Origin of the sequence: Bacillus sp. EU55 (genome assembly GCF_038005925.1) — a bacterium.
GTDB classification, from domain to species: Bacteria; Bacillota; Bacilli; order Bacillales; family Bacillaceae; genus Bacillus; species Bacillus velezensis.
In genome coordinates, this window is record NZ_JBBOUE010000001.1 from 2,347,347 (window position 1) to 2,459,806 (window position 112,460).

128 protein-coding genes, 1 other RNA gene, 12 pseudogenes and 1 riboswitch (2 of these 142 cut by a window edge) are annotated in these 112,460 nt (G+C 43.0%); of the genes and pseudogenes, 38 read left to right on the plus strand and 103 right to left on the minus strand.

Going from position 1 to position 112,460, the window contains the following annotated elements; genetic code table 11:
- The 6 genes from NYE50_RS11875 to cgeC all read right to left on the minus strand — a co-directional run.
- Positions 1 to 670, minus strand: the 5' portion of a protein-coding gene (locus tag NYE50_RS11875; protein WP_224988098.1) for an aspartate aminotransferase family protein. The gene continues 662 nt to the left of window position 1, outside the view; 670 of the gene's 1,332 nt are visible here — the first part of the coding sequence; it begins with the start codon at positions 668 to 670; its stop codon lies beyond the left edge, outside the window.
- A gap of 247 nt (positions 671 to 917) precedes the next feature.
- Positions 918 to 1,364, minus strand: coding sequence for an AraC family transcriptional regulator (locus NYE50_RS11880; RefSeq protein WP_032863669.1), 447 nt, complete (start codon positions 1,362 to 1,364; stop codon positions 918 to 920).
- A 137-nt stretch (positions 1,365 to 1,501) separates the two neighbouring features.
- Entirely contained in the window at positions 1,502 to 1,654 is a 153-nt protein-coding gene (locus NYE50_RS11885) for a YjcZ family sporulation protein (protein WP_159354274.1), read from the minus strand.
- A 78-nt stretch (positions 1,655 to 1,732) separates the two neighbouring features.
- The gene (locus tag NYE50_RS11890; protein ID WP_159354275.1) at positions 1,733 to 2,512 is read right to left on the minus strand and encodes a GNAT family N-acetyltransferase; all 780 of its coding nucleotides are present in this window, start codon (positions 2,510 to 2,512) and stop codon (positions 1,733 to 1,735) included.
- A 38-nt stretch (positions 2,513 to 2,550) separates the two neighbouring features.
- Entirely contained in the window at positions 2,551 to 3,822 is a 1,272-nt protein-coding gene (locus tag NYE50_RS11895) for a glycosyltransferase family 2 protein (RefSeq protein ID WP_021493928.1), read from the minus strand.
- Positions 3,823 to 3,886: 64 nt separating this feature from the next.
- Entirely contained in the window at positions 3,887 to 4,186 is a 300-nt protein-coding gene (gene cgeC, locus NYE50_RS11900; RefSeq protein WP_007407929.1) for a spore maturation protein CgeC, read from the minus strand.
- A gap of 210 nt (positions 4,187 to 4,396) precedes the next feature.
- On the opposite strand from cgeC, the gene NYE50_RS11905 reads away from it, so the two are divergent.
- Both NYE50_RS11905 and NYE50_RS11910 read left to right on the plus strand, forming a co-directional pair.
- Positions 4,397 to 4,828, plus strand: a complete 432-nt coding sequence (locus tag NYE50_RS11905) for a hypothetical protein (protein WP_159354276.1) — start codon at positions 4,397 to 4,399, stop codon at positions 4,826 to 4,828.
- Between the two features lie 6 nt (positions 4,829 to 4,834).
- Positions 4,835 to 5,791 (plus strand): CgeB family protein, encoded by a 957-nt coding sequence (locus NYE50_RS11910; protein WP_029974272.1) that lies wholly within the window; start codon positions 4,835 to 4,837, stop codon positions 5,789 to 5,791.
- Between the two features lie 51 nt (positions 5,792 to 5,842).
- Here the strand turns inward: NYE50_RS11910 and phyC are convergent, their stop codons facing one another.
- Positions 5,843 to 6,994: a 3-phytase gene (gene phyC / locus NYE50_RS11915; RefSeq protein ID WP_094295957.1), complete on the minus strand. Its 1,152-nt coding sequence runs from the start codon at positions 6,992 to 6,994 to the stop codon at positions 5,843 to 5,845.
- A 314-nt stretch (positions 6,995 to 7,308) separates the two neighbouring features.
- Here phyC and NYE50_RS11920 point away from each other — a divergent pair, with 314 nt between their 5' ends.
- Positions 7,309 to 7,734, plus strand: a complete 426-nt coding sequence (locus NYE50_RS11920; protein WP_224988097.1) for an SDR family NAD(P)-dependent oxidoreductase — start codon at positions 7,309 to 7,311, stop codon at positions 7,732 to 7,734.
- A gap of 33 nt (positions 7,735 to 7,767) precedes the next feature.
- Here the strand turns inward: NYE50_RS11920 and sprB are convergent, their stop codons facing one another.
- From sprB to NYE50_RS11935, 3 genes and pseudogenes are all read right to left on the minus strand, one after another.
- Positions 7,768 to 7,944, minus strand: coding sequence for a recombination directionality factor SprB (gene sprB / locus NYE50_RS11925; protein ID WP_007612049.1), 177 nt, complete (start codon positions 7,942 to 7,944; stop codon positions 7,768 to 7,770).
- Positions 7,945 to 7,946: 2 nt separating this feature from the next.
- Positions 7,947 to 8,119, minus strand: a pseudogene (locus NYE50_RS11930) (hypothetical protein); the annotation flags it as partial.
- A gap of 185 nt (positions 8,120 to 8,304) precedes the next feature.
- Complete coding sequence (locus NYE50_RS11935) at positions 8,305 to 8,562, minus strand: DUF3221 domain-containing protein (protein WP_022553206.1); 258 nt, start codon at positions 8,560 to 8,562, stop codon at positions 8,305 to 8,307.
- Between the two features lie 552 nt (positions 8,563 to 9,114).
- Here NYE50_RS11935 and NYE50_RS11940 point away from each other — a divergent pair.
- Complete coding sequence (locus NYE50_RS11940) at positions 9,115 to 9,339, plus strand: hypothetical protein (RefSeq protein WP_224988096.1); 225 nt, start codon at positions 9,115 to 9,117, stop codon at positions 9,337 to 9,339.
- Positions 9,340 to 9,362: 23 nt separating this feature from the next.
- On the opposite strand, the gene NYE50_RS11945 is transcribed toward NYE50_RS11940, so the two are convergent.
- Positions 9,363 to 9,500 (minus strand): hypothetical protein, encoded by a 138-nt coding sequence (locus NYE50_RS11945; protein ID WP_224988095.1) that lies wholly within the window; start codon positions 9,498 to 9,500, stop codon positions 9,363 to 9,365.
- 683 nt (positions 9,501 to 10,183) lie between these two features.
- Here NYE50_RS11945 and NYE50_RS11950 point away from each other — a divergent pair.
- The 4 genes and pseudogenes from NYE50_RS11950 to NYE50_RS11965 all read left to right on the plus strand — a co-directional run bounded on the left by NYE50_RS11950 (position 10,184) and on the right by NYE50_RS11965 (position 12,492).
- Positions 10,184 to 10,612 carry a hypothetical protein gene (locus NYE50_RS11950; RefSeq protein ID WP_021493933.1) on the plus strand — a complete coding sequence of 143 codons (429 nt, stop codon included), beginning with the start codon at positions 10,184 to 10,186 and terminating at the stop codon, positions 10,610 to 10,612.
- A gap of 74 nt (positions 10,613 to 10,686) precedes the next feature.
- Positions 10,687 to 11,208 (plus strand): hypothetical protein, encoded by a 522-nt coding sequence (locus NYE50_RS11955; protein WP_021493934.1) that lies wholly within the window; start codon positions 10,687 to 10,689, stop codon positions 11,206 to 11,208.
- A 157-nt stretch (positions 11,209 to 11,365) separates the two neighbouring features.
- Positions 11,366 to 11,765: pseudogene (locus NYE50_RS11960) on the plus strand (ATP-dependent DNA ligase); the annotation flags it as partial.
- Between the two features lie 262 nt (positions 11,766 to 12,027).
- On the plus strand, positions 12,028 to 12,492 hold the full coding sequence (locus tag NYE50_RS11965) for a hypothetical protein (protein ID WP_021493936.1): 465 nt from the start codon (positions 12,028 to 12,030) through the stop codon (positions 12,490 to 12,492).
- Between the two features lie 178 nt (positions 12,493 to 12,670).
- Here NYE50_RS11965 and NYE50_RS11970 read toward each other — a convergent pair whose 3' ends face one another.
- The gene (locus NYE50_RS11970; protein WP_021493937.1) at positions 12,671 to 12,967 is read right to left on the minus strand and encodes a hypothetical protein; all 297 of its coding nucleotides are present in this window, start codon (positions 12,965 to 12,967) and stop codon (positions 12,671 to 12,673) included.
- Between the two features lie 579 nt (positions 12,968 to 13,546).
- On the opposite strand from NYE50_RS11970, the gene NYE50_RS11975 reads away from it, so the two are divergent.
- Positions 13,547 to 13,921: a YoqO family protein gene (locus tag NYE50_RS11975; protein WP_094295959.1), complete on the plus strand. Its 375-nt coding sequence runs from the start codon at positions 13,547 to 13,549 to the stop codon at positions 13,919 to 13,921.
- 232 nt (positions 13,922 to 14,153) lie between these two features.
- Here NYE50_RS11975 and NYE50_RS11980 read toward each other — a convergent pair whose 3' ends face one another.
- Positions 14,154 to 14,606, minus strand: a complete 453-nt coding sequence (locus NYE50_RS11980; RefSeq protein ID WP_094295960.1) for a hypothetical protein — start codon at positions 14,604 to 14,606, stop codon at positions 14,154 to 14,156.
- A 376-nt stretch (positions 14,607 to 14,982) separates the two neighbouring features.
- On the opposite strand from NYE50_RS11980, the gene NYE50_RS11985 reads away from it, so the two are divergent.
- Together NYE50_RS11985 and NYE50_RS11990 are read left to right on the plus strand one after the other, a co-directional pair.
- The gene (locus NYE50_RS11985) at positions 14,983 to 16,098 is read left to right on the plus strand and encodes a Rap family tetratricopeptide repeat protein (RefSeq protein ID WP_109567018.1); all 1,116 of its coding nucleotides are present in this window, start codon (positions 14,983 to 14,985) and stop codon (positions 16,096 to 16,098) included.
- Positions 16,095 to 16,217 carry a PhrK family phosphatase-inhibitory pheromone gene (locus tag NYE50_RS11990; RefSeq protein ID WP_109567019.1) on the plus strand — a complete coding sequence of 41 codons (123 nt, stop codon included), beginning with the start codon at positions 16,095 to 16,097 and terminating at the stop codon, positions 16,215 to 16,217. The genes NYE50_RS11985 and NYE50_RS11990 overlap by 4 nt, the downstream gene beginning before the upstream one ends.
- 42 nt (positions 16,218 to 16,259) lie before the next feature.
- On the opposite strand, the pseudogene NYE50_RS11995 reads toward NYE50_RS11990, so the two are convergent.
- Positions 16,260 to 16,377: pseudogene (locus NYE50_RS11995) on the minus strand (DNA polymerase); the annotation flags it as partial.
- 381 nt (positions 16,378 to 16,758) lie between these two features.
- On the opposite strand from NYE50_RS11995, the pseudogene NYE50_RS12000 reads away from it, so the two are divergent.
- Positions 16,759 to 17,778, plus strand: a pseudogene (locus tag NYE50_RS12000) (hypothetical protein).
- A gap of 63 nt (positions 17,779 to 17,841) precedes the next feature.
- Here NYE50_RS12000 and NYE50_RS12005 read toward each other — a convergent pair.
- The 7 genes and pseudogenes from NYE50_RS12005 to NYE50_RS12040 form a co-directional block, all read right to left on the minus strand.
- A complete protein-coding gene (locus NYE50_RS12005; protein ID WP_021493945.1) occupies positions 17,842 to 18,201 on the minus strand; it encodes a hypothetical protein in 360 nt (119 codons plus the stop codon).
- 380 nt (positions 18,202 to 18,581) lie between these two features.
- On the minus strand, positions 18,582 to 19,040 hold the full coding sequence (locus NYE50_RS12010; protein ID WP_094295962.1) for an SMI1/KNR4 family protein: 459 nt from the start codon (positions 19,038 to 19,040) through the stop codon (positions 18,582 to 18,584).
- 2 nt (positions 19,041 to 19,042) lie between these two features.
- Positions 19,043 to 20,848, minus strand: a pseudogene (locus NYE50_RS12015) (T7SS effector LXG polymorphic toxin).
- 1,517 nt (positions 20,849 to 22,365) lie between these two features.
- Entirely contained in the window at positions 22,366 to 22,893 is a 528-nt protein-coding gene (locus NYE50_RS12020; RefSeq protein WP_095272798.1) for a hypothetical protein, read from the minus strand.
- 54 nt (positions 22,894 to 22,947) lie between these two features.
- Positions 22,948 to 23,178: an AlbA family DNA-binding domain-containing protein gene (locus tag NYE50_RS12025; RefSeq protein ID WP_172869527.1), complete on the minus strand. Its 231-nt coding sequence runs from the start codon at positions 23,176 to 23,178 to the stop codon at positions 22,948 to 22,950.
- Positions 23,179 to 23,227: 49 nt separating this feature from the next.
- The gene (locus tag NYE50_RS12030) at positions 23,228 to 24,007 is read right to left on the minus strand and encodes a DUF4236 domain-containing protein (RefSeq protein WP_209387361.1); all 780 of its coding nucleotides are present in this window, start codon (positions 24,005 to 24,007) and stop codon (positions 23,228 to 23,230) included.
- A 394-nt stretch (positions 24,008 to 24,401) separates the two neighbouring features.
- The gene (locus tag NYE50_RS12040; protein ID WP_021493954.1) at positions 24,402 to 24,653 is read right to left on the minus strand and encodes a hypothetical protein; all 252 of its coding nucleotides are present in this window, start codon (positions 24,651 to 24,653) and stop codon (positions 24,402 to 24,404) included.
- A gap of 69 nt (positions 24,654 to 24,722) precedes the next feature.
- On the opposite strand from NYE50_RS12040, the pseudogene NYE50_RS12045 reads away from it, so the two are divergent.
- Positions 24,723 to 24,904, plus strand: a pseudogene (locus NYE50_RS12045) (hypothetical protein).
- Positions 24,905 to 24,914: 10 nt separating this feature from the next.
- Here NYE50_RS12045 and NYE50_RS12050 read toward each other — a convergent pair.
- From NYE50_RS12050 to NYE50_RS12065, 4 genes are all read right to left on the minus strand, one after another.
- Positions 24,915 to 25,139 carry a hypothetical protein gene (locus tag NYE50_RS12050; RefSeq protein ID WP_021493955.1) on the minus strand — a complete coding sequence of 75 codons (225 nt, stop codon included), beginning with the start codon at positions 25,137 to 25,139 and terminating at the stop codon, positions 24,915 to 24,917.
- Positions 25,140 to 25,844: 705 nt separating this feature from the next.
- A complete protein-coding gene (locus NYE50_RS12055) occupies positions 25,845 to 26,138 on the minus strand; it encodes a hypothetical protein (protein ID WP_223204381.1) in 294 nt (97 codons plus the stop codon).
- Between the two features lie 115 nt (positions 26,139 to 26,253).
- Positions 26,254 to 26,457, minus strand: a complete 204-nt coding sequence (locus NYE50_RS12060; protein WP_159354281.1) for a helix-turn-helix domain-containing protein — start codon at positions 26,455 to 26,457, stop codon at positions 26,254 to 26,256.
- A gap of 93 nt (positions 26,458 to 26,550) precedes the next feature.
- Entirely contained in the window at positions 26,551 to 26,988 is a 438-nt protein-coding gene (locus NYE50_RS12065) for a hypothetical protein (RefSeq protein WP_021493959.1), read from the minus strand.
- 270 nt (positions 26,989 to 27,258) lie between these two features.
- Between NYE50_RS12065 and NYE50_RS12070 the strand changes: the two genes are divergently transcribed.
- Both NYE50_RS12070 and NYE50_RS12075 read left to right on the plus strand, forming a co-directional pair.
- On the plus strand, positions 27,259 to 27,981 hold the full coding sequence (locus NYE50_RS12070; protein WP_263633366.1) for an SMI1/KNR4 family protein: 723 nt from the start codon (positions 27,259 to 27,261) through the stop codon (positions 27,979 to 27,981).
- 91 nt (positions 27,982 to 28,072) lie between these two features.
- Positions 28,073 to 28,318, plus strand: a complete 246-nt coding sequence (locus NYE50_RS12075) for a hypothetical protein (RefSeq protein ID WP_021493961.1) — start codon at positions 28,073 to 28,075, stop codon at positions 28,316 to 28,318.
- Positions 28,319 to 28,400: 82 nt separating this feature from the next.
- Here the strand turns inward: NYE50_RS12075 and NYE50_RS12080 are convergent, their stop codons facing one another.
- The 5 genes and pseudogenes from NYE50_RS12080 to NYE50_RS12100 form a co-directional block, all read right to left on the minus strand.
- Positions 28,401 to 28,997, minus strand: coding sequence for an SMI1/KNR4 family protein (locus NYE50_RS12080; protein WP_103526828.1), 597 nt, complete (start codon positions 28,995 to 28,997; stop codon positions 28,401 to 28,403).
- Positions 28,998 to 29,052: 55 nt separating this feature from the next.
- Complete coding sequence (locus NYE50_RS12085; protein ID WP_109567022.1) at positions 29,053 to 29,511, minus strand: YrhA family protein; 459 nt, start codon at positions 29,509 to 29,511, stop codon at positions 29,053 to 29,055.
- Between the two features lie 92 nt (positions 29,512 to 29,603).
- The gene (locus NYE50_RS12090) at positions 29,604 to 30,065 is read right to left on the minus strand and encodes an SMI1/KNR4 family protein (RefSeq protein ID WP_021493964.1); all 462 of its coding nucleotides are present in this window, start codon (positions 30,063 to 30,065) and stop codon (positions 29,604 to 29,606) included.
- 15 nt (positions 30,066 to 30,080) lie between these two features.
- Positions 30,081 to 31,844, minus strand: coding sequence for a T7SS effector LXG polymorphic toxin (locus tag NYE50_RS12095; RefSeq protein WP_159354283.1), 1,764 nt, complete (start codon positions 31,842 to 31,844; stop codon positions 30,081 to 30,083).
- Positions 31,845 to 31,880: 36 nt separating this feature from the next.
- A pseudogene (locus NYE50_RS12100) lies at positions 31,881 to 32,314 on the minus strand (SMI1/KNR4 family protein).
- A 260-nt stretch (positions 32,315 to 32,574) separates the two neighbouring features.
- On the opposite strand from NYE50_RS12100, the gene NYE50_RS12105 reads away from it, so the two are divergent.
- Positions 32,575 to 33,540 (plus strand): thermonuclease family protein, encoded by a 966-nt coding sequence (locus NYE50_RS12105; protein ID WP_224988093.1) that lies wholly within the window; start codon positions 32,575 to 32,577, stop codon positions 33,538 to 33,540.
- A 134-nt stretch (positions 33,541 to 33,674) separates the two neighbouring features.
- Here the strand turns inward: NYE50_RS12105 and NYE50_RS12110 are convergent, their stop codons facing one another.
- Positions 33,675 to 33,995 carry a hypothetical protein gene (locus NYE50_RS12110; RefSeq protein WP_021493967.1) on the minus strand — a complete coding sequence of 107 codons (321 nt, stop codon included), beginning with the start codon at positions 33,993 to 33,995 and terminating at the stop codon, positions 33,675 to 33,677.
- A 23-nt stretch (positions 33,996 to 34,018) separates the two neighbouring features.
- Positions 34,019 to 34,651, minus strand: a complete 633-nt coding sequence (locus NYE50_RS12115; RefSeq protein WP_050569603.1) for a hypothetical protein — start codon at positions 34,649 to 34,651, stop codon at positions 34,019 to 34,021.
- Between the two features lie 729 nt (positions 34,652 to 35,380).
- Between NYE50_RS12115 and NYE50_RS12120 the strand changes: the two are divergent.
- Both NYE50_RS12120 and NYE50_RS12125 read left to right on the plus strand, forming a co-directional pair.
- A pseudogene (locus NYE50_RS12120) lies at positions 35,381 to 37,065 on the plus strand (recombinase family protein).
- A pseudogene (locus NYE50_RS12125) lies at positions 37,041 to 37,661 on the plus strand (polysaccharide biosynthesis protein); the annotation flags it as partial. The pseudogenes NYE50_RS12120 and NYE50_RS12125, both read left to right, overlap by 25 nt.
- Positions 37,662 to 37,701: 40 nt before the next feature.
- Here the strand turns inward: NYE50_RS12125 and msrB are convergent.
- Complete coding sequence (gene msrB, locus NYE50_RS12130; protein ID WP_007409536.1) at positions 37,702 to 38,136, minus strand: peptide-methionine (R)-S-oxide reductase MsrB; 435 nt, start codon at positions 38,134 to 38,136, stop codon at positions 37,702 to 37,704.
- A gap of 1 nt (position 38,137) precedes the next feature.
- Entirely contained in the window at positions 38,138 to 38,671 is a 534-nt protein-coding gene (gene msrA, locus NYE50_RS12135; RefSeq protein WP_003153641.1) for a peptide-methionine (S)-S-oxide reductase MsrA, read from the minus strand.
- A 128-nt stretch (positions 38,672 to 38,799) separates the two neighbouring features.
- Here msrA and NYE50_RS12140 point away from each other — a divergent pair, with 128 nt between their 5' ends.
- Positions 38,800 to 39,225 carry a MarR family transcriptional regulator gene (locus tag NYE50_RS12140; RefSeq protein ID WP_003153639.1) on the plus strand — a complete coding sequence of 142 codons (426 nt, stop codon included), beginning with the start codon at positions 38,800 to 38,802 and terminating at the stop codon, positions 39,223 to 39,225.
- A 50-nt stretch (positions 39,226 to 39,275) separates the two neighbouring features.
- On the opposite strand, the gene NYE50_RS12145 is transcribed toward NYE50_RS12140, so the two are convergent.
- From NYE50_RS12145 to ilvA, 5 genes are all read right to left on the minus strand, one after another.
- Entirely contained in the window at positions 39,276 to 39,839 is a 564-nt protein-coding gene (locus NYE50_RS12145) for a YpmS family protein (protein WP_017417998.1), read from the minus strand.
- A 9-nt stretch (positions 39,840 to 39,848) separates the two neighbouring features.
- Entirely contained in the window at positions 39,849 to 40,604 is a 756-nt protein-coding gene (locus NYE50_RS12150) for an SGNH/GDSL hydrolase family protein (RefSeq protein WP_007409534.1), read from the minus strand.
- 77 nt (positions 40,605 to 40,681) lie between these two features.
- On the minus strand, positions 40,682 to 41,263 hold the full coding sequence (locus tag NYE50_RS12155; protein ID WP_025649778.1) for an SCO family protein: 582 nt from the start codon (positions 41,261 to 41,263) through the stop codon (positions 40,682 to 40,684).
- Positions 41,264 to 41,361: 98 nt separating this feature from the next.
- Entirely contained in the window at positions 41,362 to 41,613 is a 252-nt protein-coding gene (locus NYE50_RS12160; protein WP_007409532.1) for a DUF2535 family protein, read from the minus strand.
- A 92-nt stretch (positions 41,614 to 41,705) separates the two neighbouring features.
- Positions 41,706 to 42,974, minus strand: coding sequence for a threonine ammonia-lyase IlvA (gene ilvA / locus NYE50_RS12165; RefSeq protein WP_007612085.1), 1,269 nt, complete (start codon positions 42,972 to 42,974; stop codon positions 41,706 to 41,708).
- Positions 42,975 to 43,158: 184 nt separating this feature from the next.
- Here ilvA and NYE50_RS12170 point away from each other — a divergent pair, with 184 nt between their 5' ends.
- Together NYE50_RS12170 and trhA are read left to right on the plus strand one after the other, a co-directional pair.
- Positions 43,159 to 44,151, plus strand: a complete 993-nt coding sequence (locus tag NYE50_RS12170; protein WP_061862300.1) for a sigma-54-dependent transcriptional regulator — start codon at positions 43,159 to 43,161, stop codon at positions 44,149 to 44,151.
- Positions 44,152 to 44,167: 16 nt separating this feature from the next.
- Positions 44,168 to 44,806, plus strand: coding sequence for a PAQR family membrane homeostasis protein TrhA (gene trhA / locus NYE50_RS12175; RefSeq protein ID WP_007409529.1), 639 nt, complete (start codon positions 44,168 to 44,170; stop codon positions 44,804 to 44,806).
- A gap of 41 nt (positions 44,807 to 44,847) precedes the next feature.
- Here the strand turns inward: trhA and NYE50_RS12180 are convergent, their stop codons facing one another.
- The 10 genes and pseudogenes from NYE50_RS12180 to NYE50_RS12225 all read right to left on the minus strand — a co-directional run bounded on the left by NYE50_RS12180 (position 44,848) and on the right by NYE50_RS12225 (position 53,299).
- A complete protein-coding gene (locus NYE50_RS12180; protein WP_021494209.1) occupies positions 44,848 to 45,471 on the minus strand; it encodes a lysophospholipid acyltransferase family protein in 624 nt (207 codons plus the stop codon).
- Between the two features lie 21 nt (positions 45,472 to 45,492).
- A complete protein-coding gene (locus NYE50_RS12185; RefSeq protein WP_012117807.1) occupies positions 45,493 to 45,978 on the minus strand; it encodes a dihydrofolate reductase in 486 nt (161 codons plus the stop codon).
- Positions 45,975 to 46,769, minus strand: a complete 795-nt coding sequence (locus tag NYE50_RS12190) for a thymidylate synthase (RefSeq protein WP_003153622.1) — start codon at positions 46,767 to 46,769, stop codon at positions 45,975 to 45,977. Before NYE50_RS12190 ends, NYE50_RS12185 begins: the two co-directional genes overlap by 4 nt.
- A gap of 99 nt (positions 46,770 to 46,868) precedes the next feature.
- On the minus strand, positions 46,869 to 47,477 hold the full coding sequence (locus NYE50_RS12195; protein ID WP_007409526.1) for a YpjP family protein: 609 nt from the start codon (positions 47,475 to 47,477) through the stop codon (positions 46,869 to 46,871).
- Between the two features lie 262 nt (positions 47,478 to 47,739).
- Positions 47,740 to 48,510, minus strand: a complete 771-nt coding sequence (locus NYE50_RS12200) for a class I SAM-dependent methyltransferase (RefSeq protein ID WP_159354288.1) — start codon at positions 48,508 to 48,510, stop codon at positions 47,740 to 47,742.
- Between the two features lie 39 nt (positions 48,511 to 48,549).
- A complete protein-coding gene (locus NYE50_RS12205; RefSeq protein WP_003153619.1) occupies positions 48,550 to 48,984 on the minus strand; it encodes a BrxA/BrxB family bacilliredoxin in 435 nt (144 codons plus the stop codon).
- 81 nt (positions 48,985 to 49,065) lie between these two features.
- Positions 49,066 to 50,742 (minus strand): dihydroxy-acid dehydratase, encoded by a 1,677-nt coding sequence (gene ilvD, locus NYE50_RS12210; RefSeq protein WP_007409524.1) that lies wholly within the window; start codon positions 50,740 to 50,742, stop codon positions 49,066 to 49,068.
- 252 nt (positions 50,743 to 50,994) lie between these two features.
- A complete protein-coding gene (locus NYE50_RS12215; protein WP_022553176.1) occupies positions 50,995 to 52,128 on the minus strand; it encodes a conserved virulence factor C family protein in 1,134 nt (377 codons plus the stop codon).
- 68 nt (positions 52,129 to 52,196) lie between these two features.
- Positions 52,197 to 52,805: pseudogene (locus NYE50_RS12220) on the minus strand (HD domain-containing protein).
- Between the two features lie 11 nt (positions 52,806 to 52,816).
- The gene (locus NYE50_RS12225; protein ID WP_007409521.1) at positions 52,817 to 53,299 is read right to left on the minus strand and encodes a glutathione peroxidase; all 483 of its coding nucleotides are present in this window, start codon (positions 53,297 to 53,299) and stop codon (positions 52,817 to 52,819) included.
- 283 nt (positions 53,300 to 53,582) lie between these two features.
- Between NYE50_RS12225 and metA the strand changes: the two genes are divergently transcribed.
- From metA to cspD, 4 genes and pseudogenes are all read left to right on the plus strand, one after another.
- Complete coding sequence (gene metA, locus NYE50_RS12230; protein WP_003153608.1) at positions 53,583 to 54,488, plus strand: homoserine O-acetyltransferase MetA; 906 nt, start codon at positions 53,583 to 53,585, stop codon at positions 54,486 to 54,488.
- 224 nt (positions 54,489 to 54,712) lie between these two features.
- Complete coding sequence (locus NYE50_RS12235) at positions 54,713 to 55,855, plus strand: diglucosyl diacylglycerol synthase (RefSeq protein WP_022553174.1); 1,143 nt, start codon at positions 54,713 to 54,715, stop codon at positions 55,853 to 55,855.
- Between the two features lie 94 nt (positions 55,856 to 55,949).
- Positions 55,950 to 56,061: pseudogene (locus NYE50_RS12240) on the plus strand (hypothetical protein); the annotation flags it as partial.
- Between the two features lie 15 nt (positions 56,062 to 56,076).
- Positions 56,077 to 56,277 carry a cold-shock protein CspD gene (gene cspD, locus NYE50_RS12245; RefSeq protein ID WP_003153604.1) on the plus strand — a complete coding sequence of 67 codons (201 nt, stop codon included), beginning with the start codon at positions 56,077 to 56,079 and terminating at the stop codon, positions 56,275 to 56,277.
- A gap of 51 nt (positions 56,278 to 56,328) precedes the next feature.
- Here cspD and NYE50_RS12250 read toward each other — a convergent pair whose 3' ends face one another.
- Positions 56,329 to 56,511: a hypothetical protein gene (locus NYE50_RS12250; protein WP_138092506.1), complete on the minus strand. Its 183-nt coding sequence runs from the start codon at positions 56,509 to 56,511 to the stop codon at positions 56,329 to 56,331.
- Positions 56,512 to 56,671: 160 nt separating this feature from the next.
- Here NYE50_RS12250 and NYE50_RS12255 point away from each other — a divergent pair, with 160 nt between their 5' ends.
- Positions 56,672 to 56,929: a DUF2564 family protein gene (locus NYE50_RS12255; RefSeq protein ID WP_014418165.1), complete on the plus strand. Its 258-nt coding sequence runs from the start codon at positions 56,672 to 56,674 to the stop codon at positions 56,927 to 56,929.
- 26 nt (positions 56,930 to 56,955) lie between these two features.
- On the opposite strand, the gene NYE50_RS12260 is transcribed toward NYE50_RS12255, so the two are convergent.
- Together NYE50_RS12260 and NYE50_RS12265 are read right to left on the minus strand one after the other, a co-directional pair.
- Positions 56,956 to 57,138, minus strand: a complete 183-nt coding sequence (locus NYE50_RS12260; RefSeq protein WP_003153581.1) for a zinc-finger domain-containing protein — start codon at positions 57,136 to 57,138, stop codon at positions 56,956 to 56,958.
- A gap of 2 nt (positions 57,139 to 57,140) precedes the next feature.
- A complete protein-coding gene (locus tag NYE50_RS12265; RefSeq protein ID WP_014418166.1) occupies positions 57,141 to 57,812 on the minus strand; it encodes a ribonuclease H family protein in 672 nt (223 codons plus the stop codon).
- Positions 57,813 to 57,893: 81 nt separating this feature from the next.
- Between NYE50_RS12265 and NYE50_RS12270 the strand changes: the two genes are divergently transcribed.
- Genes NYE50_RS12270 through sspL form a run of 3 tightly spaced genes read left to right on the plus strand, consistent with a single transcriptional unit; the run spans position 57,894 to position 59,153 of the window.
- Complete coding sequence (locus tag NYE50_RS12270; protein WP_012117815.1) at positions 57,894 to 58,574, plus strand: queuosine precursor transporter; 681 nt, start codon at positions 57,894 to 57,896, stop codon at positions 58,572 to 58,574.
- A gap of 6 nt (positions 58,575 to 58,580) precedes the next feature.
- The gene (locus NYE50_RS12275) at positions 58,581 to 58,973 is read left to right on the plus strand and encodes a reverse transcriptase-like protein (RefSeq protein WP_159354710.1); all 393 of its coding nucleotides are present in this window, start codon (positions 58,581 to 58,583) and stop codon (positions 58,971 to 58,973) included.
- Between the two features lie 51 nt (positions 58,974 to 59,024).
- Positions 59,025 to 59,153 carry a small, acid-soluble spore protein L gene (gene sspL, locus NYE50_RS12280; RefSeq protein WP_003153575.1) on the plus strand — a complete coding sequence of 43 codons (129 nt, stop codon included), beginning with the start codon at positions 59,025 to 59,027 and terminating at the stop codon, positions 59,151 to 59,153.
- Between the two features lie 5 nt (positions 59,154 to 59,158).
- Here sspL and NYE50_RS12285 read toward each other — a convergent pair whose 3' ends face one another.
- The 7 genes from NYE50_RS12285 to NYE50_RS12315 all read right to left on the minus strand — a co-directional run bounded on the left by NYE50_RS12285 (position 59,159) and on the right by NYE50_RS12315 (position 66,220).
- Entirely contained in the window at positions 59,159 to 60,046 is an 888-nt protein-coding gene (locus tag NYE50_RS12285; RefSeq protein ID WP_159354289.1) for a 5'-3' exonuclease, read from the minus strand.
- A gap of 93 nt (positions 60,047 to 60,139) precedes the next feature.
- Positions 60,140 to 60,283 (minus strand): hypothetical protein, encoded by a 144-nt coding sequence (locus tag NYE50_RS12290; protein WP_014418168.1) that lies wholly within the window; start codon positions 60,281 to 60,283, stop codon positions 60,140 to 60,142.
- A gap of 76 nt (positions 60,284 to 60,359) precedes the next feature.
- Positions 60,360 to 60,617, minus strand: a complete 258-nt coding sequence (locus tag NYE50_RS12295; protein WP_012117818.1) for a YpbS family protein — start codon at positions 60,615 to 60,617, stop codon at positions 60,360 to 60,362.
- Between the two features lie 64 nt (positions 60,618 to 60,681).
- Positions 60,682 to 64,263, minus strand: a complete 3,582-nt coding sequence (locus NYE50_RS12300) for a dynamin family protein (RefSeq protein WP_159354290.1) — start codon at positions 64,261 to 64,263, stop codon at positions 60,682 to 60,684.
- 182 nt (positions 64,264 to 64,445) lie between these two features.
- Positions 64,446 to 64,541 (minus strand): Fur-regulated basic protein FbpC, encoded by a 96-nt coding sequence (gene fbpC / locus NYE50_RS12305; protein ID WP_025284905.1) that lies wholly within the window; start codon positions 64,539 to 64,541, stop codon positions 64,446 to 64,448.
- A gap of 72 nt (positions 64,542 to 64,613) precedes the next feature.
- Positions 64,614 to 65,120, minus strand: a complete 507-nt coding sequence (locus NYE50_RS12310; RefSeq protein WP_003153565.1) for an isoprenylcysteine carboxyl methyltransferase family protein — start codon at positions 65,118 to 65,120, stop codon at positions 64,614 to 64,616.
- Entirely contained in the window at positions 65,120 to 66,220 is a 1,101-nt protein-coding gene (locus tag NYE50_RS12315; RefSeq protein WP_209387378.1) for a type III polyketide synthase, read from the minus strand. Before NYE50_RS12315 ends, NYE50_RS12310 begins: the two co-directional genes overlap by 1 nt.
- 165 nt (positions 66,221 to 66,385) lie before the next feature.
- Here NYE50_RS12315 and NYE50_RS12320 point away from each other — a divergent pair, with 165 nt between their 5' ends.
- On the plus strand, positions 66,386 to 66,994 hold the full coding sequence (locus NYE50_RS12320) for a GNAT family N-acetyltransferase (protein WP_159354291.1): 609 nt from the start codon (positions 66,386 to 66,388) through the stop codon (positions 66,992 to 66,994).
- 28 nt (positions 66,995 to 67,022) lie between these two features.
- On the opposite strand, the gene NYE50_RS12325 is transcribed toward NYE50_RS12320, so the two are convergent.
- Entirely contained in the window at positions 67,023 to 67,331 is a 309-nt protein-coding gene (locus NYE50_RS12325; protein ID WP_007612133.1) for an MGMT family protein, read from the minus strand.
- A gap of 222 nt (positions 67,332 to 67,553) precedes the next feature.
- Between NYE50_RS12325 and NYE50_RS12330 the strand changes: the two genes are divergently transcribed.
- Positions 67,554 to 67,817 (plus strand): hypothetical protein, encoded by a 264-nt coding sequence (locus NYE50_RS12330; RefSeq protein ID WP_017418009.1) that lies wholly within the window; start codon positions 67,554 to 67,556, stop codon positions 67,815 to 67,817.
- Between the two features lie 842 nt (positions 67,818 to 68,659).
- Here the strand turns inward: NYE50_RS12330 and NYE50_RS12340 are convergent.
- The 6 genes from NYE50_RS12340 to NYE50_RS12365 form a co-directional block, all read right to left on the minus strand.
- Positions 68,660 to 69,226, minus strand: a complete 567-nt coding sequence (locus NYE50_RS12340; protein WP_014418176.1) for a cysteine hydrolase family protein — start codon at positions 69,224 to 69,226, stop codon at positions 68,660 to 68,662.
- Positions 69,227 to 69,748: 522 nt separating this feature from the next.
- On the minus strand, positions 69,749 to 71,053 hold the full coding sequence (pbuX, locus tag NYE50_RS12345) for a xanthine permease PbuX (protein WP_224988090.1): 1,305 nt from the start codon (positions 71,051 to 71,053) through the stop codon (positions 69,749 to 69,751).
- Positions 71,050 to 71,634, minus strand: coding sequence for a xanthine phosphoribosyltransferase (gene xpt / locus NYE50_RS12350; protein WP_021494223.1), 585 nt, complete (start codon positions 71,632 to 71,634; stop codon positions 71,050 to 71,052). Before xpt ends, pbuX begins: the two co-directional genes overlap by 4 nt.
- A 99-nt stretch (positions 71,635 to 71,733) precedes the next feature.
- Positions 71,734 to 71,833, minus strand: a riboswitch (purine riboswitch).
- A gap of 133 nt (positions 71,834 to 71,966) precedes the next feature.
- The gene (locus tag NYE50_RS12355) at positions 71,967 to 73,469 is read right to left on the minus strand and encodes a carboxypeptidase M32 (RefSeq protein ID WP_022553052.1); all 1,503 of its coding nucleotides are present in this window, start codon (positions 73,467 to 73,469) and stop codon (positions 71,967 to 71,969) included.
- 111 nt (positions 73,470 to 73,580) lie between these two features.
- Positions 73,581 to 75,500, minus strand: a complete 1,920-nt coding sequence (locus NYE50_RS12360) for an ATP-dependent DNA helicase (protein ID WP_017418013.1) — start codon at positions 75,498 to 75,500, stop codon at positions 73,581 to 73,583.
- Positions 75,501 to 75,601: 101 nt separating this feature from the next.
- Complete coding sequence (locus NYE50_RS12365; RefSeq protein ID WP_003153550.1) at positions 75,602 to 75,793, minus strand: hypothetical protein; 192 nt, start codon at positions 75,791 to 75,793, stop codon at positions 75,602 to 75,604.
- Positions 75,794 to 75,959: 166 nt separating this feature from the next.
- Here NYE50_RS12365 and NYE50_RS12370 point away from each other — a divergent pair, with 166 nt between their 5' ends.
- On the plus strand, positions 75,960 to 76,112 hold the full coding sequence (locus NYE50_RS12370) for a YpzG family protein (protein WP_003153548.1): 153 nt from the start codon (positions 75,960 to 75,962) through the stop codon (positions 76,110 to 76,112).
- A 40-nt stretch (positions 76,113 to 76,152) separates the two neighbouring features.
- On the opposite strand, the gene NYE50_RS12375 is transcribed toward NYE50_RS12370, so the two are convergent.
- The 9 genes and pseudogenes from NYE50_RS12375 to NYE50_RS12415 form a co-directional block, all read right to left on the minus strand.
- Positions 76,153 to 77,319 (minus strand): THUMP domain-containing class I SAM-dependent RNA methyltransferase, encoded by a 1,167-nt coding sequence (locus NYE50_RS12375; protein ID WP_022553050.1) that lies wholly within the window; start codon positions 77,317 to 77,319, stop codon positions 76,153 to 76,155.
- Between the two features lie 96 nt (positions 77,320 to 77,415).
- Positions 77,416 to 77,797: RNase P RNA component class B (gene rnpB / locus NYE50_RS12380), an RNA gene on the minus strand.
- 55 nt (positions 77,798 to 77,852) lie between these two features.
- Positions 77,853 to 78,152, minus strand: a complete 300-nt coding sequence (gene gpsB, locus NYE50_RS12385; protein WP_003153541.1) for a cell division regulator GpsB — start codon at positions 78,150 to 78,152, stop codon at positions 77,853 to 77,855.
- A 79-nt stretch (positions 78,153 to 78,231) separates the two neighbouring features.
- Complete coding sequence (locus NYE50_RS12390) at positions 78,232 to 78,780, minus strand: DUF1273 domain-containing protein (RefSeq protein ID WP_007409499.1); 549 nt, start codon at positions 78,778 to 78,780, stop codon at positions 78,232 to 78,234.
- Between the two features lie 88 nt (positions 78,781 to 78,868).
- Positions 78,869 to 79,105: a spore coat protein CotD gene (cotD, locus tag NYE50_RS12395; RefSeq protein WP_003153539.1), complete on the minus strand. Its 237-nt coding sequence runs from the start codon at positions 79,103 to 79,105 to the stop codon at positions 78,869 to 78,871.
- Positions 79,106 to 79,188: 83 nt separating this feature from the next.
- Positions 79,189 to 79,296 (minus strand): annotated as a pseudogene (locus NYE50_RS12400) (hypothetical protein); the annotation flags it as partial.
- 121 nt (positions 79,297 to 79,417) lie between these two features.
- On the minus strand, positions 79,418 to 80,656 hold the full coding sequence (locus NYE50_RS12405; RefSeq protein ID WP_128496695.1) for a ribonuclease H-like domain-containing protein: 1,239 nt from the start codon (positions 80,654 to 80,656) through the stop codon (positions 79,418 to 79,420).
- A gap of 19 nt (positions 80,657 to 80,675) precedes the next feature.
- Positions 80,676 to 82,922, minus strand: coding sequence for a DEAD/DEAH box helicase (locus NYE50_RS12410; RefSeq protein ID WP_138092514.1), 2,247 nt, complete (start codon positions 82,920 to 82,922; stop codon positions 80,676 to 80,678).
- A gap of 98 nt (positions 82,923 to 83,020) precedes the next feature.
- Positions 83,021 to 83,527 (minus strand): PTS sugar transporter subunit IIA, encoded by a 507-nt coding sequence (locus tag NYE50_RS12415; RefSeq protein WP_012117833.1) that lies wholly within the window; start codon positions 83,525 to 83,527, stop codon positions 83,021 to 83,023.
- Positions 83,528 to 83,665: 138 nt separating this feature from the next.
- On the opposite strand from NYE50_RS12415, the gene NYE50_RS12420 reads away from it, so the two are divergent.
- The gene (locus tag NYE50_RS12420) at positions 83,666 to 84,079 is read left to right on the plus strand and encodes an Hsp20/alpha crystallin family protein (RefSeq protein WP_159354302.1); all 414 of its coding nucleotides are present in this window, start codon (positions 83,666 to 83,668) and stop codon (positions 84,077 to 84,079) included.
- 29 nt (positions 84,080 to 84,108) lie between these two features.
- Here the strand turns inward: NYE50_RS12420 and NYE50_RS12425 are convergent, their stop codons facing one another.
- Positions 84,109 to 84,576 carry a YppG family protein gene (locus NYE50_RS12425; RefSeq protein WP_159354303.1) on the minus strand — a complete coding sequence of 156 codons (468 nt, stop codon included), beginning with the start codon at positions 84,574 to 84,576 and terminating at the stop codon, positions 84,109 to 84,111.
- A gap of 186 nt (positions 84,577 to 84,762) precedes the next feature.
- On the opposite strand from NYE50_RS12425, the gene NYE50_RS12430 reads away from it, so the two are divergent.
- Positions 84,763 to 84,945, plus strand: a complete 183-nt coding sequence (locus NYE50_RS12430; protein ID WP_003153532.1) for a YppF family protein — start codon at positions 84,763 to 84,765, stop codon at positions 84,943 to 84,945.
- A gap of 38 nt (positions 84,946 to 84,983) precedes the next feature.
- Here the strand turns inward: NYE50_RS12430 and NYE50_RS12435 are convergent, their stop codons facing one another.
- Together NYE50_RS12435 and NYE50_RS12440 are read right to left on the minus strand one after the other, a co-directional pair.
- Positions 84,984 to 85,352, minus strand: coding sequence for a YppE family protein (locus tag NYE50_RS12435; protein ID WP_159354305.1), 369 nt, complete (start codon positions 85,350 to 85,352; stop codon positions 84,984 to 84,986).
- A 45-nt stretch (positions 85,353 to 85,397) separates the two neighbouring features.
- Positions 85,398 to 85,643: a DUF5446 family protein gene (locus NYE50_RS12440; protein ID WP_014418233.1), complete on the minus strand. Its 246-nt coding sequence runs from the start codon at positions 85,641 to 85,643 to the stop codon at positions 85,398 to 85,400.
- Between the two features lie 205 nt (positions 85,644 to 85,848).
- Between NYE50_RS12440 and sspM the strand changes: the two genes are divergently transcribed.
- Positions 85,849 to 85,953 (plus strand): acid-soluble spore protein SspM, encoded by a 105-nt coding sequence (sspM, locus tag NYE50_RS12445; RefSeq protein ID WP_003153525.1) that lies wholly within the window; start codon positions 85,849 to 85,851, stop codon positions 85,951 to 85,953.
- Between the two features lie 43 nt (positions 85,954 to 85,996).
- Here the strand turns inward: sspM and NYE50_RS12450 are convergent, their stop codons facing one another.
- A complete protein-coding gene (locus NYE50_RS12450; RefSeq protein WP_031304204.1) occupies positions 85,997 to 86,959 on the minus strand; it encodes a DUF2515 domain-containing protein in 963 nt (320 codons plus the stop codon).
- Positions 86,960 to 87,000: 41 nt separating this feature from the next.
- Here NYE50_RS12450 and recU point away from each other — a divergent pair, with 41 nt between their 5' ends.
- Both recU and NYE50_RS12460 read left to right on the plus strand, forming a co-directional pair.
- Positions 87,001 to 87,609 (plus strand): Holliday junction resolvase RecU, encoded by a 609-nt coding sequence (gene recU, locus NYE50_RS12455; protein WP_014418235.1) that lies wholly within the window; start codon positions 87,001 to 87,003, stop codon positions 87,607 to 87,609.
- 38 nt (positions 87,610 to 87,647) lie between these two features.
- Positions 87,648 to 90,431, plus strand: a complete 2,784-nt coding sequence (locus NYE50_RS12460) for a PBP1A family penicillin-binding protein (RefSeq protein WP_172869559.1) — start codon at positions 87,648 to 87,650, stop codon at positions 90,429 to 90,431.
- Between the two features lie 77 nt (positions 90,432 to 90,508).
- Here NYE50_RS12460 and NYE50_RS12465 read toward each other — a convergent pair whose 3' ends face one another.
- The 18 genes from NYE50_RS12465 to NYE50_RS12550 form a co-directional block, all read right to left on the minus strand.
- Positions 90,509 to 91,000, minus strand: a complete 492-nt coding sequence (locus NYE50_RS12465; RefSeq protein ID WP_022553044.1) for a YpoC family protein — start codon at positions 90,998 to 91,000, stop codon at positions 90,509 to 90,511.
- Positions 90,997 to 91,656 carry an endonuclease III gene (nth, locus tag NYE50_RS12470; RefSeq protein ID WP_007612187.1) on the minus strand — a complete coding sequence of 220 codons (660 nt, stop codon included), beginning with the start codon at positions 91,654 to 91,656 and terminating at the stop codon, positions 90,997 to 90,999. The genes NYE50_RS12465 and nth overlap by 4 nt, the downstream gene beginning before the upstream one ends.
- A gap of 18 nt (positions 91,657 to 91,674) precedes the next feature.
- Entirely contained in the window at positions 91,675 to 92,373 is a 699-nt protein-coding gene (gene dnaD / locus NYE50_RS12475; protein ID WP_003153516.1) for a DNA replication protein DnaD, read from the minus strand.
- 94 nt (positions 92,374 to 92,467) lie between these two features.
- The gene (gene asnS, locus NYE50_RS12480) at positions 92,468 to 93,760 is read right to left on the minus strand and encodes an asparagine--tRNA ligase (RefSeq protein ID WP_003153515.1); all 1,293 of its coding nucleotides are present in this window, start codon (positions 93,758 to 93,760) and stop codon (positions 92,468 to 92,470) included.
- A 134-nt stretch (positions 93,761 to 93,894) separates the two neighbouring features.
- The gene (locus NYE50_RS12485; protein ID WP_014418237.1) at positions 93,895 to 95,076 is read right to left on the minus strand and encodes a pyridoxal phosphate-dependent aminotransferase; all 1,182 of its coding nucleotides are present in this window, start codon (positions 95,074 to 95,076) and stop codon (positions 93,895 to 93,897) included.
- 22 nt (positions 95,077 to 95,098) lie between these two features.
- Positions 95,099 to 95,584: a cell wall elongation/penicillin-binding protein regulator TseB gene (gene tseB / locus NYE50_RS12490; protein ID WP_007409483.1), complete on the minus strand. Its 486-nt coding sequence runs from the start codon at positions 95,582 to 95,584 to the stop codon at positions 95,099 to 95,101.
- A gap of 9 nt (positions 95,585 to 95,593) precedes the next feature.
- A complete protein-coding gene (locus NYE50_RS12495) occupies positions 95,594 to 95,764 on the minus strand; it encodes a YpmA family protein (RefSeq protein ID WP_003153512.1) in 171 nt (56 codons plus the stop codon).
- Positions 95,765 to 95,911: 147 nt separating this feature from the next.
- Complete coding sequence (gene dinG, locus NYE50_RS12500) at positions 95,912 to 98,698, minus strand: ATP-dependent DNA helicase DinG (RefSeq protein WP_172869562.1); 2,787 nt, start codon at positions 98,696 to 98,698, stop codon at positions 95,912 to 95,914.
- Positions 98,699 to 98,819: 121 nt separating this feature from the next.
- Positions 98,820 to 99,203 carry an aspartate 1-decarboxylase gene (gene panD / locus NYE50_RS12505; RefSeq protein ID WP_159354310.1) on the minus strand — a complete coding sequence of 128 codons (384 nt, stop codon included), beginning with the start codon at positions 99,201 to 99,203 and terminating at the stop codon, positions 98,820 to 98,822.
- 1 nt (position 99,204) lies between these two features.
- Positions 99,205 to 100,065 (minus strand): pantoate--beta-alanine ligase, encoded by an 861-nt coding sequence (panC, locus tag NYE50_RS12510; protein WP_012117844.1) that lies wholly within the window; start codon positions 100,063 to 100,065, stop codon positions 99,205 to 99,207.
- Positions 100,066 to 100,068: 3 nt separating this feature from the next.
- A complete protein-coding gene (panB, locus tag NYE50_RS12515) occupies positions 100,069 to 100,902 on the minus strand; it encodes a 3-methyl-2-oxobutanoate hydroxymethyltransferase (RefSeq protein WP_014418240.1) in 834 nt (277 codons plus the stop codon).
- 244 nt (positions 100,903 to 101,146) lie between these two features.
- Entirely contained in the window at positions 101,147 to 102,124 is a 978-nt protein-coding gene (locus tag NYE50_RS12520) for a bifunctional biotin--[acetyl-CoA-carboxylase] synthetase/biotin operon repressor (RefSeq protein WP_014418241.1), read from the minus strand.
- On the minus strand, positions 102,109 to 103,299 hold the full coding sequence (locus tag NYE50_RS12525; protein WP_159354312.1) for a CCA tRNA nucleotidyltransferase: 1,191 nt from the start codon (positions 103,297 to 103,299) through the stop codon (positions 102,109 to 102,111). Before NYE50_RS12525 ends, NYE50_RS12520 begins: the two co-directional genes overlap by 16 nt.
- A gap of 4 nt (positions 103,300 to 103,303) precedes the next feature.
- Entirely contained in the window at positions 103,304 to 104,437 is a 1,134-nt protein-coding gene (bshA, locus tag NYE50_RS12530) for an N-acetyl-alpha-D-glucosaminyl L-malate synthase BshA (RefSeq protein WP_015240093.1), read from the minus strand.
- A complete protein-coding gene (gene bshB1 / locus NYE50_RS12535) occupies positions 104,434 to 105,147 on the minus strand; it encodes a bacillithiol biosynthesis deacetylase BshB1 (protein WP_159354313.1) in 714 nt (237 codons plus the stop codon). The genes bshA and bshB1 overlap by 4 nt, the downstream gene beginning before the upstream one ends.
- Positions 105,140 to 105,553, minus strand: coding sequence for a methylglyoxal synthase (gene mgsA / locus NYE50_RS12540; protein ID WP_003153499.1), 414 nt, complete (start codon positions 105,551 to 105,553; stop codon positions 105,140 to 105,142). The genes bshB1 and mgsA overlap by 8 nt, the downstream gene beginning before the upstream one ends.
- 23 nt (positions 105,554 to 105,576) lie before the next feature.
- Complete coding sequence (dapB, locus tag NYE50_RS12545; RefSeq protein WP_003153497.1) at positions 105,577 to 106,380, minus strand: 4-hydroxy-tetrahydrodipicolinate reductase; 804 nt, start codon at positions 106,378 to 106,380, stop codon at positions 105,577 to 105,579.
- Between the two features lie 8 nt (positions 106,381 to 106,388).
- Positions 106,389 to 106,724 carry a nucleotide pyrophosphohydrolase gene (locus tag NYE50_RS12550; RefSeq protein ID WP_003153495.1) on the minus strand — a complete coding sequence of 112 codons (336 nt, stop codon included), beginning with the start codon at positions 106,722 to 106,724 and terminating at the stop codon, positions 106,389 to 106,391.
- Positions 106,725 to 106,866: 142 nt separating this feature from the next.
- On the opposite strand from NYE50_RS12550, the gene NYE50_RS12555 reads away from it, so the two are divergent.
- Entirely contained in the window at positions 106,867 to 107,739 is an 873-nt protein-coding gene (locus NYE50_RS12555) for a YitT family protein (protein WP_003153493.1), read from the plus strand.
- 23 nt (positions 107,740 to 107,762) lie between these two features.
- Here the strand turns inward: NYE50_RS12555 and NYE50_RS12560 are convergent, their stop codons facing one another.
- From NYE50_RS12560 to NYE50_RS12585, 6 genes are all read right to left on the minus strand, one after another.
- Positions 107,763 to 108,938 carry an oxalate decarboxylase family bicupin gene (locus NYE50_RS12560; protein ID WP_159354314.1) on the minus strand — a complete coding sequence of 392 codons (1,176 nt, stop codon included), beginning with the start codon at positions 108,936 to 108,938 and terminating at the stop codon, positions 107,763 to 107,765.
- A 29-nt stretch (positions 108,939 to 108,967) separates the two neighbouring features.
- Positions 108,968 to 109,750, minus strand: coding sequence for a sporulation protein YpjB (gene ypjB, locus NYE50_RS12565; RefSeq protein ID WP_025649791.1), 783 nt, complete (start codon positions 109,748 to 109,750; stop codon positions 108,968 to 108,970).
- Positions 109,751 to 109,817: 67 nt separating this feature from the next.
- Positions 109,818 to 110,411, minus strand: coding sequence for a DUF1405 domain-containing protein (locus NYE50_RS12570; protein WP_014721418.1), 594 nt, complete (start codon positions 110,409 to 110,411; stop codon positions 109,818 to 109,820).
- A gap of 107 nt (positions 110,412 to 110,518) precedes the next feature.
- Positions 110,519 to 111,286 (minus strand): menaquinol-cytochrome c reductase cytochrome b/c subunit, encoded by a 768-nt coding sequence (locus NYE50_RS12575; RefSeq protein WP_159354315.1) that lies wholly within the window; start codon positions 111,284 to 111,286, stop codon positions 110,519 to 110,521.
- A 31-nt stretch (positions 111,287 to 111,317) separates the two neighbouring features.
- Positions 111,318 to 111,992: a menaquinol-cytochrome c reductase cytochrome b subunit gene (qcrB, locus tag NYE50_RS12580; protein WP_003153485.1), complete on the minus strand. Its 675-nt coding sequence runs from the start codon at positions 111,990 to 111,992 to the stop codon at positions 111,318 to 111,320.
- Between the two features lies 1 nt (position 111,993).
- Positions 111,994 to 112,460 carry the 3' portion of a ubiquinol-cytochrome c reductase iron-sulfur subunit gene (locus NYE50_RS12585; RefSeq protein ID WP_003153484.1) on the minus strand. Its footprint extends 37 nt past the window's final position, so the window shows 467 of its 504 coding nt (coding positions 38-504); its start codon lies beyond the right edge, outside the window — the gene reads right to left on this strand; its stop codon occupies positions 111,994 to 111,996.

The window sequence follows — 112,460 nt, forward strand, 5'->3', positions numbered from 1 at the left end:
GCGCTTCATAATAACCTGCCGGCGGAGTGATGGCCGCCCCGGCTGCTCCGACAATCGGTTCTGCGACAAATCCCGCGATAAATGAGGAACCGACCCGCTGAACAGCCGTTTCCAGTTCAGCTGCCGCAGCCTTCACAAATTCCTCTCCCTGCAGCTCAGAACGATACATATTAGGTGCTGAAACGGCCGGAAACCGTTCAAGCAGTTGGGTGAAGCGGTATCTCCGTTCGTAGAATCTCGATAATGAAAGCGCTCCCAAAGTAATACCGTGGTAACTGCCCCATCTTGATAGAAAGACGGATTTTTGGTATTGCCCTTTTTCCTGCCAATATTGAACGGCTATTTTCATCGCTGTTTCGACTGCCTCTGAGCCGCTGTTTACAAAAAATGACCAATTCAGCCCGCCCGGCAGATGATCGGCCAGAAATAAAGCCAGTTCTTCTGCCGGAGTACTGGTGAATTGCGAGCGATACACAAACGAAACGGAGTCAAGCTGCTCTTTTAAAGCTTGTATAATATCCTCCGTGCCGTGGCCGATATTGCAAGTGACCGCCCCCGATGCTCCGTCAAGATACTTGTTCCCCTCCTGATCATACACATATGATCCCTTTCCATGACTGACTGACGGATAATTCCCGTCAAGCTCCGGTTTGATTAAATAGCTACCCATATCTTTCCACCTCGAAAACCCATTTGCTTCATTGTATGAACAGATGAATAACCGCATTCTTATCCTTCAGAAAGTTTTTTGCAGAAAATACCTTTCTGTAAAACAGGCTGCCGGAGATGTCCCGACAGCCTGAAGAGCGTTCTGGAAATTCTATTCCTATTGTTGATTTTATTCTTTGCTCAGCTCATCATCACATCATTTTTGATCTGAATCAGTATAAGCAGAAGGCGGAAAATTCCCGTCTTCTTTACTGTATGGGAATCAATATTTCACACAAATGATGATTCACCTTTTGTAAAGTATACCTTTCGATAATAGGCTGTTCTCTGATTGATAAATTATTTTTTTCGATCTCAGAAAAAACAGTGTTCCAAAATCCACTGACTGCCTCTTTTGTATGATCAAGCAAGAAAACAGCGTACTTCCCTCCGGAAAATGTACCGATCCGGGCTGGTTCAGGCACATGGTCTTGATTGATAACAAGACAAACATCATAGCGGCATTTCTCTTTAGGAGTACGATTCGGATGATCTTGCGGAATTCCTAAAATGACAGAATGATCAAGCAGACCATTCAATTGCGCCCAGTTTTTAAATGACTCCATCAGTTCTTTGTTTTGCTTTCCGCCATACTTTCCGACGTTTCGGAAATAAGCAATTCTTGATTCAGGTAATTCTTCAATCGTTATGTCCACATTTTCGCCCCCTTCTCCAGAAAGGTAATATGTATTAAAATGTTTTTCAAGCTGATTTTTCAGCATGGAAATAACAAAAAGCCTGCAGAAAGTGATGTTCTCTGCAGGCTGATTTTCATTATAGGATTTTTTTCAGTCTAACAAATAAAAGCCGCACCGACGATGATTAATAAAATAAACAATACCACAATCAGCACAAAAGTGCTGGTTCCGCCTCCGCAGCCGCCGTGCCCGTAACCATAGCCAAAACTGCCGCAGCCGTAGCCATATCCGTATCCGTATCCGTACATACGCAAATCATCCTTTCTTCTTACGATATACGGCATTGTATGCGGGCCAACTCCCAATTGGTTTATGCGAATGCCCAACTATGTAAGAAAATAATGAAAAATTGTATGCACGCGCCGAAATCTTTTGAAGCCGAGTTTTTCATAAAAGCGGTTTACACCGTCCATCCCGGACGTCACAAGGTATACGGTTTCCATGCCGTTCAGCTTTGCCGCCGACATCAGCTCATTCATCAATATCGATCCGTAGCCTTTTCGTTGAAATTGATCCAGAATTGCGACTTCTTCTATTTTTGCGGTTTTATCTGCTTTGTTGATGAAAAGCTCTCCGCAGCCGATCGGAATCGTTTGTGAGGCATCGCTGTAGCACACGACAAGCATAACCGTTCCGTCCTTATACAAAGGATATTTCCGCTCAAGCTTTTGTTCGGCCGCCGCCTCGCCAATGTAAAGGGCATCATAGATGTTCATAATAGACGACCCGTCGGCGAGGCTTTTTTCCGTTCCCCAAGCAGTGAGCGGGTGTCCGGCCTGCAGGTCCCCATTTTCCAGTTTCCTTGCAAAAAACAGCTCATCTTCCACTACGCAGCCCTGCTTTACCAGAGTTTGTTTCAGAAGAAGCGGAAACGTGTGCTCCGGAGCCGCTTTCACATGAATATAATTGGCTTGAAGCATGCCCGGAACGGACGAAAAAAACGGCAGGAGTTTGTCTAACGGAAATGTATGGTGCAGCTGAATAAAGTTATGCGAAAAAATCTGCGGCAAAAAAGGGTCCGTATATACACTGAAATGCTCGAACCTCTGAATGCCGGAAGTAAGCTCTATATACTGCTTCTCGGTTTTATCAAATTGATCGGTCATAAAAGCTCTCCTTTTCCTTACACATCCAACTGCATCTCTCAACCTTTTGTTATATTGAGATTTCTCATAATTTCATCGTACACCGGATAGAACGGCATTCCAATTGGTAATTGTTTAATTTGCTGAAAGGAAATGGGTATCGCCTTCTGATTCGCAAAAAAGCGTTTCGCTACGTCATGACTGATCGGATGGAGAACCCCTCTCAAATAAACATAAAATTCCCGTTCAATGCGAAACAGCATTCTCCCGGGCAGATGTTGAATACAGCCCGATGTCCCCCGGCTGATCGGCGGACCGTCCGGAAGCGCTTGTATTTCGTCCCGTTCTAAAGCCGGGATGTCATGCCGTTTAAATCGGTAAAAGCGAAATGCGCTATGATCAACCAGCCTTTTCTCCCCGTCTTCTATAAAATAAACATGAAACTGATCCCTGACGAGCTGAAAATTCGGAATACTGACGGAGTTCTCTTCCTCATATTGAAATAAAAACGGATCCGGAATGACGACGGTTCGCCCTTCATATAACGTATGCCAGCGCTCGTTTACAGGCTTCCTTTTATTTCGGTCAAGCTGATATACTTTCTGATCCGTCCCCTTTACAAAGGACCCGTCGATCAGGACAGACGGAAGCGATTGATACGTGTTCTGAAATGAGTGGGGTGTTTTATAGGTCGTATCCAACACTTCTTTTATCGGCAGAAATGATGTAAATGTGTTGAGCCTGCTCCAAAAAACAGAGTCTCCGTGATTCCAATGCATAACATCTTCGTCCCAAAAGCTGCCGAACTTCTCTTTCACACGCTCAAGCAATGATCTCCGGTGCATCACCGAACAGTGATCAACGAGAAAAGCGGCCTGATCAAGCACCTCTTCAGCAAAACGATAGAAGTGGAATTGTTCTGTTCCGCGCCCGTTTACATGTATCACCTTCTGGCTGGAATAGACGGCATCAAACCCGCTGCATTGATTAAGAACTTCCGCCATGCGGCTGAGCCTATCCGGATGAAATACGGTGTCGTCTGTCAAATAAGTGATGTATTCGCCTTTAGCCCGTGAAAGCGCATCATTAATCAAAACGGCATACCGGGTCGACTTCAGCCGTTCGGCAGGATTGATAAAACTGTTGTCATAATATATGCGAGGATCTTTTATATACGTACTGATGGCAGCCGAAGTTTCTTCATTTGAATGATCATCCATCACAAACAGCTCCCAATTGCTGTAGGTCTGATGCAAAACACTTTCAATCGCCTGTTTCACAAGATCCGGTTTGTTGTAACTCGTTAAGATAATTGAGATCTTCTTTTCCATCCCATCACCCCTTCTGTAAAACGTAAAAAACGGCTCCGAAAGAGACAGAGCCTGATATCCGTTATTAAAAAGCACCCCAGCTGACGATGCTTGAAATCGCGACGTTTGATCTCGTATTATTGAGCGGATTTTGAAAAACGGCCAAATCTGACAGCACTTCTTTGACAATTACGTTTTGCAGTGTGCTGCCGTTAATCAGATTGACGCGTGATACAGGAACCCCAAGCTCTTTTGCCATTACAAGCTGACGCCGCAAATCTGAATGATCTCCGGACGGCTGACGGGATAACAAAAGAAGAAGAAGCAGTACGAGCTGAAATTCCTCCTCAAAACCCCCGTGTTTTACAGTTTCTTCTGAATCCAAAGTATTCCTCTCCTTCATTTTTTAATCTATACAACGTATGTCATACTCTTACAATCCGCATAGGCAAACAAAGCCTGATTCGAAAATTCAGCTGTTTGATTAAATATTGAAAAAAACACAAGCAAAACGGCATTCGACTTATACCAATCTCTTCAATCAGGAATATGAATAAACGTGAGGTTGAAATTGTTAAAGGAGGTGTATGTTCGCATGAGCGAGGATCGTTTGGAGCTTAAAAAGGAGTTATTGAAAACTCTTTTAGCCCCTGTATTTGACAACAGCGCTTTATCTGGCGGCACAGATGGAGGAGATAATGTGGAAAACAAAGTAAAAGATTTATTGGAATCGGCAATTGATGCAAAAGTAGATGAAGCAGCGGCGAAAGACAGTCTCAGCGCACAATCTATATTGGGAAGCGGTATTTCATTAGCGGCGAGATGGATTTTTGCAAGAATTCAGCCCGGCACTGTCATCAGCATTGTGATGGATTCAGGAGACATGATCGGCCCGGTTCAATTTGTTGCCTTTGACGAAATTCACGGAATCGTTTTTGTTACGCAGGAAAATTCCGTTACACCGGCAGGCTCTGCTACAACATTGCTTGACGTCGACAAAGTTGAAAGTGTCACGTTCACTTCGTAACAGCATATGAACGTTTTATATATCCGTTCAGGATATAAAGGCATATACACGTATTTTGACCGCTGGATCGAGGAAGGCTTTTTACAGTCTTCCGTCCGCTTTTTTTCTGTTTCTGAGTTTGAGGAAGATACCATCCGCAGTATACGGGCATTCAAACCAGACATCAGTCTGATGATGACGGGAGACCGTATTCCGTCTGAATGGCTTCAATGGCTGAAGACGGAACAGATTCCCGTTTATCTATGGATGACGGAGGATCCTTTTTATTTCGATGTGAGCATGACAATCGCCCCTTTCGCCGATGCCGTTTTGACGATAGAACAAAACGCGCTTGATGCTTACCGGCAAATGGGCTTACAGCACGTATATTATGTCCCGATCCCCGTTAATCAGCGGCTTTTTAAGAAACAACCTGCTGAAGCCTCTCTTCACACAAATCTGCTTCTGATCGGATACCCTTACCCGAACCGCGTTGAACTGGTGAAAGCAGCGGCGAAGCTTCCGTATACGCTTCGTATTATCGGGAAGGGATGGCGCAGACATCTGCCTAAAAAAATCGCCAGGCAGCAAAATGTGCTCGTAATGGATGAATGGATTGAACCCGAACATGCCGCATTATATTACAACAGCGCAGACGTGGTCTTAAACCCTCACCGTTCTTATCGGTTTGCGCTCAATCAGAACGGACGCGGCATCGAAAATATCAGTTTAAATACGAGGAGCTTAGACATTGCGGCTTGTCAGGCCTTTCAGCTGACAGACCTTTCTTCCGCGCCCCCGTTTTCATCCTTTGTTTCTTACAGCGGGCTTGCGGATTTTGCGGATAAGATCCATTTTTATATGACAAACCCGGGTGAACGTAAACAAATCGCGGCGCTTAATTACCAAGAGACAGTACCGGCGTACACGTATGACCGGCTGCCGGCTGTGCTTGCGGCTATCCGTTCCAGGACTTTCTCATGAAACGCTCTTCACATCAAAAAAAGCAGCTTTGATAAGCTGCTTTTTTCATGTTTATTTTCCGCTTCTGTCAGTCAGTTTTCTCGGGTCAACCTGTTTATTGACCTGCGGGTGAAAGCCGATTTTATCAGCGATTCTTTCCCAAGGCACCATTTTAAAATTTTGATTCACTTTTTGGCCGTGATCTATATTTTCTCCATCCTGTGCGACAAAAAGGCCGAACGGATATTCAGGCCCCAGCCCGAAACCCAGAACGTCAATTCCGTCTGTATCGCTTGTGCCGTCTGTTTCAGGCCCGTCTGTTATCTGAAAGTCCGCAACATATTTGTTCTGTCCCTGTCTTTCATAAATCGCGTAGCTGCTGTTACCCTGGCTTGATGCAAGCAGATAACCTTTCCCGTCAGCAGCGTAGTAAATCGTCAGTCCTTCAATATCAGGGGTTAAATGCCTGCCGTCGGCACGATCGATAACCGTTCCGTTACTGCCGCCGTCCGGCTCAGCGCTGAACTTCCAGATGGCCTCATCTTCTTCTGCGATATAAAGACTGCCGTATTCATCGTCTGCTGCCATCCCTTCTGTCTGAGAATTCATTTTAAACGCCCTTACCTTTTTGCCGGATATGTATCCATTTTTATCCGCATTTAATTCGTATTGTTCAAATTCGCCTTCTTTCCCTGTCACCATCGCGTAATATCTTCCTGTTTTTTGACTGTGGTACAAGCTGAAACCGTATACTTCATCAATTGCTGATGCAATCGGGCGGTCTGGATCTGTAATGCTTTGTAATGTGCCGTTTTTCCCGTCAATGGCGTAAATCTCAATGGTATTCTTTCCTTCAGACCGATTGGATGCCGCCGCAATATCGACTTTTTTTCCGTTCAACGGAAAATCATAGCGGATATCAACATTGTTCAGCTTCCCGGTATGATAGGAATGAAGCGTCTTTCCCTCTAGGCTGTACACGACTAAGCCTGATTTTTTATTGGTTGTGATCAATTTGCTGTTCTGAGGATTCTTGGGGTCCAGCCAAATCGCAGGATCATCAGCTGCATCACCGGCTGTATCAACCGGCTCCGTTTCCGCCGCCGCATTCACGGTAAAGTGATAAGGATCAGACAGCTTATGCTTGGCCTGGGAAGAAACCGCACCGCATGTGAGCATCAATCCGGCTGCCGCGGTTAACAAAAGTGTTTTTGAATGATTCATTTTCCTTCCTCCTTTTAATGAACGTTCACTTTAATTGTAAAATACATACAGGAAGTTCAGTGTTAAGTTTTTGTGAAGATTGTACGAATATGAGAATTTATGGAGAGAAAAAATTGACATGAGCAAATATTTAAAATGAATATTTAGTACAATGTTTTATTTGTATTTCTATTCTATTAATCGGGTAAAGCGAAGTGAAAGCGCACAGATTAATGTTTTTCTCTAATTTTTGATTTATTGGTTTCTTTCATTAACTCGCTGAAATTGTTCAACATATGATGCATGGTAGAGAAACGAGAGTTGGAGGATAAGCCATGCCTAAACAGCAAGCAGTAGAGCTACAACCGTTTTTTCACGATAAAACTGTTCTCGTCACAGGCGGGACAGGATCAATCGGAAGCCAAATAGTAAAACGCCTTTTGCTCTTAACCCCTAAAGAAGTCATTGTGTTCAGCAAAGATGACAGCAAACAATATGTGATGAAACAAAAATACGCGGATGAACAAAGACTGTCGTTTGTGCTCGGCGATGTTCGTGACTACAGAAGAGTCAACCAAGTGATGAAAGGTGTTGATATTGTCTTTCACACAGCTGCGCTGAAGCAGGTTCCGACATGTGAGGATAATCCCTTTGAAGCCATTCAAACCAACCTTATCGGCGGACAAAATGTCGCAGAAGCCGCTTTGCTGCAAGAGGTGACGCATGTGATTAATATCAGTACCGATAAAGCCATTTATTAAGATACTTACTACAAACAAATCAAAAAAAGAAGCTTACTCTGCACTCCTTTCCAAAGCAGCCTCCAATAAATGCTGAGCAAATTGTTTATAAAATTCATCTAAGTCATTACTCGCTTCATCCTGATCTATATAGCGGATACTGTAATTATCTTTATGGACAACCTTTATTGTTTTCTTCTTTAATTCCTCATAACGTTGGTAAGGTTCCAAAACTACACCCCCGCTTTCACAGGAGTATTATATGTATGTAATGGTTCGTCTCTTGACTGTTCTTTCTTTATCAAAGCCTCACAAGCTTGTTCAATGTATCGTTAACTTTTTTCTTTATCCAGCGTTCAGTACCGATCTCTTCGCATATGAATATGGGAATGCTGGTTTTATTCAAGGTGCCTATAAATTCAAAAATGAATTCTTGATATGTGCCTTCTCTGCACCTGAGTCACAATCGTCAAATAAATCTTGGGGCAGGAATAAGCCACCGCGAATGAGGTGAGGTTTGAAGACATTAATTTCTGTTCAATATGCCGCTTCAGTTTTGCAGCGGCATTCATAGGAATGAAAGAATATGTACTAAATACTTTCAAACTTTGAGATGTTTGTTTTTGGAGGTGAAGATTCATTTAATTTTTTATACCAAATACGAATTTTTTGTCCTTTGCTCAAGTCATCTTTATTGTTAAGTTCACTAAGTCCCAGTAAAACTATATCCGATCTATACTTTTCAATAATCTCTTTTTCACTAAGATTTTCATAGTCTTTAACATCAGCTTTTTCATTAGGTATGAGAATTGCTTGATTCTCTCCTTTTAAAATGACATAGCCGACCATGGTTTGCTCAGCCTCCATAAAATGTTTGTTATGTTGGTTTTGACACCCTAATGTTATACATAACAAAATTAACAGCATTATAAACACTCTATACAAGTTCAAACCGCCCTTCTTGCATATTTGTAACAAGGATAAAACACTGTTTTAGGAAATGACAGACTAAAACGCCTCATGTTTATGAATTTAAACAAATTCCCCCTGGACAAATGGAACACGGCGAGGTCTTCACCATTATAGAACCGCACAATTGCATCATGAAATATTCCATTGGCTGATCAACCACATCACCTTCTTTAAGCGATCTAATGTTTAGGTAAGGTCTGACTTATAAGTCTATCTAGCCTTTCCGCTTAATCATTTTGCTTATCTATAAGCAGTTTAAATGTACTAAGGATTTGTACAGTTTTTCAGACATGTTCAGCTTGTCCTTGAAATGCCGGATTACTTTATCTTGTTCTTTACTTAAAATGTTTATCATTTAATCATATGCTGACTTAATATAATGTTTAAGTGTTTTTATATGGGGAGAATATGTGTAAGGAGGCGGTTTATTTGAAAAACGATCAGAAAATAACACTAAACTCTTCTTTTGCGTTATCCACTCTTATTGTCTTACTTATTGCATTGTACCCATCCTATTCTTCTTGGTTTGTCACAATATTCTTTTTAGGATTTGCACTAATATACACATTTAAAAAAAAGAGCAAATCTTCAAAACTAATTGCTATTATCTCTTATCCATTATTTATTGTTTACAGCTTAATAAACAGCATGTAATAATCCTCCCACCTAAGGCAGGATTATTTTTTATCACATTGCAGCAGCTTTTGAGCCGCTTTTGTCTGTGATGATAAAGCTGTCACTCCCGATTTTTTCTTTCTATCCTTATCTTCATAAATCGTTACATGGTGTTTTGTCATTAAAATTGCCACTGCCATCTTAAATTCCTTCTTATCCTTAAAGTAAACAATTTTATATTCACCTAGAATGATCATATTAGCTAATCTAGCTAAATAAGATGACCATCCCCCTGTAGGCAACTTTAAAAGCAAATCCTATGTTTGAACGAGAGCGGCAGTTGAGTACTTGTCAAATTTGGTATCCCGTATGTAGTTCCGGCATCCTCCCAATCATCTGCAGTTGTCGAAAAACTAGGGGTCTTAATAATTGAGGCGGTTTTAAGTATATTGATTGATGGTAGACGTTGCTTTCAGTATCATTCCTAGTCTGAGTTAGCTCTTTCGCATAAACTCCTGCCCCAAAATCATAAAGCAAACCACTTCAGTAAAATTCCAATCTTGTCAATGGTGTTTCTCAAACCTAATTCCCCCTCTGAGTGTTTTAATGATATTACACTCAGACGTTACCCTGAAAATATTTGTTTTTGTTAAAACTACAGTTTTATTGAATCTTCTCCACGGCATAAAATGGGCATCCCCAATGAGACTTTCGGTTCTTTTTTAAAAAAGTTGTGTCTCGTATAATAACAAAAGTATGTTTTTAAAATTCTTGTTCCTTCTTTTATAACTGAAAATTTTTAGGTAATATATTGATTTTATTACAAATATCCAATATAGTTGTAAATATATTAAACTAATGGTTATTTAAGGATGGTGAAGAAATGAAGAAAAAACTTATTTCATTTATCATGGTGTTCACGTTGACTGTGCTGGCTATATCAGTTGTTTCTCCTGGCTATGCAAGTGCAGCAGAAAGTAAAAAAGCACCTGTAGTTCAAAATAGCGTACAGGCTCCTTTAGCTTCAAATTCTGAAGTACATACACAGGGCATTCCTTTCGCTAAACAAATATTAGTAAAAGCACTTAGGGTTGGTGGCCCCGCTTTAGGAAACCTTATTAAAAAGATCCCATATAAATGGGCTCAAAAAGCTGGTGATGCTTGTTCTAAGTGGGGACACAAAGCGGCGGACGTTATAGATGAACTTACAAATTTCGGAGAAACAGCTGTTACTGTGGCCTTAGTGAAAGCCGGAATTCCATTAGCTGATGCACAGTTAATTGCGAAGGTTGTTGTGTTCTTTTTGGTATAACTATACATTAAAAACAAGAGAGTGAGGCTTACAACCTTCACTCTTTTGTTTTAATTAGGTAAGGAGAGATCACCATGAATCTGCTTGTTATGACGTTATCAATTTATCTTTTATCTCTCATCGTCTTTTTTATTTTTATGTACAGAGGAGAAAAGAAAGAAGCTGCAGAAAAAAACACAAATGAAAAATTTTTATTATCTACAGTAATAGGAGCTTTGGTTTTATCACTCATTCCTACTGCAGTCATAATGGTGATAATCTTATTTGCAACAGGATCAGCAAATGTGCTTGTAAGCTTCTTTGAATTAGAAATAGAATTTAAACAGATTGTTATAACAAGTGTGTGTATGGTTGTTTATTCTTTTACTTTTGATAATATTTTTGTGGCTGTTGGAAGGCATCTCATTGGGGATAACTTCTTCAAGTTTATATTTGCCTCATTGTTTAGGTTTTTATTCATTTATATAGTGGGTATCTTATGTTCAATTGGGAACAGCGACAATTTTAAATTATCATTAGGATTAACTTTATTTTTTCTTTTGTTAGAATGTATTTTCCCTAAAAAGTCTGATCGTGCCCAGAATTTAAAATCTTAAGGACGGGCATTTGGTGAGAACATAATGCATATTAATGTTCAAAAAGATAAAGCAGGCTTAATGTCTGCTTTATTTAATTAAAATCCCTCTTCATACAGTGCTTTCTCTAAGAAATTCAGCCCCTAAAGCTCACACTGAACCTTCCAGCTTTATACTTCGTCACAACAATAAAGTAACAAACAAGTTCCCAGAACTCTCGAATCTTGATATGCTCAATGGTACTGTTGTTTTTGCAGCCCAAGGTGGTGTTCCTGACTTTGAGACTGTAATGGGACGCTTTATGTCTAAAAAATCTGCCCATAAGGTCGTTTACTGTGTAGTCGATGTAATTTATATTAATGGGCATTCAATTGCTAATAAGCCGCTCACTGAACGAAAAAACATGCTTTTAGACATTAAACTTGAACATTACAATGTATTTGTTATTGAAGGTCTGCAGGGAAACGGTTTAGCTTACTTTAAGCTACCAAAGAAAAGCATCTTGAAGGAATCGTATTAAAAAAGCTAACTCCCCATATGAGATTAATAAACATTCTTATAGCTGGCTGAAAGTGATTATAGATTTAAGGACTACATGGAACTCCGCATACATTCCTTTGAATCTTGGAGAGTATAATCTCTCCATTACATAACTCCTTAATGCTTAGCCTTTTAAAGTCAAGTACGTAATACAATAAGTTATCCAAATCGTTTAGCTGTAATTCACCAAAATGCTCTTCATATTTTGTGACAGATTCATTCCAGTTTGAATAAACCTATTGACCTCCTAAAATTAAATGTTATTATTTACTTGAATTTACAAATAAAGGAGTGTTTAATTTGGAAAAGTTGTTTAGTTTTATTATTTGCACCATGGTGGCCATTCTTTCTCTGAGCATTGCCACTGCCGCATCTGCTGAGACCGACAATTCTAGGTTTTCAACTAAGCTTACTAGCTCTGTCGAAGGTGAATTTAAAGCTTTTGGTCTTAACCCTCCTAATTCAAATAGCGTTGTAAATCTTACGAAAAACAAATTGACATTCGCTGGACAAGCAACTGGCAATACATTATATTCAAACAGTTATTTTCAAGGCAAATCTACGATAAGCTATTCAATTACAAACAATATTGGAACTAAACTAACTGTGAAAGTTTGGAATGATTCCGACTGGATTTTTGCTACTGAAACACTAACTGTAAATGCTAATGGTACAGCTACAGGAACAATAAAAAATCTAGATGCCAATGCGCTTTACTATCTATCTTTCTCTGCTCCGAGCGACTTTTCTGGCTATGTTCAATAAAACGTAATTTAGCAGCTCCATTCGTGGGGCTTTTTTGTATTCGTTAAAAACTATCGTAAGATAGAAATGGATTATTTGTAAAAATTACGATATATTGGTAATACAATCGAATATTCAAGGCTGCTCCCACACAAAAAACAAGTCTAGATAAAATCCTTCTTCTTTTATCTAGACTTGTTCAGCTCTCTCCAACATTTAAAAGAAATTTTGCCTCAATTAGTTTGGCATTGTAGTCTTCAACTTCTTTCTTTGTGCTGCCCAATTTATCAAAAGCTACTCGCCAATCACCATTATGAATTCTGATAAAAGATTTAATCCTCAAGCCATCAAAACAAACATCTAAAATTATCCTGTTGCCTGAAGTGCCATCAATTTTGCTAAAGACAGCTTCTTTATTGTCACCAGCATAAAGCACCTCTTTAATTGATTCATTGGTAAAGTACTCAGTTTCCTTGGTTGCTACATAGGTTTTCATTTCTTCTTCTTACTCCGTTTAAAATCATGATTTCATCTTCACGTCCTAGTGATCTTAAGTCCTTTCTCTATATATACGCAGAGCTGTATTATGAGTTCACACAGTATTTAGTGAAATGTATTTGATATCAATCACTTCAATATTAATTAACTCTGCTTTTATGAAACCATTTAATAGCCTATCAATTTCAACAATTCACCATTGCAATATTCATCTTGGAATAGCGGTATTTTAATCATTGTCTAACCCTTCCTTTAATGAACTGCTTTCGTTTAACTTTCGGAAAACATATTAATCTGCTAACATTAATAGCTCATCGACTTTATCATTGTATTCACCATATTCACCAGAGTCCCATTCAACACCTACAGAACCTCGAATTGTCGTCCACAATATAATTCCCAATTCTCCATTCTCAAAAACCTTACTTGCTCCCCTTTTTGACAACCGAGCATATTTCAACCTCTTTCTTAAAATAATCACATTTTAAGTTAACTTTAAACTGCATTATGTTGAGAATATCCCCTTTAATTGGTAAGCTGACATCTAAGGTCATACTTATACAAAGCAGGTGATATATTGAACAAAATAATCGGAATGACCGGATTAATTATCTCCTTACTTGTGCAAGGGTTCTCACCAAGTGATTCATTGACTCATAAGGTCGCCATGGCTTGTCTATTTTTGTTCTTATTGGTTTATAATTTTAACCATACTAAGGAGTTCTCTAAAAAGTCTCTGGCGATTATAGGCGCTTCCTTTATTGTGCTAATGCTTGGAATTTATCAATTGCTCTTTTTTACCGGTGATTACTTTGAAAGTCGCGGTTTGAATTTTGGATTTATCCTCTTACTTGAAATTGCTTTAGTTATTGGATTAGTGACTGCTGCGCTGAGTTTAATTAAGCATATTGCAGACCGCTTAAGGAAAACACCTGATGGTAAAGAGCGTTGACTCTTTGCTTTTTTTTAGCTAACCATTTCTTTTTATGCCGTCTTTCTATGTACAAAATCAAACGCAATATCGGCTTTTGCCGGCTCTCTTCTGTCAAATGATGAATTGACTCAGACATTCGATCTTAATGGACTCTTCTTCATTTTTCACCAGAATTTCTCGATCAATTACCTTTTTGACAATTTACAAAAGATCCAGTCGCATTGCTCTCTTTGATAAGAGCTCTAACTTTCTAATAGCAAGATTGAATATTGTTTGTTAATACACTCGGCCCCAACTTTTGTGTCTTAGAATTTGAAAGGCGTACTTGCACTTTAACATTTGTCATTTCAGCCGATATGGAATCAATCCTTCCAGCCCAATTAGGACTCTCTCCCTCGGGAGTCGGATATAGTTTAAATCGCCAACTGATCTCCCCTGTTTTGGCGGCAAATCCTTCATAACCGTCGTAGCTTCCATAAGAAGATGGTTGAGGAAGGTGGACAGCAAGAATACTCATATTCGTTCTTGCAGCACTTGGCGGGTATAACCGCACTTTATAGATTAGTGCCGCACCCTTCGCATTTTTCAGTTTTTGATTTACCGGTTCGAGGACTGCACTACAAGGCATTGGACTTGCTTTCATTTGAGTTGAAGAGGCAATAACAGCAGCCAATAAAGGTATAACCAAGATAAATCGTTTCATCTACATTCCCTCACATTTTTTTGTTAATTTCCCTTACTCCCGAATTAAATATTCATCACTTTTGAATGATTAGCTTCATTAAAAGGTGAAAAAGGCAGTACTGGAGCTAAAGGAGCTACTGGTGCTGCCGGTAAAGATGGAAAATCAGCATATGAATTAGCTGTTCAACAAGGTTTCTCTGGAACATTAGATGAGTGACTTGCTTCTCTGAAAGCAACAGCAAACTGATCACGTACCCTTCTCTAACGAGGAGTGTATTTTTTCCGTTTTTTCAAATTAGAAACCACAAAAACTCTACATCCTTTTACATTTTTTTCAATGACATGTTATGATTATTTTCAAGGGATTTTGGAAATTTTCAGAAAGAGGGGTTTGGATGAGCAAGATCGCTTCAGAAGTTGTCGCTACTACACTGAATGATTGGTACATTGCTATAAAGAAACAAAAGGTAAATGAGTCAATAAAATATTACTCAGAGATAAAAAGCCTGTTCGATGACATGGAAGAAGATCAAGAAGTTCTTGCATATTACAGTTTATTAGAAGAAAGACACAAAATGTTGCTGCATTCTTCACGCGGAGAGCCATTACAAAAGCACACTTATTTCACTGAAGAGAATGAAAATCTCATAAAAAGAACGAACGATAAATTAGAATATAACTTTTATTTATTTGAAGCAATGTACGAGGCATACAACAAAAATTATGATCGAGCAATTAACTTATATGGATTAGCTGAGAAAAAGCTTGCAGAAATTCCGGATGAAATTGAAGCAGCTGAATTCTACTCCAAGGTCTCCTACTTATACACTCTTGTTAAACAAAGCATTGTGGCACAACACTATATCAAGAATGCAATTGCAATATATAAGCGACACCCTGACTATAAATGCAAACTGGCAACTTCAACAATGATTGCGGCTGCAAACTATTCCGATATGAAACGGTTTGAGGAGTCAGAAACATATTATTTAGAAGCAATAGACATTGCACAAGAAACAAAGGATGAATATTTGGAAGCTCAGTTATATCACAACCTTAGTATCGTGTATTCTGATTGGGACAAACCTGATAAGTGCATTAAATCTCTCGAAAAAGCTATTGGAAATGAATCTTGGATGAATTCAAATTATTATATAAATTCTTTATTCATGATGATTAAGGAGCTATTTAAAATTGACGAAAAAATGAAAGCCATTAATTTTTACAATAAAGCACAGGAAAGACTCATATTAATGGAGAATAAGGTATACGAAGCCAAAATTAGCATCCTATACAACCTATATTGTGGTGAATTAAAAAACAACTTCAATAATTGCATCCGTTACATTGAGTTTTTAAAACAACAAAATGACCTTGAAAGTGTAGATGAATTGTCCTACATAGCTGCAAAAAGGTTTGAATCAATAGGTGCTTTTGAAGAAGCAACAAGCTTTTTCAATGAAAAAATTTGGGCTGAACAGAAAATGAATCAGGTGGAGGGAATCTTATGAAAAAAATTATGCTTTGCGTATCTATTTTAACTGTAATTTTAAGTGGAGTAGCTTTAACGCAATTGAGTACTGATTCACCATCTAACATCCAGGTAGCTGAAAGGCCAGTCGGAGGTTAAAAATTAATTAACTTAGCCCACTCATATGAGTGGCTTTTTATTTTATGATTTGTGTTCCCCCGTCAAACCTGCTCTATGCAAAGCTGTGCCTCCAGGTGTATATGAAACAGCTCGTAAGCGCTTTAGATCCATATTTATTTCTTATCCCGTCCGTAACAAAATTATGGAAGCATGGGCTGGAAAAGGGGTAAGGAATTATCAGAACAACTGGGGTAAGCGATTCAAAAGCAAAAAGAAACAGTATGTTAAGGGCGCAGATATCTATGATAAGGTAAAGGCCCAGAGATATGCTAGTAGTAAAACAGGTAAGCCTTATTCAGTGGCTGCAACCAAAAAAGCACAAATAAATAGTATTGCTCTAAACTTGTGTGGCAATCATACAAAAACACAAAAGGAACCGACCTAGACAGTAATGGAGGCGCACTTGTCACACCTGCAGATATTGATCGTTCATCAAAAACTGTTAGCTACTAATCATTTTACTTGCAGATTTATTCTGCAAGTGTCTTTTTATTTTTTAAAAAAAGATAAGGAGCGTTATATGAAAAAGTCTTATGTTTTATATGGGATTTCAGGAGTTCTAATTGGTGTAATAGTAATATTGTTGATCAATACATTCTTTATAAATAAAACTGAACACTCTGTACGTACTTCTAAAATTAATCCAACCGAGGATAAAATCTTTTTTATCTATTAAATCCACTCATCAAGAAAAGCGTACTCATATCCACATCCCAAGGAGAAAAATTCAATAAACGATACTTTAAGGTACCGGATATACCATATATCCAGAAAAAAACCCTTTCTTCAGACGATATCGTCTTGTTAGCTGAACATGAACCATATTATTACACATTAAAAAACAACACCATTAAAGAACATAAATTATCCAATCCATTTGCTTTTTGGTATCAAGGAGAAGATATTTATGTAAAAGCCTATAATATCGACACCAATGGAAATGAACTGAAAGTAAATGATAAAAAGTTCAATAAAAAATACAGCCTGACTTTGCCCTCCCTCGTAACCATGGGAGAAAGCGATGATAAGTATATTTACGTCATTCAAGGAATGTCTTTGTACGTCATTGATAGAAAAACAGAAGAGATTATTAAAACGATTGGATTAGCTTCCTATGGAGATGTATTTGATCACTCTGAAAAATATGTTGTGGCTAGCTCAGAACATGAACTAACTGTAATCGAAAAAGGATCCTGGAAATCAAAATTCATAAAATACCCTGATGATCTCGAATAAGCGGACACTGTGTATTACGACAAAAAAAAGCGGTAAATTTTACGTTACATATATTAATAAATCCGGATACGCCTGCTTACTTGAGTACGATAAAGATTTTTCTTTTGAAAAATTCGATTTAAAATTTCCGTATATGAATGCAAAGTTTAAAGATCAAAAACTTTATGTGATTTCACAAGAGGAAAACAAAAAAGGCATTGGTGGCTATATGGGGATTTTTGATATTCGTACTAAAAAGAAAACTAATGAATTTAATTTACCTGAAGAAGAAACAAAAGTGCAGGACTTTATGGTTTTAGATTAAACATAAAGAATAGGTGCAAAGCAAAAAGCCCCTTCCTGTAGGATAAGGGGCTTTGATTTTAAATTAAATAGATGTTTTATACGCGTTAATGGCTTGATTTCTCAAAAGCATATTATCTTTCGTAACCATTCCAAGATTGTATGCTTGTTTGATGATATCTAACACTTGATTATCAGTTTCAGTTACAGCTCGTCCCCCAGTTATTCTGGACTTCCAGTAATCAAACTGGTGATTTAACTCTGAACTGCTTTTAAGGTTTTTATTATCAACTACTTTGCCATTCTCCAGCGCTTCTTTGAATTCATTAAAACCAATTGAACATTGCTGATTCGAACTAATTCCTGCACCTTCTGTCGCTAAACTGCAAAACGCTAAAAATTTCGGATCTTTCGTGATATTGTAAGAGTTATTTAGACCTTCCATAGCATTCACCCTCTCTCAAATTTTACAACGTTGCTGTAAATGATTTTCATGTTTTTCCCAAGCCCTTCAACTTGAATCTCATTTGAAGCAAGTTCGTTCATTGGAATTTCAATGTATTTGTCCCATCCTATCACAACTTTGTTTTGTCCAAGTATAGGGTCATATTTGTATATGTTCGCTTCACCTTTGTATAACAAACTCCTTCCGTTTGGTATTATTTAACATGTTATTTATCGGTAATTCCAGCGAGATATTCAACTTAAATTCCACCAAATATAATAGATGGAAAAACAGTTTCTTTTCAACCAACAGTATCTTATTTCATTATTTCATACAAAAAAAGCTCTCAAAAAGAGAGCTTAACTTTGCAATACTTCTACTTAATCGTCCCAATCTTCGTCCTCTTCCCAATTTTCTTTTGCTTCTTCAAGCTCTTCCAAGAAAAATTGCAGAAAGTTATCTGCAACCTTGTCACCATAACCGGCTTCATTTGCCCAAACTATTACTGGACATTCATCGTTTTCCATTTTGTTTGTATCGAGGCAATAAGAGAATTCATCTACATCTTCTATAACGACAATACCGTCACTTAAATTATAATGAGTTCTATATTCCTCAGTAACTGTAACAACCCTCGCAGAAACTTTCCCATGGCCAAGTATATTTACCCCGTAAATTCCACCGGAGCCATATTTATTTAAAAACCACTTATAACTCTCGGGAAGTTTTACATTTAAACGATTTTGTATCTCTTTGATTTTTTCTTCACTTATTCCGCCTGTAAAATCATCATCTTCAGCGTTTTCTTTAATAAATTCTTCAATTTCATGATAAGTCATTGTTACATTTCTCCTTTCTCAAATTGGCTCGCTCTCCATTTCCAATATCTTCGTTGGAAGCTTTTATACTGATTCCGCAACTCCCTGTCATTTCTAAAACTTTCCCCACCTTTTTTCAATCCATGAAGAACTTTTTTATTATTTTGATGAACAGAAGCTGGAATTTCCACCATCGTTCCTGGCTCTTCTTGAATTAAATGATGTAAGTTGATTTTTGTGCCATCATTAGCAAAAGGAGCGTCACCTTTTTTCATAAGTTGTAAATTTGTTTTTCCGCTTTCAGCATCAACTTTGTTTATATCAATATCTTTCAACGTGTACACTCTTCGACTTACATCTTTAGTTTTACCCGAAGCTTTTACCTTCCCTTTAACTTCAAAGGCGCCATACTTCTCTTTATTTAGCCAAGGGAGAGTTAATTCCTTACCTGTAAATGGCTTTCTGCTCTCATCTAATTTCTTCGCATTAGTTAATAGTTCATTTTTAAGGTTTTGGCTGTCAACCACATTGTATGGTACGTTATCGGTCAGAGCAAGGTCATACTTAGAGTTATAAGGAAGCAGATCTGGAAGTTTAACGTCTTTAATTTTCTTCCCTGCCTGTCCTGCCTTATTTATAACCTTCCCCGCCGCATCAGCTTTGTTAACGGCTCTTGCGCCTTTTGTTCCGACGACAGCCACAGCTGCTGAACCAATTGCATATGTCACCCATCTTGATCTGGAGTAAGCATCTCCGTTCACCATATCCTTTTGATACGACTCTTCAATTGCCGCTTTAACAGCATCATATGTTTTAACAGGATGAAGTACTGCATTCCCCAGTGCTGACAGCGTTTCCCCCGGATCGGTTATGAAGTCCCATAGACCGGTTACCGTGTCTTTCCCGACATCATATAAACCAACGCCGGCTCCTTTTAAAATATCCCAAGTCACTTCTCCGGCTTCTTCCATCTGTTTTGCTTGTTCAAGCTGCGTCACATACTGCCGCTGGGAAGATTCAAGGTTTTCATAGCCGATCTTCTTCGCAATTTCCAAATATTCATCCGGATCGGTGACACCAGCGGCCAGCTTTTTCTTCAGATCCTTGATTTCCCGCTCCTTCGCTTCTTCCTTTTTAATCGTCAAATAATCATCCGAATGTCTTGCAATCTCGCCTTTTTTCTGATGTATGTCACTTTCCCTGTATGCCTTGGCGTTATAGTGAAGCGGAGTGGCGTTTTTTCCTTTGCCTGTGGCATTTTGAAGCTGCTGAAAGTCGGCTTGGATGAACTGTTCGTTCGCTTCGGTTTCTGTGTATTCTTTCGTTAGATCGTGATCAAGCTTCCCGAGCTTATGTATGGTTTCACTTCTTTTTTTGTCAGCTGAAGAAAGCTTCTGATCTATGCTTTCGGTTGAAAACAGATCAAGCGAGATGATGTCTTCGATCTCTCTGAGGATGGACCCCATGTCCTTTTTTTGCCCTTCCATAATTGCCTTTGATTTACTGAGGGCGTGGGTGAGTTCATGCTCCAGAAAAGATTCCTCCACATGCGAACCGGAAAGTCCGGCGTCTTCGACCTTGCCGGGAAGGCTTGTGAGAAATGCGATTTTCATATCGATCAGGTCAAGCCAGCTGTCTGTGACGCCGGCGTGGTCCTTGAAAAAAGCTTTAATGTTATCAGCGCCTTTGCCTGAAAACTCACTATCGTCTAAGTCAGCCATTCACTGATAGGCTTTCCTGAGAGTGATAAATTGCGTTCTTAGTTCCTTGTACTCTTTGGTTCTTTTATCCACTTCAGAAAGTAATGACTTCGCTTCAAACACCTTCATATCATTCTCCTTTTTCCGACGCTCAACACTCTAAATTTTACCATAGTATAGGAGAGTTAATGCTATTCCTATAGTTATTTTTACTCAACCCATAGTCCGACTCCTACGGCTATTGATCGAGATTACGGCACTACAAAAAAACTATATGCGCGATGATTGGGTGCAATTTAAGGGGAACGTTTATATATCGGATGAGGAAAAGAAGCGAGGTCTATCAGATAGCACGATAAATACGCCTTAAAAACACTGCGAGTAATGTATAACACCTTGGAGAGCGAAGGACTTATTCAGTAATTTATCTTTTATGTCTAATTCACCGAAATCACGAAGTTTACGCCTGCATATTCGTTTAATCGGTTTCCCCTTCCGAACATCATCCATAAAAAAAGAACGCCTCCTATTCCAGTTTAATAGAATAAGAAACGTTCAAACACGGTAACGGCCCACCGCTACCCTGTGCCTTAATACGCCTAAGTCATCGACTAAGTCAACGCAATAAAAAACGGCTAGAAACGTTGATATAACGCCTCTAATCGCCATGGATGATTCCGACTGGGCTCGAACCAGAGACCTCTACCCTGTTAAGGACGAGACACGTATTCTGACTAATCTTTAACAATCCTAAATAATTGCCCAAACCCTTGTCATATCAAACTTCATGGGATTTAGTTTTCTGATTGATATTTGTTGTTTCTAAGTAGTTTAAAATGTTTGTGTGACTCCATGGTACACGAAAAGACCCGCTGAACAATTAGTTATGGAGTAACAAAACAAGACTCCATCATTGCCGACATAATTAAAGTAGTGTTACAAATCAACATACCTTCACCTGAGGGTATGCAAAAGAACCGTTTCATTGACTAAAATCAAATTGAGTTAGTTCGAAAAACGCGACTTCGAAAATTTAGGTATCGCTCACCTTGGTCTCACTCTGCATTTTTGTAGACTGAACGATTCTTCACCCAGCAAAAGGAAATGTCTGTTTTGATCCAAAAGGCAATTTGTTCGTTTGCTCTAAGGAGATACACTATATACAATATATAGAGTGGACAGCAGCGCACTAGATTCGGAAGAGTGTTCCGACCTTTGACCTGATCGGAATAAAGTTCCGATTGATATTCTCTTTGTTCAATTTCATCATTCCTTTAATACAGGTCGTTGTTAATTCTCTAGATTAAATCGGTCTTTGATCTTTTCTGGCAGTTTTATCGGATTTAATAGCTTCAGGTTCTCCAGTACGTCATGGCTCCTCGGCACACGTACAATATCCCCTTCTTGATAAGGCTTTTCAACAAAGAAAGAGACCATCTTTTTCTATCCTTTCTCGTTATACCCTTCTAAATTGTAAACGTAGTTGCTAAACTTATGAACCCAGCAGCTCCTATAATTGTAGATATAATGTAAATTAAGTAAATCCATAAGTCTTCTCCCCTAAGAAAAATTCAGATCCCTCTAATTAAATTCGTATTTTAAGGAGTCAAGACTACGGCACTCTCTTGTCCCCTCAATTTTTTGTACTAATTTCTCCAAAAATTTAATTGCTCTGCTACTTCCAAAATACCTTCAATTCTTCTTTTCTTTTTATCAATCATTGTTGCTATAAACTTATCAAAAGATTCAGCCGGATAATGTGGATTTTTTCTATTAGTGTAAAGCTGTGCTGCAAATGTTTGTGCGAGAGATGTAAAAGCATAACTTTTGTTGTTATATTTATTAATATTCCCATATAAACATCTCAATTGTTCTATATGCTCATTCAAAGTTAACGATGAAAGATCGTGATACGTACTATGAACTCGTTTTTTGACCATTTCCTCTATTTCATGGCTGTTTGCCTCTTCAACAGACGTGTTTCTTCTTACATAAATTCTGTTTACTTTGATTCCTGTTGTTTCTTTCTTTGCTAAGAATGGAATGTATCTCAATTGCTTTGGAATGTATACAACCAAAAAAGCTTTTCCTTTCAAATCACCGTAAACATCTTCGTCGGAGTATTTTAAAAGTTGAGAAAAAAACTTAAGCTCATCAGGTACATAATTCCTCAATTTCTTCTCAAAAACTGTTTTATCAAAGTTGTCATCTAATTGTAGCCCAACTGGCTAATATTCTTTATCTTCAATACCAAAAACAATCATTCCTCCACCTGAATTCGCCATTGCAAGGAGAAGCTTTGCTAATTTAAATTCTTCAATTATCTTCTCCTTATAATCAAGAAAATTTGTCTCCCCGTATAAGGAATTGACAAACTCTTTAAATGAACCCACATCAAATTTTTCGTTTTTTATTACATCAAAAAAATCTTGGTAGCCTATTTGCTTTATTTCATCCATTGAATATATACCTACTTTACTTTAAAGTCTAAGTTCACTTAAAAATTCATTAGTTAATATCAAGCAGTTGCTCTTTTTTCTTCGCGAACTCTTCTTCGGTTATTATTCCTTGATCCCTAAGCTCAGCAAATTGTCTAATTTGTTCAGGGACATTCGAGCTTGAAAAAGACACATCATTCATATTTTGATTTGATTGCTCTGCTATCTTTTCTTGGATATATGCGAAAATTTCGTCAATGCTTCCTTCATCAATTGTTGAAACTGAAATTTCTTTCCCGGCATAATCAAAGATTAGTTTATAACCCGTTAGCCCACTTTTAACTTTTACATGATCAATCAGATTATAATCAAATTCCACAATCTCGTACTTTGCATATTTATCACCATAATGCAATAACCTATCTGGCATTGCAAAAAGAACGCCGGCATTTCCCATGAAACCATTTAGATTCCCTCTAACGAAAGTCACTATTTGATCTTGATTTATTCGATTGGCTGCATGACTAAATATTTTTTGAAGATCTTTAGATGGTTTTTTATATTTTTTACTCAAGGAACTATAGACTTCCTGAATAGGGTTTGGGAATGAAGTAGCTTGAACTCTTGCCTGATCTGAAGATATTGTTTTATTTTTAGACCTTTTAGAATTCACGGTATTACTATAAGAAATACCCGTACCTGGAATTCCTACAGTGGTTGTGGTTCTACCTTTAGTGTTTGTTGATATACGTGCCCCTTTAACACCGGCACTGATGCCGACACTTTTTGAGTTAATGTTCAGTTTAACTCCTGGAGCAATTTTGACACTTTTTCTAAATTTAAACCCCATTGTATACCCCTCACTTTTGGTTAGTTAATTTTTCCTATGCCTTACTCTATCATCATTTGAATATTTTTTCCATCTGTCATCTCCTTATATCTGGTTAAAGTCTCTTCCATTCAACATACTCAAATCGCTGCTGATAAAGGTCTTTCAGGATTGCGGCCCATTACACCGGGACACTCCTCACCTAGTAATAACTTCAATTTGTCTTATGGCGGAAGTGGCTTTAAACTCTGTATGTAGCTCGTTTGATATCACTAAAGCTTCTGACATTGTAGTAAACTTAGAAGCGACATGATCCCCTTAGATACTATATAACCACTGCCTTCTAATTTAAATGACTTGAAGTAATCATCATTTTCAAATTGAATAACAAAAAAGTTATCTATAACCGGCATAGCTAACTCCTCTTCAAAAGACCAGCAATTTTTATGGCCAGTGGCAGCAATCCAATCAATATGTAAAACACCATGATATTTATTTTATTCTTAAAGAACAGTTCAATCATATTTTGCTCCATACCTGGTGGAAATGAATCAATCAGTTCCTGCTTAAACTCTTCATCATAAACCTGATCAACAAATAAGGCCTTAAATCCCGTTAGAAAGCCAACACCAAGCCAGAGTATTAAGAAATATGCTATTCCAATCAAATTAAAGCCCTCCTTATATACATCGTCTGGTATTATAGTAGTGTTAAATACTTTGTGTAGGTGAAATAAATGAAAGAGAAAGATTTTGAGACTAATGGCTACGATGTAACAGTTGTATATGATTATAAGGAGTACCCCGATGTTAAATAAGACGCTGTGACAACTGTGATTATACTTTATTCAAGAGTTCAGTGAAGAGTGGTGTATTTTTACACGAGTGTCGTAGGTGTGGTATGAAGAAGAGTATCTAAATGCTCTTTTTTATTTCACTGGATTCATGTAGCTTACATATACTTCAATTCCGTCTTCAGTTTTATATTCCGCAATTTTGTCTGGATCCGATTCAATCTTTTCAATAAGCCGCTTTGCACTTTTATTGCCCTTTTCACTATTTGATGCAGAAATCCAAGACCAATAATTCCATTCAGTGATGTAGGACTTAATCTTTTCTGGTATCTCATGACCTATTGTGTAAACCTTAATCATGTACACTCCCCTCCAAAAATACTTCTTTGTTCTTGATACATACGCCTCTCCAAAAAAAGTCCGTAAGGTGTTAAGGTTAATCAAATTACCTAAGGATGTGTTTTCATGTTAAAGGCTTCAAAAATTTTCATTTCATTTATGGCATTACTACTAGCCGTGTATTCCCTGTTTAATCAAAGTGGAATCCTGTTATTTTCTCTTCAGGTATTAGTTGCAGTTCTTTTTATCATAGTCGGGTTGGAATTACTTTCAAAGAAGCAAAAGAGCTATGGATATATCTTCTTTGGAACATCTGTCTTAATACTTACCGTGAACATTATCAAATTCATGATTTAAATAAAATACACTACTCGATCCATGTTTTTCTTTTCGTGGACACATATGCAAAAGCTATTCTAGAGGGAAAACAATAATGGAAAAACACCGCATACATCGCTATACAAAAAAGCTGAGTTAATTGTTATAGTGCTTGAAAAAACAATAAAGCAAGTCCCAGGTCATAATTTATCTCCATTAACTATGTCGTTGATCAATAAACTCACTTGCATATCGGTATAACTCTTTATATGCCGTTTCATTAACTGGAGACTCTATTAATTCTACACCGTTCTTTACAGCAGTATAGGTTTTTCCATCGCTGGGATACGCTTGCCAAATAACCGGAATTTGTTTAAAGTTTGAAAGTTTTTTAGATTTTTTAATTTTTTAAAATTTTTCTCTTTCTGTTATCTTAGAGGCTGCGATGTCTATTATCTCGCCGTATAGAAATGCCCACATATGGAATTCAAATGGAGGATTCCACTTGTAATGAACTTGTAATGATGGAATTCTAACTGATCCTGCTTTTAATTTTGCATTAATATTATATTTGTCTTTTAATAAATCCTTTGTTAGATAAGAGGTGTAAACGCATGCGTCTCCCATTCTTGTCCCAGATTCATCAAAAGCAAAAAATATACTTTCAACAATATTTTTTTTAATAAGCGCTTTATTGTTCATCTTATCCCTCGTAGTCGTTAAAAAAATGATTTTATGTAGACCTAGAAAATTTGTAAGTATTTACTTTTGTTGTAACTTTAGTATACCATGATCATTTTAAGTGATCAATATCTTTTTATTCTTTTTTGTAAATCAACAGCTCATGCAGCTCAATGTCTAAATATGTACAGACTTTGTCCAACAGATCCCTTGGGTACCGCTCCATTTCGTCATGATACAGCTTCCTGACTGTGTTAAAACCATGATCAATATCATTGGACAGCTTTCGAATACTGATATTCTTTTCGTCTAATATCGGCTTTAAATTTGATTTAATCAATTTAACTACCCCACATTCATTATGTATGATCACTTTAAATTATCACCATATGCATAAAAAAGGTCAAGGATATACCTTGACTATGTATTAATCTTACCAATCAAATGAATCTTCATGTTCAAATCCATAAATACCTTTAATCCACACATCTCCGCAGCCTGGATTCTTTGTAATCTCTAACACATGATTACGATTTGCATCTCCCTCTACTCGATCTGCAGCAGTATAGTCGGCATAGTTCCCTACAAACTGCTTTTCACTACGTGGGAATACCCAGCCAGCAAGAGTTATCCTACTGATTTTCATATTTAGAGTACACCCCTCAGCATTGCTAATTGTGAATTTGTAGAAGAGCCAAGTGCGATCATAAGTCCGATCAAAATAATCTGCCATTGAAAAACTCTCTGAATCCTCACTCATGTGAAAATTCACGTTTTTGTAGTCTAATGTAAGCTTCGCCTCAGCACTTGGTGTGTTAAAACTCAATATAAAACCAATACAAATTAAGGTCAGAACGATTAACTTTTTCATTTTCCTCTCCCCCTTATTCCAAATAATACTACATCGGGAGGTGGTTTCCCATTATAATTTTTTCGCAATATTACAGGTATATCTACTTTAATGTCGAAAAACATATATAGCTATGCGAACTATACTGCGGTATTGCTTTTAAGGAGGAAAAACAGTGCGTAATTTTTGGGAAGCAACTGAGGAAGATCCTTATAAACTTGATAGTGTAACTGAAGAGATGATCAAACATACCGGAACAGGTTAAATATCATTCTACCTGAGTCGTACAAGATGCTTATACTTGAACAAAATGGAGGGATGATAAATTATAATGCATTCCCCACAACTGTTCAAAATTCATGGGCAGAAGATCACATTGAGTTTGATTACCTACTAGGGCTAGGTGAAGACCCAGGGATACTAGACAGTTCATACCTAATAAAGGAATGGGATTTACCTGAAAATGTGCTCCTTATCCATGGAGACGGACATACTTGGGTAGCAATGGATTATCGAGAAACAAACTCAAACCCTTCAATTCACTACTTCGATGTGGAGATTGATCAGGATTTCAAATTAGCAAAATCGTTTGATGAATTTTTGTCAAAACTGTATACGCATCATTACGATATGGACACTGAAATAGCTAACAATGAAGGCTCAGAAATTCAAAATGCCTCATTGAGTAATTCTGAGTCAATAACAAGTAAAGAGGTTGCAACAATATTAAAAGAAAAGAACCCTTTGGATATTTATAAGGTGGCATACTACCCCATAAAAGACACAAATGACCTAGAATGGGTCATAAATCAGATTAAAGAGTCATCATATATCTTAAACGAAGAACAAGCTTTTGAGCTAGCAGATTTGCTAATGACAATAGCTACAACGTATGATAACCATATTAAAACAACAATTTTTAAAAACCGTATTGAAGAAATTATAGCCAACTTAAGCGAACAAAAGAATGAAGATGTGGACAATATTTTGACACAAATCAAAGATTTTCTTTAATTTTTTACTTTTTACCCCCTTTCTGTTTGTTTCTTCCTAAAAATATATTTAGATGTTAATTGAAGAAAATACTAACGGAAAGAGGAGAGATATGAAAAATTTAACAAGAATTATGAGTCTTGTTCTGCCACTGCTTCTATTTACCTCATTCGTTCTTCCTAACTTTGCAGAAGCACACACAACAAACAGCAAAGAAAATCATAGTCCAGACATGGTACATACCCCCACTGCTGATATTTCAGATGATGAAGCTGGCTATGAAGAAAAAAACTATGAAGACTATTCAGATGTAATAGAAGATCCTTATTATTCGGATTTAGCTAATGCCCCCGTTTGAAATTTTTTTGATTAACATATCAATACTCATATCCACACCTTTGCATTACTTTTATTTAAGGGGCTTTTAAAAAAAATAAGATTTAGTTGTCCTTACCAAAGAGCAATTTTCCAAAGTCATTGTCTAAAATCTCAATTTCCACATCACTGTCATTATCATCAGTTTCAATTGGTTCATCTACTAATCTTAGGATAAACTCTTCAAAAGAGTTGGCAATAAGGAAAAAGTCTTTATCGGGGTGACTTAATTCATGATCCCAAAACAATATCTTTTCATTATCGATATCCATGCAGATTTCATTCCCGCCTGCGGAGCTTGCGATAGGAATAATATTTCTAGGAAAACGATCAGAATATGTATCGATTGCTTTCTGAAGACTGTTATGATCGTTTGCTAAACCATAAAAATTCTCTAACAATTGTGTATCATCGTCCTTACCCATCCAAGGATCTTTCTCTATAGGTTTGTAGCAAACGTCGTACTCAACTTCATCTGTTGTTTTTTTACTTTCTAAATAACAGCCTCCATATTTCTTCAAAAAGTCCTTATAATCTAAAGGTAATTGATCGCCTATGTTCATTTCAATCTCTTTGAGTTGTTCATTTGTATTAATGCTGGGATCTGTTTTTGCATCAATTGAAAACTCTTTCAACTTTTGTTTGATCTTAGTGAAGCTCATATTAACCCCCTCCGCATTGCACATCTTTAGCAATGAACAATTGCAATACTTTTGTTTAGTTGTCTAAGCTAACTTTCAATGCATCAGCTAGCATGGTGTTAAAATCATCAAATTTGTTCATCAACGTTCCAGAGGGTTTATCAAGCTCCAAATATTCATTCTCAATCACATCCAAGCAATACCAAGCTGTATCTGAATCACCAAAAAACAGGTATTTTTTCGGTTCGTCATTTTCGTGCCATTGTTCATTTGTTTCAATAAAACCATAAACTTCTTCATCATTTTCTTCTTCTAAAAATACTTTATCCAGCCCATAGATTACCAAGCCATTAAAATCTAATCCGTTAACGGTTTGAAGAAATTTTTTATATCCTGAAGGAATTTCATTTATAGGGAACTTGCCTAATACTACTTCATTAAAATTGCTTAATTCTTTGTCTGTAACAGGAGAATTCAATTCATCTCCATACTTTGCTTCAGTTTTTCGAGTTTTCTCTAATAAATTTACCCACATAAAACTGCTCCTAATTTTTATTACTACGCCAAACTCGTAATCGAAGAAAAGTCCCTTAGCAAGAAATTAATCATCAATTGCATTACTTTTGCTTAATCGTCCCAGTCTTCATCTTCTTCCCAGTTTTCTTTCATTCTTTGGAGCTTATCAAAGAAAAATTCAATGAAATTATCCGAAACGACTTCTTGGTAACCAATTACTCTATCCCACGTAAATACAGGACATTCTTTATTTTTCATCTTGTTGGTATCTAGACAATATGCAAAGTAATCAACATCCTCTATTACAACAAGACCTTCGGTTAAGTTATAGTGTTCTTGATACTCGTTGGTATATTCAACAACTGATGGGCCTCCAAAATCATAACCTAGAATATCAATTCCATAAACTCCCCCAGAACCATAGTTCCGCAGAAACCATTTATAGCTCTCCGGAAGTTTCACTTTAAGATCTTGTTCTATTTTAGATATTTTGTCTTCTCCAATTCCTCCTGTGAAATCTCTTTCTTTTGCATTATCATTTAAAAACTGTTCCACTTGCGTGTATAGTTCCATTTTTCCCAACCTCTTTTACTCTGAATATTGAGTGGCTCTCCATTTCCAATATCTCGCTCTAAAATATTCATATTGAACTTTCAATTCTGGATTATTTCTAAAACTCTCTCCATCAGTTTTAAGTTTATGTATGACCTCACTATATTTTGTGTGTAAACTGTTTGGAATTTCAACCATATTTCCAGGTTCCTCCTGAATTAAATGGTGCAAATTGATTTTTGTGCCGTCTTTGGCTTGAGGTGCCTTACCGTCTTTCATTAATTCAAGATTTGTTCGACCTTTACGATCTTTTTGATTAATATCGATATCTTTCATTGTATAAACTCTTCGGCTTACATCTTTGATATTTCCTTTTACTTTCACCTTGCCCTTAACCTCATAAGCACCATACTTTTCTTTATTTAACCAAGGGACATTTACTTTCTGACCAGTAAATGGCTTTCTTGTTTCATCTAATTTTTTAGCAAGCTGAAGCAGCCTGTCTTTTGCGCTCACACCATTGATGACATTATACGGCACACCACCTGCTACAACAACATCTTCTCGCATGACAAACAGTTTAATTGCTGTTAGTGGATCAGGAGTTTCATCAAGTTTTTTAGACACTTTTTTGACTGCAGCTTTTCCGGCTGTTTTCACTCCTATTTTAGCAACTGAACCAGCACCTTTTAAAGCGAAGATGTTGACTGCTGCACATGTAATCCAATGAGCCGTTGATTCTGCGTCTCCGTTCTTTACGTCTCTAACATAGGAGGTTATTATTGCATCTTTAATTGACTTAAGCGTGGAATCATAGTGATAAACTGCAACTGCAGAATTAATAACCATGTCGACAGGATGATTGTGTGCCATATAGTCTAATGTTTCAGCTGTCATATCATAAAGAGCTGTAACAGTACCTTTGGCTCCAGCCATTAGCTCACGTGTGTTTTCAATCTGTGTGAAATATCTTTGTTGTTCTGCTGTCAGATTTTCATACCCAATTGTTTTGGCCATTGAATAGAATTCATCGGCATCTGCATAATCATAATTCTTTAGTCTTTCTTTCAGTTTTTCAATCTCTCGCTCTTTTTCTTCCTTCTTCTTAATCGTCAAATAAGCTTCAGTACGTTTTTCAATCTCGCCTTTTTTCTTATGGATGTCGCTTTCGCGATACGCTTTGGCGTTGTAGTGAAGCGGCGTGGCGCTTTTTCCTTTGCCTGTAGCGTTTTGGAGCTGCTGGAAGTCAGCTTGGATGAACTGTTCATTTGCCTCGGTTTCTGCGTATTCTTTCGTTAGATCATGATCAAGCTTTCCGAGCTTATGTATGGTCTCATCCCGTTTTTTGTCTGCTGAATCCAGCTTTTGATCGACATCTTCTGTAGAGAAAACATCAAGATGAATGATATCGCTTATCTCATTAAGAATATCCCTCAGTTCATTCCGTTGCTCCTGCATGATGGCTTTTGATTTATTTTTCGCATGAATCAGCTCGTGTTCTAAAAAAGACTCTTCCACAAACGAATCGGCCAATCCGGCAACAGCTACTTTTCCAGAAATACTGTTAAGAAAAGCAATTTTCATATCGATCAGATCAAGCCAGCTGTCTGTGACACCGGCGTGATCTTGAAAGAATGCTTTAATATTTTCTGCGCCTTTGCCTGAAAACTCACTGTCGTCTAAGTCAGCCATTCCCTGAAACGCTTTTCTGAGATTGATAAATTGTTCTCTAATCTGATCATATTCTTTTGCCCGCTTTTCTGCGGCTGAAATGAACGAGGCTGCTTCAAATACTTTCATTTACGTCTCCTTTCCACTTGATCTTATCTAAACTTTCTATTCTGAGACATATTTATAATACCCTTGAATTTCCGGCTTCACTTCCCAGTATTTAGTTCCATTTGATGCTACCAACATGTCAAACCATATCTCAAAGTTAGAGTCTAAATATACCGCATCTTCAATGTCATCAATTGAATCTAGATACATCATATATCCTAATCCCTTATTTGATTTGTTTGTGTCAACAACATACCTGCCAGCATAATGATACCCAATTAGGACATATTCCTTAGGGAAGTCTTGAACTTCATTAAATTCAATTATCCCTTCAGTGCTGAGAAGTTCAACACCATTAAACATTTCCATTCCATTGTGACTGAATAGGAACTCTTTATAATCATTAGGCAAAGTTACCCCTAGCTTTTTTCTAAACTGTTAATTTCTTGAGGACTGGCCGGATCTCTGAATTGAAAAGCAGCATCTTCCATGACATGTCCCCCATGTTGGAACATAGGAAAAGTTCCGTATTTAGAAACAGCATCCTTTATTCCATTAAGAGTCATGTGAATTAACTTCCCTTCTGCCATATAAAAACCCTCCTCTAATGTTTAGACCGCTAAATTCTACCACAAAACTGTATTTGAGTGTCTTAAAATGAGAAACCTAATTTACAATATTTGGTTTTATATTTATAATTAGGAAGGTTTGTTCGATATAGAGACAGAACAAACAAATTGGGGGAATTACATTGAAGAAATGGCTGTTAGGTATTGGCGCATTATCTCTAAGCTTTTCTTTGGCTGCGTGTGGATCTGATTCTGCTTCTACAGATAAAACAGATTCAGATAAATCTAAAACAACGCAGCAAGAAGAAAAGGATGCAAAAGAGACAAAGGCAGACACTCAATCAAACGACAAAAGCAATAATGACAACAATGAAAAAGCCGAAAATGCTTCAAAGAAGGATTCGTCGGATAAAAAGGCGTCTGACAAAAAGAAAAAGCTGGTCGATGTAACACTTAACAGAACAGTTGATGGGAATACAATTAAAGTTAACTATAAAGGCGAAGTCAAAACTGTTCGTTATTTACTTGTTGACACGCCTAAAACTAAGAAGCCAAACTCTTGCGTAAAACCATATGGTGAGGATGCTTCAGCAAGAAACAAACAGCTGGTTAACAAGGGAAAACTTCAACTGGAGTTTGATAAAGGAGATCGTACAGACAAGTATGGCAGAATGCTGGCTTACGTTTATGCAGATGGAAAATCAGTACAAGAAACACTGCTTAAAGAAGGATTAGCACGAGTAGCTTATGTATATGAGCCAAACACGAAGTATTTAGACACATATAAGAAAGATGAGCAAGTTGCGAAAGATAAAGACTTGAAGATTTGGAGTAAGCATGGATATGCGACCGATAAAGGATTTAATGGCTGCGTAACGAAACCGAAGAAATCAGTAAGTGTATCTAAGCCGGCTCAAAAGTCAGTTGCAACACACCAATCCGAGACACATAAATCGAACTCAAGCAGTTCAGCATCAAGCAGCTCTTCTAACTCTGCACAAGCCTCCCCTTCTGCTGGAGGAACAGAACACTTTGGAAACTGCACAGAGCTGAGAAAGAAATATCCGCATGGCGTACCAAGCACTCACCCTGCTTATACATCTAAAATGGATCGGGATAATGACAACTTTGCATGTGAGAAGAATTAATTATTTTGAAGCCCTCTGAGGCTTCTTTTTTTATTCGAATACATTCATCTAAACAAAAAACCACAGAGCGTGTGAGGGACTCTGTGGCCTATAGTGGCTGATTAAACCCCTATGATACATCAATTAGGATTTTATCAAAACTTTTCTTTTAAAGATAACATCATCTCTGTCTCAAATAATGCCTGCAGCAGTTCATCTATATTAATTTCGTTCTGTTTGTAATTATTCTTTTCATAAGTACGAATAATTTCTTCATATTCTGATCGATTATCTCCTTTAATGGAGCTAATTCCAAGCTCTTCACCGTATCGGTTAATGAATAGTTGTTTATTCATTTCTTTCGCTTTATCATTTTCATAATTACAAAATGCACCTGACAACTGGACGAGAAAAGTTTCGTCTTCAGAATTTAGGTTATTTTCGTTACACCAGTCTACAAAACGATTTCCAGTCATGTTATCACCTTTAATTTTAGTATTTAAAGAACAAGATAATCTGCAGCAAGGATGATATATTCTACTGCCATGCCAATTGTTTCAGCAACTCCTGCGCCAACTGCACCTTTAATAGCTGGTGGAATTTGTTTTCTTGCCATAGCAGCAACCTCTTTAGGAGCCCCGGTTATATCTTCGAGAACCTTACAAATTTTGTTTGTGTTTTTAATAATCTTGTTTACCGTGGACTTTCCAAACATTGTACCTAAAATGTCTTTTGCCCAAGCATTATTCGCTAGTCCTCTAATAACCTTAATCGCTTCTTTAGCTGCGGCGCTTTTAGCTCCCATAGTACTCATTTGATCTTGTGAGTTACCATTTTCGAGACCTTTTAATTCTTCAGCAGCATCTAAAATGCCTTTTTCTTTTACTGACGGGACTGAGTATTCTTTAGCTAGTTTTTGAAGCTCGGTAGGATTATAAGTAAATTGCACGTCCTGTTTAGAAACACTCGCTTTTTGCACTTCTGAGGCCGAAGCTCCAACAGTAGGGATGGCTATAACGGCTGCAAGCAACATCAAAAGAATTTTAGCAAATAGACTTTTCAATTTGAACTCTCCTTTATCCCTAATTTTATTGTTCAACACATTGACCACAATACCATAAAATACTAACATTTTTTCCTGTTTTTATTATATTCGTTTAAAAAAGGTAAGGCAGCCCTACATTTGAAACTGTTCAGAAATCACTACGGTGATCAAATATTCATTCACAATTTAAGATATTTTTACTACACAAAAAAGACTGTTCTCAAAAACAGTCTTAGATGTTTTTAGAATTAACGTATCCGTTAATTTCTTTAATTCTTATTCTGATTTTTAAACGCCAAGTGCTCAATTCTTTGATCCTTAAAAACTTGACGGATATAGGGAGGCGAATAATTATATTTCCGGCCAATTTCTTTAGGCTCATTTTTTTGTTGAAATCAGATCGTATAGCAGATCAAAGTCTTTTGCTCTCCTCCTCTTTGACAATTCAGAGTAAGAAAGCTTGTCCACTTTTTTTGCCTTAAATAGATTCAGAATACCCCAGTCTGGGATATTAAGTTCCTTTGATATTTCCCCCACCGTTTTAAGTTCTTTGTTTATGGATAAAACCATTATTTTATTTAGTGTTCAAGTTATAGTTGCTCATAAGCGCTGCCATATGAGGATTACATGAACAAAATAAAAACCCTGTTAATTACAGACGGCGTTTAATTAAAAAATGAATACGATTGGAATAAATATTCAAACAATACAATCCTTACAATATATTACGTTATTTTCGTATTCAATGTCAGACAGAATATTGTATGAATACTTCTGTTTTTACAGTAAATACAATAAAGAGGAGGTGCTGTTTTTTTGGAGTTAAAAAACATCGTTCATTCTTACAACATTACAAATATTTTGGGTTATCTCAGACGCTCTCGTCAGGATATGGAGCGGGAAAAAAGAACAGGCGAAGATACGCTAACAGAACAAAATGAACTCATGAATAAAATACTGAAGTCGATTGAAATCCCCTATGAATTAAAAATGGAAATCGGGTCAGGAGAAAGCATTGAGGGCCGCCCTGTTTTTAAAGAATGTCTTAAAGACCTCGAGGAAGGCAAGTACCAGGCAATTGCTGTTAAAGAAATAACAAGACTCAGCCGCGGGAGCTACAGCGATGCGGGACAAATTGTTAACCTTCTTCAAAGCAAGCGATTGATTATCATTACACCATATAAAGTTTATGACCCTCGAAATCCTGCAGACATGCGTCAAATTCGTTTTGAATTGTTTATGGCCAGAGAAGAATTTGAAATGACCAGAGAGCGTATGACAGGCGCTAAATACACATATGCGGCACAAGGGAAATGGATTTCCGGACTAGCGCCTTATGGATACCGGTTAAACAAAAAAACATCCAAACTAGTCCCAGTCGAAGAAAAAGCAAAAGTCGTTCAACTCATCTTTAACATCTTTTTAAATGGGTTGAATGGAAAAGATTATAGTTATACAGCGATTGCTTCTCACTTAACAAAATTACAAATACCGACTCCATCAGGAAAAAAGCGCTGGAATCAATACACAATTAAAGCAATTCTGCAAAACGAAGCGTATATCGGAACTGTTAAATATAAGGTTAGAGAAAAAACAAAAGACGGTAAACGAACAATTAGACCTGAAAAGGAACAAATTGTAGTATCGGATGCACATGTCCCTATAATAGATCAAGAACAATTTCAACAATCACAAGAGAAAATTGCAAACAAAGTCCCCCTGCTGCCTAATAAAAATGCATTGGAATTAAGTGAATTGGCAGGCGTATGCACTTGTTCTAAGTGCGGTGAACCATTATCTAAATACGAAACTAGGAGAACGCGAGAAAACAAAAACGGCACGGAAAGTGTGTATCACGTTAAATCACTCACTTGCAAAAAGAATAAATGCACTTATGTGAGATATAACGATGTTGAAAATGCCATTTTGGATTACCTCTCTTCTTTAAGCAACTTAGATAATAAGACTTTAACAAAACATATCATTTCAATGATTTCTAAATACGAAGACGTAAATAGTAATGTGAAAACAAAGAAGCAAATGTCTGAACATCTTTCACAAAAAGAACAAGAGTTAAAAAACAAAGAGAATTTTATCTTCGAGAAATATGAGAGCGGCATTTACACTGATGAACTTTTTTTGAAAAGAAAAGCTGTTTTAGATGAAGAATTTAAAGAACTCCAGATTGCCAAGCATGAGCTCAATGGAACTCAAGAAGCGAAATCAGAAATAGACAGTAATACAGTCAGAAACAACATAAATAAGATAATTGATCAATATCACATTGAATCAAGCACAGAGAAAAAGAACGCGCTATTAAGAATGGTCTTTAAAGATGTTATCGTTACTATGACACAAAAAAGAAAAGGGCCAAATCCGGCTCAGTTTGAAATCACCCCTATCCTGAGGTTTAATTTTTCGTTTTCGACCTCACCGTCACTGATAGTCCCTCAAAATACAGTAAATATCTTAAAAAACCGATAAAGCCGTTTCCCCGGTAAACACAATGGGAGCTACGAAATTGTTGTCCGAGAAGCTGTTTCATCAGGCAAATCATCATGTTCAAAACCGCGGTACGGTGTTTTGTTCGGTCCGCTTCGGCAATGTGCTCGGTTCACGCGGTTCCGTTATTCCTATTTTATTTGAGCAGTTGATGGCAGGCGGCCCGCTCACCATTACGGATAAAAACATGACGAGGTTTTTTATGTCGATTGATGACGCTGCAACGCTCACCCTGCAATCTGCGGCGATCACAAAGGGCGGAGAAACGTTTATTTTTAAAATGGAGTCCCTGAGGCTCGAAGAACTGCTTCACGGGTTTGAAGAATATGCGTTCCGGCACGGATTGCCGCGCCCCGCCGCTGTTGAAGTGGGAAAACGCCCCGGTGAGAAGCTTCATGAAGAACTGACCTCTCGTCATGAGACGGAATCTTTATATGAATGGGGCAATCTTTACGCAATACTGCCGGAACCCGCCAAACATCCGGAATTTCGGAAGGTCAATCTCCCCAGATATCAATCCGATCAGGCGCCGCTCATCACAAAAGACACAATCGTAAAGATTATTGAACGATTACATGAAGAAAAAAAAACATAGAAAAAAGGCCTGTCTGATAGGCAGGCCTCATTGCTGAGCTCTATTTTTCAAATAAATGCAGACAGGCTTCATAGCCCTCTTCCTTCAGCTTGTCTTTCGGAATAAACCGGAGTGCCGCAGAGTTAATGCAATAACGGAGACCGCTTGGCCCCGGACCGTCATTAAATACGTGGCCTAAGTGGGAATCAGCTGTTTTGCTTCTCACTTCCGTCCGGATCATCCCGTGGCTTGTGTCCAGTTTTTCGTCAACCTCTTCTTCCTCAATCGGTTTTGTAAAACTGGGCCAGCCGCAATGAGAATCAAATTTATCCAGAGAAGTAAACAAGGGCTTTCCCGATACGATATCAACATACAGCCCCTCTTCTTTGTGATCCCAGAATTCATTTTGAAACGGCGGCTCCGTTCCGTTATTTTGCGTGACTTCATATTGCATGCGGTTTAATGATTTGATTTTTTCTTCTTTATTAAAAGCCATCTTATCTGTCCCTCCAATGCTCATCCAGAAAGCCTTGACGTCCGGAACCTACACGGTAGCGCCCGTAATGATCAGGATTTTTCTTATAAAAGTGCTGATGATAGCCTTCCGCTTCATAAAAAGGCTCAGCCTTTAAAATGTCTGTCACGATCGGCTTTTTAAATATGCCGCTTTCTTCAAGCTGTTTTTTTGAGGCTTCAGCGATTTGTTTTTGTTCATCGTTATGGTAATATATCGCCGCCCGATATGAACTTCCGCGGTCTGCAAACTGGCCGCCTGCATCAGTCGGGTCGATCTGCTGCCAAAACAGCTCGACAAGCTTTTCATACGGATAAATGTCAGGTTGGAATGTGATTTGAACGGCTTCTCTGTGTCCGGTCGTTTCACTGCACACTTCTTCGTAAGTCGGATTCTCAGTATGGCCTCCTGTATAGCCGGACACCACCTTTTCAATTCCGGGCTGTTCGTCAAACGGCTTCACCATGCACCAAAAACAGCCGCCTGCAAATGTGGCGATTTCTTTTTTTTCTGACATACGGGTGCCCTCCTTTGTTCATACGTGGTATTATTATATTATAGCATGTATAAACAGAATAAAAATAATTCTGCTTTCAGGGGAAGCTGAACGAATGCCACGCTGACTACATATTGGAGGTTCATGATTTGAAAGTAAGGACACAAATGATGTATGATATGGAAGCTTTGCTTCGAAAAGTGTTTAAACAAATCAGAAATGAAGTTAATGAAATTCTAGATAAAGAGCTGTCCAGGAACGAATTCACCATTTTGCGGATTCTCAGTGAACAAGGGCCTAAAAAAGTAACGGAATTCGCCCCTATTCTTGAGGTCTCCGCAAGCCACATTACCGCAGTGACCGACGCTTTAGTAGAAAAGGAATGGATCACCCGCATCCGTTCTAAAGAGGACAGGCGAATTATCAGAATCCATATTACGGAAGCCGGGGAGAAAATTGTCGATCATTTCAACCAGAAAAAAACAGAATACTTTTTTAAACGGTTTGACTGCTACTCTGATGAAGAGCTTGCAACGTTAATCAAACTGTTCAGCAAGCTAGACAAAAAACGCTGACACGAAAAAACACAAATCCATGAAAGGATCTGTGTTTTTTTTATGAAAACTTATTGTTTCGGATGATAATAGGAAAATTCAATTTCATCCGTGTCGAGATTGATTTTATCCGCTTTTACATACATGCCGTTGTCTAAAGGCATTTCCGACAGACGGATCTCGATGCTTTTATCCCCGGAATGAACGTGCACAAATGACGGGAGTTCATAAAAGCTGTCCATATAATTCAGCACAAAGCTGATCGGCAGACTTAATTCGCCTAATGAAAATTTCGTCACTTTCAAAATCACATCTCCGTTCTCCTGTACGGACGGTTCAAAAGTGACGACCGCGTTAATGGAGGTTGAGAATGCTTTGATTTTACCTGCCACGTGCACATCGTTATTGATGTCCACTTTGTAGTCAAGCTGATTCGATGCCTTCTCTTTTAAGTACGCATTCACAAACCTGGCAAGAGATTCTTTCGAGCTCGTGATATGAAAGCCGTACTCACTTTTTGTCTGATCTTGTATTTTCGCCTGCTCTCCCGGCATAACCAATAATGTCACAATTACCGCGGCGGCAATCACATTGAGTGCGAGAAGAACAAAAAACAGCGATTTCCACTTTTTCATCATTTCACCCTATTCTGCTGGTAACCCTTGTTTTTCAATGATGCCGTACAATCGATCGGCGATAAGTGCATACCCTTTTGCGTTCGGATGAAAATCATCATCCTTTGAAATCCGTCTGCTGCCGCTTTTTTGACTGAACAAGTCTTCAACATTCACCGCGGCGGCGTGGGGATCTTTTTCCAGCTCTTTTGCGGCGATCTTGTTCCAATCCGTTACAACCCCATTAATTTCTTTTAATTCAGGCAGCGTAAACGTGAACGGGTTATACATGCTGACATACACCAGCTCTGCGTTTTCATTATATTTGCGGATTTTTGAAACGATCGCCTTGAATCGTTTTTCAAAAGGTTTCTCTTCCTTTTGGAACGGCTGAACCGTCAGCTGCATCATATTCTGGCGGAGCACCTTCATTAAGTCATTGCCGCCGATGGTAAAAAAGATATAGTCGGCGCTCTTTAATGATTTCTGAACTTTTTTATTATCAAGCTTTTCCAGCAGGTCCGACGTTTTGTCCCCCTGCACCGCATAATTTTTAATATCTACCGTTTTCACATGTCCCTTTTTCTTAAGAGACTCCGCTGCCCTGCCGACGTATCCTGAACCGTCAGGATCTCCTACTCCTTCAGTCAATGAATCACCGACCGCAGCTATGACAATATGATCTTTCGTTTTCGGTTCTTCAGTGTCAGAACCGGTGCGCTGGACAGAACAAGCTGATAAAAGCAAAGCCAGTCCGGCGATCAATGAGAACATTCGCAGCTTCAATCTGGTTGCTCCTTCCCCGTCTACTAGTGGAAAGTGTAACATGTTTTTTCAGATTTGAAAATGTCTAATCTGCCAGTTTACTTGAGCTCCTCAGCCGCTTTGACATCTGACAGGATATCATCATACGGAACTTTCTGCACACCGTCATAATCTTTAAGCACCTTCCCGTCAGGTCCGACTAAATAAAAAGAGGTTTTATGTATGACCTGGTCCTCCCCCTCCGGCTTTTTGACGATTGATTTAAAGCTGTTCAGCGCAAAATCTTCAATGTCCTTTTGGCTGTAACCGGTCAGAAAATCCCAGTTACGAAGCGAAAGCGGATATTTGGAAGCAAATGCTTTCAGCTGTTTCGGCGTATCATTTTCAGGATCTACACTGAACGACACAATCCGCACGTCCAGGTTCTCAGCCTTCAGTTTTTTTTGCAGTTCGGTCATGTGAGCCGTCATCGGCGGACAGACTGAATTACAGTTTGTAAACATAAAATCGGCAATCCAGACATGCCCCTTCAGGCTTTTCAGTGACACTGTTTTTCCGTCTTGGTTTTGATATGAAAACGGTTCAATCTGATAGTTCAGCGGGTCTTTTATCGTTTTTCCCCCGCAGGCGCACAAGAGCAGCAAACAAAAGACGGCAGCGAAGATTTTCATTTTTTTCATTTCCATTCCTCCCATGGATAAAACGCTTACAGCATTCATCATAAAAAAATTCCCGCACCCTCCCTTATCAAAAGGAAGGCGCTAAGGAATATGCACCGTTAAGCGTTATGTTTTAAAATCTCTTGGTTGAAAACGGCCTCGTAATCTTTCCACTTCATACGGCGCTTAACATATTGTCGGAATGAATACACTGTTCTCACACTTTGTGAAGCAAAAACTTCTCTCAAATAAAGCTCAAGGTGCTGATGAATTTGAAAAAAATAATGTTCACCTTCCGTGACAACCGGTATTTCTGTCACTTTTACCTGAATCCCGTCCTGTCGTTTGAACTCTAGGCTTTTGAGTAACAAGATATCAATCCTTCTTTTTCGATTGTTTTCTTTTTATTATATACAATCTAAGAAAGCGTGTCTGTCATTTTGCGCGGCCGTTCTAAAAAAAGTCAGATTAACAGGTGGAACAGATCCTGATCTTTATTCACCTCTACGTAATGAAATCCTTTTTGATTCATCCGGGCAATGAGCGCGCCGTAATCTTCCCGATGCTTAAGCTCAATGCCGACCAATGCGGGGCCGCTGCTTTTGTTATTTTTTTTCGTATATTCAAACCGGGTGATGTCATCATCAGGCCCGAGCACTTCATCAAGGTATTCGCGAAGCGCTCCCGCCCTTTGCGGGAAATTAACGATAAAATAATGCTGCAGCCCCTCATAAATCATGGAGCGCTCCTTCATCTCCTGCATTCTGCCGATGTCGTTATTCCCTCCGCTGACCATGCAGATGACGTTTTTCCCTTTAATCTCTTCCTTGTACAGATCAAGTGCTGACACGGACAATGCCCCCGCCGGCTCCGCTACGATGGCGCATTGATTATATAATTCGAGAATCGTGCTGCACACTTTTCCTTCCGGGACAAGCACAACGTCATCGACGACGGTTTCGAGCGTTTGAAAGGTTTCCGCGCCGATTTTTTTTACGGCCGCCCCATCGACAAATTTATCAATTTTCTCAAGTTCAACCACTTGTCCGGCTTTTTTCGATTCAAAATAGGAGGCTGCGCCCTTCGGCTCTACCGCTATGATTTTTGTATCCGGCGAGATGTTTTTCATGTACGTGCCGAGCCCGGACAGGAGTCCTCCTCCCCCTACGCTTGCAAAAAGAAAATGCGGTTCAACGTCAATGTCATTTAAAATTTCGATGGCAGCCGTTCCCTGTCCGGCCATGACATCGGGATCGTCAAACGGATGAATAAACGTACGGTTTTCTTTTTCACAGCATTCCGCAGAACTCTTATACGCATCATCGAAAGTGTCACCCGTCAATATGATTTCAACAAATTCTTTTCCGAACAATTCCACTTGGGATACTTTCTGTCTCGGTGTGGTTGACGGCATAAAAATCTTGCCGTGAATGCCGAGGTGTTTGCATGAAAACGCAACCCCCTGCGCATGGTTTCCCGCACTTGCGCATACAATTCCGTTTTCAGTCTGCTCTTTTGAGAGCTGCCTCATTTTATTATAAGCCCCTCTGAGCTTAAATGATCTGACCACCTGCAGGTCTTCTCTTTTCAAATAGATGTTGCAGCCATACCTCTCAGAAAGTCTGTCATTCCTCTGCAAAGGCGTATGTATCACAACGTCCTTTACGTTTTGGTGCGCTTTTAAAATGTCTTTTACCTGGATGAGAGAGTCTTCTTTAAGCAACGGTTTCATTTACAGAGTCCTTTCTTATTTAAATCCCTATTTAATATGCCATTATAACATGAATATTCAAACAATAAGATAATTATTTTAATTTCGTAAATAAAATTAAATGAACCGATACAAGAGAAAAAGATATTTTCGATCGCAAAAACGTGTTATACTTAAACCAATTAGAACCAAAAGGAGCCAATTCATGAGTGTAATTGAACAAACTGATCCTTTTTATCAGCTGGCCGGCGAACATCACACCTTTTCACAAGCGAAACGATTGGCCTCGCAATTTGCCTTATCTGATTTGCCGGTCTTCATAACGGGTGAAGTCGGAACCGGAAAAAAACAAATGGCCAGAGCGATCCATCATAAATCCCGCAGAAACAGCGAACTATTTATTACCGTTCACTGCAGCCAAAGCGAAGAGCGGCTCGAGTATGAACTGTTCGGCGCTGAAGGCGCATTAAACAGGGCCCGCCGCGGAACATTATTCTTATATGAAATCGGAGACATGCCGCTCTCGGTACAGGCCCGCCTTCTTTCCGAGCTGGACGCCGGGCTTTCCGCCCGCATCATTGCAAGCAGCACGGCGGATCTTGGCGATACCGGCGCGGAAAATACGTTCAGCCAAGATTTATTTTACAGGCTTCACGTGTTATGCCTTCCGCTCCCTGCTTTATCTGAACGAAAAAGCGATATACCGCTTCTTCTGCAGCATATGCTGACAGCCACGGGGCAGCATGTTCATATCGATCCGTCCGTTTATCCGCTGTTTGAGCGGCACACCTTTAACGGCAACATCAGAGAACTTCAAAATGCGGCGTACTATATGGCCGCGGCAGCATCCGGCAGCACGATTTATCCCGATGATGTCCCGCCGTATATCAAAAACAGCCAGAAAGCGAAAACAGCTAAGAAAAAAGAAAAACGGCTGACATTGATGGAGAAAGAAGAGTTTTTGTTTATTTTGGAATCAATTAAAGACTTAAATACAAAGGGCGAACCCGCCAGCAGACGGAGCATATCCGAATTAAGCGAAAACAGCACAATGACATTATCGCCCCAGCAGGTCAGAAACAGGCTTGATTACTTAGAAAAGATGAACTATGTGACAAAAGGCCGAGGACGCGCAGGAACAAAAATTACATTAGAAGGGTTGAGCTTTTTGCAGTCACTGCAAAAACAAATCCTTTAAAAAGGAGGACATTTGATTGTTCACAATAAAAGAAGAAATCGCAAATGCCGTCACACACGGAATCGGTGTATTGCTGTCGATTCCGGCGCTTATTTTTCTCATTATCTTCGCGGTGAAATACGGCTCGCCGACAGACATCGTCAGCTTTTCAATCTTCGGCGCTTCAATGCTGCTGCTGTATCTCAGCTCGACTCTTTTGCACAGCATTCAGCATAAAAAAACGAAAGACATTCTTGAGATTGTGGATCATTCCGCGATATACGTATTAATAGCCGGAACATATACGCCATTTTTATTAGGACCCCTTAAAGGGGCGCTCGGTCTGACCCTTTTAATTATTGTTTGGTCGCTTGCCATCGGAGGCATCGTGTTTAAAATCTTTTTCGTGAAGCGGTTTATCATTTTTTCAACGCTTGTCTATTTAATGATGGGCTGGCTGATCATCGTCGCCATTAAACCGCTGTACGCTTCGCTGTCAGGCCCCGGTTTCGGCCTTCTTCTTTTCGGCGGCTTATTGTATTCCGCCGGCACAATATTTTATATTTGGAGAAAGGTTCCGTATCATCACGCCATTTGGCACAGTTTTGTTTTAGGCGGCAGCGCCTCGATGTTTTTCTGTATTTTGTTTTATTGCGTCAAAGTTCCCTTTATCTGAAATAAAAAAGCACAGCCTCTCGTATAGAGACTGTGCTTTTTTTATGCACGGAGCCGTTTCTGACCGGCCGGATAATAAGCGGGCTTTATATGTAATTCAATGTCAGCCGGTTTCAGCCGTTTCAGTAATCTGCCCCGCAGCAAGCGGTCTGTTCCCGAAGTGCTGACAGGCACAATCGGGAGATCGAAACGAAGAGCCAGTTCCTCCGGATTGATTTTGCCGTCTTCGGACAGAATCAGACTTTGCCCTTTTTGCAGACGGACTTCCGCCTCCTGAAACACTGCGTCCCGGCTGTCTCCGTCACAAATGACACCCATCAGCCGCAGCCAATTTCCGAGAAACGGCATCCGGAAAGCTTTCTCGCCAGCGATAAAACCAGCCGGCTCTTCAAGATGTCCCGCAAGCAGAAGAAGATCAGCCGGGCGCAATCTGGGATGCACATACAATACGGGGCCGTCCGGTATCGGCTGATCATGATGAATGCCGATTGCCGATCCCGACACGTCAATGCAGCCTCTCATAAAGGCTTTCGGCCGCTCATACACCAGCCTCATCTGTTTTTGAAAAGAAAGCCGCGGGTCAAGCTCTTTTTGATTGATATATTCCTGAATATTTTTCATGAACATAAATACAACGTACATCACAAGGCAGCCGTAACGAATCAATTCTTGTCCCCCTGCTTAAACTCAATTCTTTTTCTCGTATACAAGGTACTCATAATCGTAAGGGTTTTTTTCATCTTTTACTCCCTGTTTGCGGGATGTCAATTCCCATTCAGCTTCATTAAATTCCGGAAAAAAACGGTCTCCTTCAAAGACATGGTGAATTTTTGTCATGTAAAGTCTGTCCGCATAAGGAAAGAGCGCACTGTACAGCTGGGCGCCGCCGATCACAAAGCATTCTTCATCGGCCGGGATCAGCTTGAGCACTTCCTCAGCCGAGTCGGCGGTAATACAGCCCGGGAATGAAGATTCGTCCCGTGAGGTTACAACGATGTTACGCCGGTTCGGAAGCGGGCGTCCGATTGATTCAAACGTTTTCCGCCCCATTACAATGGTGTGACCCGTCGTCACTTTTTTGAAATATGCGAGATCATCGGGAAGGTGCCAAGGCAGATCGTTATCTTTTCCGATCAGCCGGTTTTCATCCATCGCAAAAATAAACGAAATCATACGCTGACAGCTCCTTTGATGTGCGGATGCGGGTCATAATCCTCAATGATAAAGTCTTCAAACGTAAAATCAAAAATAGAATCAACATTTCGCGCAAACCGCAGTTTCGGCAGCGGACGGACATCCCTTGTCAGCTGCAAATTCACCTGCTCCACATGGTTTTGGTAAATGTGGACGTCTCCGAATGTATGAACAAACTCACCCGGTTCAAGTCCCGTCACATGCGCGATCATCATTGTTAAAAGCGCATAAGACGCAATATTAAACGGCACGCCGAGAAAGACATCCGCTGAGCGCTGATAAAGCTGACACGACAGTTTTCCGTCCGCGACATAAAACTGAAACAGGCAGTGGCAAGGCGGAAGCGCCATATGATCAATTTCGCCGACATTCCAAGCGCTGACGATTAAACGTCTGGAATTCGGGTTTGTCTTGATGTCGTGAATCAGCCGGGAGATTTGATCAATGGTCTCGCCGTCCGCTCCGCGCCATGAACGCCATTGAGAACCGTAAACCGGTCCGAGTTCTCCGTTTTCATCCGCCCATTCGTTCCAGATGCGGACTCCGTTTTCCTGAAGGTAGCGGACATTCGTATCTCCTTTTAAAAACCAAAGCAGCTCATGCGCGATGGATTTAAAATGGAGCTTTTTCGTCGTAAGCATCGGGAAACCTTCCTGAAGGTTAAACCGCATTTGGTAGCCGAACGTGCTGATCGTCCCCGTTCCCGTACGGTCTCCTTTTTTTTCTCCGTTTTCTAACACATGACGGCATAAATCTTTATATTGTTTCATTTTTTTCATCCTTTTAAAGTAGTCTTTTAGTAGTGTAACACAATAAAAAATCATTTCTGCAAAATTTCTCAGAAATGATTTTTTTATTTCTTCTCGCTATTACACGCTCATCCAGTCAGGCGGCGTATTGCGGTCCCAGTAAATGCTGCCGAGCTCATGATGTGATTGAAATCCGTCTTCAGCGGTATGGTAATGAAAATTAAACCAGTAGCCGTCTTGCGGAGGATGGTCCCGGCGGACGTGGAACCTTAAAAGATCTTCACCCGTCAGCCTGTTATACACATGAAAAATTTTTTCGGTTTTTCCGGCCGACGGTTTACTGGAAATAACCACATCCTGATACGCTTCATCATCTTGAAACTTGGCTAAATGTCCTGTGATCACATCTTCGATTTTCGGCAGAATTTCACTTCTGTAATCATCTTCAATGACCGGAGAGATTTTGCTGCCGAATTTTAAAAATGATTGATTTTCAGCATCACCGAGAAGCTGCTGCTGATACGATTGAAACAGTAATTCAGGCTCCCGCCCTGCCTTCTCTTCTCCCGGCAGGGCATGTTCATCATAAAAAGCGGTGTAATCATTCTGCTCAAGACTGCTCGACTGTCCTGAAGGCTTGTCTGTCATCAAAGCAGCCGGAGGAGACACGAGACCGAACGTTACAATGGTAAACAGAACCACAAGGGTCTTTTTCATCCACAATTTCATGACAGATTGTTCCCCTCTGTTTTATTGTCCTCTTTTCCTTTATTTTAGCATAGATGAAAGCGCGGCGTCATGTCCGGCAGCGTATTATCATGCAATATGGGAAATTGGTAACTGTGACCGAGCGGATAAACCGCTTACAATAAGAAGGAGAAAAAGGAGGGGATGAGATGATTAACGCTTTATTTGCGACTGTATCACTTCTCACGCTGCTTTATTTTGTCGTTATGGAAATCACTGATTAACGAAAAAGAAGCCCATGATATCATGAGCTTACATGGATGACACCGAAGTGGAAAAGCGCCGTCTTTCTTTTCAGCACCTTGAAGCCGTATCGTTCAAACCGCGGGCTTTTCCAATGGTCTTTAAGCACTACGGATTTTTTCGCCGCCCGGACGGCTTGCGTGATGCACTCTTCGTTAAAACCCTCTTCTGCCAGCGCGCGGAGCGGTGCAATGCCGTCTGACGTTTCAACAGGTTCGTGAAACATCGGGTCAAAATAAATGACATCTACCGATGAATCAGGAAGCTCCCGCAAATAATCGGCGCAGTCGGCATGTTTGACCTGAATGCGTTTCATGGCGGTTTGGAGCTGCTCCATTCCGGTTTCCCACGTTTGAAGTCCTGTTTCAACAAGCAATGAGACAAGCTTGTTTTTCTCCAGGCCGATAACTTGTCCGCTTTTTCCGACTGCCAGGCTTGCCAAAATCGCATCAGATGCCAGGCCGAGCGTACAATCTAAAAAGGAATCCCCCTCGCGTAATCCGGCTGCTTTTAACAACGGCTCGGCTTCCCCTCTCAAAAACCGCTTTGCACGGAACATCGCTGTATTCGGGTGAAAAAAGAACTTCTCCCCTTGCTTCGTGTAAAGTTCGAACCGTTCCTTTCCGATGACTAAAAGATCGCCAGCCGCTCGTTCCAGCATTTTTTCAATGGGCTGTTTATTGCGGCTGCAGTAAGTGTCACCCAGCCTGACACTGAGTGACTGCGCTGTGTGTATCGTATATTCGCTTGGTCTGTAACTCGTTGTGATCATTTTTTTCTCCAAAAAGAAAATGCCCGGAAATCGGGCATTTCAGCAGTGCGCATCGAAGGCATCCGTCAGATTTTTCATAATCTCCTCCATGTCATGCCCTTCGATTTCGTGGCGGGGAATAAAATGAACGACCTCTTTCCCTTTTAACAGCGCCATTGATGGCGAGGAAGGTTCCTGCCCCGTAAAATATTCACGCATTTTTGCAGTTGCGTCTTTATCTTGACCGGCAAATACGGTAACCGTATGATCAGGCGCTTTTTCATGCTGTAAAACAGCCTGAGTCGCAGCCGGACGGGCAAGACCGGCTGCACAGCCGCACACGGAGTTGACAACGACCAATGTCGTGCCCTCTGCCTGTTCCATAAAACTTTCTACTTCTTCAGCAGTCGTTAATTCCTGAAAACCCGCACCCGTCAGCTCACGGCGCATCGGCACGACCAGCTGGCGCATATATTCTTCATAAGCCATTGACATAAAAAAGCCCCCTCTAAAATCCTTATATGAAGTCAAGGATACTATAGAGGGGGCCGGAATTCAATTGTTCAGGCCTCTGTTTTATATTTTCATGATTCCGCCTGTATTGGCGCTTGTTACGAGTTTGGAATACCGGGCCAGATATCCTGTTTTTACTTTCGGCTCGAAGCCTTTCCATTCGGCCTTGCGTTTTTCCCATTCTTCTTCAGGCACTTGTACGTCCAAAATCCGTTTTTCTATGTCAACGATGACATGGTCGCCGTTTTCTACGAATGCGAGCGGGCCGCCTTCAGCCGCTTCAGGCGATACGTGCCCGATTGAAAGGCCCCGGGACGCTCCTGAAAAACGGCCGTCTGTAATAAGCGCCACTTTCGGGCCAAGCCCCATTCCGACAATCTGAGACGTCGGAGCAAGCATCTCCGGCATGCCCGGGCCGCCCTTTGGCCCTTCATAACGGATAATGACAACATCTCCTTCTTTTACTTTGCGGTTTATAATGCCTTCAAGCGCGGCATCCTGGGAATCAAAGACGACAGCGGGACCTTCATGTCTTGTAATCCCGTCCTGTACACCGCCTGTTTTGATAATGGCGCCGTCCGGAGCCAGATTCCCAAACAGGACGGCCAAACCGCCTTTTTCGGTAAACGGATTGTCAAGCGGATGAATCACGTCATAATCCTTTACTTCATGACCCGCAATTGTTTCTCCGAGTGTGCGGCCTGTTACAGTCAGCGCGTCAAGATGAAGCGCCCCTTCTTTTTTCGCCAATTCATTAAGGGCCGCCGAGACTCCGCCCGCTTCGTGCAGATCTTCAATGAAGACGTCCGAGGCCGGCGCCAATTTCGATAAGTGAGGCACTCGTTCAGCCACTTCGTTAATGCGTTCTAAAGAGTACTCAACCCCAGCTTCATTGGCAAGCGCAAGCGTATGAAGCACCGTGTTGGTTGAGCCGCCGAGAGCCATGTCTAACGCAAACGCGTTGTCAATCGCTTTTTCGGTGACGATATCGCGCGGCTTAATGTCTTTTTTGATGGTCTCCATCAATTGGGCCGCTGATTTTCTCACAAACTCTCTTCTCTCCGGTGAAGTTGCTAGAATTGTTCCGTTGCCCGGAAGCGCCAGACCGAGCGCTTCAGACAGACAGTTCATGGAGTTTGCCGTAAACATGCCCGAACAAGATCCGCATGTCGGGCAGCCGAACTGTTCCAGCTCCTGCAGGTCGCTTTCACCGATTTTCCCGGCTTGATATGCGCCGACGCCTTCAAATACTGAAGAAAGCGAAATTTTGCGGCCGTCGCTTGTACGGCCGGCTGCCATCGGCCCCCCGCTGACAAAAATGGTCGGAATATTAATCCGCATAGCCGCCATCAGCATTCCCGGCGTAATTTTGTCGCAGTTCGGAATGCAGACCATTCCGTCAAACCAGTGCGCCGAGACGACCGTTTCAACTGAATCGGCAATGATTTCGCGGCTCGGCAGCGAATATCTCATGCCGATATGCCCCATCGCGATTCCGTCATCTACTCCGATCGTGTTAAATTCAAAAGGCACACCGCCCGCTTCCCTGATTGCTTCTTTTACGATTTTTCCAAATTCCTGCAGGTGAACATGCCCGGGAACGATATCGATGTATGAATTACAGACCGCGATAAACGGCTTGCCGAAGTCTTCTTCTTTTACGCCGGCAGCGCGAAGAAGGCTGCGGTGCGGCGCTCTGTCAATTCCCTGTGTGATCATGTTGCTGCGTAATTCTGCCATGGTGATCCCCCTACTGTTTTTAGACTGTGCATTATTTTTAAAATTTTCAGTTTATTCTAGGGCGCGTTCTGCAAATTTTACAGTATCTTTGCCCTGTCTCGCTTTTCTATTCTTTCTGTATTTCGATAAAAACCCTCCAACAATTAATATTGTACTTACTATATAGAGTTTTGAATCATTTTTCAACAATATTCTAAATAACTTTTATAAAAAGTGAATTCAAATAAAAAAGGTGCATGGCGCACCTTTTTGTTATAACTGTTCTTTTTTTCTGCTTTCAGTCATCTGTTTCCAGACTGAACCTTTCGCCTCTTCTCCGTGCTCAATCCGTTCAATCGCCATTTTGACTTGCAGGCTGACTTCGAATTCCGGATCGTCTTCCGCCGCTTTTAATGCTTCCAGCGCGCTTTCATCGCCGACTTCATATAAAAACATGGCCGCGCGCCAGCGCACAAGCTTGCTTGAGTCACTGAGCGATTTCATCATGGCCGGGATGGCGCTCGCATCGCCGAGATCCGACAGACAGTCACCCGCCGTCCTTCTGACCGTCACCGTTTTGTCTTCAAGCGCTTTGTATAACAGCGGAAGCACAGACGGCTTTTCGATCATTCCCAAATAAACGACGGCTTGTCTTCTGATCGAAGTCTTCGGATCATGCAGCGCCTTTTCCAATACTGGTAAATCGTCTTCATCCGGATCCATTTGCTCAAGATGGGCATAGCGCTGTTTCCAGTCTTCATCATCGAGCATCTCCAATGTCACTTTATAAGCTTTCCGCTGCACTGCCGGTTTGGCCTCACCCTTTTGCTGTGCGGCTGCTTCTGTCAGACGTTTGAGCCGTTCATCACTGTAGGCGGCCTGAAGCTCTTCTGTGACATCATGTCCGATTTCGGTAAAATCTCCGAAGCGCACGCCTTGTTCTTTCCAAGCCCGCTCAAATACGACATTTGAAGCTTCGGAACGCAGCTTTAAAATGGCTTCTTGGAAACGTTCCGGAAGGCCGAAGCGTTCTTCACGTTCGCCGTCCGTCAATTTGACCTGCATCGGGATTCCGCTGAACATTTGTACGAAAACCTTCACTTCACCGAACGATTCCTGTTCAGAACGGCTCTCAGGCTGCTCCGTATGTTCCATTCCGAAAGCGGAACGGACCTGAGGCAGAATTTCCTTCCAGTCAAAACGGGCGTTTCTCTCCACAGCCAGGAAATCGGCAACGTGATAAACGCCCTTTACTCCTTCAATGTTTAAAATATCACGTACGACAGCCGGAGCATCATCTGCCTGATCGGGCTTGTAATTGTTGCTTTTCCCTGCCGGAAGCTCTTCAGTCAAAATCACTTTCATCGTGTTCGGACTCGGCGTCGGTTCTATTGATTTAATCTTCATATTGGTCCTCCTATGCGCAATCTGACACTTATTCTAACATAGTCGGCACAAGCGTTCTATTGCGCCGCTTAGCTTTTGCAAATGCCGGCCTCTTTTTGGATACGGGCGGCGAACTGTAAAAGAAATTGATGCCGCTCCTCTGCTAAACCGGCCCCCGTTTTTGTATTCATTAAGCCTTTAAGCTTGATTAATTTATCCTCTATATGGGCCAGCACACTTGTTTGAGTTCCGTACATCGGATGACCCTTCGCCCCGGCAAACATAAAAGCCCTGCCGATGCCCGCTGCGCCGATCGCATCAAGCATGTCTGCATCCTGAACAACTTTCCCCTCCAATGAAAGCGGCCGCTTTTACAGCAGTTCCCTGTGTCTGAATGACATTCTCGTGATAATATCCGTAATCTCCTGAATGGGGCCATCCGCGATGTTGAAAGCAGCCAGCCGTTCTGTCACTTCGCCTGCCGTCAGCCTTTCGCTTTTTTCGAGCTTGGCGTCAATCAGATCATGAACCAGCGCGGCCGTCTCAGTGATAAATAAGTCGGCGCCTTCTTCTTTTTCCATATAAACAGAAAGTGTTGCGACCCGGGAAATATGAAGCCAGTCATGGCCCGTTCGTTCATTGATAAGCTTTTCTCTGACCCAATTCCTGACGCTTTCCAGCTGCTCTTTTTCGTTCACCGTATCACCTCTTATCGGGCCAAAAGCCTCTGCACCGTATCTTCAAGCTCTTTTGGGTTGACGTTCGGTGAAAAACGCCCGGTGACTTCACCGTTTCGGTCCACGATAAACTTAGTGAAATTCCATTTGACCGCTTTTGTGCCGAGCATCCCCTTCGCCTGCTCCGTCAGATATGTGAAGAGAGGATGAGCGTCTGCTCCATTGACATCAACTTTCGCAAACATCGGGAATGTGACTCCGTAGTTTTTCACACAGAACTCTTGAATTTCCGCTTCGTTTCCAGGTTCTTGGTTCATGAATTGGTTGCAGGGAAATCCTAATATTTCAAGACCTTCCTCCCGATATGTATCATAGAGCTCCTGAAGCTGCTTGAGCTGGGATGTGAACCCGCATTTGCTTGCTGTATTCACAATGATCATCACCTTGCCTCTGTAAGCCGATAGCGTCATGTCTTCGCCTGTTATGGTCCGTACGTTTATATCGTAAATTGTCATCTGCGGCCCTCCTTTTTACATTCTTCATTTATTTTATCTGTTTTACACTGCAAAACAAACGGTAACCGCTTTTTCCTTCCACTTAACGGAAAACGTTTTTTTCGAGGAACCAAACGGCTCTTTACCCGTCATAATAAAGAGCCGCTCCGAATTTATGCCCATTTGCCGCTTTTATCCCTGTCATTATGCGTTAAATACGGTTTATTACGCCGGGATGGATTGAAAAATGGCTTAAAAATTTCTATAATGAAGAAAATTAACGGGGAATAACGGAGGTGGCATGTTGCCTATTAATATACCAAATCACCTGCCCGCTAAGCAGGTGCTTGAAAGTGAACACATCTTTGTAATGGATGAAAGCCGGGCTTTTCATCAGGATATCCGGCCGCAGAAGATCGTGATTTTAAATCTGATGCCGAAAAAAATCCAAACGGAAACCCAGCTCCTCAGGATGCTTGGGAATTCACCTTTACAAGTTCACTTTACGTTCTTAATTCCGAGCACACATACTCCAAAAAATACGGCAAGGCAGCATCTGGATGAATTTTATACGGATTTTTCCAGCATCCGCCACAAACGGTTTGACGGAATGATTATTACCGGGGCTCCGATTGAGCACCTGCCGTTTGAAGATGTTTCTTACTGGGAAGAATTGAAGGAAATCATGGAATGGAGCAAAACGAACGTCACTTCAACACTCCATATCTGCTGGGGCGCTCAAGCCGGTTTATACTATCATTACGGCATTGAGAAAGTGGAGCTGCCGAAAAAAATCTTCGGTGTGTTTGAGCATACCGTTCTTAAAAAACATGAGAGATTGGTAAGAGGATTTGACGAGCTATACTATGTGCCCCACTCACGGCATACAGATATTAATACGGAGCAGCTGCAATCGGCTTCGGATCTGGATGTGCTCAGCGTTTCAGAGGAAGCGGGGGTCTGTTTAATCGTTTCAAAAGACGAAAAACAGATTTTCTTAACCGGTCATCCGGAATATGATACCGATACGCTGCTTCAGGAGTATGAGAGAGACATAGAGAGAAATCTTTCAAACGTAGAAGCTCCTAAGCACTATTTTGCGCCCGGCGGGAAAGAACCTGTTAACCGCTGGAAAGCTCATGCAACGTTATTGTTTATGAATTGGCTGAATTATTACGTATATCAGGAAACCCCGTATGAATGGGATTAATTTTTGTTTTGAGTGATACGGTGACAAAAATATGATAAAATACTCTTGATTCAGTATGCGTATAACAAAACTTTAAAATAATGGAACATATCAATTAAATTTAGTTTAAATATGTTGCCGCGCTTATTATAAAATGATGCACTTGTGTTATGTTTATCTATAGACAATAACTCCTTACGATGCATGAAGCTTGCTTGTTGTTGATTACATTGAGGTGAATTTACTTGAATACCAATAAAAAAGTATTAATTTTGACTGCAAATTACGGAAACGGGCATGTTCAAGTGGCCAAAACGCTCTACGAACAATGTCTGCGTCTCGGCTTAGATGTGACGGTTTCCAATTTGTATCAAGAGTCAAATCCGATTGTTTCAGAGGTTACTCAATACCTTTATTTAAAAAGCTTCTCAATCGGAAAACAGTTTTATCGTTTGTTTTATTACGGAGTTGACAAAATCTATAATAAACGCAAATTCAATATTTATTTTAAAATGGGAAATAAACGTTTAGGCCAGCTCGTCGAAGAGCATAAGCCGGACATTATTATCAATACATTTCCGATGATTGTCGTACCGGAATACAGACGGAGAACCGGAAAAGTGATCCCGACGTTCAACGTTATGACCGATTTCTGCCTTCACAAAATCTGGGTTCATGAAAATGTTGATAAATATTATGTCGCCACAGATTACGTGAAGGAAAAACTGATTGAAATCGGCACTCACCCGAACAACGTAAAGATTACGGGCATTCCCATCAGGCCTCAATTCGAGGAATCGATGCCGAAAGAGGCGATTTACAAAAAATACAATCTCTCTCCCGACAAAAAAGTTCTTCTTATTATGGCGGGAGCGCATGGTGTGCTGAAAAACGTAAAAGAACTGTGCGAAAATCTCGTTCATGACGATCAGGTGCAGGTTGTGGTGGTATGCGGCAAAAACAGCTCGCTGAAAGAATCCCTCAGCAGCTTGGAAGGTGACAATGCCGACCGGCTGAAAGTGCTGGGCTATGTAGAAAGAATTGACGAGCTGTTCCGTATTACGGACTGCATGATCACGAAACCGGGCGGCATCACACTGACGGAAGCGACGGCGATCGGAGTACCCGTTATTTTGTACAAACCGGTTCCCGGACAGGAAAAAGAAAACGCCATTTTCTTTGAAGATCGCGGTGCGGCTGTCGTGGTCAACCGCCACGAAGAAATTTTAGAGTCTGTCACCTCCCTTCTTGCGGATGAGGAGAAGCTGAACCGGATGAAGGACAATATTAAAAGCCTTCACCTCCCCAACTCTTCTGAAGTCATTTTGCAGGACATTATAAAAGAATCTGAAATGATGGCCGGGAAGGCGGATATGGCATTATCGTAAAAGAAAAGCACACGAACGATTCGTGTGCTTTTTGTTTTTTTCCGGTTAAGCTTTGTTACTGGAAAAATAAAGATAAAAAATAGGGAGCTGCCGCTTGACGCCCGCTCCCATATGGTGTATAGTTGAACCATCATTTAACAACGTTTACATACGTACGGTTGGATGATGACAAAATTTTTTTTAGCACGAAGGTGCTACAGTACTAGGAGGAATTAAGCAATATGCAAAACGGTAAAGTAAAATGGTTCAACAACGAAAAAGGATTCGGCTTCATCGAAGTTGAAGGCGGAGACGACGTATTTGTTCACTTCACTGCTATCGAAGGAGAAGGATACAAATCATTAGAAGAAGGACAAGAAGTTTCTTTTGAAATTGTCGAAGGTAATCGTGGACCTCAAGCTTCTAATGTTGTAAAACTCTAAACTCAATACATGTTGATCAGATGACAAATAGAGGAGAGGCGTATGCCTCTCCTATTTGATTGCCGTCTGAATCTCAATGGCGACAAGATTCTGCTTGCAGCGCTGCTCGATTTCTTCAATTTGTTTCTCCATTGACGGAATTCCTTTTTTTGCCATTTCCGCTAAACTTCCCAAATCACCGTATATTTCTTTAAATGTCTGCTGAAGGATTGTTTTTAAATCTTTATCATTCACGGCTGGTTTTTCCCTTCTCTCCCAAGATACCCCGAATAATAGTAAATTAGCCCTAATTAATCAGGTTCAATAGTTATATCGGCTTATTTTCTATATTTTTTTCTATTTTCCGTACATATTTCAAAAAAAATCTCCAAACTATTTGCGGAGGTGTTTTTTAATGGACTCTGAATTTTTTCCAAACGGACTGACGGATAAACGCCAGCTTGAATTAGCGGTGGAAACGGCCCAGAAAACAACGGGAGCGGCTACCCGGGGCCAAAATTCAACTTTGGTGGAATCTGCGCACCAGGCGATTCAGGATGCCAGAACGATGTCACAATCCAGTGAACTGCAGGCTCTCGACCAGGATTTTCTGCAAAAGCAGCGAATGCTTCTCGACGATTGCCAGCATCAGCTCGATGAATTCGAAAAATAAAACCGCAGAAGCTGCGGTTTTATTTTTTATTGATTTGTCAGCACCTTGCCGTAGGCCTTCAGCTTCTCCCCCACCGTGCATTGGTTGATGCAGAAAGAATGAGCGTGCGTTTTTCCAAACTCTTTGCGGAAATGCTTTTTTACGAAACAGTCTTTGCAATATTCATCCTGAAGCTCTGTCAATTCTTTATAAATGCTTTTTTTATCCAATATCAGTCATCTCCGTTACCTTCTAATGTTATGCGGCTTTCAATCTGCCGGTCCGAGAGAATTTTTCTGGCAAGGTCATCCGCTTCTTGATTTTCCTTTCTGTTTACGGCTTCATATGTCGGTGTCAGCTTTAAGGATTCGAGCAGCGCTTCAATTTTATCCAGCCATTCGTTTTGCGTTTCATCATAACACGGCCAGCTGCCGTCAAGCTGATGTAAAACGACGAGGGAATCCCCTCTTATTGTGATTGAATTTCTGCTTGCGCCAAGTTCCTGCACTTCCTTAAGCGCTTCGTACAAAGCGGCATATTCCGCCTCATTGTTCGTCTGAAGCGTTAAGCTTTTGTTTTTCCGTATGCGGTGCCGCTTGCCGCCGAGAGAATAATACACGACAATTCCGAGTCCGGCGCGTCCGCTTGTTTTGTCAAAGCCGCCGTCGAAATACACTGTAATGTCGTCAGGTTCGTGCGCAAGCTCTTCAGTAAGCTTTTCTAATTCTTTAAGCGTCCAGCTCGCGCCTTTTTCATCCTCAAAATAAATGTCTTTTATATAAGGAAAGCGGCTGACTTCTCTTGCAAGCATGCGCGCTTTCGGAACGGTCAGCCAATCTTCGGAAAAAAACGCGACAGGGCCTGTTCCTTTTGCTTCTATTTCGATATACGGCTTAAGATTCATTGAAATCACCTTACCATTCATTAGTTGACGGGCGTGTGCTATAATCAAACCATTCTCAAATTGAAAGGAAGTCAGCAGGTTTTGTTTAACGATGTGTTATGGATCTTATTTGCGGTCATTCATTTTATCATTGTTCTTCTGTTTTATAAAGGATTTGGCAAAACGGGCCTATTCGTATGGATCGGTTTCGCCACGGTGTGCGCCAACTTGCAGGTTGTCAAAACAGTCGAGCTGTTCGGACTTACGGCGACACTGGGAAATATCATGTACGGCACCGTTTTCTTCGCAACGGATGTGCTGAATGAAAAATACGGTCCCAGGGAAGCGCGCAAAGCCGTCTGGCTCGGGTTTTCCACTCTGCTCGCTTTGACATGCGCCATGCAGGGGGCTCTTTTATATAAACCGGCTGCGTCAGATATCGCACAGCCGGCCCTTGAGACGATTTTCGGTTTTCTGCCGCGTGTTGCGCTCGGAAGCCTCTTGGCTTTTATTTTCAGCCAAACGATAGATGTTTATGTATATTCAGCCATTCGGAGAATCTTTCCTTCAGACAGGCTTCTCTGGCTCAGAAACAGCGGAAGCACGGCGCTCAGCCAGCTGCTGGATACATTTATCTTCACTGCCGTGGCCTTTATCGGCGTTTATTCCGCGGGAGTATGGTTCAGCATCTTCATTTCAACTTACCTGATTAAATTTGCGGTATCACTCATTTCTGTCCCTTATGCGTATGCGGCAAAACGAATGACGCCGAATGGAGAGTGACGGATGATGCCCGCTGAAATTTATGTAGACGGTGCAAGCGCCGGAAACCCGGGCCCGTCCGGTATCGGTATTTTTATTAAACATGACGGGAAAACAGAATCTTTCTCAATTCCGATCGGCGACCATTCAAATCAGGAAGCTGAATTTCTCGCTTTAATTGAAGGAATGAAGCTGTGTGCCGCCCGCGGATTTGAGTCCGTGTCATTTCGGACGGATTCGGATATCGTGGAGCGGGCCGCAGATCTTGAAGCGGTTAAAAACAAGGCTTTCCAACCGTTTGTGGAGGAAATCATCTGCTTAAAGGCCGGATTTCCATTGTTTTTCATTAAGTGGATTCCCGGCAGACAAAACCAAACAGCCGATCAGCTCGCAAAAAAAGCGATTCGGCTGAATAAATAACCGGAATGAAATTGCGTCTCACTGTTCATCCTACAAATGAGGTGAACAGCTATGAGAAAAGAAAATAAAGGCCGGCTGACCGGGGGCGTGAATCCTCAGGGAAATATGGAAGGAAACGCGCATAAAGACCCGAAATCAGCCCTTGAAAACAACGCAAAAAAAAGCAATACAAAACGCTAGAGGGATCAGCTGATCTCTCTGGCGTTCAGCTTTTCGAGCATTCTTTCAATTCCTTTTATCTGATGGCGTCTGAGCATTAATGCCGCTTCTTCCATCTTCAATGAAAAAAGTACTTCTTCAAGCGTACAGACTAACGGCACCTCGCAATGTATTTCAGCAAGCTGCCTTGACAGCTCCAATTCTTTCAAGCTTTGCTGAATTTTCGTTTGCTGGCCCTTCGGCAAGAGAGCGAGGCTTTCTAATAACCGGTCTATGTTTTGATATTCACGGATCAGCTTGTACGCCGTTTTTTCCCCGATCCCTTTAACGCCGGGATAGTTATCGCTCGTGTCTCCCATCAGCGCCTTAATGTCAATCAGCGCTTTTGGCGGAACTCCCGTTTCTTCTCTGAATATCTCATCTGTATATACCTTATAATTGCCGATACCCTTTTGCAGCAGCGCTACTTGAACTTGATGATTCAGCAATTGAAGCAGATCTTTATCACCCGTTACAATCGTAATTTCCGCTTCCCCGGAAAATAGGGCAGAAAGCGTACCGATACAGTCATCCGCTTCATAGCCTTTTATGCCGATGTTTAAAAAACCGAGCTCTCGCGCTGCTTCTTTCGCTAGGTCAAATTGCGGAATCAGCTCTAGCGGCGGTTCGCTTCTGTTGGCCTTATAATCTTGAAACAAATCATTGCGGTACGTTTTGCTTCCCATATCCCAGCAGCAGACGACATGTGTGGGCTGAAACGTATCAACCGCCGTAATAAGATGCTTTAAAAAACCGTTGACGCCGTTTGTGGGAATTCCGTTTTCATTTATCATAAAATTGCGATGAACGGCCGTCGCGAAAAACGAGCGGAATAAAAGCGCCATGCCGTCAACGAGCAGTAATTTGTTATTCATATATCGAAACTCCTTTTTATTCAATGTTCCTATTTTACCAAAGAAGGCGGTAAAAAAACAGCATCCCCCCATTTGGAAGATGCTGCCGTCACGTTATTCACCGTGTCTTTTATTGCTTGCTATCAGCTTTTCAGCTTCACGGCCGGCATAAGAATCAAATTTCTGTCCGAAGCCGTTTTTCTTTTTGGCATTGTTATTCTGCTGAGCATTTCTGTTTCCCAGTTTTGTTCTGCCCATGGTCATATCCCCCTTTAGAGAAGATACGGATAGTATGTACAGCAAGCGCTGATGACACACGCGGCAGGTTCATCCATTACTGTCTGCTGACGAATTCTTTCACCATCTCTTCACTTACGAATCGTCTTTGCGGCACGATGCCCTTTTTCGCCAGCTGGTTCATTTTTGCGGTGATGCCATTGATGGCATCTGTCGTGAACGGTTTATTCTGTCTGCATTTTACAATGGCTTCTTCAATGGCCTGTTCACGCTCATAATCAAGCTGTACAAATGTTTTGACGTGCTGATGCTGTTTTGCGGAATGTGCTGAAATTGCTTTATGGACTTCTGACATAAAAGGTTTCATCTCGCTTTTTTTCATTTTAGTCACGACTGTTATCTGCCCGCCAACCGGATTTTTAAATTTTCAGCATTTCATCTTTCTTTTTCCATGCTTTTTCGGCTTCGTAAAGGTGTTCAATCTCCCTCGCACTCGTATTTTCCGCAAGACCTTGTAAATAAGTGTCCCGCTGCTCGCGGATCTGGGACAGGCTTTTATCCGCCATGTCTTCTTGCAGACGTCGCACCTGCTCAGTATATCGCTCTGAAAGGCTTTCTTTCTCCTGCTCAAGCCACTTTTCTGTCACTTTTTGCAGGCTGAGCCTGAGCCCTTCTACAAACGCTGTTTTTCCGTTCTGTTCAAAAAACTGCTTCGGCGATTTAACTTCCTTTACGTGATGTGAGAATGCCGAGACGTCAATGACCGGAGCGACCTCTTTCAGCTGAACGGCAAATTCGTTTTCACCGCTCACATAAATGGAGAAATCTCCGTCTTCCATAAGCTTCTTCTGACAGTTTTCCATCCATTCCTCAGTCATATGGCGCTCAATAAAACCGGTCATCCGGATATCGAGCGTTTTCAGCTCTTGAATATATTCAAAACGGAATTCCTTGAGCGCTTCATTCAGCGCCGCTGATATATTTTGTTTCCAATCACCGTTTTGAAGACCCGGATGGAAGGCAGTTTTCAGCATATCATTCGCATAAAACGTCAGGCGATGTTTAATGTGATAGAGCTGTTCTTCCGTATCTTTCATCACTTTTCGAATGATGACCTCAGACGTACGGCGCTTTGAAATGTCAGCGAGAGCTTTTTCATAGGAAGACTCCAGACGCTGTTTCTTTTTCTCTTTTTCTTCTGCCGACTGGTGAAGAGATTCGTGAAGCTGTTCCACCATCTCGCACAATTTGTCCGCCTCTGTTTTCAGCTGGGCGCAACTTGCCCTCATTACATCTTCCTCAATAAAGTGCTCAAGCCCGGTTCTTACATCAGAGAACCTGTTATAAAAAGCTTCTTTTTTACCCGCAAGCTCTTCTTTACTTGAGACATGATATAATTTCGGCCGGTTAATTCCCTCTTTTGAGAGTTCTGAGCGGACATAGTCTTTGACGGTTTCCAGCTCGCTTTCGGTTTTGGCCAGATCGGCGGCGTTAATGACAAAAAACATTTTATCCATGCCGAATGATTCTTTGACGAGGCCGAGTTTCTTCAGAAAAGACCTGTCTCCTTTTGAAAAAGAATGCTGATAGTACGTCATATAAAAGAACGCGTCAGCATCTTTTATATATTGAAAGGCAAGCTCCGTATGGCGCTTATTGATACTGCTTGCTCCCGGCGTATCAACAATGGTGATGCCTTTTTGCGTGAGAGGCGAATCATAATACACGGTGACTTCTTTTACGCAGCAGGCCGTTTTTTCTTCGGCTGCGTACGGTTTTACATCTTCAACCGGCACAGTCAGTGTCAGCCTTTGACGGATCTGTTCTTCATACGTATCAAACGCCTGCAGCATCGTCTGAATCACCGGGATGAGTTCATCGGGAACTTTTCCCTTTTTAATAGCATAATTCCATCTCTCTTTCAGTGAACGCCCCTTTACGTCAGCGTCTTTCAGCTCAGTCAGCTGAAGCATTTCAGCGTCCAGCTCCTCCTCCGTTTTAAAAACGATCTCCGCAGATTTATGCGGTTTGCCGTCTTGCGGTTTCGTTATTTTGTTGATCGTAGCCGTTGTGGGCGTCGGTGATGACGGAAGCACGTATTCACCGACAAGCGCATTTGCAAATGATGATTTACCGGAACTGAATCCGCCGAATAACGCCAAGGTAAACTGGCGGTTTTCAAGCCGCTCAATCCTGCTTCGAAAGGCTTCTGCCTGTTTTCCTAATATGCTCGAGGACTCAAGAATCCCGGCAAGTTCATAGAACCGATCAGTCTGCTCTTTTATAGGAAGTTCCTTCATCGCATTTTTTTCGGACTTGCTTACTTCATGCTGTACAGCCTCTTTTGGTTTCTCTTTTTGGACGGGCGCTTTCGCAAGGCGTTTTTTTCGCGTATACCAGTCGCCGCTTCCCGTATCACAAATCAATTCTTCTTCCCACAAAGCGCGGACTCGGGCTGCTTTTTCCAAGGCATTGCGTTCTTCTTTTGCCGATTGCGCGAGCTCATCCCTTATTTTCTTTTCTTTTTCGAGCCGGTTTTTCAAGTTCTCAATGAGCGGTCCGTTTTTTGTCTGAACATAAGCGGTCAGCTCCTCAATGAGTTCCGCTGTCTGTCTTTTGGCTTCCCTTCTGATCATTTCAGCGAGGTCTTTCGTATAAGTTAATACGTATTCAGATGAAAAGGCCGCTCCCTGCTTAAGGGCCTGAGCGGTGATATCATCAGAAAGCAGTGTACGGTACGCCTGGATTTTCCTGATCAGTTCGTCCGAATCCGCTTCATACCGCTTGGCCGCTTTCGTAAATGTGTCGATAATATGCCAATCCGCTTCCCCTTCCGTTCTTTTTTTAATATCGGCAAAAAATTCAGCACGCCTTCTTTCTTTTTCCGAAGCCGTTTTCGCTTTTGAAAAGAATAATCCGGTTTTAAATGAGGGCTGCTGTGATTCAATATAAGCAGATGCAAGCTCCCTCATCTCAAAGGGTGTCAGATTAGCGTTTTGCAATATGTTCTGCACGTCTTTTCTGATGTCTTTCTCTGCTGTTTCAGTCTGTTGAACGGCTTTTTTAAGCTCATCTTCAACAGAACGGACAAGTGCTTCTTGTTTGTCAAACTGCTCTCCGCTGCCGTTTTTATCATCTTTTACGAGCATCTCTGTATGCTCTTTGACTAAGTGTGCGACTTTTCTCTCCGTTAAGGACCATAAATTTGTTTTTGCCTGCTGTTTCAGCTTCTGCAGATGTTTTTTCAGCTGTTCCATGCCGTTTAAAGGATGGTCAGGCTCAGTGACAGACGTAAAGAAAAGCGATTCTTTCGGTATTCCCGCGTCTTCAAGCATATCTTCCACCTGCCTGCGGTACGCTTCAAACTTCGTTTCAGTTTCATCATGCCTGTCAATTTGGTTGACGATCAGAAACAAATTCGGAATACGGTCTTTGATGGAACTGAGAAACATCATATTTTCTTCTGAATGAACGTGATTATAATGAACGACGTAAAATAAAGCGTCAGCCTGATGGAGAACCGAAGCCGCAGATAAAAAATGCGCTTCGTCCGTCGAATCAATTCCCGGTGTGTCGATGTAGGCCGCATAAGGCTCTGACTCCTTAAAGCCGGCATAGACTTCCACCGTCTCAATTTGCTCACCATCTTTACAGAATTGCTGCACTTGTTCTTTATCGTAACTTCCTTTAATTTCTGTATAAGCCCCGTCCGTCGTATGAAGCACGACTTTATCTTCACCGTGCCGGATGACAACGAGGTTGGCGCTTGTGGGAATCGGGCTTGTCGGCAGTATGTCTTCACCGAGCAATGTGTTTAATAAAGAGGACTTTCCGGCCGAATAATGCCCGGTAAACGCGATATAAACCTCTTCATCAGCCGCTTTTTTCATAATGGCCGCGAGCTGATCGGCCCGTTTTTCATCCTGATGATCCAAAAATTGTGCGTATAAGGCACCCGTTCTGCTGAAAATCTCCCTGTTATGGCGTTCTTCTTCTGTCATGTGTCTTTACCCCTTTGTGTCTGTCGCATCAAATGACGTTTTCATTTTTAGAAAGCTCTGAAAAAAACCTCTCCCCCATTTTACACAAGAATGGCACACTTTTCTTCAGGAAACGCAAAAAAGCCGCCGATATCGGCAGCTGATAAAGAAAAAACACCCGCGGCAGGAAAAACCGCAGATGTTTAAGAAGACATCGATTTATTCGAAACTTTTTTCAATACGAAACCAATTAAAACACTGTATGTACAAACGGCTGCAAATAAAAATAACATTGTCATTTTCGGCACCACCTTGAATGAGAATCATTTTCATATTTATATCTTATCATGAGTGAGAATGATTTTCAATCTCTATTTTGCGGTGTTTTCTTCTAGCGCTTTCTCTTCGGCGCGAATCCTCACAGTGAGCATGCAGGCATTGAGAATCGAAAAGAGAAACAGTGTCCAATACGCTCCGTATAACAGCGGCAGAAAAATAAATTCTAAGATGACGACCGCGTAGTTCGGGTGTTTCATCCACCTGTACGGCCCCTTTCTGACAAGCTCCGCATCCGGCACGACAAGGATTTTCGTATTCCAATACCGTCCTAATGATAATAGCGCCCAATACCTGATCCCCTGTACAAATAAAATGATACATATAATGGCGGCCCACCTTGGAGAAAGCGTTTTTTGAAACGCCGCCACCTCAGCTGTAAGAGAGACAAAAAAGAGCACATGCATCAGGACGAGAAAGGGATAATGTCCTTCTCCGTATTCGACTGCGCCTTGCTTTTTCACCTTTTGCTCATTGCGCCGAGCCACGATCATCTCCGCAATCCGCTGGGCCGCAAGCAGCATGATAAACAGCCAAAACATTAAGAAGCCCCCTTTTCCCAGCCGAACAGCAAAAGCTCAGACGAAAATCCCGGCCCGAGAGCGCCGATCAGCCCTTTTTCGTTTTCTTTCTGCCGTCCGTGGAGCAACTGTTCTTTTATCACATGAAAAATAGTTGCGGAAGACATGTTCCCGTGTTTTTGCAGCACCTTCCGAGATGCCGCAAGCTGCCCAGTGTCCATTGAAAGACTCGTTAAATAGGCGTCAATGACCTTTTTCCCGCCTGGATGGGCAAGAAAGGTTTTAATGTCGTGAGGACTGACGCCATATTCAAATAAAAATTCATCAACATTGTCCTTCAGCCACTGTGAAACCAGGGTGGGAATATCTCTTGAAAAAATGACTTGAAAACCGCTGTCGGTGAATTCCCAGCCCATCACATCTTCCGCATCCGGCATCATCACCGATTGAGTGGCGAATATCCGCGGAAGAAGCGGCTGTTTGACGTCGTTTCGGTTCGCCTTTTCTCCTCCGATTAGTACTGCGGCAATTCCGTCCGCAAACAGGGAAGTTCCGATTAAGTTGCTTTTTGACTTGTCGTTCGGCTGAAACGTTAAGCTACAGAGTTCAGCCGCGATGACAAGCACGTATGCTTCAGGATACGCGCGGCAGTATTCGTATGCCCTGGACAGGCCGGCCGCTCCGCCCGCGCATCCTAAACCCCAGATCGGTATCCGTTTTGTTTTCGCAGAAAACGGAAGCTGATTCATCACTTTCGCTTCAATGCTGGGTGTCGAAAGCCCGGTGCTGGAAATAAAAAAGATCGCATCCACTTTTTCATACGGAAAGGGATTTGTTAAACAATCCGGGTTTGTTAAACAATCAAGTGCCGCATCCGCACTGTGCTTGACGGTTTCTTCCGTATACAGCCGGTTTTTTTCTGAAAAACCCCGTGCCGTTTTATACCATTCAATCGGCCGGACAAACTGCCTTGATTCAATTTCGCCGTTTTGAAAGGCTTTTAACAGCCGGTCAATATCCTTAAATGAATCGGCAAACATCCCTCTCGCAAAATCCGCCGCCGTTTCTTGCGAGACATGATACTTCGGAATGCTCGTTCCGACAGATAACACATATGCCATGCCCATCACCTCTTTACATAAAGGTTTCCGCTTTTTTCCTGAATGTATGCATAAGTTTGAATCGAGGATTTCACTGACATGCCATTTTAATAGGAAATTGGCCCTTTTGAATAAGAAACCGTTCGACTATACTTGATCCACTCATAAAAAAAGGTTGTGATAAGAATGCTGAAGCCTGTCATTCTTAGAGGGTCACTCGTACAGTTAGAGCCGCTGGCGATTGATCACACTCAGGCACTTTGTGACGCTGCTTCAGAAAATAGGACGACTTACGCTTATACCCATGTCCCTGACGGAATCGAAGAAACAAAGCGTTATATTGAGCGGGCGCTTTCGAATTATGAAAAAGGACTTGCATTGCCTTTTGCAGTACGGAGTCTTGAAACAGACCGAATCGTCGGAAGCACGAGGTTTATGGATGTGGAAGTGTTTACGCGGCCGGCGGATGCAGCTCCGGAAGTGTGTGAGATCGGCAGCACATGGTATGCCTCTGCCGTGCAGCGGACCGGTGTCAATACGGAATGTAAACTTCTGATGCTGACTCATGCGTTTGACGTGTGGCAAGCTGTCAGGGTGACACTGAAAACCGATGTTCGCAATCAGCGCTCACGGACTGCGATTTTGCGGATCGGAGCCCAATTTGAAGGGATCCGCCGCGCACACATTCCGGCTGTCGACGTCGGCCTCAGAGATACTGCCTACTACTCCATCCTTCGGGAGGAATGGCCTTATATCCGGCAAAACCTTTCTGGCCGGCTCGCAGCATATAACTGAAAAACCTGCCGATATACGGCAGGTTTTTTTACATATTCGGATCATGGACGTATAAATTGAGATCGATCCGTCCGTCTGACGTGACCGCTACCCCCTCAGCTTCAAGAGACAGCTTCTGTACAGAAAACATCTCTTCATCTCTCAATCCGATTTCGCCCTTTGCATTGATGACCCTGTGCCAAGGAAGGCGATGCTTTTTACTCATGGAGTGAAGAATCCGCACAACCTGCCTCGCTCCCCGCGGACTTCCCGCAAGATCGGCAATTTGACCATACGTCATCACTTTTCCTTCAGGAATCTGTTTGATAATGGCTACCGCCCGTTCCGTAAATGTCATGCAACTCCTCATTTCGCAAGGAGCAGATGATTTTTGAGAAAATCAGCTACTTCCTGATCTTATTTTTATAGATGATAATTGCTTCATCATCATACTTATTTCAACTCTGCGTTTAAATAGATTATCTGTTTGTTCACAAAAAATTAACAAAGATAAGCATGTACTTATTTAACATAATATGTAATAATACAATTGTATTAAAAAAGAAAAGGAGTGTTTACAATGAAAATGAAAAAAACTTTAGCCGGCTCAGCCCTATCACTCGCTTTACTCTGTTCTGCCGCCCCTGCTTTTGCCGCAGGTCCTGCTGATACACCTTCTGCAGAAAGTAAAACGAAGGAAGTATCTGCTTTGGCGACGTTCATACTTAATGGTTCTGGCCCTGATTATCCTACTTCAATTTACCGGAATGGAATCACCTATTATTTAGACAACATCACCTTCCATGGTGCTGATGGCACTTGGACAGCCGTCTACAAAAGCTGATTTTTCATGACGGGCGGAAAGTTTGTCTTAAGTAATAACTAAAAATATTCCGTATGTTACCGTGCAGATGAGAGAATAAATGATTGCTAACATGTTACTTTTTTCAACCAGACATTATTTTTCTCAATTCTATATTAAAGAAGGGTCAAAATTAAAACTATTGACATGTTCTGTATTAAAGAAACAAAGGGTTAAGAACTTGTGCAGCAGATCATTTTGTTCCATGTTTGTTTTCCAGAAAAGAAGTTCCAAATATCTATTTTGACGGTGTCAATAATTGTTTTATCATGGAACGGAATCTGGTATGGGAATGATGAGCGCTGTTACGAATATGAAGGGGGCTCTGTCCCCTTTTTTTAGTTTCACTGACCTTAATAATTGATCGATATATATGCCACTTTAGAAACTAATGGACAATTAGGCTACGAATTAAAAGATGACTGTAAGCCTTTAACCATCAAAGATCTTAAAAATGTGATCGATCCAAAATGTCTTAACAAAGAGCCTCGGCCTCAAAAAGATGATCAAGTGCCAATATATTCGAGGAAATCAAAAAACATCAGACTCAGCACAAGCCAAAAAATCTTGAATAATTCGCTGATTAGTAAAGCCTTTTGTTATTCAAAACCGAAGCCGAATCAGCCCGTTAACCGCCGAGCATTTTTACCGAAACCGGTTTACAAGAAACAAAAAAAGCATCTGAAGCAGATGCCTTTTTTCAATCGATATTGCGACGATGAAAAGAGTCGGTAATCCCCGTATTTTCCGACGAGGCCCTTGTATGCGCCTGAATATGCTTTTCAGCCGCCTATCCCTACCGCCGGGCTTAGCCATAATGTTAATCAGTTTCTTTTTTTAAAATCATTGATTAATTGATCAGTCGTTAATATTGTGGCGAATTCATCATGCAATGTTGCCAGAGATATATTGTGAATAGTCTCTGCATCATAATATGTATCATTTTGGTCTCTCATTCCAAAGGCTGCTGTTGCATCTGAAATCAGGTATGTATCAAATCCTAAATTACCGCTCATCCTTGTAGTTGTTGAAACACAGTGCGGCGTAGTCAAGCCAGTGATTACGACAGTTGTTATATCATTTGCTTTTAAAAGCTCTTCTAGATTAGTACCAATAAAGCTGCTGTTTACTTTCTTGGTTATAATGACTTCTTTATCCATAGGTTTAACGATTTCCTTTATAGCAACCCCCTCATTTTTTGGATAAAATAAAGAACCAGGTTTATCAGAAATATGTTGTATGTATATGACTGTCCATCCTTTTTCTCTCCATAATTTCAGTATTTTGCTGATATTTTCTTCCGCCTTTACGTTATTTCGTTCTCCCCACTTTTTATCATCAAAGGCTTTTTGTACATCCACAATGATTAAAGCTTTTTTCTTTTCTGCCATCAGATAACCTCCTATATTGAAAATTCTTATTTATAACATTTTAAATAAAGATTTTACTTTTGTACAATTGTTTCAGTGTTAAATTTCATATCGCACCTTCCCCGTTGGAAAAGCATTGAAATATCTAAAGCACACTCACTCAAAAGCTGCAGATCACCAGAGGCCAGCAATATTCAACAGGGATATCCCAAATACAACTGTTAAGAATGGTGTTACTTATTACCTTAAGAAAGTAGAGATAATCGAAGGGTTCTATCGCGCAACTTTTGAAGGATGGATTAATTAAAAGAAGGGGCATTCCCTTCTTTTCACTCTCTTTTGTAAGGATCTGTGCACAAAATACTCGTTCACGTACATATAGTGCGGGACGGTTTTTCGGCGAAATAAGGCGGATGCCTCGTCACTCAATTTAGTTTCTTTTTCAAAAAATGAAAGAGAATGCCTCACAAAAAGTTCAACAAACTTTCGGAAGCATCCTCGATCTGGATAAAATAAGATGTTATTTTAAAGAAAAACGGGTGACTAACCCTCTTGAACCCTTGTCACATCAAGGGTTTTTTTCGTTTTAGGAATCATGTTATAAACAATATTCAAAATCACGGCGGTAAAGCTTCCGGCGACGATTCCGTTTGTGGTCAGCAGATTTAAGTAAGACGGCAGGTGCTTAAACATATCGGGAACGACGGTTACACCGAGTCCCAATCCGACCGAACACGCGACGATCAGAAGGTTTTCCTGCTTTTTAAAGTCAATTTGACTGAGCATTTTAATGCCGTAGGAGATGACCATGCCGAACATGGCCACCATCGCGCCTCCCAGTACGGAAGACGGGATGATGGTCGTGAAGGCTGCGATTTTCGGAAAAAGGCCGAAGAGCATTAAAAGTGCGCCCGTGACACCGATAACCGCGTTTTTCTTAATTCCTGTCAGCTGCACGAGGCCGACGTTTTGGGAATAAGCCGTGTACGGAAAAGCATTAAAAATGCCGCTGATGAATACCGCCAGGCCTTCCGCGCGGTAGCCTTTTGCTAAATCACGTTCAGACAGGCGCCGGTTTGTCAGGTCACCGAGAGCGAAATAGACGCCGGTTGACTCAACAAGGCTGACAATGGCAACGATGGACATCGTAATAATCGGTGCCGCATGAAATGTCGGCGTCCCGAAGTAAAACGGTTTAATCATTTGAATTGCGTCAGCATTCGCCACATTGTCAAATTGCACTTTTCCCATAAAATATGCGATGGCCGTCCCGATGACAATGCCGATTAAAATCGAAATGGATTTCAAAAATCCTTTTGTAAACCGATAAAGCAGCACGATGATGACGAGCACCGTAAATCCGAGGGCAAGGTTAGCCGGATCACCGAAATCCTTGCTGCCTTCCCCGCCGGCAATATGATTCATCGCGACCGGCATTAAGGTCATCCCGATAATCGTCGCGACAGATCCGGTTACGACAGGCGGGAAAAACGATACGAGCTTACCGAAGAAAAACGACAGCAGAATGACAAGCAGACCCGATGCCAAAATGCTTCCGTAAATGGCTGAAATCCCGTACTCCTTACCGATGGAAATAATCGGCGCTACCGCGGTGAACGTACAGCCGAGCACAACGGGCAAGCCGATACCGAAAAATTTATTTCTCCATACTTGAAGCAGCGTAGCCGCCCCGCACATAAAAATATCAATTGATACGAGATATGTCAGCTGTTCTGCGTTCAGTCCCAATGCCGCTCCTACAATTAAAGGAACGACGACGGCGCCGGCATACATGGCAAGCACATGTTGGATACCGAGGGAAAGTGTTTTGGCATAGCCGTTTTTCATGAACGGACCTCCTGTACAAATGTCGCTTTTCCGTCTTCAAGCGATTGAATTCTCGCCAGCGATTCGACCCGGCATCCTTTTTTCACCAGCTCATCTCTTCCCGGCTGAAATGACTTTTCAATGACGATTCCGATCCCGCAAACCTCTGCGCCTGCTTGTTTTACGATGGATAAAAGCCCTTCTGCCGCCTGTCCGTTCGCTAAAAAGTCGTCAATGATTAACACGCGGTCTTCTTTCGACAGATGATTTCCGGAGATTGCAATCTGACTTTCTGTTTTTTTCGTGAAAGAATAGACGGATGCCGTCAGCAGATCATCCGTTAATGTGAGAGACTTCCTTTTTCTCGCAAAGATGACGGGAACGCCGAGTTCAAGGCCGGCCATCACCGCAGGGGCAATGCCCGAAGATTCAATTGTGACGATTTTGGTTATCTCGTCTTTTTCAAAACGGCGCGCAAATTCCCGGCCGATCTGCTGCATGAGAACCGGATCAATTTGATGGTTTAAAAAAGAATCCACTTTCAGCACTTGATCAGAAAGAACAATTCCGTCTTCTGCTATTTTTCGTTTTAATGCTTCCACAATGATTACCCCCGCTTATAAAAAATAAAAAAAGCATTGCCCGCTCTCCAAAAAAAGAGCAAGCAATGCCGAATGATCTACACGCAACGGCCGAATAAAGCCGTCCCATTGCTCACTCATAGTCGGACATTTACGGTGACCGGTAGAAACTTGCGTGCCATATTCACGCGATTATATGAGTGTTCGTATGATATTAATCAAATTATAACAAGATACACCTCTTTTGCATAGTGAAATTTGAATATTTCCGAACTTTTACAAAGAATTGGTTTTCGATTATTCGTGTTTTTAGAATTTTTAGAAAAACACCCGGTGTATACCGGGCGTTTCGTTTATAAATATAAATTTGAATATTTACCGACGAGATACTCAATGAGATATTGAACGTTCAGCTCTTCTCCCGTTGCATCTTTTATGATGTCAAGCGGCATTTTGCGTCTTCCGTGCTGATGAACCTTTTCTGTCAGCCATTGTTTGATCGGCTCAAAATCGCCCCGTTCTATTAATTGGTCAAATTCAGGCAGATCCTCAAGCATGGTATGCTTCAGCTGTGCCGCATACATATATCCGAGCGCATAGGAAGGGAAATAGCCGAAATCGCCGCCCGCCCAATGTACGTCCTGCAAAATGCCTTTTGCGTCAGATGGCGGCGTAATGCCTAAATAATCATGATATTTTTGATTCCACAATGCAGGCAGTTCTTCCACTGTCACTTCATTACTGAAGATCGCTTTTTCAATTTCATAACGGATAATAATATGAAGCGGATATGTCAGCTCATCGGCTTCAATTCGGATAAAGGTCGGTTTCGCCTCGTTGACAGCGCGTACAAAATCTTCTCTTTTCACATCTTGAAATTGATCAGGCGAAGCCTCAACCATTTTTTCATAATAGGCGGTCCAGAAATGTTGATTTCTGGCGATAAAGTTTTCATAAAATAACGATTGGGATTCATGAATTCCCATGGATGCACCGTCAGATAAGTTCGTTCCGCTCAGCGCTTCGTCAATATTCTGCTCGTAGATCGCATGCCCGCATTCATGAATCGTTCCGAAAATTGCCGTGCGGAAATCGTTTTCGTCATATCTGGTCGTCACCCGCACATCGCCCCGGTTGATTGTCGTCGCAAACGGATGCACCGTCTCGTCCAGGCGGCCGCCGTCAAAATCATACCCGAACTCTTTTAAGAAATACAAGGAGAGGTCTCTTTGTTGTTCTTTCGGAAACGTTTTCGTTATAAAGGAAGTGTCCGGTTTATTGCCGGATTCCGTCACTTTTTTGATAAGCGGAATGATCGCTTCCTTCAATTCAGAAAACAGCTGATCCAGCACCTTTACCGTAACACCCGGTTCGAAAATATCGAGCAATGCGTTGTACGGATGATCTTCATAGCCCCAATACGAAATAAACCGCTTATTAAAATCAATCAGCTTCTCAAGGTACGGAGCAAACATAGAGAAATCAGAGGCAGCCTTTGCATCCTCCCAAGCCGTTTCAGCTTTTGATGTTAAAATGACATATTCTTTATACTCATCTTCAGGAATTTTTTTATTATGATCATAATCTTTTTTCGCAAGTTCCGCCGCTTTCACTGTATCTTCAGAGAGCTCTTCTGCATGCGCGAGAAGGATGTCGATCAGCTCTTTCATCCGGTCGGATGTCTGGATTTGAAAAACGTCAGCCGAAAGCTGTCCGATGCTTTCCGCCCGATCATCAGAGCCTTTTTTCGGGGCTCCCGTTCTTAAGTCCCAATGCATAAGTGCAATGGCTTCGACATAGTGGGATACTCTTTTTAACAGATCAAAAAACTCTTTTTCATATGTATGTAAATCCATATCCGTTCCCCTCCCTTTTCACTATCAATTACAGGCTAATGGAATGCCGTGATAAAGTCAACTTCCCGGATTTAAAAAAGCCGCAGGATAAGAATCCTGCAGCTTTTGTTTTTATACAATTTTCGGTGTAACAGGCAAAACCTTTTTGACTTCGGCCAGGACCCGTTCACTTTCTCCGCCCGCATAAATGGATATGGTTCCGCTGTCCTGATTAGAACGGATAAGGCGGCCGATTCCCTGCCTGACTCTCAAGAGCATGTATGGCAGATCAACTTCCTCAAACGGATCTTTTTTCGCTCCGTTCCGCTTTGCGGTAAACACCGGATCATGAGGCGGATACGGCAATGCCCAAATGGTCACATTCCGGAGCGAGTCACCGGGAATGTCAAGACCTTCCCATAAGTGGACGGAACAAAGCACGGATTCTTCATCCCGCTGGAACTTTTCGACCAGACTGCTGATCTCTTCGTCACCTTCGTAGTATATCGGATACGGCAGCTCCCACGCGGCAGCCTGTTCTTTAAATTCTTTCATGTCTTCAAAGGAAGGGAAAAGAACGAGGGTGCGTCCTTCATTCTCCTTAATGGTTTCAATCGTTTCGGCTGTTTTCTGCTCAGACGTCATGTCACCGTGAAGCGCAACAGACATTTGCTCCTCGTAATCGTACGGAGATTCAACGGTGAATGATAAAGGATCACGGATTCCGAGGCTGTCAGCGATATAATCAAATGAACCGCCCTCAGAAAGAGTGGCCGATGAGAAGATATAAGGAATCTTTTTAGAAAAGACCTTTTCTCCCAGCACTTCGGCTACAGTTCTCGGCATAACGACAAACGTTGAGTCTGTATCCCGCGTTTCAAGCCAGCTGATGGCATCCTTCTGATACAGCGACAGCGAATATGCCATTTGTTCGACGTATTCTTCTACAACTGACAGCTCGTACTTATCAATCGTATACATTTCCGATTCAAATACGAGCGCCTCGCCGATTTTATCGAGCAGACGGCACAGTTCGTCAGCCGCACGCTTAACGCGCTGGTCGTTTTGGATGTCCAATCGGTGAGAGCCGGCGATTTCCTTCGATTCCTCTGACAGCACATAGAAAAACTCATCGTTTGCGGCAAGGGCATCTTCAATCAGTTCGGCGAATTCCTCTCTGATGTCATTTTGAAGCAGACGCTCTAAAAACAGCTCGAGCGTCGACTGCTTCACGCGATAGGTTAACGCTTTTTGCGCGGCGAATTCCAGCAGATGTCCTTCATCAAACACGACGGCGCTGTGATCCGGCAAAAGCGGCAGCTGTCCTTCCCTTTTACGTGATTCTTCCGTCCATACATGCTCCATGTAGAAATCATGGGAGCAAACAATCAGATCCGTTGATTTTCTGTAATGATCTCTTGAAAGTGTTAAACCGCATCTATGTCTCATATCACAAGTTAAACAATCTTGGAAGGAATCATAGCTGACGCCTGCCCACTCTTCATTCGTCAAATCAGCGTACTGTTTGCGGTCGCCGTACGGATAAAAGCGCTGCATCGCTTGTGATTCGTGTACGAATGAAGGCAGCGACTCATAAAGATCCAGCCACTTTTCATCATCAGAACGCTGCATTGTTTTCTCAAGCTTTTTCAGACACAGATACTGCTCATGGGATTTGGACAGCCGTGTATCAATCTGCAGATCCAAATGTTCTGTCAGCTTGGAAATGTCGCCTTCTTTTTTGACAAGCTGTTCAATTAACGTTTCATCGGCGCATGCGATAATGGCCGGTTTACCCGTATATCTGGCATAGCTGATGGCAAACAGCAGATACACCAGCGTTTTCCCCGTACCGACTCCTGCCTCAGCGAACATGACCTTTTTCTCTTTAAATGCCCGTTCAAGCTGAAACGCCATAAATACCTGCTCATCCCGAAGGTCAAAGCCTTTCTCGGGAAGGATATCGTAAAACACGTCACCAATCCAATTGTTCAATTCTTCGTAAAAATTCTTTTCTTTTGTTAAAGCAAAAGGCAAACGTGATGTTGTCACCCAACTCCAACCCCTAACTATTCGGCATTCAGACCATCTATAATATCATTTAACCCTTTTCAATACAACAAAAAAACTTGGCCTCGCCAAGTTTGTCATGATCATTTCCGGTTAATGATATGTGTACATAGGAACGGATGGTCTGTTGAATGTGTATGTTTTACCGCATTTTCAAGTTCTTCCTGTGCGTGTGTCATGGCGGAAGGACCGAACTCCGCTCCGGCTTCCTCCAGCCGGAAAGCAGTTGCGTCTAACGCCTTTTGTATTTTACTGAAGTGCTCGCTGTTCAGCATAAAATAAGATCACCTCTCAAATAGAAATAATCATCATTCTATGCCGATGTTTCACTTTCTATACATGCCATTCTGAATGATCCTCACCTGACCTGCACAAACTACAACAGATATTCGATCGAATATCCATCTTCACAAATTTATTCTACCCGGGAGTGATGGTTACATGAGTTATAAAGATCGATTAGATCAGCATTCTGAATTGTTTCATCACAATTGGACGCGGCCGAAACGCTCTAAATCGCAAGTGAACGGCCACACCGAAATGTCCCAGACCAACATTATTTTACGGAGCAACGCAAAAGCGCACCGCTGGTAATGGCAGAATAAAACGTAAAGATGCCGGAGAAGACGCTGTTTCAGGCGTCTTCTCTTTGTTGCGGCTTTTTCCGCTGCGGCCGCACTTTAGCCCAGTACTGATAATAATCCGTTTTGATAAAACCGTTAAAGAGCTTCCGTTTTTTGGTTGCTTTTCTTCCGTAGGCCTCTTCAAATTGTTCATTTGACGTTAACATGTAGACAGACCATGTATCAAGAGATTCAAATGCCCGGCCCATTTCTTTATACATCTGCTCGACTTCCCTTTTTTCGCCGAGCCGTTCGCCGTACGGAGGGTTTCCGACGATTACGCCGAATTCGAGTTTTGTCGTAAAATCCTGCACCCGCATTTGTTTGCATTCAATCAGGTCCCCAAGTCCCGCTTCTTCTGCGTTTTCTTTGGCGATATTTACCATCCGGTGATCCACGTCACTGGCAAAAATCTGCAGCGGCTGATCATAGTTCGCCTTTTCCTCCACTTCAAGACGCGCCTTGTCCCACAGTTCTTTTCCGATCCATTCCCAGTCTTCTGAAACAAAATCACGGTTAAAACCGGGAGCAATGTTTTGCCCGATTAAAGCGGCTTCGATGGCGATCGTGCCGGAACCGCAGAACGGATCAACGAACGGACGGTCAGGCGTCCAGTTGGTTAACTGAATTAACGCGGCAGCGAGCGTCTCTTTAATCGGAGCTCCTCCCTGATCAACCCTGTATCCTCTTTTGTGAAGGCCTGTTCCTGATGAATCCAGTGTAAGTACGGCTTTATCTTTTAAAAGGGAAATCTCCACCTTATACTCAGGGCCCGTTTCTTCAATCCATTCATTTTGTTTTCCTGATTGAAGTTTCAGCTTTTCCGCTATCGCCTTTTTGACGATCCGCTGGCAGTCAGGCACACTGGCAAGCACTGATTTCACGGACTTTCCGATAACGGGGAACTTTGCGTTTTCCGGAATGTACGCGCGCCAGTCAATCGCTTTTGTTTTTTCAAACAGCTCATCAAACGTTTTCGCCTGAAACTCGGCGACCTGTACCTTGATGCGGTCAGCCGTCCGCAGCCATAAGTTAGCGCGGCAGATCGCAAGCGCATCTCCTTCAAAGATGACTTTTCCGTTGTCTACTTTGCATTCATAACCTAAATCACGCACTTCTTTGGCGACGATCGCTTCGATTCCCATCGGCGCCGTCGCTATTAGTGTGTACTTCTTCATCGTATCACCCTGTCTCTTTTAAGCTTTCGTTTCATTCAAGATAAAAGCTCCCCTTTTAAGGAGAGCTCTAATTTGTCATATCAATAATGTTTAACGTTCTGTAAGCCATGTTTTGTTCCGTCGTACTGCAATCGGCTCATCACCTCGTACTCAGGCGGCAATCATCTATCTACAGAAAGTATTCTGTCCTTCTATCTGTTCAGTTCCTTCAAGAAGGTTCCCCTACCAAAATTTGGGTTTCTCGCTCGAGGGGTTTACCGCGTTCCACTCTCACCATTTCTGATGAGACTTCGTCACTGTGGCACTTTCAAGGATACTCAGCCATATCCGGAGACGTAGGCTTTTTTCCTGCCGTCAGCCTATCAAGGCTGCCCTAGCTTATTTCTTCGCTAGGCACGAACACTACGGGCATCTCAGCACCGTGCGAGCATGGACTTTCCTCTACAGATTCAAAGATCTGCAGCGATTACCCGAACGTTAAGAACACTTGTTCATTATAAAGCAACTTGTCTCATTTGACAAGTGCATCTGCCTTATTCGTCATAAAGTTTGCTGCCGAATACATGTTTCTCAAGGTTGGACAGCCTTTTCAGAATGTCAAAGTTGGTCGTATTGGACTGCACCGGCTGTTTTTTACTTGCTTCTTCAAGCTGTTTTTTCAGCTGCAGATTTTCCTGCTGCAGTTCTTCAATTTCTTGATGAAAGGTTTCATAATCCTTAATAATCATATCTAAAAATTTGTCAACGTCTTCTTGTCTGTAACCTCTAACGCCTGTTTTAAATTCTTTTTCCAAAATGTCTTTCGCAGAAAGCTTTACTTTATCAGCAAGCATCTTTTTCACCTCATATCGTGAATCATCATGTTATATTTTATTCAGAAACACGTCCCGTTGTCAAATATTCTCTGACGTGTTATGTAAAGAAATCTTCTTCTTCAACGGCGGCACGGAGATCATCCATTGTAATCGAATAAATCGGATATCCGTCTGTTTCACGGCGTTTTTCTGCCTGCTGCAGCATATATTTCGGCGATCCTTCCATTTCAGGATCATATAAAAGCAAAAGCGCATCTGACTTTTCAATAAAGAACGCGTTTTTCTGCCGGAATTGGAGCGGACTTTCGTACGGCCGATGCGTCAGGCTCTCCTCATAATCTGCCTGTGCAAGCACCGCTTCATACATTTCTTTATTCGGCTCCTTCCACTTTTCCTCCTGGCCGTAGAAAGGTGTGATAACGGCAACCTTTAATTCCGGATACTCTTCTCTGAGATCGTACGCCGTTTCTGCCGCCCAAAGCTCAGTCCCCAGCTGTCCGGATATGAGAATCCATTCCAAGCCTTCGTCAATAAAGCTTCTGAGTCTGGTTTCTATCGCCTTTTTTATATAAACAAGCGCCCGGTCATCCTGTTTAAAAATCCCGAGTTCAAACGGCTTGTATCCTGTTACGGCTAATACTTTCAATTGATCACCTGCTTAAAAAATGGGGCTCCCCATCGGGCCCCATTTTGATTTGCTGATATCCTAACCGATCTTGCTTAAGCGTTCAATACTAATGATCGCAGCAAGGGCTTCCGCACTGAAAATGCTGGTGAGTTGTCGGGTCAACATTTGAAAAAGTGTGCGGATAGTAATGAACGTGCTCAAAGTTGTGGTGATTTACGTTAGTTGTATGTTGCGGATGAATATGCGGCACAACTGTGTTAGAAAAACAATGGTGTTCACAGCAATGAGTCGGATGGACAATCGGCGGCATCACGTTTGGTCTGCAACAATGATGATGAAACATGCTAAATCCCCTCTCCATTAACTTTTATTACACTGTTAGGTTATGAAGAAAAGAGGGTGCATGTTCTAATTCAATCACCCAATTTAAAAGTGCGTCAGCAAGCTGTCTTTAAAATTCGAAAATACAAACGCAATCAAAAAAACCACGACAAAGAACAAGTAAAAAACACCTTTATACATACCAACTCTCCCCTATAAATAACTAACGCTATTTTACAAGATGCGGCACCATTCTACAACAAAATCGATGCGGATTCAGAAAAAAATATTTTTGGCGAAACAGCTCGGCTTTTGCGCTTTCCCGGGCAATATTTCAAGAGGAATATTTCCTCTTGAGCCGGGCAATTCTCACATGGAGCTTCTCGGCTTCTTTTTCCGATATTTCCCCGTCTTCTGCCGCCTGCTGCGCGGCCTGCAGAGCTTTTTTGTAATCTTTTGTGTGATGCTCAAAATAGATCGCCAGCTCTACCGCTGATTGGTGTCTGCATATGTGAAGATCAGAGCCCGTCAGTTTCTCCCAAAGGGGCACGGCGTCTTGCCTGCGGTTTTGTTTTTTATAAAGCATTGCTAAGTCAAAAAGGGCCCGATCTGAATCTTCAAAGGCTTTGCCTTGCAGCGCTTCCAGCTGTGAAACAGCCCGATCGGTTTCTTTATGAGCGATAAACCATTTCGCCATGGCGTATGCTTCCTGACGTTCTGACGTCTGATCAGAAGATGCAAAAATCTTTTTTGACATATGGATGTAAAGAGCGATGAGGGAAAGCACATCTTGTTCATTATGCGAGAGCACTCCCTTTAAAAGAGCCGGGTCCTCCGCCTTTAAAAATTGAAAATACAGCATCGGCGCCAAATAACCAGGGGTGTCTTCGTCCCTTTTAAAAGCAAGCTCTTCATTTTCAACCGCCGAAAGCGATACACGCTCTAATTTATGTTTCCAAAGCCGTCTCGCTCCGTGCAGAAGATCAAAGTGTCCGAAGTCAGGAAGTTTCGGAAGCCTGTCCCGCAGCAATGTATGCCTAGTTTTTACCTGCGGCCAGTCAAAGGCTTTTCCGTTATACGTAACAAGAGACGTAATGTCAACCTCACTTAAAAAGCTTTTGTAAAGAGCCGTCTCGTTTCCCGGTTTAGGAAGCAGATGCTGTTTAACCGCGACACGGTCTTCATACACTCTTGCATGACCGAGCAAAAAAATCATATTGCCGGCCCCGCCGCCGAGGCCGGTCGTTTCAGTATCAAAGAAGAACAGCTGGCTTTTTTCGTATCCTTCTGCTGATAAAGTATGCGTCAAACCGCCTTTATTCCATAATGCCATGACGTCATCAAGTTCACTGAAGCTGTACCGTCCGTGGCGGTGCGAAAGCGGATAGACGGTTTCGCGGATAAGACAGTATTCATCCTCAAAAAAGAAAGGCTTCACTCCGAATGCCTCCCATTCTTCTCTAAATGGGACTTGAATATCCGGAACCGAAAGTTGTGAAGCTGCCGGCTTTTTTTCAGCTTCCGGCACATTCAGGTGGTTTTTCATCCGCTTTAATTTATTTTTCAAGGACATCTTTCGTCCCCCTTTTCTTTTACACGTAATTCAAGAGCCGGAGTATCGCTTTCTTTGCATCTATTCCTTCTATTTCGGAGCCGATGCAGGAAGGACATCCGTCTTGACATGGACATTGTCTGATCAGGCGCTCAGCCCCTTCATTGATTTCATCAAATCGCTTATATACTTCATCAGCAAGTCCGATTCCGCCCGGATAATGATCATACAGAAAGATTGTCGGAAGTCCGGTATGTGCGGCTTTGATTTGCGGCACGACATGCACGTCATTTCGGTCGCACATGACGTATACAGGCACGATATGCTGCAGGACGTGGGCAATGCCTAAAAGCAGCTGTTCAAGCGTTTTTTCGCCGATCTCCGAATCCGTCTCTTTCAATTCAAGCCAGGCAGCACTGGTATGCAGTTCTTCTTCTGGAAGATGAATCGGCCCTGATCCTATATTTTCAAATGTCGTCATTTTAATTTTTTTAAATATTGTCGGAAGTGCGTTCACGGTTACATCGCCGAAATGTAAGGCCGTTTTCTTTCTGCTGTCCGTTCTGTCAATGTCCAGCACTTTCAGCTGCACCGCTAAATTGGCATCTGTATAATATTCGACATCGACCTTTCGCACGTACGCTTTTTTATGATCCCAATCAAGCTTTTCAACCTGATACTGCACCCCTTCATGAAGATAAATCGCTTCATCATGAAGAAGCGTCATCGCGCTGAAGCGGTCCATTTCTCCGATGATTTTTACATCAGCCGTCTCTGACCGGTCAACGATGACCACGTTTTCCTGTGACGCCGAACGGAGACTGATGTTGGAGGCGGGAAAAGATTCGCTCGCCCAGTGATAGCGTTCGCGGTTTTCGTGAAGCACCCCTTCTTCTTCTAAATACTCGAGAATATCTCTTGCATCATTTTCTCCGAATGTTTCATCGGCTCTGAAAGGCAGCTCATACGCAGCGCATTTCAGGTGATCGACCAATATAATGAGATTATCAGGATTAATCCTTGCAGATTCAGGCGAGCGTTTAAAGAAATAATCAGGATGGCGCACAATATATTGGTCAATCGGATCAGAGTTCGCCACCATCACGATAAGCGCCTCTCCCTGCCGCCGCCCGGCCCGGCCCGCCTGCTGCCATGCGCTCGCGACACTGCCCGGGTACCCCGTCATCACGCAGACCTGAAGCTGGCCGATATCAACGCCGAGCTCCAGGGCGTTTGTGCTGACAACGCCGAGAATGCTGCCGTCTCTTAACCCCCGCTCTATTTCTCTTCTTTCTTTCGGAAGATATCCGCCGCGATAACCTCTGACAGACTTCGCGCCGATTTCTTTTTTTACGATCTCCTGAATGTGGCTTAAAATAATTTCAACCCGGACACGGCTTCTGGCAAAAACAATCGTCTGGATCTTATTTTTTAAAAAAGTTTTGGCAAGTTCGTTCACTTCCACGGTGGCGCTTTTTCGAATATGCAGCGGTTTATTTACAATCGGAGGATTGTAAAAAGCAAAGTGCTTTCTTCCGGCCGGAGCGCCGTTATCGTCAATCAGGCGCACTGATTTTCCCGTCAGCTGCTCCGCCAGTTCCCTCGGATTGGCGATTGTGGCGGATGTACAGATAAATGACGGCGTGCTTCCGTAAAAAGCGCAGATTCTCATTAAACGGCGGATGACGTTCGCCACATGGCTGCCGAATACGCCGCGGTACGTATGTAATTCATCAATGACGATATATTTCAGGTTTTCAAACAGACTCACCCATTTTGTATGGTGGGGAAGAATGGCTGAATGAAGCATATCGGGATTTGTGATCACAATATGCCCGGCTTTTCTGACTTTCTGCCTGATGGCCGGGGACGTATCTCCGTCATAGGTGAAGCTTTTAATGTCCATGCCCGTCTCGTCTATGATTTCGTTCAGCTCGCTTTTTTGATCCTGTGCGAGCGCCTTTGTCGGAAATAAATAAAGCGCGCGGCTTGAGGCATCTTCCGCGATAGACTGAAGAACCGGAAGATTATAGCACAGTGTTTTTCCGGAGGCCGTCGGTGTAACAGCCACAATGCTTTCTCCGTTTTGAACCGTCTGAAAAGCGGAGTATTGATGTGTAAAGAGCCGCTCGATCCCCCTCTTTTCGAGAGCCGCCTGAATTTTCGGATCTACTTGCTCCGGCATCGGCATGGTTTTCGCCTCCCGCGGTTCCTCTTCATGCCAATGCACAATATTTTCATGATTTTTTAATTCCTGTATCAGTTCGCTCAATGATTTTTTCTTCATCGTTCACACCTCTTTATGAGGTACAGTTTACCGAATATTTGTTTGCCTGGCTAGATGAAAATCCTGCACAAGAAAAAAAGCAGGGAATCAGCCCCTGCCTACTTCATTTTTATCGTAAAAAGCTCTGTTTGTCCTTTTTTCGCTTCATTTGCGCCTGCAAATTGCAAAGGTTCTGCGGCATCGCCATTCATAATCACCATAGGGATGACGGTGCTGCTTGCTTTTTCTTTTATTAAATCCAGCCGGCACGTTAAAAGCAGATCGCCTGTTTTCACTTTGTCGCCTTCTTTTACATGCGCTTCAAAGCCTTCGCCGTTCATATTGACGGTGTCCAAACCGACATGTATCAAAAGTTCCGCTCCGGAAAGGGTGCGGATGCCGACAGCATGTTTTGTATGAAACAGCTGAATCACTTCACCCTCAACCGGTGAAACAATGTCTCCGTTTGCAGGCTCGACGGCGATCCCGTCCCCCATCATTTTTTGTGAAAATACAGGATCCGGCACTGAAGCCAAATCCATCACCGCTCCGTCAGCCGGAGAAAAAATCACTTCTTCGGCCGGCTTTTTCCGGCTGTCTCCCAATCCGAATAATTTTTTCAGCAATGTGTTGTGCTCCCCTTCCTAAATGTGAATCCGTTACCAGTTTATTCTCCACTATTTAACCATACTTTCTTTTTTCCTTCAATTCTTAACCATACGGCATAACATCGCATAGTCTGTTTGTAAAAAGGCGGTGGTCATATGGATCAATCACAAAACGATAAACTTGATCCGCAAAGAAATGAGGACATCATCAGCCATGCGATGGACCAATTTTTTCACTCAGGTCCCTTCGCAGAATTGATGCAGGGTTTTCAGCACCTTGTCAATTCGGCTTTTACTGAAGCGCAAGTGACGATTGACGTCAGAGAAGAGCCGACGGGCCTCGCGGTTGATATCAGCGTTCCCGAGACGTTCCGTAACGGGGATATGCTGGTGGAAACGAAAGGGTGCTACCTTCACGTTACAATCCGCTACGATCATAAACAGGCTCATTCATCCCATGTGTCTTCAAGCATGACAAGAACCGTTGTCCTCCCGTATAAGGTGAGTGAAGAAGATATGGAAACATCCTGGAATGAACAGACGCTTACCCTCTTTTTCCCTAAAAAATAAGCATGAATGATGTCCATCATTCATGCTTTTTATTTGAAGATACTGGTGAGGCCTTTCACCAGCGATCCGACCTGATTTACGGCGCTTACCATCTGCCCCGTTGTATCCATCATTTTATTAAAGTCAAACTGTCCGTTCGTTTTTTTAAACTGGGAGAGTATGCCTGAGAATTGGGAAGACTGCTGCTGATTCGGTCTGGGAACAGGGTAAGGATTCACAAACCCCGGCTGCCCCCCGGGCATGGCTGCCTGAGGAGGAGGGGGAGCAAACGGCTGCTGCATATGACCGTATTCCTGATTCGGATAAAATTGCTGCGGGTACTGCCCTTGCTGTTGATATGGCGGCGGCTGCAATGGCTGTATCTGTTGCGGACTCGGCTGTTGTAATGGCTGTATCTGCTGCGGACTCGGCTGCTGCAGCGGCTGTATCTGCTGCGGGTAGAAATATCCCGCCGGCTGCTGGTACATATTTTGATAGGGCTGCGCTCTCCATTGCATATGACATTCCCCCTTGTCTCTCACTAAGTTTCTGCTATATATGTATGAATTCCGCCTTGGTTATGTGCTTTCGGAGATTCTGATCTTTGTCAAATGCTGTCGAAAGTCTTAATTTTTTAAAAACAGAAAAAAGTCGAATCGTTATGTTACCATAATCTCAACATACATGAGAGGGGATGCACCATTATGAACGTATCATACTTAAGAAAGCGTTTTGCTGAAGTGAAAAAATATGAAACAGATTGTGCAGATAAACTGATGGACTTTGCAAAATTCCTCTATATTCAAGGCCATCTCACCGCAACCGAATTTCGAAACAGTATGAAGGTTCTCGAAGCAAGTGGAGCAGAAAACCCGGCGTATGAATAACATACCCGACCCCTTTATATAAAAGAAGGCAGCCGTTTTCAGCTGCCTTCTTTTTCAATTTCATCCCTTAATATACGAAGCGTATATAAAACAGATTCAGTTAAATCCCTGTATCTTTTTTTATGAATATGATGAACATATGATTGGAGCATCAGCTCTCCGAAATTTTCTGTAACGGCCTGAATTTGTGCGTGATGAACGTATTTCGGACGGTTTTCCTGAATAAACGCAAGCGCTGCTTTAGTCCAAAGCGCGCAAAACCGGTCTCTTTTTTCAACATCGGGTTTAATAATCTCAAAAAAATCATATGAACGGCCGGACTCTTTTCCATCCTGATATCTTTTTTCGGCTTCAAGAACCGCCTCTATCATTAGTTCTGTCAGCTCCAATAACGACTGTGTCTGCAAACGGACTCACCTCAGTACATATGGTACCAAAGTTTTTGCATAAAATCAGCTGATCCGGCAGGCTCTCGGCAAATCCTTTTTACGCCGGTCAGCCAAAAACAGGTCATCAATACAAACATGAAGCTCCCGCGCCTCTTCCTCAAGGCGGGAAAGTTTCTCCTGTCTGATTTCTTCAGCTTCCGCCTGACAGGATCTGACTGCTTGGGTAAGCGTTTTTTCAGCAGCAGAAATCCGGATTTCAATATCAGAAAGCAGACGGAGAATATCAGCCTTGCTCGTGTAAACAGACATTCATGTTCCTCCCTTTTATCACTTGCGTCTCTTTAGAATATAATTCTCGTTTTCATACCGCTCTCCTCTGCACATGACAAAACTAGAAGCAGTTCGGCAAACAAACAGAGATTATCCTAAAAGGCGTGCCTTTCGACAAAAAAGTGCCGCAAACTTTGTATGAACCGGCACGTTAATGCAAACGATACAGTTGAGGAGGTGCCGTATGAAAACGAGACCGAAAAATGCAGGTAAACAGCAAAAAACCGAAGCAAAAACGACTGATACGCTTGATAAAAAATTAGGCGGCCCAAACCGCCCTTCCACGTAACACATCAGCAGCCCGAAACCCCAGCGAACGGTTTCGGGCTTTTTCATTTCTTCAGCCACTCTTTCACCGCGAAGAGCGCATGGAGCTCCCGTCTTTTCTGGAAGTACCAGTCCGTCAGTTCAAGCTGTTTCGGCATTTTCTCCTGTAAGAAAGCCCCTTTTCTTAACCTTTTTTGAAACCAATCCGCCCTTGCGCCGTCTAATGGGTGGGCAACAATGGGATAGGTTGTCCTCAGCATCGGTGATGTTCTTTTTTTGATGCCGATCATTTTCTCCATATCAAAGCGCGAACCGGTATGAGGAACGGTATCAAGAAAACGGTAAAAAGAAGCGTGCAGATCAGGACTGAACAGAAGGCGGGCCAGCTGTTTCCCGAGCGTAATTCTTTCTTCGGTTTTCGAAAACCGTTTGACGGAAATTCCGTATAAATGTCCGTCACATGAAGGGAATACCACCGTATTAAAGTGAAACCAATCACTTAAATAAAAAGGAATCGTGCCAAAAACATTCTTTTTAAACGAAGGATTTTGTATAATAGGTGCTTGGATAGTGTTTTGTTCATTTATAATAAGAGCATACATGAGCCGTTCCGTATCTCCGTCACGCCAAAAGCGGAACCATTCTTCCTGCATAAAAGCCGAGACGCGGAAATGAGGAAGATGACGGAAAAGAGGTTCGCCGATTTGTTTTGACCACTGGTAGACCAGAAGCTGAGGATAGGCATCAGAAAAAATCAGCCAATTCGCCCTTTCATACGAAAGGAAAAACCAGTTTTTCTGACTGCTGTCAAGACCCTCCTGATAAAGGATGCCTCTTAGATCAGTCATCGACCAGCCCGCATTGCGGGACACAAAGGATGCTAAAAGCGGCCACTTGATCTCAGGATGGCGGTCATAATATGCTTTATAGGCATTCGTCCGGGAAATATTATCGGCATTTTTTATTTTTGTCTCTTTTTCGATCAGGCGAAGAATGGCGGTTACGGTCTGTCGTTTATGCACGTTCATTCACTTCCGTCACTATTAGTTTGATAAGGAGGATGGAAAAAGTGATTCGGTACCCGAATGGAAAAACTTTTCAGCCGAACAAAACGGTTTCATCCCAAAACAGCCAGAAACGGACCCATTCATACAGTAATCGCGGCATGACCCTCGAAGACGACCTGAATGAAACGAATAAGTATTATCTGGCTAACCAAATTGCTGTCATTCACAAAAAGCCGACACCCGTCCAGATTGTAAACGTCCACTATCCGAAAAGAAGCGCCGCAGTCATTAAGGAAGCTTATTTTAAACAGTCTTCAACAACTGACTACAACGGCATTTATAAAGGACGCTACATTGATTTTGAGGCAAAAGAAACAAAAAACAAAACGGCATTTCCCCTGCAGAATTTTCATGATCATCAGATTGAGCATATGAAGCAGGTGGTCAGGCAAGACGGCATTTGTTTTGTTATTATATCCGCTTTCGGAAAGGTTTATTTCCTCGAAGCCGACAAGCTGTTTGTCTTTTGGGACAGAAAGGAGAAGAACGGCAGAAAATCGATTCGCAAAGACGAATTAGAAGATGCTTCCTTTCCGATTTCCCTTGGATACTCACCGAGAATTGATTATATTAGTATTATTGAACAGCTTTATTTTTCGCAGGAACAGTAGACTGAGCGAAAGGTTGATAAACGAAAGGTTGAGATGTTATGTCAGATCAATTTATGAGCCGTGAAGAACGCCGTAAGGCAAGGCAGACGAAAAGCACTAAGCCCTCTTCACCGAAAAAAGGCAAGAAACAGCGTAAAGGCGGTTTATTCAAAAAGATTGTGCTGTCCTTGGTTATTCTGTTTGTCCTTGGCATAGTCGGCGGAGCGGCGGCATTTGCCGTTTTGGTTTCCGGCGCGCCCTCTTTGGACGAAGCAAAGCTGAAAACGCCTTACTCTTCAACGATTTACGATAAAAACGGCAAAGAAATCGCGGAAGTGGGCGGCGAAAAACGAACCTACGTCCCGATTAAGGATATACCCGATGTTGTGAAAGAAGCATTTATCGCAACTGAAGACGCCCGTTTTTATAAGCACCACGGTATAGACCCGATCCGGATCGGAGGCGCCTTGGTCGCCAACTTTACGGATGGATTCGGTTCAGAGGGAGGAAGCACAATCACCCAGCAGGTTGTGAAAAACTCGCTTTTGACCCATCAGAAAACGATTAAACGGAAAGCACAGGAAGTGTGGCTTTCACTGCAGCTGGAGCGCCATTATTCTAAAGATGAAATCTTAGAAATGTATTTAAACAGAATTTATTTCTCACCGCGCGCCTATGGCGTCGGTAAAGCGGCTGAAGAATTTTTCGGCGTAAAAGACTTGAGCAAGCTTACGGTTGAACAGGCGGCAACGCTTGCCGGAATGCCGCAAAGCCCGACCGGATATAACCCGGTTAAAAATCCGAAGGCTTCCGAAAAGCGCCGAAACATCGTTCTCAGCTTAATGGAAAAACAAGGATTCATTTCAAATTCTGAATACCAAAAAGCGAAGAAAGTGTCCATGAAAGATGAAGGCGTCGTCAGCCAAAAGGAATACGATAAAAAGGACACAAATAAATACAGCGCTTTTGTCGAAGAAGTTATGAAAGAAATTGAGACAAAAGAAAAGAAAGACGTCGATATTTCAACTGACGGACTGAAAATTTATACGACTCTTGATACGAAAGCACAAGATTATCTTGATCAATTGATGAACGGCGACACAGCCGGATTTACCGAAGGCATGCAGGGCGGCGTCACGCTCCTTGATACGACAAACGGAGAAATCCGCGCCATCGGAGCAGGCAGGAACAGAACTGCCGGGGGATTCAATTATGCAACACAAGGTAAAACCCAGCCCGGTTCAACGATAAAACCGATTCTGGATTACGGCCCGGTCATTGAAAATAAAAAATGGTCGACGTATGAGCAGATTGATGATTCGGCTTATACGTACTCTGACGGCACACCGATTCACGACTACGACAATAAATACAGAAATATGATATCAATGCGAGAGGCCCTCTCAGACTCTCGTAATATTCCGGCTCTGAAAGCATATCAAGCAGCCGGTAAAGATAATGCCGTCGACTTTGCAAATGACTTAGGACTGGGATTAAACAAAGAGAGTGTAACCGAATCTTATTCGATCGGAGGATTTGGTGAGGATAACCGCGGTGTATCTACTATGACAATGGCGGGCGCCTACAGCGCTTTCGGAAATAACGGAACGTACAATGAACCGCATGCGGTCACATCGATTGAATTTAATGACGGCACTAAGCTTGATTTAACACCGAAACCGAAAAGTGCTATGAGCGATTACACGGCATTCATGATTACTGATATGCTCAAAACAGTCGTGCAGTCAGGAACAGGCAGACTGGCTCAAGTACCGAACGTGGAAGTCGCCGGTAAAACGGGTACGACAAACTTTACTAAAGGTGATATTCAAAAATATAACATCGCACAAGGCGGAGTCCCAGACTCATGGTTTGTCGGATACACCCCTCAATATACAGCAGCGGTTTGGACCGGAGTTGAGTCTGGCAACAAAGCAGGTAAGAAATCACTGTCTTCTGCTGACCAGCAAGTCGCAAAACGGATTTTCCAAAAGCTGATCTCATACGTTGATGACGGTAAAGGAAGCTTCAAGCAGCCTGACAGCGTCGTCAAAGAAACGGTTGAGAAAGGCTCGAATCCTGCCGCTTTAGCCGGACCGAATACACCGGATGATAAAAAAGTGACGGAGTACTTCGTGAAAGGAACGCAGCCAACTGCCGTTTCTAAAACGTACACGAAAGAAAAAGCCGATAAACCGACAGGATTGCAAGTGAAATACGACAAAGATAAAAAATCATTAACCTTAAGCTGGAATTATGACGGTGATGCAACATTCAATGTCAAACAATCCGTTGACGGCGGAAGCTACAGTGACATTCAAAACAGTTCGGCAAAAGAAGCCGTCGTCTCAGATGTCACACCAGGCTCCACATACAGCTTCCAGGTGACAGCGGAAAACGATGACGGAAAAAGCGATACGGCATCAGCATCTTTCAAAGTCCCGAAAGATGAAGAAGACGATGCAGATAAAGATAAAGCGACTGACGATGAACAGAAGTCTGATGAAGATAAAGATAAAGACAAGACGCAAACCGATGATTCAAATACAGATGACAATCAAACAGATACGTCAGACGGATCGGATCAAACACCAACTGATGACTCAGATAAAAATCAGGATCAATCCGATAAGGATCAAACGGATAACAACAATCAGAATCAGCCCGGTAACGGGACGGATAACAACGGACAGCAAGATAACGGCTCTGATAATGATTCCGATTCCGGTTCAGACGGCACAAATAAACCTGACAGCGGTCAAACGGACAAAAACCAAGACTCATCTTCAAATATCAACGGGCAGTCCAATTCGTCAACCATCCAGTCAAATTCCGCTCATTAGCGGACGAAATCCTTCACCTCAAACAGGTGAAGGATTTTTTTCATACAAAAAAACCTCCTTATGAGAAAAGGAGGTTTTTAACATTTGTTCATGGCTTCATGTTTATGATATTGCTTCTTCATCTCCGTCATCAATTCATCAAGCTGAATAAACGAGTGAAATTGAGTCGGTTTCGTTAAAATAAACGCCATTCGCTCCGCCCAATTGATCGGTTCGGCGGGAAAATGTTTTGTTTCAAGCACAGTCCAGTCGAGTGATGTAACCCGCTCCCCTGCCGTCCAGTGAAAAGCGGCAATCAGACAGGCAATTCCCTTCAGCATGTCATTTTGATCACATCTCGATTTTCTTGTTTGAAAAACGGGAAGCAGCGTTTCTTTCGTTTCGTTCCAAATCTGAAACAGAAACGGGACATATTCGCCCCTTTCCCTCCATGGCTGCACTGTTGGCTGACCGCTGAAATCCATATACAGCGGATGGCGGCGCAGCGCCGTTTTGATCTCGTGGCTTTCCAAGTCCGTAAGGCTGCGCAGGTATGTTTCATAGCCTGCCAGAATGTCAATCGCCGTCACCGTTTCACCAGCCCTTTTTTGTCACGCTTCTGCCCTTCTCTGCATAGCGGAAGCAAAGGACATTCCGCACAGCGGGGAGATTGCGCTTTACAATGATACCTGCCGAAAAATATTAATCTGTGGTGCGTAACAGACCAATCCTCTTTCGGCACTTTTTTCATTAATGTTTTCTCTACTTCCAAAACAGAGTCCTTCCAGCGGCAGATACCGAGCCGTTTAGAGACCCGCTCCACATGAGTGTCTACTGCAATCGCAGGTACGCCGAAAGCAACAGACACGACCACATTTGCCGTTTTCCGTCCGACACCCGGCAGATTCACAAGCTCATCCCGGTCTTTCGGCACTTCTCCGCCGTACTCTTCGATGATCATTTTGCTCAGCTTTTGAATATTTTTGGCTTTATTACGGTACAGGCCGATTGATTTAATATCCTGCTGGAGTTCTTCCAGCGATACGGCAAGATAATCTTCGGGCCGTTTATATTTTTGAAATAGCGTTTTTGTCACTCTGTTGACGAGAGCATCCGTACATTGCGCGGATAATGCGACTGCCACAACCAATTCGAAAGGATTTGAATGGACAAGTTCACATTCTGCGTGCGGAAACATATCGCCGATTTTTTCAAGACAATATTCAATCTGCTTTAAATTTAACACGTTTCTCCCCTTCTCATGTTATTGTTCCAGCCAATTGTAAAAAGGCACCTGCCTCGTATACTCTTTTTGCGGATCATTTTGTTTCGTTTGAACACGCCGGAATTTTTGGCTGTGCGCCTTCGCCTGCTCAACCGTTTTGAAGCCGTTCTTTTTCCATTCAAATAAAATCCGGTCAATATAGCGAAAACTGAGTTTCCCCGATAAAACGGCTTCTTTTAAGGCGTGTTTAATCAGAATCGCATCATGCTGATCCTGATCCTGCCATATGGCCAGCGTCTCGCATTCAAGCGGCGACAGCGGTCTTCCGAACTCTTCTTCAAAGATGGTATACAGGCTTTTTTGTTCTCTTTCTGACGTTCTTTCCTGCGTTTCGTTTTGTGAATGCTGCATGTAATCATACAGCTTCGCCCATAACGGCTGCAGAGAATATTTTTCAAACTTTATACCGTTATGGTCTTCACATTCTTCAATAAACAGAAAACCTTTTTGAATAAACATTCTCAGGCAGCTTGTACATTCTTCAGCAGAGATGGACATGCCTGATTGAAGTTCAAACGGCGTCGGAAAATAAGAGCCTTTTTCCAAATGCATTTTAATCTTCAAAAGCAGGATCAATTCGGTTTCATTCAGCCCAAGCTGCCGGTAATGTGTCAGCAGCAGGTTGGGAATGCTTGAAATGCCGAGTTCCTGCATATCTATAAATTGCTGTTTTTTCATCCTTACACCTCTTACTGTAAAAGGTTATCTCCGGGAGCTTTCCCCTTTACTTAGAAAAAGTCTCCCTTGCAGGAGACTTCGTTTTTCATAACTATTACGGATACAGACGGTTCAGAAGTCTCGGGAACGGAATCGTTTCACGCACGTGAGGCGCTCCGCTGATCCAAGCCACTGTCCGCTCAAGTCCAAGGCCGAAGCCGGAGTGCGGAACAGAACCGTATTGTCTGAGTTCAGCATACCATTTGTAAGCATCTGAATCCAGACCGTGTTCTTTTAATCTTTCTTCCAATAAATCCATATCATGAACGCGTTCTGAACCGCCGATGATTTCCCCGTAGCCTTCCGGAGCGATTAAGTCGGCACATAACACGACATCGTCACGATCTTTGGCAGGCTGCATATAAAACGGTTTTAATGACGTCGGATAATGAGTGATAAACACCGGTTTGTCATAGCTTTCTGCGATCGCTGTTTCATGCGGCGCACCGAAGTCATCTCCCCACTCAATATCGTCAAAGCCTTTTTCTTTCAGGAATTCGATCGCTTTATCGTACGTAATGCGCGGGAATGGCGCTTTGATTTGTTCAAGCTTCGATGTGTCTCTTCCTAATGTGTTCAGCTCGATCTTACAATGTTCCAGCACGCTTTGTACGATGTACGCAACATAATTCTCCTGAACTTCAAGGTTTTCTTCAAATTCAACAAATGCCATTTCAGGCTCAATCATCCAGAATTCGATGAGATGGCGTTTCGTTTTCGATTTTTCCGCTCTGAACGTCGGTCCGAAAGAGAATACTTTTCCGAGCGCCATTGCAGCTGCTTCCATATACAGCTGGCCGCTTTGAGACAAGAAGGCGTCTTCATCAAAATATTTCGTCGCGAACAGCTCAGTCGTGCCTTCCGGAGCGCTTCCCGTCAAAATCGGCGGATCAACTTTCACGAAGCCTTCTTTGTTGAAAAATTCATAAGTCGCACGGATGATTTCGTTGCGGATTTTCATAATTGCGTGCTGGCGTTTCGAACGGAGCCATAAATGTCTGTGATCCATTAAGAATTCCGTACCGTGCTCTTTAGGCGTAATCGGATAATCAGTCGCTTCGTGAATGACTTCAATGGATGTAACAGCAAGCTCATAGCCAAGCGGTGAACGCTCGTCCTCTTTCACAATTCCTTTTACATAAAGTGACGTTTCCTGCGTCACTGATTTCGCGATTTGGAAGATGTCTTCTTCTACTTCAGCTTTGACGACAACTCCCTGAATGAAGCCGGTACCGTCTCTCAGCTGTAAAAATGCGATTTTACCGCTTGAGCGTTTATTAGCGACCCAAGCTCCAATCGTTACTTCCTCGCCTGTGTGTTTATACACTTGGTTGATTGTTGTTTTCAAACTCTTTCCCTCCAGAACAAGAAAGACATTCAGGAATCTGCCTGAATCTCTTTTTTCATCACTTTATTATACCCGTTCTACTCTAACGGGGTCAATGCAAGTGAAAAGCGGCTTTAAAAGCCGCTTTTTCAGAATCAGCTGTGTTTTTCCGTGAAGCGGCGGATTCTTTCGACCGCTTCTTCTAAAAGATCAAGTGACGTTGCGTAAGATAAACGGACGTTGTCCGGTGAGCCGAAGCCCGAGCCCGGCACGATGGCGACTTTTTCTTCTTCCAGAAGCGCCTTGACGTATTCATCGACATCTTTGAATCCGCAGTTTTCTGCGGCCGCTTTGGCGTTAGGGAACAAGTAAAACGCCCCTTCAGGCTTGACACAGGTGAATCCGGGAATTTCACTGAACTGAGCGTAAATGGTGTTCAGTCTGTGCTCAAATGCCTGTCTCATCTCTTCCAGCGGCTCAGCCGGACCGTTATAGGCCGCAATAGCGCCGTATTGAGCGATGGACGTCGGATTTGATGTGCTGTGGCTCGCAAGGCTCGTCATCGCTTTAATAATCGTCTCCGAACCCGCCGCATAGCCGATCCTCCAGCCCGTCATGCTGTGAGATTTCGACACGCCGTTAATGATGATCGTCTGCTCTTTCAATTCATCTGAAAGCTGTGCGATTGAGACGTGTTTTTTTCCTCCGTATGTAAGCTTCTCATAAATCTCGTCAGAAACGATCAGAATGCCATGCTCCAGACACACTTTTCCGAGTTCCGCAAGCTCTTCTTTCGTATACATAACACCTGTCGGGTTGCTCGGTGAATTGATAATGAGCGCTTTTGTTTTCTCGGTGATGGCCTGCTTCAGCTGCTCCGGTGAAATTTTAAACTGATTGGATTCCAGCCCTTCTGCATAGACGGGACGCCCCCCTGCCAGTTTCACCTGCTCAGGGTAGCTGACCCAGTAAGGAGTCGGTATAATCACTTCGTCCCCTTCATCAAGAATGACCTGAAATAATGTATACAGAGCGTGTTTCGCTCCGGTGCAGACAATGATTTCTGACGGCTTATATTCAATCCCCTGATCGTTTTTGAATTTTTTTGCGATACTGTCTTTCAGCGCCGGCAGACCGCCTGAAGGCGTATATTTTGTGTGGCCTTCATTCATGGAACGCACCGCGGCATCTATAATGTGCTGAGGCGTATTAAAATCCGGTTCTCCTGCTCCGAGGCCGATGACATCATGGCCTTCTGCTTTCAGCTCTTTCGCTTTTGCAGTAATTGCAAGTGTTGCAGACGGTGTTAATGCGGATACTCTTTTTGCCAATTTCAACTTGAACTCCCCCTAATACGTCTCACGGTGTGATGTTTTTGAGAATCTTGCCGCTTGTAAAGTCCACATAGCTAAAGCTATACTGCCCGCTTTTGTTGATATAGGTCACTTCCCATAACGGAACATTGTTTTCTCTCGCCGGGTGAACGCCATTCAGCTTGGAAACAAGCCCTTCGTCCCGAACGATCTTGGCAGCCTTGCCGCTTGAAATGCCGTCACTGGCTTTTTTTGAGAGAATTTTTGCTTTTTTGTCGGCCGGAACCCATACATACATATCTTTTCCATGTTTATCCGTTCCGGTAACAACATAATATTTCTGTTTGCCGACAAAGGTCTCCACTTTCTCAGCATCTGTCAGATCCGTTTTTTCTTTAGCGGCTGCGGCAGCTGTTTCGTGGCCTTCTTCTTTTTGAGCCATTGCAGATTTAAAAATGCTGGCCGAAAATAAAAGAACTGCTAAAAAAATAATACCAAATACAGCTGTAAATATTAATGCTTTTTTTCTCATCTTTTTCACCTATGTACGATAAATAGTGAAGACCGCTTCATTTTGATTTTCTTCGTCGAGCGCAAGGCCGAACATCAGATTGTCCCGTTTCAAAGTCCGGTTTAATGTATCGACGATTTTATATAAATCATCTGAATGCTCCACATTAATCGTTGACAGAATTTCAATTTTGCTTTCCATTTTTATACCCTCCATCGGTCGAACAAATTTTGTTAGTCATAACGGGATGCGCCCGCGGCATAATAAAATCACAAGGCGGCATGAACCCGCTTTTACTATAAAAACAATTCCTCATCCCACACCACGAAAGCCGCGTTTATGCGGCTTTTATTCCGTTTGGCTGACATAAGCCCCGAGTTCGGCATCCGTCAGCTCCAAAAGAGATGAAGTCGGGAGCGCTTCAAGAAACAGCCGTCCGTATCCCGCCGTCTTTACACGCTGATCTAAAAGAACGATTGTTCCCTTGTCTCCCGCCGTACGGAGCAGGCGCCCGATCCCCTGTCTGAACGTTAACACGGCCTCAGGCAGGGAAATCGTCTGAAACGGATTTTTCCCCTGCTTCTTCGCAAATTCGCATTTTGCGGCGTGAAGCGGATTGTCAGGCGCCCTGAAAGGAAGTCTTGCGATCATGACAGTTGACAATTCATCCCCCGGAAAATCAACGCCTTCCCAGAAATGATTCGTCCCGAGCAAAATCGCCCGGCTTGCCGTTTTAAAGGTTTTCATTAATTTACCGGGACTCCCGCCCGAAATACCTTGGGCGAGAAGCTGAATGCCTGAGATCTCCATACTGAGTTTCAGTTCCTGATACACTTTTTTCAGCATATCATGAGACGTAAACAGGACAAGGATCTTCGGCTGTTTTCCCTTTGACATGATTTCCGCATACTTGGCAATATGCTCAATGACTTCCCGCTCCCCGTCATATTTAACGGATTTCATCTCTTTCGGAATGATGACGTTCATCTGATCATCGTAAGAAAAAGGAGACGGGATGCTTTTGGTGCGCGGATAAAAATCCGCAAGTCCGAGCCTTTCAATCATAAATTGAAAAGACTGCTCCACCATTAAGGTCGCTGATGTGAGCACAACGCTTTTTTTGCGGGCGAAAAACTGGTCTGCAAGCATTTCACCGGGCTCCAAAGGCTGCGCATAGATGCTGACGGCGTTTTTTGCGCCTTTCGCGTCAATTTCAACCCAAACGGCTTCTTTCTCATCATTTTCAAACAGCAGCCTGCTGAACGTATCGCGATATTCTTTCAGCCCCCTGATACACTTTACATATTCGGCCGCTAAAAAAGCCGCTCCGCTTTTCATCTGATCAAGCTTTTGATGTAACAGTTTCTCCTGTACTGAAAACATGTCAAGCAGCTGATCCAGCATCGCACAAAGCCGCTCCGCTCCGTCCGTTATCATGTGAAACCCTTTATCCTGGCTTTTATGATTGAGACTATAGACGAGACGGTTCAGATCGTCTTTAGGTTTTCTTCGTTTGACAAAAGAATGCACTGAACTGAAAAATGCGTCGCTTTCCGATTGAATATGCTTCATCCACTCATCGGCGTCAAAAAAACTTTCCGCCGGCAGTTCATACGTATAAAACAGTTTCCTCATCCGCTTTAACAGTCCGTGTTCCTTTAAGGTTCCGATTCGGCTGAGCTTTGTGTGCAGTCCGATGTATGAAGCTCTCTTCCCGAGGTGCTCGCTGGCAGCGCGTTCGAAATGATGCGCTTCATCAATGATGACCGTTCCGCTTGCAGGCAGTTTTTTCGTTTCACTGCTTTGATCTGAAAACAGCAAAGCATGGTTTGTGATAATCAGATCTGCGGCCTGCGCTTTTTCTTTAGCCCGTTCATAAAACCCGGCAGCCGAGTCCTTCCCTTTTTTCAAAAAAGAATTCTCATCGTAAGCCATGCGCTCCCACAGCAATCTGCCGCCTGATGGAAGATTCAGCTCAGCGGCGTCGCCCGTTTCAGTCTCCGTCAGCCAGACGAGAAGCTGTGCTTTCGTCAAAACCGCATCATAGTTGTCATCTTCCTCATGCAGAATATGTTCAAACTTAGGCAGGCACAGATAATGTGATTTCCCTTTTAAAATAGCGGCTTTGACCGGCCAAGGAAACATACGCTCCAAAAGCGGAAGATCTTTAGACATGATCTGCTGCTGCAAAAGAGTAGAGTACGTGCTGATAATCACGGGAGTTTGTTCCGCTTTGGCAAATAAAACAGCCGGAACGAGATAACCGATCGTTTTTCCGATGCCGGGTGCCGCTTCAATCAGCGCATGCTCCCGATTGCGGAAGGCGCCGAGCACTTCATCCATCATCGAAAGCTGCCCTTTCCGCTTTTCATAGCGGGGGATGATGCCGGATAAGATCTGTTCTTTTTCTTCGTTCCACTTTTCAAGGTCAATGGCCGCATTCACCGGACGGGAAACCGGAATGTGATCGGGCTCTTTAATTGAAAAAGAGGCGTATGGAATGCAGCTCTTTTCTTCCGGCGGCCTGCTTTCATGTATAAAAGAATCCAAAAGCAGCGTCAAATCGCTGATAAAATGCTGTGAAAGCCTTCTAAGCTGCTTTAACGTCGGTAAAGGCAAATGTTTCAGTTTATGTAAAATGTCTAAAAAGACCAGTCCCGTAACCTCCGCATCGCTGTCTGCGCGGTGAGGGCGGTCATGAACAATATTCAGCTCCGCGCACAACTCACCGAGCTTATATCCTTCAAACCCCGGGAAAACAATACGCGAAAGCTCAACCGTATCAAGCACTTCACAATCCGGCAGCTCATAGCCCGCTTCGCTCAGTTCATGCCGGACAAATCCGAGGTCGAAATGAATATTGTGGGCAACAAAATACGCGCCGTCAAGCAGATGAAAAATCTCCTCTGCGACCGCTTCAAACGGCAGTTCATTTTCAACCATTCCGGACGAAATTCCGGTCAGCTGTTCAATAAACGGCGGGATGGCCTGATTCGGATTGATATATTTTGAAAACCGCTCAGTTATTTGTCCATTTTCAATGACAACCGCTGCGATTTGAATGATTTTATCGCCCTTTTTCGGCGAATTTCCTGTTGTTTCGACATCTATGACAACGAACCGTTGTTTGTTCATTAAAATGGACACCTCAATTCTTGCATACGAGAAAAGTGTAACACGTTTTATTGAGAAATGGAGCGGAAAAACAGCTTTTGCCCCTAAATCTTAAAAGAAAACCCCCATGAAGGGGGCTCTTTTACAAAATCGTGTGTGCCGGCTCCTGGCCCAGCATCTGCTCGATTTTATTCTGATCATCCAGAACGGCCACCTTCGGCTGATGGCTTTTTGCTTCCTGATCAGACATCATTTGATAAGAAATAATAATGACTTTATCTCCTTCTTGGACGAGACGGGCGGCTGCTCCGTTTAAACAGATGACGCCGCTCCCCCGCTTACCGGGAATAATATACGTTTCAAGTCTCGCTCCGTTGTTATTATTCACAATCTGAACTTTTTCATTAGTGAGCATTCCGACGGCATCTAAAAGATCTTCATCAATCGTAATGCTGCCGACATAGTTTAAATTGGCTTCCGTCACGGTAGCGCGGTGCAGTTTTCCGGCCATCATAGTGCGGTACATATTATGATCTCTCCCATTCATCAATATCAATAATGATATTATCAATCAGTCTGGCTTTAGAAAATTGGACGGCGCAGGCCAGAATGACCTTGCCGTTTAATGTTTTAAGCGGAGTCAGCTCCGGATAAGCGTACAGTTCGGCATAATCAATGACGCCGCTTGTGTTTTCGATGATATCGGTGACGGTTTTTATAACGGTTTCCGGATTTCTTTCACCGTCTCTGATCAGTTCGGCACCTTGCTGCAATGCTTTATAGATCATCGGCGCTTCTTTGCGTTCCTGTTCAGTCAGATAGACGTTGCGAGAGCTTTTGGCAAGTCCGTCTTCTTCTCTGACCGTGTCCACTGCAACCAATTCGATATCCATAAAGAAATCCTCAATTAATCCGTCCACAACCGCTGCCTGCTGGGCATCTTTCAGGCCGAAGTAGGCGCGGGTCGGTTTAACGAGATTGAAAAACTTCGTCAGCACAGTGGCCACTCCGTCAAAATGGCCGACGCGGGAGGCGCCGCACAACACGTCAGTTCTCCTTTTCACTTGCACGGCAACATTTTGCTCGCCTTTATACATGTCACTTGGAGACGGCGTAAACAAAACATCCGCCCCCGCCTGTTCTGCAAGCCGGGCATCGCGCTTTAAATCCCGCGGATATGCTTCGTAATCCTCGCCCGGTCCGAATTGAGTCGGATTGACAAAGATGCTCATCACGACAATATCGTTTTCTTTGCTTGCTTTTTCAACCAGCGTCAGATGTCCTTCATGAAGAAAACCCATTGTCGGGACGAATCCGATCGTCCGGCCTTCTGAGCGGTATTGTGCAATTAATTCTTTCAGCTGTTGAGTTTCTGTCAGTTGTTTCATCGCTTACTTTCCTCCGTACAAGCCTTGCAGCACAGTTTGGTTTATCTGAAACGAATGCTTTTCTTCCGGGAAAACCCGTTCTTTCACATCACGGACATAACCGCTGAGGGCCGACTCAATCGTGCCGTCGATTTTGGCGTATTGCTTCACAAACTTCGGTGTTCTGTCCACCCCGTGGCCGACGACGTCATGATAGACAAGGACTTGGCCGTCCGCTTTTGAACCGGCTCCGATTCCGATGACGGGAATGGATACTTCTTCTTTTATTTTAGCAGTCAGTTCAGCAGGCACGCATTCAAGCACGAGCATCATCGCTCCCGCCTGCTCGCATTTGATGCTGTCTTCAATGAGCTTTTTCGCGCTTTGCTCATCTTTTCCCTGCACTTTATATCCGCCTAATACGCCGACAGACTGCGGTGTGAGGCCTAAATGGCTGACGACGGGAATTCCGCCGAGAGTCAGCGCACGGATGGATTCGAAAACGCCGTCTCCGCCTTCCAGCTTTAACGCGTCCGCGCCGCTTTCCTGAATAATGGCCGCGGCGTTTTTCAATGTATCCTCTTTTGAAAGGTGGTAAGACATAAACGGCATGTCAGTTACGATAAACGTATTTTTCGCACCGCGTTTTACCGCTTTTGTATGGTGAATCATGTCACTGACCGTTACGCCGACTGTTGAATCGAGTCCGAGCACGACCATTCCGAGCGAATCCCCGACTAAAATCATGTCGACTCCCGCCTGTTCCGCAAGCTTTGCCTGCGGATAATCGTAAGCGGTCAGCATCACGATCGGCTCTCCGTTTTCCTTCATTTTCATGAAATCCAGTTTTGTTTTCATTCTGTTTCTCCTCCTCTAAACGGTGAGGAGATGAGCCGCCAATTCTTCGCAAGCAAAAAAGCCTTCTGTAAAATAAGAAGGATTCCCACTTGTTTAACGTTCGGCGAATGTCATCCCTCTGTCCCAGTCCTTTTTTGGATCAAGGCAGACTTTTCGTAATCTCTGTTCTGCTGATCAGGTGCAGTTCATTATGATACTGCCCATAGGAAGTATACCAAATTCACGAGGCTTGTACCAACTAAGATTAATTGAGCTCAATATCGGCAGAATAGATCTTCTTTATACCGTCTCTCGTTTCCAGGAGAAGAACTCCCTCATCATCAATGCCGAGCGATTTCCCGTAAAACGTTCCTTGCAGCGTTCTCGCTCTGAGCTCGTTCCCCAGTCCGACCGCATAGCTTTCCCATAGCAGCTTGATCGGTGTAAAGCCGTGGTTCAAGTAATCCTGATAGCGTTTTTCAAAAGTCAGCAAAATCTCTTGTATCAGACCCGCTCTGTCAATTTTTTCGCCAGCTTCCATGCTCAGGCTCGTCGCAATGTCCTGAAGCTCGCCGGGAAAATCGGCTTCCTGCTGGTTCACGTTGATGCCGATCCCGAGAATAACCGAACGGACACGGTCTTCTTCCGCCTGCAGCTCAGTTAAAATCCCGACGGCTTTTTTGCCGTGAATCATTAAATCATTCGGCCATTTAATGGCGGGCTGTATACCTGTAAAAGCCTCGATGGCCTGAACGACCGCAACGGCGGATAACAGGGTGAGCTGCGGCGTTTTTTGCAAAGGAACGTCGGGTCTCAGAATGAGGCTCATCCAAATCCCGTTTCCCTCCTGTGAATGCCACACTCTGGCCATTCTTCCTCTGCCTGCCGTTTGTTTATCGGCGACTACGAGCGTCCCTTCCGGCGCACCGTCATTGGCAAGTTCATGAGCGGTTTTTTGGGTGGACGGCAGGACGTCCCGGTAATGAAGCTGTTTGCCCAAAACCTCTGTTTTCAGCCCGAAACGGATTTCGGATTCACTGAGTTTCCCCGGTTTTTTAATGAGCCTGTACCCTTTTCGTCTGACCGCCTCAACCTCATAGCCCTCTTTGCGGAGCTCCTCTATATGTTTCCAAACGGCGGTTCTCGAGCAGCCGAGCGCGTCACTTATTTTCTGCCCGGAGATAAAGCCGTCACCCGCCTCAGAAAATAAATCAATTAATCGGGTTCTTAATGTTGATCCCATGATGCGAGCCACTCCTTTATGTCATGTTTTCGGTTAGGGAGCTTCCCTGCCAATACCGCTTCTTTAATCCGGCGAAGTTCTTCGGCCACCCATTTACCCGCGCGGCGGTTTCTGAGCTCCATCAGATCAGCGCCTGAAATGTCGAGGTCTCGAAGGCTTTTGATCGGCAGCTGCTCATACAGGCTCTGAACCTCTTTCAGCTTTTGTTCATCAATCGTCTTATGCTTTTTCAGCATCCCGATTTTAACGGCTGAAAACAGCGCCTCTCCCGCCCGGTACATCGCTTCCGCTTCCAGCTGCGCCGGATAAACGCTTATGATCTGCACCGCTTTTTTTATGACTTTTCCCGGCAGTTTCCATTGTTTTAAAAACGCCTCGGCGCTTTTCGGACAAAGACCGAGAAACAATAACAGCGCTGCCCAGCGTTCTTCGCGTGCATCTAAAGAAGAAAACGGAAATCCGCTCGCTTCAAGCATTTGCTGCTCATAACCGGAAAGGCCGGGCAGCTCTTGTATCAGACCTGTTTGCACCATCGTTTGGATCGCTTCTTGTGAGGAAGCGCCCTGCAGCAGCTTTTCAAATTCGACGGTCTTTCGTTCTACTGATACATGTGCCAAAAGCTCCCTGTCTTTTATGACGGCCTCTCTTGTTTCTTTTTCTAACAGAAAGCCGAGCTGACTCATAAAGCGGACGGCTCTCATCATCCGCAGAGCGTCTTCCCGAAAACGGTCTTCAGGATTACCCACCGTACGGATCAGCTTTTGACCGATATCATGCGCGCCTCCGAAATAATCAAGCAGCTCTCCCTCGGCAGACATCGCCATCGCATTTATCGTTAAGTCTCTCCGCTTTAAGTCTTCTGATAAAGAAGTAATGAACCGCACAGCTTCAGGGCGCCGGTAGTCCTTATATTCTGATTCGGCGCGAAAAGTGGTGACTTCATAGGTTTCATCTTCCCACAAGACGATTACGGTGCCGTGCTCTTTTCCTACATCGACAGTCCGCTTAAAGAGGCGCTCCACCTCATTCGGCGAAGCGCTGGTTGCGATGTCCACATCACCTATTTTCCGTTTCATATAGCTGTCTCTGACGGCTCCCCCGACAAAGTACGCCTGATGGCCCGCCTTCATCAGATGATGAAGGATGGGGAGGGCTTTGACAAATTCCTGTTCCATAAGATCACTCCGGTCCTGCCAATTCGTCATAAATCCGTTCATACTGACTGACGATTCTTTGCGAAGAAAAGGCGGTCTCCACCATTTTCAGCGCATGGTCAGTCAATCGTTTGCTGAGCTGTTTATCTTCTAAAACGGCAAGCGCTTTTTCAGATGCCGCCTGAATATCGCCGACTTCCACCAGAAAACCGCTTACTTGATCTTTAATCACTTCCGGGATTCCGCCGATATTTGTTCCGATGCACGGCACGCCGCAGGCCATCGCTTCAAGGAGGACGAGTCCGAAACTTTCTTTTTCAGACAGAAGAAGCTTAAGGTCGCTGATGGAATACAGCTCTTCCACCCTGTCCTGATTTCCGAGGAGCAGCACTTGATCCTGCAGTCCGTATTTTTCGACAAGCTGCCAAGCGACGCACTTTTCCGGCCCGTCGCCGACAAGCAGGAGCTTCGCCTTTGTTTTGGCTGCGATATTACGGAAAACACGGATGACATCTTTAACACGTTTTACTTTTCTGAAGTTCGAAACATGGATGACGACCTTTTCATCCGGCAAAATGCCATGTTTCTCTTTTATACTCTCTGTATTTTTCTTAAGATAAACACGTTCATCAATAAAGTTGTAGATGGTCTCAATTTTTTTATCCGGCTTGATTAAGTCATATGTTTCTCCGGCAAGCGCGGTTGATACCGCCGTCACTCTGTCGGACGCTTCGATGGCAAAACGGATTAAATCCTTTAATGACGGATCATATCCTAAAACGGTGATGTCCGTACCGTGAAGCGTCGTCACGATGCCGATGTCGCGCTTGAGCATCTGCTTGGCGAGATAAGCGCATACCGCATGCGGCAGCGCATAATGCGCGTGAATGATATCAAGATTTTCCCTCGCGGCAACCTCGGCGATTTTGCTCGCCAGCGTAAGGTCATAAGGCGGATATTTAAATACCGCGTATTGGTTGACTTCCACCTCATGAAAATGAATATTCGGATGATATGTATTTAATCTGAACGGGATGCTTGATGTGATGAAATGAACCTGGTGCCCTTTTTCCGCAAGCAGCTTGCCGAGTTCCGTCGCAATAATACCCGAGCCTCCGACACTCGGGTAGCATGTAATCCCTATTTTTAATGGTCTCATTGTCCGCCCCCAAAAACATCATCATTCAAAACGGGAAGCTGTTTTGAAAAGAAGCCTTCGGCATACCCCGTCCCGGCTTCTTTGCCATACAGTCTTTCCCTCGCTTCCACCATTTCGATATAACCGTTGGTCAGCGGTGTGTTCACTGACTGCGCCGTAGGAATAAACTGGCTTTGATAGGCGTGCAGGCTTTCTTTTTTCAGATCGATGGTTTCCGTTATGTCGATTACAAAGTCCGGACGGTGAAACCCGTTGATCATATAATAGTATACGCGCTGAGCCTTATGAGCCGGCAGTTCCTGGTGATCTCTGTATTTATGAATTCCCGCCGAGAACACCGCTTCTTCGACCAAAGCCGCCGCATTGCCGTGGTCAGGATGGCGGTCTTTCGGATAAGGCATGAAAACGGTTTTCGGCCGGCAGGCTCTGATGACACTGACAATCCGGCGGATGCCGTCCTCACTTTTCAAAAGCCCGCGGCCGGGAAGCGTAAGCTGGATTCTCTCTTTTACGCCGAGAATTCGGGCCGCCTTTGCCGCTTCTTCTTTTCTTATCCCTACCGTTCCGTTAGATGATAGTTCGGCCTCGGTCAAATCGCATATCACCGCGGTTTTTCCTTGAGCCGTAAATTTTGCGATCGTGCCGCCCATACCGATCTCGACATCATCACTATGGGCGCCGAACGCCAGAATATCAACGTGTTCAGACATTCGGTTCTCCTCCGCGCACAAGATTGCGGAAATCAAATGCCCCGCCATCCAGCGTCCGGACGAGGATTTCCGCTGTTCCCATATTTGTGGCGAGCGGGATCGCGTATACGTCACACAACCGGATCAGCGCCGAGACATCCGGTTCGTGAGGCTGCGCAGTTAACGGATCGCGTAGAAAAATGACGAGATCCAGGGCATTTGCTGCAATCAATGCGCCGATTTGCTGATCTCCGCCGAGCGGGCCGGATTGAAAACGTTCAACAGACAATCCGGTCGCTTCCTGGATTTTCAGGCCCGTCGTACCTGTCGCGTATAACTCATGATGGCTCAGTATATCTTTATATGCGGTCGTAAACTGAACCATATCCTGCTTTTTTTTATCGTGAGCAATCAAAGCAATTTTCATTTGATGTTCTCCCCCTTGCCGATTCAGTCGATAATATTTTCGAGTCCGTATACAAGCTGGTCGATTTTCATCACTTGCTCCACTGACAGCTTCACTCCTGACATAAAGGAAGCCCGGTTATAGGAGTCATGGCGCAGTTTCAGCGTCTGGCCGTCCATGCCGAACATGACTTCCTGGTGGGCGATAAGGCCCGGCAGACGCACGCTGTGAAGGCGGATGCCGTTTAATTCAGCACCGCGGGCGCCCGGCAGAATTTCTTTTTCATCAGGATGGCCCTGCTGCTTTTCTGTACGGACGCTTGAGATCATTTCCGCTGTTTTCAGCGCCGTTCCGCTCGGGGCATCCAGCTTTTGATCATGATGAAGCTCAATGATTTCTACATCTTCAAAATAGTTGGCGGCCATTTGTGAGAACTTCATCATCAGCACCGCGCCTAATGCAAAGTTCGGAGCGATGATGGCGCCGATTCCTTTTTCTTCAGTCAAGGCTTGAAGCTCCTCTAAATCCGCTTCAGAAAATCCGGTCGTTCCCACAACGGGGCGGACGCCGTGTTCAAGAGCGGCTTTCGTATGTTTTTTGCCGATTTCAGGCGTTGTCAAATCGATCAGCACATCCGGTTTTGTTTCTTGGAAACATGCGCGGATATCCGTATAAATAAGAGCGTCTGAATCAGCTGACATCACTTCCCGCAATGTTTGCTGATCGTATGTATGGTCAATGGCGCCGACAAGCTCAAAATGAGGCGTGCGGACGGCAAGTTTTACGGCCTCCTGGCCCATTCTGCCTCTCGGTCCGGCAATGACGACTTTAATGGTTTCATTTGACATGGTTTCTCCTACTTTCCTTCTTCTTTTCTAGTCCAGCGGTCTTTATCACGTGTATTAAATTTATGCATGACGCGGTTATGAGCTTCCTCCAATGAAATATCAAGGGAGTTGGCGAGGCAGATCAGGACGAACAGCACATCACCCATTTCCTCTTCCATGCTTTTCTCATTTTCCGTCGTTTTCTTCGGCTTTTCACCATAATAATGGTTGACTTCTCTTGCAAGTTCGCCCAGTTCTTCCGTGAGACGGGCCATCATGGCAAGCGGGCTGAAATAGCCTTCTTTGAATTGGCCGATATATTCATCGACCTCAGCTTGTAAGTCTTTCATCGTTTTGTCACTCACTGTGCGAATACCTCCTGTCATCTCTTCCATGTTAGCTAATTCAAGTACATTTGACAAATGTTAAAAACGGCAGTTTGCTGTTTTCTTTTGTATCCACTATAATATTTACGCAATCTTATGGAAGGAAAAGGGGTTTGATGCAATGCTTGGAGAAATCAGAATCAAAAACATTTGCTTTATTTTAATCGGCGCCGCTGTTTTTTCATTCGGACTGGTTCACTTTAATATGCAGAACAATTTGGCGGAAGGCGGATTTACCGGCATTACGCTGCTTTTATATGCGTTATTCCACATCAGCCCTTCTATTTCCAACCTGGTATTGAACATTCCTATCTTTTTCATCGGCTGGCGTATGCTCGGCCGGACGATGTTTGTCTATACCCTGATCGGCACCGTCTCTCTTTCTGTTTTTCTGAGTGTTTTTCAGCGCTACGAAATTCATATGCCGCTGTCCCATGATTTAGCGCTGGCCGCCTTGTTCGCCGGTGTATTTATCGGCGCGGGTCTCGGCATTATTTTTAAATACGGCGGCACGACGGGCGGGGTCGATATCATCGCCAGGCTGATCAACAAATTTTTCGGAATCCCGATGGGCCGGACGATGTTTGCCTTTGACGCCTGTGTCATTCTTCTTTCTTTGTTTACGTATCTTTCTTACAAGGAAGCGATGTACACGCTTGTAGCCGTTTTTGTCGCTGCGAGATTGATTGATTTTATCCAGGAAGGCGGCTATGCCGCAAAAGGGGCAACGATTATTTCTTCGAAAAATGATTTGATCCAGCAAAAAATCATTGAAGAGATGGAGCGCGGCGTCACCGTTTTGAAAGGACAGGGATCATATACAAAAGAAGACAGGGACGTTCTTTACTGCGTCGTTCCGAAAAACGAAATTGTGCTTTTGAAAAGCGTCATCACTTCCGTTGACCCGCACGCCTTTGTTGCAGTAAGCGACGTCCATGATGTGCTCGGCGAAGGATTTACGCTTGATGAAAATAAAAATCCGATCAGACGATAATAAAAAGGCGGCTTTTGCCGCCTTTACTGTTCGTATTTCCATTTGACAACCGGTGATTTTTTCTTTTTCAATCGGCGGGCGAATGCCGGACTGACATTGAGCGTCTGCTCGACGAAGCGCTGCGGCGTCAGTGCCAGCCATTGGTTTAAAGAGACGTCTTCGAAACGGTCGCTTTTGAAGATTTCCAGAAAGCGAAGCACGGTGTCACCGGTATTCTGAACATAATGTCCCATTGCAAAAGGAACATATCCTACGTCACCCGCTTGATAGTTAAATGTCCGCGCTCTTCCTTCCGCCGCAAACACCGTCATTTTTGCTTCTCCTGAAAGATAATACTGCCACTCGTCCGTATTCGGATGCCAATGCAATTCTCTCATGCCCCCGGGTTCGACCTCCACAAGAGCTGCGGCAATCGTTTTTGACACCTTAAACGTTTTTGAATCGACAATCTTTACTCTTCCCCCGCTGGTAACAAGGGGCTCCTGCCGGGAAAGCTTGTAGCTGAACGGCTCCAAAACGGTGCCTTCCGGGGAAGAAACTGCTGCCTGCTCAATAGGGGGAGGCGGTTTCAACTGGAACATGTAACGCTCTTTCTTGTGAATATAAGCCAACTCATAACCCGGAACACCGAAGTTCGCCTCCAGCACGCTGCGCGGGGTGTGGGCAAACCAGTCCGTTACTGAAAAGGTGCTGTTTTCTGAAAAAGAGCCGTCATCAAAGACGAGCAAAAACTCACTTCCCTGCTCTAATCCTTGAATGGAATGAGGTATGCCGGAAGGAAAATACCACAGATCCCCTTCACTGACATTATCAATAAAATTCCGCCCATTTTGATCGACCGCGGTTAAACGGACTCCTCCGTTAATCACATATCCCCATTCGGCTTCTTTATGCCAATGAAGCTCCCGCACAGCTCCCGGCTTCAGTCTCATGTTCACCGCCGCGATGTTTTTGGATACCGGCAGTTCCCTTACCGTCACCTCTCTGGACCATCCTCCGTCTTCAAGCCTCATATGCGTATCAGAAAATGAGAATTTCAAATTTTGAACCGTTCCTGCATCCGTTGAAGGCGGAACGAGCATGTCAGGATTCTGGAAGTCACGCGCGAGGTTTCGCGGTCCTTCGTCAGTCGCCCCTTTTCTGCCTCTGATCGGCTGCGGGAGGTGTTTTGAAGCCAATTGCTGGATGAGTTTTTTCACTGGCTTAGCTCCTTTACAGCAATTTCTGTTTATTTAGACTTAGGATACTCACGCTTTTTCTCTTTCTTTTTTTCCGCTCTGTATTTTCGGTAGCCGACATATGTCAGCGCAGTAATAATGATACCGCCTGTTGTCAGAATGACCCAGAGCAGCGAAGGATCAGCGTCATCCCGCTCCACCTTGTCAAAAACCCGCTTTAAATCCTGCTGCAGGAGCGTCAGACGCTCAAGCTTTGTTCCTTTTGTCATCTGCTGAAACCCTTCCTGCTCAATTACCTCGATATGTTTCGCCACCGTATCAAGCTGGCCGGCCGACACATCCATTGTCAGGCTGGGATAAATTAAATCATATAATGATATAAATTCATTCCACTTTTCATTGAAATTTTCACTTCCGTTTCCGCTGACATCTTCTTTTAAGGCGCTGAATGTCGCCATAATCGGTCTTTCAAGCGAACCCCACAGCGGATCGGAGTGGTCTTCCATCGCATCCATTACCAACCTGAACTGGGCGGCTGCCCGGATTTTTTCGTTATCTGAGGCGTCTGCCTGTTTCAGAACGCGCACTAAATCATTGAAACCCAGAGTCACCTGCCTGACTTCGGCGCCGTTCAGTGAGTTTACGTGTGTCATTTTTTTCTTAAAGTAGCCAAGCACTTGCAGAGCCTCATCATACTGCGAATGCCGCGTCATTTGGAAAACGGTATCCGAAAGGTCGTTCAGTTCCTTGAGACCGCCCTCATCTTCAGCTTTGGCAGTTGTGATGAAACACATAAGAGCAAGTAAAAGACAGATCGTCAGCTTTCGTTTCATAGAGGTCCCTCCCACTCCTTCTCTTTACAGAATATGAGGAGCGGGACAAGGTTAGACCAAGATTCTATCAGTGTAAGTCAAGCTTTATCCGTCTTTTGGAAATCACCAAATAGTATGCAAGGCTGAGTGAAAATATGCTCAGCCAGAATGTAGCATAGCCGATCTCTTGCATATAGTCATTGAGCATTGAGTAGCGGGGCATCATGCCGAAAAGATAATCAATGACATCATTATGAAGCGTCCAAACAGCGGCAGCGGCAAGATGCCATAACCGGAACCGAAAATACGGGCTGTATAAAACGCCTTGAACGGCCATGGCAAAATGTGAAGCAATCAGCATGTACCCTTCCCAAGGCATCTGCCCCATTTTGGCCAGCACAAAGACATTCATTCCGACCGCCCACAGCCCGTATTTTACAAGAGTTACAAGAGCCAGCGCTTCAAACAGCGGCGCGTTTCTTTTCATGAGAAATGCCAGAAGCACGAACAGGAAGAAAAACGTCGCCGTCGGGCTGTCAGGCACAAATATCAGAAATCGGAACGGCGTGTCCGCAAGCTGAGGCACATACCAATAATAGCCGTACACCGTACCGATAAAATTAACGGCAAGAACAAGCAGAAGCATGCCGCGCAACCCTAAAAGATAAGAAATCCACCTCATACCATCAACTCTCAGTCCGTAAAAAGTATGTATCATGCAAAAAAAGCTGACATCCGGTCAGCTCTTTTCATAAAAGTATATCCTGCTATTGTCTGCTTCACAATACGTTATTTCGCTGTCGTTTCAGAAATGAACTTCGCCAGCTGATCAAGCTGTTTGTCATTCCCTTTAAAAATACCGGCTGGCATCTGCCCTTTCCCTTTGACGGCGATTTTTTTAATTTCTTCCGGGCTCAGCCCGTTATCGACCAGGGACGGACCGGCGCTTCCGCCTTGAAGATTATCCCCGTGACAGGAAATACAGCCTTGTTCTTTAAATACCTTATAACCGTCTGATTCAGTATCAATGGCGGCTTCTTTTTTGATTTTCCCTTGCTCCTCCGCCTTCGCCCAGTCATGCGTCGCGACTGACTGCCACGTTAAAAAGACCGTAGCGCAAAGCGCCAAAAGCATCATGCCGACCGCAACCGGACGCTTCCACGGCCTTCTTTCAGACCCCCTGTCGAGAAACGGAGCCAAAAGCAGCGACCCGAAGGCAAGACCCGGTATAATCATCGCGCCGATAACGGTGTAGCTCCCTGCGGCATATTCATATTTTAATAGCTGGTATAAAAATAGAAAATACCAATCCGGCAGCGGAATATACCCTGTATCCGTCGGGTCCGCCACCCGTTCTAAAGGCGGCTCGTGCACAATCGTTAAAACGAGAAATCCGACGAGGAAAACGGCCCCGACCATCCATTCTTTCAGCAGGAAGTTCGGCCAAAACGCCTCTGTCTTTCCAGGATACTCTGAATAGTCTTTCGGTATATTCGGTTTTTTTTCAGCCGGTACCCTTGAATCTCCTACAAACTTCATTCCTTTCCCCCGGTGCATGTCATCCCCTCCCTTTTATATCAGATTTGTATTAAAGCGGTCCTGAAATTCCCTGCTTGCGGATCATGACAAAGTGGGCGCCCATGAGCGCAAACAAAGCGGCAGGGAGAAAAAATACGTGAATCGCAAAAAATCTCGTCAGCGTTTGGGCGCCGACAATATCGTGGTGGCCGGCAAGAAGAGTTTTCACCTGCGCTCCGATCAATGGCGTCGCCTCCGCAATCTGAAGACCTACCTTTGTCGCAAACAGCGCCTTCATATCCCACGGAAGCAGATACCCTGTAAAACCGAGACCGAGCATCACAAAAAAGATCAGAACACCGACGATCCAGTTCAATTCCCGAGGCTTTTTATAAGCTCCCTGAAAGAAAACCCGCAGCGTATGTAAAAACATCATCACAATGACTAAACTTGCGCCCCAATGGTGCATACCCCTTACAATCTGCCCGAAAGCGACTTCATTCTGCAAATAATACACGGATTCCCACGCGTTTTTTATATCCGGCACATAATACATCGTTAAAAACATCCCGGACAGCACTTGGATAACGGTTACAAAAAACGTCAAACCGCCGAAACAATAGACAAAAGCCGAGAAATGGTGAGCGGGATTTACATGTTCCGGCACTTCATGGTCGGCGATATCCCGCCACATCGGCGTAATATCGAGACGTTCATCCACCCAGTCATAAATTTTATTCAGCATGTCACCCTTCCCCCCTAGGCTTTGCTTTTCCAAGATACAAAAAGCCGTCCTTTACTTTTTGCTCATAACGGTCAAGAGGCGCGAGCGGCGGTGTGCCCGGAACGTTCGTGCCGTCTTTTTCATACAGCCCGTAATGGCAGGGACAAAAGAATTTGTTCGGATTTTTAGGATCATTGTTCCAGTTTACGGTGCAGCCCAAATGCTTGCAGATCGGTGAAAGCGCTATAATTTCATCCCCATGCTTGTAAACCCAGGCTGACCTGGATTCTTCCGATTCGTACCAGGCGTCGACTTGATGAATTTTAAAGTCAAACCGCTTCGGCTCCTTCGTCAGCTCATCCACACTGACAACCTGCACCATTTTTTGATCTCCCGTCGGTTTTAATACCGGGTCCAGCGCAAAACGGACCATGGGCATAAGCGCACTGGCGGCCATAAATCCCCCCACGCCGGTGAGCGCATAGTTTA

Coding starts and splice junctions, on each gene's coding strand:
- NYE50_RS11885 (WP_159354274.1), bottom strand. CDS start 1,654: ATGTACGGATACGGATACGGATATGGCTACGGCTGCGGCAGTTTTGGC.
- NYE50_RS11890 (WP_159354275.1), bottom strand. CDS start 2,512: ATGACCGATCAATTTGATAAAACCGAGAAGCAGTATATAGAGCTTACT.
- NYE50_RS11895 (WP_021493928.1), bottom strand. CDS start 3,822: ATGGAAAAGAAGATCTCAATTATCTTAACGAGTTACAACAAACCGGAT.
- NYE50_RS11905 (WP_159354276.1), top strand. CDS start 4,397: ATGAGCGAGGATCGTTTGGAGCTTAAAAAGGAGTTATTGAAAACTCTT.
- NYE50_RS11910 (WP_029974272.1), top strand. CDS start 4,835: ATGAACGTTTTATATATCCGTTCAGGATATAAAGGCATATACACGTAT.
- phyC (WP_094295957.1), bottom strand. CDS start 6,994: ATGAATCATTCAAAAACACTTTTGTTAACCGCGGCAGCCGGATTGATG.
- NYE50_RS11920 (WP_224988097.1), top strand. CDS start 7,309: ATGCCTAAACAGCAAGCAGTAGAGCTACAACCGTTTTTTCACGATAAA.
- NYE50_RS11935 (WP_022553206.1), bottom strand. CDS start 8,562: ATGGTCGGCTATGTCATTTTAAAAGGAGAGAATCAAGCAATTCTCATA.
- NYE50_RS11945 (WP_224988095.1), bottom strand. CDS start 9,500: ATGGCAGTGGCAATTTTAATGACAAAACACCATGTAACGATTTATGAA.
- NYE50_RS11950 (WP_021493933.1), top strand. CDS start 10,184: ATGAAGAAAAAACTTATTTCATTTATCATGGTGTTCACGTTGACTGTG.
- NYE50_RS11955 (WP_021493934.1), top strand. CDS start 10,687: ATGAATCTGCTTGTTATGACGTTATCAATTTATCTTTTATCTCTCATC.
- NYE50_RS11970 (WP_021493937.1), bottom strand. CDS start 12,967: ATGAAAACCTATGTAGCAACCAAGGAAACTGAGTACTTTACCAATGAA.
- NYE50_RS11980 (WP_094295960.1), bottom strand. CDS start 14,606: ATGAAACGATTTATCTTGGTTATACCTTTATTGGCTGCTGTTATTGCC.
- NYE50_RS11985 (WP_109567018.1), top strand. CDS start 14,983: ATGAGCAAGATCGCTTCAGAAGTTGTCGCTACTACACTGAATGATTGG.
- NYE50_RS11990 (WP_109567019.1), top strand. CDS start 16,095: ATGAAAAAAATTATGCTTTGCGTATCTATTTTAACTGTAATTTTAAGT.
- NYE50_RS12005 (WP_021493945.1), bottom strand. CDS start 18,201: ATGGAAGGTCTAAATAACTCTTACAATATCACGAAAGATCCGAAATTT.
- NYE50_RS12010 (WP_094295962.1), bottom strand. CDS start 19,040: ATGACTTATCATGAAATTGAAGAATTTATTAAAGAAAACGCTGAAGAT.
- NYE50_RS12025 (WP_172869527.1), bottom strand. CDS start 23,178: ATGGATGAAATAAAGCAAATAGGCTACCAAGATTTTTTTGATGTAATA.
- NYE50_RS12030 (WP_209387361.1), bottom strand. CDS start 24,007: ATGGGGTTTAAATTTAGAAAAAGTGTCAAAATTGCTCCAGGAGTTAAA.
- NYE50_RS12050 (WP_021493955.1), bottom strand. CDS start 25,139: ATGATTAAGGTTTACACAATAGGTCATGAGATACCAGAAAAGATTAAG.
- NYE50_RS12055 (WP_223204381.1), bottom strand. CDS start 26,138: ATGAACAATAAAGCGCTTATTAAAAAAAATATTGTTGAAAGTATATTT.
- NYE50_RS12065 (WP_021493959.1), bottom strand. CDS start 26,988: ATGAAAAAGTTAATCGTTCTGACCTTAATTTGTATTGGTTTTATATTG.
- NYE50_RS12070 (WP_263633366.1), top strand. CDS start 27,259: ATGCTTATACTTGAACAAAATGGAGGGATGATAAATTATAATGCATTC.
- NYE50_RS12075 (WP_021493961.1), top strand. CDS start 28,073: ATGAAAAATTTAACAAGAATTATGAGTCTTGTTCTGCCACTGCTTCTA.
- NYE50_RS12080 (WP_103526828.1), bottom strand. CDS start 28,997: ATGAGCTTCACTAAGATCAAACAAAAGTTGAAAGAGTTTTCAATTGAT.
- NYE50_RS12085 (WP_109567022.1), bottom strand. CDS start 29,511: ATGTGGGTAAATTTATTAGAGAAAACTCGAAAAACTGAAGCAAAGTAT.
- NYE50_RS12090 (WP_021493964.1), bottom strand. CDS start 30,065: ATGGAACTATACACGCAAGTGGAACAGTTTTTAAATGATAATGCAAAA.
- NYE50_RS12095 (WP_159354283.1), bottom strand. CDS start 31,844: ATGAAAGTATTTGAAGCAGCCTCGTTCATTTCAGCCGCAGAAAAGCGG.
- NYE50_RS12110 (WP_021493967.1), bottom strand. CDS start 33,995: ATGACTGGAAATCGTTTTGTAGACTGGTGTAACGAAAATAACCTAAAT.
- NYE50_RS12115 (WP_050569603.1), bottom strand. CDS start 34,651: ATGTTAGTATTTTATGGTATTGTGGTCAATGTGTTGAACAATAAAATT.
- msrB (WP_007409536.1), bottom strand. CDS start 38,136: ATGGCTTTTAATAAAGAAGAAAAAATCAAATCATTAAACCGCATGCAA.
- msrA (WP_003153641.1), bottom strand. CDS start 38,671: ATGTCAGAAAAAAAAGAAATCGCCACATTTGCAGGCGGCTGTTTTTGG.
- NYE50_RS12145 (WP_017417998.1), bottom strand. CDS start 39,839: ATGAAAAAGTGGAAATCGCTGTTTTTTGTTCTTCTCGCACTCAATGTG.
- NYE50_RS12155 (WP_025649778.1), bottom strand. CDS start 41,263: ATGAAAAAAATGAAAATCTTCGCTGCCGTCTTTTGTTTGCTGCTCTTG.
- ilvA (WP_007612085.1), bottom strand. CDS start 42,974: ATGAAACCGTTGCTTAAAGAAGACTCTCTCATCCAGGTAAAAGACATT.
- NYE50_RS12170 (WP_061862300.1), top strand. CDS start 43,159: ATGAGTGTAATTGAACAAACTGATCCTTTTTATCAGCTGGCCGGCGAA.
- NYE50_RS12185 (WP_012117807.1), bottom strand. CDS start 45,978: ATGATTTCGTTTATTTTTGCGATGGATGAAAACCGGCTGATCGGAAAA.
- NYE50_RS12190 (WP_003153622.1), bottom strand. CDS start 46,769: ATGAAACAATATAAAGATTTATGCCGTCATGTGTTAGAAAACGGAGAA.
- NYE50_RS12195 (WP_007409526.1), bottom strand. CDS start 47,477: ATGAAATTGTGGATGAAAAAGACCCTTGTGGTTCTGTTTACCATTGTA.
- NYE50_RS12200 (WP_159354288.1), bottom strand. CDS start 48,510: ATGATCACAACGAGTTACAGACCAAGCGAATATACGATACACACAGCG.
- NYE50_RS12205 (WP_003153619.1), bottom strand. CDS start 48,984: ATGTCAATGGCTTATGAAGAATATATGCGCCAGCTGGTCGTGCCGATG.
- ilvD (WP_007409524.1), bottom strand. CDS start 50,742: ATGGCAGAATTACGCAGCAACATGATCACACAGGGAATTGACAGAGCG.
- NYE50_RS12215 (WP_022553176.1), bottom strand. CDS start 52,128: ATGAAGATTAAATCAATAGAACCGACGCCGAGTCCGAACACGATGAAA.
- NYE50_RS12225 (WP_007409521.1), bottom strand. CDS start 53,299: ATGACAATTTACGATATAAACGTACGGACCATAACAGGCGAAGACATG.
- cspD (WP_003153604.1), top strand. CDS start 56,077: ATGCAAAACGGTAAAGTAAAATGGTTCAACAACGAAAAAGGATTCGGC.
- NYE50_RS12255 (WP_014418165.1), top strand. CDS start 56,672: ATGGACTCTGAATTTTTTCCAAACGGACTGACGGATAAACGCCAGCTT.
- NYE50_RS12265 (WP_014418166.1), bottom strand. CDS start 57,812: ATGAATCTTAAGCCGTATATCGAAATAGAAGCAAAAGGAACAGGCCCT.
- NYE50_RS12275 (WP_159354710.1), top strand. CDS start 58,581: ATGCCCGCTGAAATTTATGTAGACGGTGCAAGCGCCGGAAACCCGGGC.
- sspL (WP_003153575.1), top strand. CDS start 59,025: ATGAGAAAAGAAAATAAAGGCCGGCTGACCGGGGGCGTGAATCCTCAG.
- NYE50_RS12285 (WP_159354289.1), bottom strand. CDS start 60,046: ATGAATAACAAATTACTGCTCGTTGACGGCATGGCGCTTTTATTCCGC.
- NYE50_RS12290 (WP_014418168.1), bottom strand. CDS start 60,283: ATGGGCAGAACAAAACTGGGAAACAGAAATGCTCAGCAGAATAACAAT.
- NYE50_RS12295 (WP_012117818.1), bottom strand. CDS start 60,617: ATGTCAGAAGTCCATAAAGCAATTTCAGCACATTCCGCAAAACAGCAT.
- NYE50_RS12300 (WP_159354290.1), bottom strand. CDS start 64,263: ATGACAGAAGAAGAACGCCATAACAGGGAGATTTTCAGCAGAACGGGT.
- fbpC (WP_025284905.1), bottom strand. CDS start 64,541: ATGACAATGTTATTTTTATTTGCAGCCGTTTGTACATACAGTGTTTTA.
- NYE50_RS12310 (WP_003153565.1), bottom strand. CDS start 65,120: ATGTTTTGGCTGTTTATCATGCTGCTTGCGGCCCAGCGGATTGCGGAG.
- NYE50_RS12315 (WP_209387378.1), bottom strand. CDS start 66,220: ATGGCATATGTGTTATCTGTCGGAACGAGCATTCCGAAGTATCATGTC.
- NYE50_RS12320 (WP_159354291.1), top strand. CDS start 66,386: ATGCTGAAGCCTGTCATTCTTAGAGGGTCACTCGTACAGTTAGAGCCG.
- NYE50_RS12325 (WP_007612133.1), bottom strand. CDS start 67,331: ATGACATTTACGGAACGGGCGGTAGCCATTATCAAACAGATTCCTGAA.
- NYE50_RS12330 (WP_017418009.1), top strand. CDS start 67,554: ATGAAAATGAAAAAAACTTTAGCCGGCTCAGCCCTATCACTCGCTTTA.
- NYE50_RS12340 (WP_014418176.1), bottom strand. CDS start 69,226: ATGGCAGAAAAGAAAAAAGCTTTAATCATTGTGGATGTACAAAAAGCC.
- pbuX (WP_224988090.1), bottom strand. CDS start 71,053: ATGAAAAACGGCTATGCCAAAACACTTTCCCTCGGTATCCAACATGTG.
- NYE50_RS12355 (WP_022553052.1), bottom strand. CDS start 73,469: ATGGATTTACATACATATGAAAAAGAGTTTTTTGATCTGTTAAAAAGA.
- NYE50_RS12365 (WP_003153550.1), bottom strand. CDS start 75,793: ATGCTGAACAGCGAGCACTTCAGTAAAATACAAAAGGCGTTAGACGCA.
- NYE50_RS12370 (WP_003153548.1), top strand. CDS start 75,960: ATGAGTTATAAAGATCGATTAGATCAGCATTCTGAATTGTTTCATCAC.
- NYE50_RS12375 (WP_022553050.1), bottom strand. CDS start 77,319: ATGAAGAAGTACACACTAATAGCGACGGCGCCGATGGGAATCGAAGCG.
- gpsB (WP_003153541.1), bottom strand. CDS start 78,152: ATGCTTGCTGATAAAGTAAAGCTTTCTGCGAAAGACATTTTGGAAAAA.
- cotD (WP_003153539.1), bottom strand. CDS start 79,105: ATGTTTCATCATCATTGTTGCAGACCAAACGTGATGCCGCCGATTGTC.
- NYE50_RS12405 (WP_128496695.1), bottom strand. CDS start 80,656: ATGTCCTTGAAAAATAAATTAAAGCGGATGAAAAACCACCTGAATGTG.
- NYE50_RS12410 (WP_138092514.1), bottom strand. CDS start 82,922: ATGAAGAAAAAATCATTGAGCGAACTGATACAGGAATTAAAAAATCAT.
- NYE50_RS12420 (WP_159354302.1), top strand. CDS start 83,666: ATGGATCAATCACAAAACGATAAACTTGATCCGCAAAGAAATGAGGAC.
- NYE50_RS12425 (WP_159354303.1), bottom strand. CDS start 84,576: ATGCAATGGAGAGCGCAGCCCTATCAAAATATGTACCAGCAGCCGGCG.
- NYE50_RS12430 (WP_003153532.1), top strand. CDS start 84,763: ATGAACGTATCATACTTAAGAAAGCGTTTTGCTGAAGTGAAAAAATAT.
- NYE50_RS12440 (WP_014418233.1), bottom strand. CDS start 85,643: ATGTCTGTTTACACGAGCAAGGCTGATATTCTCCGTCTGCTTTCTGAT.
- sspM (WP_003153525.1), top strand. CDS start 85,849: ATGAAAACGAGACCGAAAAATGCAGGTAAACAGCAAAAAACCGAAGCA.
- NYE50_RS12450 (WP_031304204.1), bottom strand. CDS start 86,959: ATGAACGTGCATAAACGACAGACCGTAACCGCCATTCTTCGCCTGATC.
- NYE50_RS12460 (WP_172869559.1), top strand. CDS start 87,648: ATGTCAGATCAATTTATGAGCCGTGAAGAACGCCGTAAGGCAAGGCAG.
- dnaD (WP_003153516.1), bottom strand. CDS start 92,373: ATGAAAAAACAGCAATTTATAGATATGCAGGAACTCGGCATTTCAAGC.
- tseB (WP_007409483.1), bottom strand. CDS start 95,584: ATGAGAAAAAAAGCATTAATATTTACAGCTGTATTTGGTATTATTTTT.
- NYE50_RS12495 (WP_003153512.1), bottom strand. CDS start 95,764: ATGGAAAGCAAAATTGAAATTCTGTCAACGATTAATGTGGAGCATTCA.
- dinG (WP_172869562.1), bottom strand. CDS start 98,698: ATGAACAAACAACGGTTCGTTGTCATAGATGTCGAAACAACAGGAAAT.
- panD (WP_159354310.1), bottom strand. CDS start 99,203: ATGTACCGCACTATGATGGCCGGAAAACTGCACCGCGCTACCGTGACG.
- panC (WP_012117844.1), bottom strand. CDS start 100,065: ATGAAACAACTGACAGAAACTCAACAGCTGAAAGAATTAATTGCACAA.
- panB (WP_014418240.1), bottom strand. CDS start 100,902: ATGAAAACAAAACTGGATTTCATGAAAATGAAGGAAAACGGAGAGCCG.
- NYE50_RS12520 (WP_014418241.1), bottom strand. CDS start 102,124: ATGGGATCAACATTAAGAACCCGATTAATTGATTTATTTTCTGAGGCG.
- NYE50_RS12525 (WP_159354312.1), bottom strand. CDS start 103,299: ATGGAACAGGAATTTGTCAAAGCCCTCCCCATCCTTCATCATCTGATG.
- bshA (WP_015240093.1), bottom strand. CDS start 104,437: ATGAGACCATTAAAAATAGGGATTACATGCTACCCGAGTGTCGGAGGC.
- bshB1 (WP_159354313.1), bottom strand. CDS start 105,147: ATGTCTGAACACGTTGATATTCTGGCGTTCGGCGCCCATAGTGATGAT.
- mgsA (WP_003153499.1), bottom strand. CDS start 105,553: ATGAAAATTGCTTTGATTGCTCACGATAAAAAAAAGCAGGATATGGTT.
- dapB (WP_003153497.1), bottom strand. CDS start 106,380: ATGTCAAATGAAACCATTAAAGTCGTCATTGCCGGACCGAGAGGCAGA.
- NYE50_RS12555 (WP_003153493.1), top strand. CDS start 106,867: ATGCTTGGAGAAATCAGAATCAAAAACATTTGCTTTATTTTAATCGGC.
- ypjB (WP_025649791.1), bottom strand. CDS start 109,750: ATGAAACGAAAGCTGACGATCTGTCTTTTACTTGCTCTTATGTGTTTC.
- NYE50_RS12570 (WP_014721418.1), bottom strand. CDS start 110,411: ATGAGGTGGATTTCTTATCTTTTAGGGTTGCGCGGCATGCTTCTGCTT.
- NYE50_RS12575 (WP_159354315.1), bottom strand. CDS start 111,286: ATGCACCGGGGGAAAGGAATGAAGTTTGTAGGAGATTCAAGGGTACCG.
- qcrB (WP_003153485.1), bottom strand. CDS start 111,992: ATGCTGAATAAAATTTATGACTGGGTGGATGAACGTCTCGATATTACG.